Raw genomic sequence first — 94499 nt, 5'->3', positions numbered from 1 at the left:
TCGAGCCGCCTTCCAGCAGGCCCTCCGGGCTTCGTTCTTTCGTGTTTCCAGCTTATCAGACGTTTTCCGCCCCGTTTTCCGGAGTTTCATTCATCCGATTTCCCGAACTGGCCGGGGCCACTTTCGCGACGTCCACCACTTTAGCTCATTCCGAGTGTCACTCGAAATTCACACTCACCCTGGTTGACGGGAACGCCAATGAGCCCATTTTCATGGGGACCGGGGTGAGGGTGGGTCGAGCTGAGTGGATGGCCGCTCCAGCGACTCGTTCAACACTAGGCCATCGGGACGACACCGTCAAACCCCGAGGGCCGGATCTGTCCAGATCCGGCCCTCGGGGCTCAAAGCCGCAGCTCAGAGCGGGTGCGTTCTCAGCCAAGCGCGCCAAGCGTCAGCCGGCGGCGACCAGCTCCGCCGCCGCCAGGTTCCGCTTGCCGCGCCGCAGCACGAGCCAGCGGCCGTGCAGCAGGTCGGCCTCGGACGGCACTGCCTCCTCGTCCGTCACCTTGACGTTGTTGAGGTAGGCGCCGCCTTCCTTGATCGTCCGACGGGCGGCCGAGCGGCTCGGCGACAGGCCGACGGCGACCAGCAGGTCGACCACCGTCTGGAGCTCGGTCACCTCGGCCTTCGGGACCTCGGCCAGGGCGGCGGCCAGGGTCGGGGCCTCCAGGTCGGCGAGGTCGCCCTGACCGAACAGCGCCTTGGACGCGGCGACCGCGCGCTCGTACTGCTCCGCGCCGTGCACCAGCGTGGTGAGCTCCTCGGCGAGGGCCCGCTGGGCGAGGCGGGCGGCGGGGCGCTCGGTGGTCTCGCGCTCCAGCTCCTCGATCTCCTCCTTCGAGCGGAAGCTGAAGATCCGCAGGAAGTTGGAGACGTCCCGGTCGTCCGCGTTCAGCCAGAACTGGTAGAAGGCGTACGGGGTGGTCAGCTCGGGGTCGAGCCAGACCGTGCCGGACTCGGTCTTGCCGAACTTGGTGCCGTCGGCCTTGACGATCAGCGGCGTGGCCAGCGCGTGGACGGACTTGCCGTCGGCCTTGCGGATCAGGTCCGTGCCGGCGGTGAGGTTGCCCCACTGGTCGCTGCCGCCGGTCTGCAGCGTGCAGCCGTAGCGGCGGTTCAGCTCCAGGTAGTCCATGCCCTGGAGGATCTGGTAGCTGAACTCGGTGTAGCTGATGCCCGCGTCGGAGTTGAGCCGTCGGGCGACGGCCTCCTTGGCGATCATGTTGTTGACCCGGAAGTACTTGCCCACGTCACGCAGCAGGCTGATCGCCGACATCCCGGACGTCCAGTCCAGGTTGTTGACCATGCGCGCCGCGTACGGGCCGTCGAAGTCCAGGAAGCGCGAGATCTGGCCGCGCAGCCGCTCGACCCAGCCGGCCACCGTCTCGGGGTCGTTGAGCACGCGCTCGGCGGTGGGCTTCGGGTCGCCGATCAGGCCCGTGGCGCCCCCGACCAGGCCGAGCGGGAGGTTCCCCGCCTGCTGGATGCGGCGCATGGTGAGGATCTGCACCAGGTTGCCGAGGTGCAGGCTGGGGGCCGTCGGGTCGAAGCCGCAATAGAACGTGACCGGGCCGTCCGCGAACGCCTTGCGCAGTGCGTCCTCGTCGGTGGACAGGGCGATCAGCCCACGCCACCGCAGCTCGTCGACGATGTCCGTCACGGTCACGCTTCTCCTTCGATCGGGCGTCCGCCCAGTGCCGGCCCGGTTCGGTCGGGCCCCGGGTCGGTACGACTCCAGCCTGATAGAGCCTACGCGGTCCCGGCCAGCGAGTTTCCCCCGAGGCGCCACACCGGTCGGGCGGCGTCCGTCCCCCGGCCCCTCCCCGATACCGGAAATTCCGTTGTTCGACGGCTGCGGGCCCATTCAGAGTGGTTCCACCGCCGTGCGGCGGCAGTGACGTGTGTGGAGACGGTCGTGCCGCCGTGGCACGCCCGCGGGAAGGGTGTGCCGAGTGCGCAACACGCTGGTTCTGAACGCGAGCTACGAGCCCCTGACGACGGTGTCGCTCCAGCGCGCCGTCGTCCTGGTGCTCCAGGACAAGGCGGTGGTGGAGCAGGCGCATCCGCTGCGCTCGATCCGGGGGACGGGCGTGGCCGTCCCGGTGCCGCGGGTGATCAGACTGCAACGGTACGTACGGGTGCCGTTCCGACAACGGGCTCCGTGGTCGCGGCGGGGTGTCCTGGCCCGGGACCAGCACCTCTGCGCGTACTGCGGGCGGCGGGCCACCACGGTGGACCACCTCCAGCCCAGGTCGCGCGGTGGTGCCGACAGCTGGATCAACACCGTCGCCGCGTGCGCGGAGGACAACCAGCGCAAGGCGGACCGCACGCCGGAGCAGGCCGGGATGAAGCTGCTGCGCCGCCCGTTCGAGCCGACGCCGCAGGCCAGCCTGATGCTGGCGCTCGGTCTGCGCAGCTCGGAGGTCCGCGACCTCGCCGACTGGCTGCCGGTCGTACCGGGCCGGCCCGTCTCGGCGGCCTGAGCACACATCCGACGACACCCGGCGACTGAAAGCGACTGGAGGCGACGGACGGCGGCCGGCAACGGCGGTGACGGCGGTGACGGCGGCGGGCGTGGAGCAGGCAGGGCGGAAGGCGTCAGTCCTTCGCCTGGTACCCCGCCGCCGTGCCGTAGTTGGTCGAGTGCTCGGGCACCACGACCACCTGCCCGCCGCCGATCAGCACCCGTCCGGAGATCAGCAGCGATCCGGTGCCGGAGGGGAAGTTGCCGCCGGTGGCCTCCTGGCCGCCCGCCAGCGGGAACCGGCTGAGGCGGGCGGGCTGGTCGCGGCGTTCGTCGGCGGCGAGCACCAGCGACCCGCCGTCGATGCCGACGGCCCGGACGGCGCCCTTGGCGGCGGTCGGCACCTTCCAGCGCTGCTTGCCGGTGTCCAGGTCGTAGCCGACCGCGGCCACCTGCCCGCCGCCGTTCGGCGGAGTCAGGGTGGTGACCATCGTGCGGCCCTCGAAGTACACGCCGGGAGTGGCCGAAAACGTACCGTGGGCGACGTCCAGCCGGCCGCCGTCGACGGCCACCGGGATCTCGGCGGCCGGGTCGCCGGCGGTGCCCCAGGCGAACACCCGGTCGTTCTCCGGCTTCTCGCCGGTGGTGAGGACGACGGCCGGCTCGGCGGACAGCACGGTCACCGTCTTCGGCTGGTTGTTCAGGCCCCGCCACCAACTGACCTTGCCGTCGGCGGTGTTCAGCGCGACGGCCTGGTCCGCGGGGGTCGAGTCGGCGCAGGAGGAGGCGACCAGCACCGTCTTGCCGCTGACCCCGCCGGACAGCGTGCAGAACTTGCCCTGGCCGGTGTACTGCCAGACGTCCTTCCCGTCGGCCGACTCCCAGGCCAGCACCCGGTCGTCGCCGACCGCGATCACCTTGTCCTCGGTGACGCCGACCCGGGCCGAGTAGGCGCCCTTGGCGTCCGAGAGGGCCTTGGTCCAGGCGGTCCTGCCGGTCTTGGTGTCCACGGCGACCACCAGCGTGCAGGGGCTCTTCGGATCGGCCTGCGGACGGAACAGCGCCGCGCCCAGGCCCGCCTGGTTCACCCCCGCCGACAGCCCGCACGGGACGGCCCCGGCGGCCGGCGGCTCCACCGACCAGGCGAGCTTGCCGCCCGCCCGGTCGTACGCGTGCACCCCGGAGCCGTCGGCCCGGACCACCGCGTCGGCCAGCGGCCAGCTGCCGACCAGCGTGTCGTCGCCCCCGGCAGGACCGGCCGCGGCGGGCTGCGCGGCCCACGCCCGGGTGTGCGCCACCGCGAAGCCCGGCTCACCGCCGCTGCTCGCCGCCGCGCTGCCGCCGCCCTCGGTGCCGACCATCAGCCCGGCCACCGCCAGCACGCCCAGCGCGGCCACCCCGGCGCCGGTCCGCACCAGCAGGGCCTTGCGACTGGGCACGTGATCGCCGGTCAGCACCGCGCCGGCGGCCTTCCGGGCCCTGGCGGAGAGTGCGGAGCCGGAGCCCGCGGCGGTGCCGGAACCGCCGCCGGCGCCCCGGCGGGCGGCGGCCCGCGACGGCGCGACGGGCTCGGCCGTCACGCCGGGGGCCTGCGGAGAGGTCTCGGCGGGCTCCTCGGGGACGGGCGCGGGCGCCGGCTCGGCCTCCTCGATGTGCACGTAGCCGTCCGCCGAGTACTCCGCCCCCGCCGGGACGTACAGCCCGTCACCGGCGGGCTGCTGCGCGGCGGCGTACGGCGCGTACGGCTGGTGCTGCAGCGGGTGGTCCTGGTACGGCGGATACGGCTGGTACTGCCCCTGCTCGCCGTACTGGCCCTGGACGTAGCCGCCCTCGGCCTGGCCGGTCCGGCCGTGCCCGCCCTGGTCGTAACCGGCGTGCCCGTAGCCGCTCTGGTCGTAACCGGAGTGCCCGTAGCCGCCCTGCCCGTACCCGCCCTGCCCGTACCCGCCGTGGTCGTAACCGGAGTGCCCGTAGCCGACCTGGTCGCCCTGGCCGGCCTGCGGCTGCTGCTGCCCGTACTCCGCCGGGCCGTGACCCGCCTGCGGCTGCCACGGCGACGGCTGCTCCGGCGCCTGCTGCTGCTCGGCGTACCCCCCGTACCCGCCGTTCGGCCAGTCCGCGTCACTCCGGGGCGGCCAGGGCTGTCGGGGGTGGGCGTCTCCGAAGGGCTCCTGCGCCATCCGTTCCGTCCCTCCCGAGCCGCCTGCCTGCCGATGCGGCAGTCAGCATCTCACGCCCGCCCGGGGGCGCGGCCCGGGCCCTCGGTCGTCCGGGTCCCCCGCTTCCGGCCGTACGGTCGGTCAGCCGGCCGACTCGGCGCGCAGGGCCTCGTCGATCCGGGCGGCGAGGGTGAGGTCCAGACCGGTGAGGCCGCCGGCGCTGTGGGTGGACAGCACGAAGCGCAGGGTGCGCCAGCGGATGTCGATGTCGGGGTGGTGGTCGAGCGCCTCGGCCTGCTCGGCGACGGCGCCGACCACCCGGATCGCGGCCGGGAAGTCCGGGGCGGCGGCGGTCCGGACGATGCTGCCGCCCTCCCGCTCCCACTGCGGCAGCGCCGCCAGGGCCGCCGTGATCTCGTCCTCGCTCAGCCGTGCCCTGCTGCTCATCGCCGCGCTCCTGGTGGGTCGTCGGTCCGGGGTACCGGGCCCCGGGAGGTCCGGGGTCCGGTGTCAGGCGGCCTTCCGGCGCGGACGGACCACCAGCTCGCCGCCGCAGTTGGGGCAGGCGCCGGCCATGGCCTCGGTGCAGTCCGGGCAGAAGGTGCACTCGTAGGAACATATCGAGGCGCCGCCGTCCGCGGTCAGCGACACCTCGCAGCGCTCGCAGCGCTCACGCATCTCCAGGGCCATGGCGTACTCCTCCGATGTGCGGACGGTCAGACGGTCTGACGTCCGTTCAGCTCAGCAACAGCTTGGTGACGGCCACCAGGCCGACCACCACGATGACGGCGCGCAGCGCGGTCGGCGGGAGCCGGCGGCCGACCTTGGCGCCGAGCAGACCGCCGACCAGCGAGCCCGCCGCGATCAGCCCGGCGGCGGCCCAGTTCACGGTCGAGGTGAAGAGGAAGAAGAGCGCTGCGACCGCGTTGACGATCATCGCCAGGGCGTTCTTCACCGCGTTGATCCGCTGGAGCTCCTCCTGGAGCAGCATGCCCATCAGCGCCATCAGCAGCACGCCCTGCGCGGCGCCGAAGTAGCCGCCGTAGATGCCGGTCAGGAACACGCCGACCAGCAGCACCGGGCCGCCGTCCGGATCGCCGTCGGGGCGGCGGCGGGCCGCGACGGCCTTGGCCACCCGGGGCTGGACCACCACCAGGACGAGCGCGAGCAGGATCAGCGCCGGGACGATCGCGTCGAAGGCCCCGCTCGGCAGCCTGACCAGCAGCAGCGCGCCGAGCAGCCCGCCGAGCAGCGAGGCGGTGCCCATCCGCAGCACGCGGCGGCCCTGGTCGGCCAGTTCACGGCGGTACCCGATCACGCCGCTGAGCGAGCCGGGGACCAGGCCGAAGGCGTTGGAGACGTTGGCGGTGACCGGGGGGATGCCGACGGCGAGCAGGACCGGGAAGGTGATCAGGGTGCCGGAACCGACGATCACGTTGATCATCCCGGCACCGACGCCCGCCACCAGGACGGCGATCGACTCCCAGAGCGTCATGGGTCGGCTCTCCTCTCGGTCCTGTCCGAGGGGATCATGCCGGACGGCCGTACGGCCCGACCAGACCCTCCCACGATTCGGGACGCACGCCACAGCGCCCGGTCCGCCCGGGCCGGCGCCGCGACAGGCCGAGGGCCCGCCGCCTCCCGGCGACGGGCCCTGATCCGAGGCGAACCGTCAGACACGCGCCGGCACGGTCCGAGCCGTCACTCCGGGTCGATCTTCGGGTACTCCCGCGCCGGGTCCACCCGGGGGCGGGCGGCGCCCTTCTCGGTGTCCACCGGCCGCGGGCCGGACGCCGGGTCCAGCGGCACCTGGGTGGCCGCCGGGGCCGTCTGCGGGACGCTGGGCGCCGCGACCGCGCCGCCGTTCACGCCGCCGTTGCCGGTCAGGCCGGTGAAGGCGCCGCCGAGGCCCTTGAGCGCGTCGCCGACCTCGCTGGGGATGATCCACAGCTTGTTGGAGTCGCCCTTGGCCAGCTCGGGCAGGGTCTGGAGGTACTGGTAGGCGAGCAGCTTCTGGTCGGCGTCGCCGTCGTGGATGGCCTCGAAGACCGTCCGGATCGCGGCCGCCTCACCGTCCGCGCGCAGCACCGCGGCCTGCGCCTCACCCTCGGCCTTGAGCACCTCGGCCTGCTTCTCACCCTCGGCCTTGAGGATCTGGGCCTGGCGCTGGCCTTCGGCGGTGAGGATCGCGGCGCGCTTGTCGCGGTCGGCGCGCATCTGCTTCTCCATCGAGTCCTGGATGGAGGTCGGCGGCTCGATCGCCTTCAGCTCGACCCGGTTGACCCGGATGCCCCACTTGCCGGTGGCCTCGTCCAGGACGCCGCGCAGGCCGGCGTTGATGACCTCGCGCGAGGTCAGGGTGGACTCCAGGTCCATCGAGCCGATGATGTTGCGCAGGGTGGTGACGGTGAGCTGCTCGATCGCCTGGATGTAGCTGGCGACCTCGTAGGTCGCGGCGCGGGGGTCGGTCACCTGGTAGTAGATGACGGTGTCGATGTTGACGACCAGGTTGTCCTGGGTGATCACCGGCTGGGGCGGGAACGGCACGACCTGCTCGCGCAGGTCGATCCGGTTGCGGACCCGGTCGATGAACGGGACGACGATGTTCAGCCCCGCGTTGAGCGTCCGGGTGTAGCGGCCGAAGCGCTCCACGATCGCGGCGCTGGCCTGCGGGATGACCTGGATCGTCTTGATCAGCGCGATGAAGGCCACCACGACCAGGACGACCAAAACGATAAGGACGGGTTCCACGGACTCTCCCCTAGACGACCAGGGCGGTCGCGCCCTGGATTTCGACGACGTCGACCTGCTGCCCGGGCTGGTACACCTGGCCCGGGTGGAGCGCACGGGCCGACCAGATCTCGCCGTTCAGCTTGATCCGCCCGCCCTCCCCGTCGACGGTTTCCGCGACGACCGCGGTGGCGCCCTGGAGCGCCTCGATGCCCATCTTGACCTGCGGGCCCCGCTGGAGCTGCCGGTAGGCGATCGGGCGGACGAACGCCACCAGGGCGACCGAGACGAGGACGAAGGTCACGGTCTCCAGGACCACTCCCCCGCCCAGTGCGGCCACGCCGGAGGCGGCCAGCGCCCCGACCGCGAACATGGCGAACTCCGGCATCGCGGTCAGCACCAGCGGTATGCCGAGCCCTGCGGCGGCCAGGAGCCACCAGATCCAGCTGTCCACACGTCCATCCTAGGGAGCGAAGGCCTTCGAGGCGGACAGTTCCCGCAGGTCGAGGGGCGGAAACCGGTCGCGCGTACGACCGGTTCCCGACGGCCTTCCGGAGGGCGGACGGACGGGGTGTCAGCCCAGCGGCAGACCCTGGGCCGACCAGCGGTCTCCGTGCCGCTCCAGGGTCAGCGGCAGGCCGAAGCACTTGGAGAGGTTGCGGGCGGTCAGCTCGGTGTCGATCGGGCCGGCGGTGAGCACCTTCCCCTGACGGATCATCAGGACGTGGGTGAAGCCGGGCGCGATCTCCTCGACGTGGTGGGTGACCATCGCCATCGCCGGGGCGAACTCGTCCTGGGCGAGCGCGCCGAGCCGGCGGACCAGGTCCTCGCGGCCGCCGAGGTCCAGGCCGGCGGCCGGCTCGTCGAGCAGCAGCAGCTCGGGGTCGGTCATCAGGGCGCGGGCGATCAGGGTGCGCTTGCGCTCGCCCTCGGAGAGGGTGCCGAACTTGCGGTCGGTGAGGCCGGCCATGCCGAGGCGGTCGAGCAGGGCGAGGGCCCGGCCCTCGTCCGACTGCTCGTAGGTCTCCTGCCAGCTGACCGTCATGCCGTACGCGGCGGTGAGGACGGTCTGGAGCACGGTCTGCTCGGCCGGCAGCTTGTCGAACATCGCGGCACCGGCCAGGCCGATCCGGGAGCGCAGCTCGAAGACGTCGATCTCGCCGAGCTTCTCGCCCAGCACCGTGACCTTGCCCGAGGTCGGGAACAGGTACGAGGAGGCGATCTGCAACAGCGTGGTCTTGCCGGCGCCGTTCGGGCCCAGAATGACCCAGCGCTCGCCCTCGGAGATGGACCACGAGACCTGGTCGACCAGCGCGCGCCCCTCCCGGACCACGGATACGTCCACCAGCTCCAGCACGTCGCTCATGCCTATGCCTTCCCCAAAAAACAAGATTCTCGGCCGTCGGTGCGGGCGGCGAGCCTACTCCGGCGGCCGGTGGGCACGGGGTAAGTGCGCCGCACACGCATGGGCAAACCTACGCCACGCGGATGACCGCCGATTCCGTAGGCTGGCCGGATGCTCGTGACTCCTGCCGACAATCCGTACGAAGAGCCCCGTTCGGGGCGGCTCACCGCATGGGGCAACGCCCTGCTGGCGGGCCTGGTGCCGCCGGACGACGCCGCCGCGGCCGTCCTGGGCTCGGACGAGGTCCACCGGGTGACCGGGCTGCCCGGTGACGAGCCCGGCGAGCGGCACGGGCTGACCTGGGCGCTGGGGCGGCTGCGGGTGCTCGGCGTGCGGGGCCTGCGGCTCGCGCTGCCCTCGGCCGGGCACCCGATCGGGCTGACCGGTCCGAAGGCGTTCAACGAGCGGGCCATGGACGCGGGCGAGGCCGTCCTGGCCGTGGGCGCGCCGCTCGGGCTGGTGCCGGAGGTGGAGGTGTACGGCCCGGCCGGCGACCGCTCGGCCACCGTGCTGTGGCGCTGTTCCGAGGTCGACGACGCCCCTCCGGCGGACGTTCCCTCGCTGCACGAGGCCGAGCGGGAGCTGGCGGACGGGCTGCGGGAGGCGACCGTGCTGCTCACCCGCCTCGACGTGGCCGGTGCCGGGCCCGAGGCCCTGCGCGCGCTGGACGCCTACCGCCGCCGCGGCCACGGCGAGCTGCTCGCCCCCGGCTACCCGCCCCGGGCCGTCCGGGTCCTGGAGTCGGCCCGTCAGGTGTCCGCGCTGCTGGCCATCGCCTCCGGCGGGCACGGCGCCGCCGTCAGCGCCTCGGAGATGGCGGCCCGCCAGTCCGTCCTGGCCCCGCTGCGGCGCACCGCCCGGCGCGCCCAGGTGGCCGCCTACAACGCCCTCGTCGACGAGCGGGACGACCGCTGAGGCGCGCCGGGTCCGGGGCCGCCGTCGCGCGCGCTACCCCTCCCGGGTCGCGCCGTGGCGGACGGCCCAGAGTGCCGCCTGGGTGCGGTCGGCCAGGTCCAGCTTCATGAGGATGTTGGACACGTGGGTCTTCACCGTCTTCTCCGAGAGGTGCAGGCTGCGGGCGATCTCCCGGTTGGAGCGGCCGTCGGCGATGTGGCCGAGCACCTCGCGCTCGCGCTCGGTGAGCGTGCCGCCGCGGCCCTGCGGCGCGCGCGGGCCGTCGTCGGAGAGCAGCGCCTCGGCCAGTTCGGGCTGGAGCAGGACGTGGCCGGCGTGCACCGAGCGGATCGCCCCGGCCAGCGCCTCCGGGTCCACGTCCTTGTAGACGTACCCGGCCGCTCCGGCCCGCAGCGCGGGGACCATCGTGCGGTGCTCGGTGAAGCTGGTGACGATCAGGATCCGGGCCCGGCTGCCCTCCCCCTTGAGCGTGCGCAGCGCCTCGATGCCGTCGACGCCGGGCATCTTGAGGTCCATCAGGACGACGTCGGGGTCGAGTTCACGGGCCCGCTCGATGCCCTCCGCCCCGTCGGCGGCCTCGCCGACCACCTCGATGTCGTCCTGGACCTCCAGGAAGGTGCGCAGTCCGCGCCGGACCACCTGGTGGTCGTCGACCAGCAGGACGCGGATCGACGGTGTGCTCTCAGGCACCGGGGACCTCCATCTCGACGAGCGTCCCCCGGCCGGGGGCCGACTCCAGGGTGAGCGTGCCGCCGACGGCGGCCGCGCGGTCGCGCATCGAGGCCAGGCCGAGGTGGCGGCCGGCCCGGCGGACGGACTCCGGGTCGAAGCCGCGCCCGTCGTCGTGCACCCGCAGCAGCGCGCCGCGGGCCGGTGTCCCGGCCAGCGTGACGGTGACCCGGCGGGCGCCGGAGTGGCGCAGCGCGTTGTGCAGCGCCTCCTGGGCGACTCTCAGCAGCGCGGCCTCCTGGGCGGGCGGCAGTGCCCGGACGCCGTCGGCGGCGAAGGCGACGTCGGCGGTGTGCGCCCGGTCGAGGACCTGCACCTGGGAGGCGAGGGTGGCGCTGAGCCCGTCCTCCTCCAGGGCGGCGGGCCGCAGTTCCACGACGACGGCGCGCAGTTCGTCGGCCGCCTCGGCGGCCAGCCGGGCGACCTCGGCGAGCTCGGCGCGGGCCCGGACCGGGTCGCGGTCGACGAGCTTGGCGGCCGCCTTGGCCGTGAGCCGGAGCGAGAAGAGCTTCTGTGAGACGGCGTCATGGAGGTCGTGGGCGATCCGGGCCCGCTCGCCGGCCAGGGTGAGTTCGCGGCTGCGCTCGTACAGCCGGGCGTTGGACAGGGCGAGGGCGGCGTGCGCGGCGAGGATCCGCAGCAGTTCCTCGTCGTGGTCGGTGAAGAGGCCGCCGCCGCGCTTGTTGGCGAGGAAGATGACGCCCATCACCTGCGGCTCGTCCTCGGCCGCGTCGGTGTCCAGGATCGGCATGCCCAGGAAGGCGTCCATGTCGGGGTGGGCCGCGGGCCACCCCTCGAAGGCGGGTGCCTTGCGGACGTCGACGAGCCGGGTGGGGCCGGTCTCGTGCAGCATCGCGCCGAGCACGCCGTGCTGCCGGGGCAGCGGGCCGATGGCCCGCCACTGCTCGTCGGTGACGCCGTCGACGACGAACTGGGCGAAGCCCCCGTGGTCGTCGGGCACGCCGAGGGCCGCGTACTCGGCGCCGAGCAGTCCGCGGGCGGAGGCGGTGATGCGGCGCAGCACCTCACGGACCTCGAGGTGCCGGCTCATGGCGAGCAGGGCCTGGCTGACGGCCTCGATGCCGGACAAGCACGGTTCGCAGGCGGGCAGCGGGCCGTGGTGGGCCCGGTGGTCTCCGGTGGTGCTGGGCATACCGCCAAACTACCGCCGCCGTGACGGGCGCCGCGTCCGTCCCCGGCCGCTCCGGGCCCAGGTCCAGGGACCTAGGCCGCAGGGCCCGCCCCGGGGCCGCCGAGCGCCGTCCGGGGCGGGCGGGACCGCTCTCGACCGCCCGGGCCGCGACGCGACCGCCGGGAACGCCGGGAACGCCCGAGGGGCGGCCCCCCGGTGGGAGGCCGCCCCTCGGGCGGAGTCGGAGAAGGGGTCAGCCCTTCTGCATGACCTCGGGCTCGTGCCGGCGCTGGAGCCGGGTCACGATGACGCCGATGACGACGGAGATGACGATCAGCACGCCGGCGTCGATCGCCCACTGGGCGACGCTGTGCTCCCACAGCGGGTCGTAGTTGGGGTTCTGGAAGTCCTTGTTCCAGGGGCCCATGAGCACGGAGAGGTCGAGCGTGGTGGACACGATGCCGGTGCCCCAGCGGGCCGGCATCAGCCAGGCGACCTGCTCCAGTCCGGGCTTGCTGAAGATCTGGAAGAGGCAGCCGGTGAAGACGACCTGGACGATGGCGAACATGACCAGCAGCGGCATGGTCTTCTCGGCGGTCTTCACCAGCGCGGAGATCATCAGGCCGAACATCATCGCGGCGAAGCTCAGCAGGATCATGCCGAGGGTCATCTCGATGACCGGCAGGTTCTTGACGATCAGGCCGGTCTCGGGGAGCTTGCGCGGCAGGAAGCCGACGGCGGAGATGATGGCGCCCTGGATCACGCTGAAGAAGCCCAGCACGATGATCTTGGACATCATGTACGCCGAGCGGGAGAGCCCGGTGGCTCGTTCTCGCTCGTAGATCGCCCGTTCCTTGATCAACTCGCGGACCGAGTTGGCCGCTCCGGAGAAGCAGGCGCCGATCGCCAGGATCAGCATGATCGTCGCGGCGCCGCTGTTGAGGTGGAGCTGCGTCTTGGGGTTGGGCGCGAGCCCCGGTTCGTTGGGGATCAGCACGCTGACCGCGCCGATGACCGCCGGCAGCAGCACCGACAGGGCCAGGAAGCCGCGGTCCGAGGCGAGCACCGACATGTAGCGGCGCATCAGCGTCCACAGCTGCGAGCCCCAGCTCTGCGGCTTGGGCGGGCGGATCGCCTCCTGGGCGACCTGGACGTGCTTCGCCTCGCCCGACTCCACGTCGGGGGCGGAGTACTGCTGGTAGTGCACCGAGCCGCGGTAGCGGCCGGCCCAGTCGTGGTCGGGGTAGTTCTCGAAGGCCTGGAAGACGTCCGCCCAGGTCTCGTACCCGAAGAAGTGCAGCGCCTCGTCCGGCGGGCCGAAGTAGGCCACCGAGCCGCCCGGAGCCATCACCAGCAGCCGGTCGCAGAGCGCGAGTTCGGCCACCGAGTGGGTGACGACCAGGATGGTGCGGCCGTCGTCGGCGAGGCCGCGCAGCATCTGCATGACCTCGCGGTCCATGCCCGGGTCGAGGCCCGAGGTGGGCTCGTCCAGGAAGATCAGCGACGGCTTGGTGAGCAGCTCCAGGGCGACCGAGACACGCTTCTGCTGACCGCCGGAGAGCGCGGTGATCTTGTTGTCGGCGCGCTTGTCCAGGCGCAGCTCGTACAGCACCTCGTCGATCCGGGCCTCGCGCTCGCGCGCCTCGGTGTCGCCGGGGAAGCGCAGCCGGGCCGCGTACTTGAGGCCGGTGCGGACGGTGAGCTCCTTGTGCAGGATCTCCGACTGGGGCACCAGGCCGATGCGCGAGCGCAGTTCGGCGAACTGCTTGTAGAGGTTGCGGCCGTCGTACAGGACGTCGCCGCGGTCGGCCGGGCGGTAGCCGGTGAGGGCGCGCAGCAGGGTCGACTTGCCGGAGCCGGACGGGCCGATGACCGCGACCAGGGACTTCTCCGGGACGCCGAAGCTGACGTCGTTGAGCAGGATCTTCTTGGCGCCCTTGTGCTCGACCTCGACGGTCAGGTGGCGGGCGGAGAAGGAGACGGCGCCGGTCTCGACGAACTCCTGCAGCTGGTCGCCGACCAGGACGAAGCCGGAGTGACCGACGGTCAGGCGGTCCTGCGGCCCCATCAGCTGGCGCTGGACGCGCTGGCCGTTGAGGAAGATGCCGTTGTGGCTGCCGAGGTCGACGATCTCGTAGCGGCCGTCCGGGAGCTGGCGCAGCTCGGCGTGGTGGCGGGAGACCTGGAGGTCGGACACCACGATGTCGTTGTCGAGCGCACGGCCGATCCGGACGGTGCGCATCGCCGACGTCAGGTTGCGGATGACGGTCGGCTGGGGACCGCCGCCGTGCTGCGGCGGGGCCGGGAAGCCCTGCTGCTCCGGGAAGCCGCCGTGCTGGGGCTGCTGCGGGGCCGGCTGGGCCTGCGGCGGCGCGTACTGCTGCTGCGGGAACGGCGGCTGCGCCTGCGGCTGGCCCGGCCAGGCCTGCTGCGGCTGCTGGTACGGGTCGTGCTGCGGCCAGCCCTGCTGCGGGGCGGGCTGGTGGGGTGCGGGCACCGGGCCGCGGCTGGTGGCGGCCTCGTGCATCGGGGCGGCCTGCGGAGCCGCGGCGTGCGCGGGTGCGGAGAAGCCGAGCCGGGGGCCGTTCTCCGGGTTGCCCAGGTTGACCACGGCACCGGGGAACAGCTGGGCCTGCATGGTGCGGGCGCCGGCCACGTACGTCCCGTTGGTGCTGCCGTGGTCGTCCAGCTGCCATCCGCTGCCGTTGAAGCTCATGGTCCCGTGGTGCCAGGACACCCGTGCGTCGTCGAACGGGAAGTCCGACTGCGGGTTGCGCCCGATGGTGTAGGACCGCCCGGGCTCCAGAGTCCGCTGCTGTCCGTTGATCTCAATGACGAGTTGCGGCACTGCGCGCCTGCCCCGCTCTCTCGGTTCCCCCGAATTGTGGCCCCCGGCCGGGGTGCGATGTTCCTGTGACTGACGGGGGGAATCATTCCAGCCCGTCGACCGCCGATGAAAGTCGGCCCGGGTGACTGTGACCAGGCTGCGACCGAGCCCCGGCCGGTGCCGTCCCGCGAGGTGGGACGGGTGCCCCCGGGCCGTCGGGCGCCCGGTAGCGTGGGAGCCACCATGAACGCATCGCCCCTGGCCGCTGAGCCCCTCCCCGCCGCCCAGCACCGGACCGCGGACGAGCGCACCCTGCTCGTCAAGGTGTTCGGCAAGGACCGCCCCGGCATCACCGCCGGCCTCTTCGCGACGCTGGCCGGCTTCGGCGTCGACGTCATCGACATCGAGCAGGTCGTCACCCGTGGCCGCATCACGCTGTGCGCCCTGATCACCCCGCCCCCCTCGCCCGGCGCCGAGGGCGGGCTGCGGGCCACCGTCCACCGCTGGGCCGACGAGCAGAAGCTCCAGGCCGAGATCCTCTCCGGCATCGGTGACAACCGGCCGCGCCGCGAGGGCCGTTCGCACGTCACGGTGCTCGGCAACCCGCTGACCGCCGCCGCCGTCTCCGCGCTCACCTCCCGGATCACCGCCTCGGGCGGCAACATCGACCGGGTCTTCCGGCTCGCCAAGTACCCGGTGACGGCGGTCGAGCTGGCCGTCTCCGGTGTGGCCACGGACGAGCTGCGGGCCGCGCTGGCCCAGGAGGCGGCCACCCAGCGGGTGGACGTCGCGGTGGTCGCCGCCGGGCTGGAGCGCCGGGCCAAGCGCCTGGTGGTCATGGACGTCGACTCCACGCTCATCCAGGACGAGGTGATCGAGCTGTTCGCCGCCCACGCGGGCTGCGAGGAGGAGGTCGCCGAGGTGACGGCGGCGGCGATGCGCGGCGAGCTGGACTTCGCCGAGTCGCTGCGGGCCCGGGTGGCACTGCTGGCCGGGCTGGACGCCTCGGTGACCGAGAAGGTCCGCGCCGAGGTCCGCTTCACGCCGGGCGCGCGCACCCTGATCCGTACGCTCCAGCGCCTCGGCTACCAGGTCGCGGTGGTGTCCGGCGGTTTCACCCAGGTCACCGACCACCTGGTGGAGCAGCTGGGCCTGGACTTCGCGGCGGCGAACACCCTGGAGGTGGTGGACGGCCGGTTCACCGGCCGGGTGGTCGGCGAGATCGTGGACCGGGCGGGCAAGGCCCGCTGGCTGGCCCGCTTCGCCGAGCAGGCGAAGGTGCCGCTGGAGCAGACGGTGGCGATCGGCGACGGCGCCAACGACCTGGACATGCTGAACGCGGCCGGGCTCGGGGTGGCGTTCAACGCCAAGCCGGTGGTGCGGGAGGCCGCCGACACGGCGGTGAACGTGCCCTTCCTGGACACCGTGCTGTACCTGCTGGGCATCACCCGCGAGGAGGTCGAGGCGGCCGACGCGCTGCACGGCACCCCGACCGAGTAGACGGCCCGGCCCCGGCCGGTGGCGTGGGCCCCGCCCCGCACGGCCGCGGACGCGCCCGAGGGGCGCGCGGATCAGCTCCGCGCGCCCTTCGGGTCAGTTCCGGGGATCACTCCTGCGGCGTGTGGTACGAGACCAGCTCGGCCGCGCCCGGCTCGACGCCCTTCCAGGAGCCGCGGAAGCTGAGCACCGCGATCGCCGCCGTCGGGAAGCCGCCGAGCCGCAGCCGCTCCAGCGCGTCCGGGTCGCCCGCGTCCCCGGCCAGCACCTGGGTCAGCCCCAGCACCCCCGGATTGTGGCCCACCAGCACCACGTCCGAGTACTCCTCGGGCGTCTCCTGGAGCACGGCGATGATCTCGCCGGGGCTGGCCTCGTAGACCCGCTCCTCGTAGACGGTCTTCTGCGGCCGGTGCGGCAGCTCGTGCACCGCCAGCTTCCAGGTCTCGCGGGTGCGCAGCGCGGTGGAGCAGACCACGTAGTCGGGGTTGATGCCGGAGTCGACCAGCCAGCGGCCGGCGTCCGGGGCCTGGTGGCGGCCCCGGTCGGCCAGCGGCCGGTCGTGGTCGTCCACGCCGTCCGGCCAGTCGGCCTTGGCATGGCGGAGAACGATGATCCTGCGGGGCGTGTCGGCGCTCATACCCAGCAAGCTTGGCAGAAAAGCGGCCCGGTGGCGCGACGCTCCCGGATGCCGCCACTCCGAGGGACGAGGAGTGTCGCCACCGCCCCGTTCACCTGGGCGCCGGGCGGCGTACGGGCGTCCGTCAGTCCAGGTTGGGGGCGATGGTGGCGATGATCGCCACCAGCACCACGATGGCGGCGATGGCGAGGGCGATGCGGCCGAGCTGCTTGCGGCCGTCGGTGGGGTTGGGGTCGAGAACGGGCATGTCCGGAATTCTCCCATCCCGAACACACCCGCCGGCCGCCGGGGCGTCACGCCGCGGCGCGCTCCGCCGGGTGCACCGCCTCGTCCTCGATGTGCCGGGCGCGCGCCGCCCGCAGGCCGAACAGCATCTGCGGCACCAGCAGCAGCGCCAGGAAGCCCAGCGGCAGGTACCACTCGCCGGTGACGTCGTAGAGCCGACCGATCAGGATCGGGCCGGGGATGGAGATCAGGTAGCCGACGCCCTGGGCGAAGGCGGACAGCTGCGCGACGCCGCCGGCCGTCCGGGCACGCAGGCCGATCATCGTCAGCACCAGCGGGAACGCGCAGTTGGACAGGCCCACCAGGGCCGCCCAGACCCAGGACGCGCCGGCCGGGGCGAGCGCCAGCCCGGTGTACCCGGCGATCCCGCAGGCCGCCAGCACGACCACGAACAGCCGCTGGTCGCCGCGCCGGGCGGCCAGGTTGGGCAGCACGAAGGAAACCGGCACGCCGATCACCATGGTGACCGCCAGCAGCACCCCGGAGGTGCCCTTGTCGATGCCGGCGTCCTGGAAGATCTTCGGCAGCCAGCCCATCACCACGTACGCGCCGGTGGCCTGAAAGCCGAAGAAGCAGGCCAGTGCCCAGGCGGTACGGCTGCGGGTGATCGGCAGCCTGACCGGTACGGCGGCGCCGCCCGACCGCTCGCCGCGCTCGCGCCTGGCGATCAGCACCGGCAGCCAGAGCACCAGGGCGAGCGCGCCGAGGGCGGCCCAGACGCCGAGGCCGTAGCGCCAGTCGCCGCCGAGCGCGCTGGTCAGCGGCACGGTGACGGCGGCCGCCAGCGCGGTGCCGGCGGACAGCGCCATGGAGTACAGGCCGATCATCGGACCGACCTTCTCCGGGAAGTAGCGCTTGATCACGACCGGCAGCAGCACGTTGGAGACCGCGACACCGGCCAGCGCGAGCGCGGTGAGCAGCAGGAACACGGCCGTGCCGCCGGCGAAGGAGCGGGCCAGCACGCCCGCGGTGATCGCGCCCATCCCGGCCGTGACGACCGCGATCGGGCCGATCCGGCGGGCGGCGGCCGGTGCGGCGAAGCCGAACAGCGCGAAGCACAGCGACGGGACGGCGGTGAGCAGCCCGGCGAGCGTCGGGTTCATCCCGAGGTCGTCGCGGACCTGGTCGAGCAGCGGCCCGAGGCTGGTGACCACGGGGCGCAGGTTGACGGCGGCGGCGGCGATCGCGACGGCGAACAGCCAGCCCAGGTACTTGGCGGAGCCGGAGGCGGCGGGCTGCTCCGCGCGCGGCGGCCGGCCCTCCGTCCGGGCGGAAGCGGTGGTCTCTGCTACGGACATGGAGAGCATCATAGAATGATGGGATGAATTGATGCACCTTGGAATTGGCATGATGTGCCGACCGTTCATCCTCCGGCCACCTCCCACCCAGGCCCCACCCGAGCCGTAGTCGCAAGGAGTCCCCCGTGGCGCTGTCCTCGCCGAGGCGCACCCCGCTGTCAGACCAGGTGATCGCCCAGCTGCGCGCCCAGATCACCTCCGGGGAGTGGCCGGTCGGTTCGCGCATCCCCACCGAGGCCGCCCTGGTCGAGCAGCTCGGCGTCGCCCGCAACACCGTCCGCGAGGCCGTCCGCGCCCTCGCCCACAACGGCCTGCTCGACATCAGACAGGGCTCCGGCACCTACGTGCTGGCCACCAGCGAGCTCGCCGGGGTGATGCACCGCCGCTTCGCCGACGCCGACCAGGGCCAGGTCGCCGAGCTGCGGGCGGCGCTGGAGACCTCGGCGGCGGGCCTCGCCGCCCACCGCCGCACCCCCCGCGACCTGGAGCTGCTGGACGGCGCGCTGGCCCGCCGGGAGGCCGCCTGGCACTCCGGCGACGCCGAGGACTTCGTCCAGGCCGACGCCGCCTTCCACCAGGCCGTGGTGGCCGCCTCCCACAACGACGTCCTGCTCGCCGTCTACGCCGACCTCGGCGAGGTCACCCGCCAGCACCTGCGGCACGACGTCGGCCCCGAGCTGATCGCCGAGCGCTACATCGGCCACCACACCATCCTGGAGGCCATCCGGGCCGGCGACGCCCAGCGCGCCTCGGTCGAGGCCGGCCGCGCCATCGGCGCCTGCGCCACCGCCGAGGCCTGACCGCCCGCCCGCGCGAGCCGCAAACGCCGCTGCCCGGCACCCCCGAGGAGGGGTGCCGGGCAGCGGCGTACGGGCGGAGCGTCAGGCGCCGATGGCGTGCAGACCGCCGTCGACGTGGATGATCTCGCCGGTGGTCTTCGGGAACCAGTCCGACAGCAGCGCGACGATGCCGCGGCCGGCCGGCTCCGGGTCGCTCAGGTCCCACTTCAGCGGGGAGCGGTGGTTCCAGGTGTCGGCCAGGTCGCCGAAGCCCGGGATGGACTTGGCGGCCATCGAGCCGATCGGCCCGGCCGAGATCAGGTTGCAGCGGATGTCCCGCTCGCCCAGGTAGCGCGCCAGGTAGCGGTTGGTCGACTCCAGGGCGGCCTTGGCCGGGCCCATCCAGTCGTACTGCGGCCAGGCGAACTGCGCGTCGAAGGTCAGGCCGACCACCGAACCGCCGTCCTGCATCAGCGGCAGCAGGGCCGTGGTCAGCGACTTCAGGGAGTACGCCGAGACGTGCATGGCGGTGGCCACGGATTCCCACGGGGTGTCCAGGAAGCTGCCGCCCAGCGCGTCCTGCGGGGCGAAGCCGATCGAGTGGACGATGCCGTCCAGGGTCGGCAGGTGCTCACGGACCTGGTCGGCGATGCCGGCCAGCTGCTCCGGGTTCGAGACGTCCAGCTCCAGCACCTTGACCGGGTGCGGCAGCTTCTTGGCGATCCGCTCGGTCAGGCTCGGGCGCGGGAAGGCGGTGAGGATGATCTCCGCACCCTGCTCCTGCGCGAGCCTGGCGGTGTGGAAGGCGATGGAGGACTCCATCAGCACACCGGTGATCAGGATCCGCTTGCCTTCGAGGATTCCGCTCATGATCAGTGACCCATGCCCAATCCGCCGTCGACGGGAATGACGGCTCCAGTGATGTACGCGGCCTCGTCCGACCCGAGGAACCGCACGGTGGAGGCGACCTCGGCGGGCGCCGCGTAGCGGCCCAGCGGCACGCCCGAGACGATCTCCGCGCGGCGCTCGTCACTGAGCACGGCGGTCATGTCGGTGTCGACGAAGCCGGGGGCGACCACGTTGACGGTGATGTTGCGCGGGCCGAGCTCGCGCGCCAGCGACCGGGCGAAGCCGACCAGGCCGGCCTTGGAGGCGGCGTAGTTGGCCTGACCCGGGGAGCCGGACAGGCCCACCACGGACGAGATCAGCACGACGCGGCCCTTCCGGGCGCGCATCATCAGCTTCGAGGCGCGCTTGACCACCCGGAAGGTGCCGGTCAGGTTGGTGTCCACGACGGAGGTGAAGTCCTCCTCCGTCATGCGCAGCAGCAGGGTGTCGTTGGTGATGCCCGCGTTGGCGACCAGCACCTCGACCGCACCGTGCTTCTGCTCGATCTCGGTGAAGGCGGCGTCGACCTGCGCGGCGTCCGTGATGTCGCAGCGGACCGCGAGGACGTCGTACTTGGCCAGCGCCTCGGGCACCTCGCCCGAGCGGCTGGTGACGGCCACCTTGTCGCCCGCTTCGGCGAAGGCCTGGGCGATCGCGAGGCCGATGCCCCGGTTTCCTCCGGTGACGAGAACCGAGCGGCTCAACGATCCACCTCTCTCCGTGTGTGAGCGCGTACGTCGGAATGCGTACGCAGTGTGACGCTATCGGGCGGTCGGCGGCGGCGGCGCATCGGGCTCCCACAGCGCCTTACCGGCGGATCTGTCGCAATCCGACAATCCGCGGCCACCCCGGCCGCCCCGGCCGCGGACACCGCCCAGGCCCGGGCGCTGCCCGGATCGGGGCGACTGTACGGGAACCACACGGACGGGCGCACCCGTTGCCCCCGTGGTGCGGGCCGGCCCGGGACCTGCCGTACCGATCCCCTACCGTCCCGGCGAGCGACGAAGGCAGAACGGATGACCAAGGCACGGCCCGGGAGCACCCCCCGGCGCGGACGACTGCTGGCCCTCACCGCCCTGGCGGCCGGCCTGGGCGCGGCCGCGTGGTCGCTGCGCGACCTGCCCGCGGCGTTCGGGCGGCGGCCGGACGGCGAGCGCGAGGAGCGGGTGCGCAACTCCCCGCAGTACCGCGACGGCGTCTTCCACAACGCGCCCTCCACGCTCGCCCGCACCGCCGGGGCGCCCGGCTTCGACGGCGCCACCGCCCGCCGGATGCTGTTCGAGCGGGCCGGGCGCGTCCCCGCCCACCCGGTGCCGACCGTCCGCCCCGCCTCCCCGCCCGGGCCGGCCGCCGAGGGCGTCGAGGTCACCTGGTACGGGCACGCCTCGGTGCTGGTGGAGGTCGAGGGCTTCCGGGTGCTGCTCGACCCGATCTGGAGCGACCGCTGCTCCCCCGCCGCGCACGTCGGCCCCAAGCGGCTGCACCCGGTGCCGGTGGAGCTGGAGGAGCTGCCGCAGGTCGACGCGGTGCTGATCTCGCACGACCACTACGACCACCTGGACATGGCGACGGTCAAGCGCCTGGTGCGCAGCCAGTCCGCGCCGTTCGCGGTGCCGCTCGGCATCGGCGCCCACCTGCGCCGCTGGGGCGTCCCCGAGCACCGGATCATCGAACTGGACTGGGACGAGACCTGCACCCTGGGCGGCCTGGTGCTCACCCTCACCGCGGCGCACCACTTCTCCGGCCGGGGGCTGACCCGCAACACCACCCTGTGGGGCTCCTGGGTGGTCGCCGGCCCGAACCGCCGGGTCTTCTACACCGGCGACTCCGGCTACTTCGAGGGCTACGCCCGGATCGGCGAGCAGCACGGCCCGTTCGACGCCGCGCTGGTCCAGATCGGCGCCTACGACGCGGCCTGGGCGGACATCCACATGACCCCCGAGGACGCCGTCCTCGCCCACCGGGACCTGACCGCCGGCCTGCTGGTGCCCGTCCACTGGTGCACCTTCAACCTGGGCCTGCACCCCTGGGCCGAGCCGATCGAGCGGCTGGTCAAGGCCGCCAAGGACCAGGCCGTCCCGCTGGCGGTGCCGCGCCCCGGCGAGCGGGTCGACGTCGACAACCCGCCGGAGCTCGACGGCTGGTGGGAGGCCGTCGGCTGACGGCCCGCACCGGCCCCCGGCGGGGCGGGACCCGGCGGGGGCCGTCCTGGCCAGAACCGCGGCGCACCGGTCGAAATGCGCTGGCCGGAAACCCGGTGGACGGGAAATGATGCGGTGCGGGCGCCCCTGTGGCGCCGCACCACCACCCTCCGTGACCTGGGAGCCCGCTTGCCTCCGATCCCTCCGGCCGATCGCTCCGGCGCGCCGAACGGGCGCGCCGTCGACCCGCTGTTCCTCGCCCTGCCGCTGCGCCCCCTCGCCGACGCGGCTCTCACCCGGGCCCGCGAACTGGGCGTGAGCCACGCCGACTTCCGCCTGGAGCGGATCCGCAGCGCCTCCTGGCGGCTGCGCGACGCGCGGCCGGCCGGCACCTCCGACAGCGTGCGGCTCGGTTTCGCCGTCCGGGTGGTGCTGGACGGCGCCTGGGGCTTCGCCGCCGGCGTGGACCTCACCCCCGAGGCGGCCGCCCGGGTCGCCGAGCAGGCCGTCGCGGTGGCCCGCCTCTCCGGCGGGATCGGCCGGGCGGCCGGCTCCACCGAGCGGGTCGAGCTGGCCGACGAGCCGGTGTACCGGGACGTCACCTGGGTCTCCTCGTACGAGGTCAACCCCTTCGAGGTGCCGGACGCCGAGAAGACCGCGCTGCTCGCCGAGCGCAGCTCCCGGCTGCTGGCCGCCGAGGGCGTCTCGCACGTCCAGGCGGCGCTGCGGACCGTCCAGGAGAACAAGTTCTACGCGGACACCGCCGGCACGGTGACCACCCAGCAGCGGATCCGGGTGCACTCCGACCTGGAGGCCACCTCGGTCGACGAGCGCACCGGCGCCTTCGACTCGATGCAGACCCTGGCCCCGCCGGTCGGCCGCGGCTACGAGTACGTCACCGGCACCGGCTGGGACTGGGACGCCGAGCTCGCCGAACTGCCCGTCCTGCTGGCCGAGAAGATGCGGGCGCCGAGCGTCGAGGCGGGCCGCTACGACCTGGTCCTCGACCCGACCAACCTCTGGCTGACCATCCACGAGTCGGTCGGCCACGCCACCGAGCTGGACCGCGCGCTCGGCTACGAGGCCGCCTACGCCGGCACCTCCTTCGCCACCTTCGACCAGCTGGGCTCGCTCAGGTACGGCTCCGAGCTGATGCACGTCACCGGCGACCGCACCGCCGAGCACGGCCTGTCCACCATCGGCTACGACGACGAGGGCGTGGCCACCCAGTCCTGGGACCTGGTCCGCGACGGCGTCCTGGTCGGTTACCAACTCGACCGCAGGATCGCCGCGTTGAAGGGCTTCGAGCGCTCCAACGGCTGCGCCTTCGCCGACTCCCCCGCGCACGTCCCGGTGCAGCGGATGGCCAACGTCTCGCTCCAGCCGGCCGCCGACGGCCCGGACACCGCGGGCCTGCTCGCCCAGGTCGAGAACGGCCTCTACATCGTCGGCGACCGTTCGTGGTCGATCGACCAGCAGAGGTACAACTTCCAGTTCACCGGGCAGCGCGCCTACGCCATCAAGGACGGCGAACTCGCCGGCCAGGTCCGGGACTTCGCCTACCAGGCGACCACCACCGACTTCTGGGGCTCGATGGCGGCGGTCGGCGGCCCGCAGACCTACCTCCTCGGCGGCGCCTTCAACTGCGGCAAGGCCCAGCCCGGCCAGATCGCGGCGGTCAGCCACGGCTGCCCGTCGGCGCTGTTCCGCAACGTCAACGTGCTCAACACCCAGCAGGAGGCGGGTCACTGATGACCGCGAAGCAGCCCCACGAACTCGTCGAGCTGGCACTCGGCCTCTCCCGCGCCGACGGCTGCGTGGTGATCGCCGACGAGGAGTCCACCGCCAACCTGCGCTGGGCCGGCAACGCGCTGACCACCAACGGCGTCACCCGCGGCCGCCGCCTCACCGTGATCGCCACCGTGGCCGGCGCCGAGGGCACCGCCTCCGGCGTGGTCTCCCGCGAGGCCGTCACCGCGGAGGAGGTGGAAGACCTCGTGCGGGCCGCCGAGGAGGCCGCCCGCGCGGCCGGACCGGCCGAGGACGCCCAGCCGCTGATCGCCGGCCGGCCCGCCTCGCCGGACTTCACCGAACCGCCCGCGGTGACCTCCATCGAGGTCTTCGACGCCTTCGGCCCGGCCCTCGGCGAGGCCTTCGCCCGCGCCGCCGCCCAGGGCGAACTGCTGTACGGCTTCGCCCGGCACGAGATGACCTCCAGCTACCTCGGCAGCTCCACCGGCCTGCGGCTGCGCCACGACCAGCCCACCGGCATGGTCGAGATCAACGCCAAGTCCGCCGACCCGTCCGGCTCGGCCTGGGTGGGCGCCGCCACCCGGGACTTCGCCGACGTCGACGTCACCGCCCTGCACGCCGAGCTGACCAGGCGGCTCGGCTGGGGCGCCCGCAAGGTGGAGCTGCCGGCCGGGCGCTACGAGGCGCTGCTGCCGCCCTCGGCCGTCGCCGACCTGTTGATCGTCCTCAACTGGTCCTCCGGCGGCCGGGACGCCCAGGAGGGCCGGACGGTCTTCGCCAAGCCCGGCGGCGGCACCCGGATCGGCGAGAAGCTCAGCCCCCTGCCGCTGACGCTGCGCTCCGACCCGCACGAGCCCGGCCTGGAGGCCGCGCCGTTCGTGCTCACCCACTCCACCGGCGGGGACTTCTCGGTCTTCGACAACGGCCAGCCGATCGCCGCCACCGAGTGGATCCGCGACGGCGTGCTGAACGACCTGATCACCAGCCGCCACGCGGCCGCCCTCACCGGCCTGCCGCTGCGCCCGGCGATCGACAACCTCGTGCTGGAGACGGCCGACCAGGAGTCCGCGCCGACCCTGGACGAGATGATCGCCCGCACCGAGCGCGGCCTGCTGCTCACCTGCCTCTGGTACATCCGCGAGGTGGACCCGGCGACGCTGCTGCTCACCGGCCTCACCCGGGACGGCGTCTACCTGGTGGAGAACGGCGAGGTCGTCGGCGAGGTCAACAACTTCCGGTTCAACGAGTCCCCGGTGGACCTGCTGAACCGGATCACCGAGGTGGGCCGCACCGAGCGCTGCCTGCCCCGCGAGTGGAGTGACGACGTCACCCGCACCGCGATGCCGCCCGTGCGAGTCACGGACTTCAACATGAGTTCGGTCAGCCAGGCCTCCTAGCCACTGACCGACGGGGGACGAGGGACATGATGGACGAGAAGCGCCTGGTCAGGTCGAGCAAGATGCTGTCGCGCATCCTGCGGCACGAGCCCGGGCTGGTGGGGGTCTCCCTGGACGCGGCCGGCTGGGTCCGGGTCGACGAGCTGCTCGCCGCGCTCGCCGCCCGGGGCCGGCCGCTCACCCGGGCGGAGCTGGACCACGTCGTGGCGAGCAACAACAAGCGCCGCTTCGGCTACTCGCCGGACGGTCTCTCGATCCGCGCCAACCAGGGCCACACGGTGGCGGTCGACCTCGGCCTGGCCGCCGCCGTGCCGCCGCCCGTGCTCTACCACGGCACCGCCGACCGGCACCTGGCGGCGATCTTCGACGAGGGCCTGCGCCCGATGGCCCGCCAGGACGTCCACCTCTCGGCGGACACCGAGACGGCGACCAGGGTCGGCGCCCGGCACGGCCGTCCGGTGGTGCTGACCGTGAACGCGGCGGCGATGACGGCGGCCGGCCACGAGTTCCGGCTCAGCGAGAACGGCGTCTGGCTGACCGACGCCGTACCCCCGCAGTACCTCTCCCGGCGCTCGTAACCGCGACCCGAAGGGCCCGTCCGCTCCGCCGGACAGGGCCCTTCGCGTACCCGACCGGGTGGGTCCGGCCCACCCGGTCTCGTCGCCGCCCGTGTCCGGGCGTACCGTGAGGAGGCCGCGCGGCCAGGCGCGGGGGTGCGTGACGAGGGCGGTAGGACACATGGGCAAGAGTGCCGACGGCGGGCAGGTCTTCCGGATCACCGGTGCGCGCAGCAGCCTCACCGAGGACGTCCGGGGGCGCCAGCGCCGCTACGTCATCTCGATGCTGGCCCGTACGGCGTGCGTGCTTCTCGCCGTGGTGCTGTGGGACGTCCAGCGGGTGCTGGCGTTCGCCGCGCTGGCGGGCGCCGTGCTGCTGCCGTACTTCGCGGTGCTGATAGCCAACGCGGGCCGGGAGCGGGCCCCGGGGCTGCCGAGCACCTTCGACATCCCGCTCGACACCCCGCTGATGCTCGGCCCCGGTGGGACGGGTGGGGCGGGCGCGAAGGCCGGTGCGCAAGAGGCGGAGGCGGTTCCCACCGATCCTTCACAGGACGTGGACTGACCGTCCGTTTCGTGTCGCTTCACCCCCGTTCGGCTCGGCGAAAGCTCAGAAGAACCTCAGATTAATCATGCAAGACCTCCCCATCCGAGGGTCTTGGCGTGACATACTGCGTACGCGCTCCGCATCCCCCGTCGGAGCGACGGACCGACGCCGGGCGGCTCCCCCCGTGGCTGCCCGGCGTCGCCATGCCCGGATCCGGCTGGCCCGCGCGGGCGTGACAGACTGGCGGTGCAGACGTACCCGCCAATCGTTGAGGACGGCCCGATGGACACCCCGCAGACGCCGATCTGCTCCGCCAAGGGCTGCCGGGCGGACGCCGGCTGGGTGCTGGTGTGGAACAACCCCAAGCTGCACACCCCGGACCGCCGCAAGACCTGGCTCGCCTGCGACGGGCACCGCGAGCACCTGTCCCAGTTCCTCGGGGTGCGCGGCTTCCTCAAGGAGGTCGTCGCCTTCGCCGACTGGACCCCGGAGGACGCCGAGGGCACCGGGGACTCCGAGAAGCCGGCCTGACCGCCGGGACGGCCGGCAGAGCCGCCGGGGCGCCGACCTGACCGCCGGACGTCGGCCTGACCGCCGAGCCGCCGGACGGCCGCCCGGGGCGCCGGCCTAGCCGCCGATCGCGGACATCGGCCGGTCGGGCTGGAGGAACTCCGGGTCGTCGATCCCGGCCCCGGCCTTCTTGCCCCACATCGCCGCCCGCCACAGCGCGGCCAGCTCGACGTCGTCCGCGCCCGAGCGCAGCGCGGTGCGCAGGTCGGTCTCCCCGGTCGCGAACAGGCAGTTGCGCACCTGCCCGTCGGCGGTCAGCCGGGTGCGGTCGCAGGCCCGGCAGAACGGGCGGGTGACCGAGGCGATCACGCCCACCCGGCCCGGCCCGCCGTCCACCAGCCAGCGTTCGGCGGGTGCCGCGCCCCGGCGCGCGGACGGCTCGGGGGTGAGCTCGAAGCGGGCCCGCAGCAGCTCCAGGATCTCCGTCGCGGTGACCATCGACGAGCGGTCCCAGCCGTGCTGGGCGTCCAGCGGCATCTGCTCGATGAAGCGCAGCTCGTAGCCCCGCTCCAGGCACCACGACAGCAGGTCGGCCGCCTCGTGGTCGTTGACCCCGCGCATCAGCACCGCGTTCAGCTTCACCGGCGCCAGCCCGGCGGCCTCGGCGGCGGCCAGCCCGTCCAGCACGTCCTGGTGGCGGTGGCGGCGGGTGAGGGTGTGGAACACCTCGGGGTCGAGGGTGTCCAGCGAGACGTTGACCCGGTCGAGCCCGGCGTCGCGCAGCGCGGTCGCGGTACGGGCCAACCCGATGCCGTTGGTGGTCAGCGAGAGCTCGGGGCGCGGCTCCAGCTCCGCGCAGGCGGCGACGACGGCGACCAGTCCGGGGCGCAGCAGCGGCTCGCCGCCGGTGAAGCGGACCTCGCGCACGCCCAGGTCGCGCACCGCGACGGTGACCAGCCGGACGATCTCCTCGTCGGTCAGCAGGTCAGGCTTGGCCAGCCACTGCAGGCCCTCCTCCGGCATGCAGTAGGTGCACCGCAGGTTGCACCGGTCCGTGAGGGAGACCCGCAGGTCAACGGCCTGTCGTCCGAAGGTGTCGAGCAGCACGTGCGTCCTTCCCCGAGATGCGACCGGCCCGGCCACCGTGACGGCGGGCCGGGCCAGCATAGTCATCGCGGGACGATCAGTGGGCGCCCAGTCCGGTCAGCGAGCGGACCTCCAGTTCAGCGTACTTCGCCGGGTCGGGTCGTTCCCCGGACAGCAGGGTGCCGATCCAGCCCGCCAGGAAGCCGATCGGAATGGAGACCAGCCCGGGGTTCTCCAGCGGGAACCAGTGGAAGTCGGAGTGCGGGAAGAGCGACTTGTCGCTTCCGGAGAGCACCGGGGAGAACACCACCAGCACCACCGAGGAGACCAGGCCGGCGTAGACCGAGCTGACCGCGCCGGTGGTGGTGAAGCGCTTCCAGAACAGCGAGTAGAGCAAGGTCGGCAGGTTCGCCGAGGCGGCCACCGCGAAGGCCAGCGCGACCAGGGCGGCGGTGCTGAGCTTGCCCGCGTAGAGGCTGAGCACGATGGAGACCGCGCCGATCGCGACCGCGGCCCACTTCGCCGAGAGCACCTCCTCCCGCTCGCTCGCCCTGCCGCGCCGGATCACGTTGGCGTACAGGTCGTGGGCGAAAGAGGCCGAGGAGGCCAGGGTGAGACCGGCGACCACGGCGAGGATGGTGGCGAAGGCGACCGCCGAGATCACCGCGAGCATGACCGCCCCGCCGGTGGTGCCGGCCCCGCCGCCGAGCTGCTCGGCGAGCAGCGGCGCCGCGGTGTTCCCGGACGGCGTCTTGCCCTCGACGGCCACCATGCCGCTGCGGCCGACCAGTGCCGCGGCGCCGAAGCCGAGGGCCAGGGTCATCAGGTAGAAGACGCCGATGATGCCGATCGCCCAGAGCACCGACTTCCGGGCCGCCTTGGCGGTGGGCACGGTGTAGAAGCGGACCAGGATGTGCGGCAGTCCGGCGGTGCCGAGCACCAGGGCGATCCCCAGGCTGATGAAGTCGAGCTTGGAGGTGTCGCTGGCGCCGTACTTCAGCCCGGGTTCGAGGAAGGCCGCGCCCTTGCCGCTGGCGGAGGCGGCCGCGCCGAGCAGCTCCGAGGGGTTGAAGTGGTACTTGGCGAGCACCAGGACGGTCATCAGCGCGGCGCCGACGATCAGCAGCACCGCCTTGACGATCTGCACCCAGGTGGTGCCCTTCATGCCCCCTATCACCACGTAGATGATCATCAGGGCGCCCACCGCGAGGATGGTCCAGCGCTTGGCGCCGTCCCCGGTGACCCCCAGCAGCAGGGCCACCAGCGCCCCGGCGCCGACCATCTGGGCGAGCAGGTAGAAGATCGACACCACGATGGTGGACACCCCGGCCGCGGTGCGCACCGGGCGCTGGCGCATCCGGAAGGCGAGCACGTCCGCCATGGTGAACCGGCCGGAGTTGCGCAGCGGTTCGGCGATCAGCAGCAGCGCGACCAGCCAGGCGACCAGGAAGCCGATCGAGTAGAGGAAGCCGTCGTAGCCGTTGAGCGCGATCAACCCGGCGATGCCGAGGAAGGAGGCGGCGGACATGTAGTCGCCCGAGATGGCCAGGCCGTTCTGGAAGCCGGTGAAGCCGCGGCCGCCGGCGTAGAAGTCGGAGGCGCTCCGGTTCTGTCGCCCGGCCCGGACGGTGATGACCAGGGTGGCCAGGACGAAGACCCCGAACAGGGTCATCGTCAGGCCGCGGTGCTCGGTGGCGGAGCTGGCGAGCAGGCTCATTCGGCGGACTCCCGGGGAGCGTGGACGACGGCGCCGTGCGCCTCGCGGATCGCCGCGGCGGACGGGTCGATCCGCCGGTCCGCGTAGCGGGCGTACCAGGCGGCGATGGCGAAGGTGGTCGCGAACTGCAGCAGCCCGAGCACCAGGGCCAGGTTGACGTGCCCGAGGACCTTGGTGCGCATCAGCCCCGGGGCGTAGCAGGAGAGCAGCACGTAGAGCAGGTACCAGAGCACGAAACCGATGGTGACCGGGAAGGCGAAGCTCCGGAACGAGCGCCGCAGCTTCCTGAACTCATCGCTGTCGTCGATGAGTTGGGCTTCCGTGGCGGCGGTGGTGAGCGGCGGCGAATCCACGCTGTCTCCTCACTCCTTCGGCGTATTAGTCACACGGGGGGAACGATCGAACGTGAGGGGCGTCACACGTCTGGTGCGCGCCGCGCAATGCTAGGAGCGTCCTGCCCGCCCCGGAAGGGGTTGATCGCGATCAGTCGACCGTTCGCCCCCTCGCACCATCCGATTGGCCGAAAAACATCCCATCTTGGCACCACGCCGCACACGGTCCCGGGTCCCACCGCCACCGGGAGACCCCTCGGGAAACGACATCGGGAAACGGCACCGGGAAACGCGACCGGCCCGTGCCGCGCCCCCGGGCGGGGGTGGCGGCACGGGCCGGCGGCCGGGAGGCCGGGGCGTCAGAAGGCGATCCGCACCTTCAGGGCCGAGCGGTCGTCCATCGCGCGGTAGCCGTCCGGGACGCCGTCCAGGTCGACGGTGCGGTCGAAGACCAGACCGGGCTCGATGGCGCCCGAGAGCACGTCCGGCAGCAGTTCGGGGATGTACGCGCGGGCCGGGGCGACGCCGCCGTTCAGCGAAACGTTTCGGCCGAACATCTGGCCGATGTCGACGCCCGCGCTGCCGCCGTGCGGCACCCCGACGTACCCCACCGCGCCGCCGTCCCGGGCGATCGAGATGGCCGTCCGCATCGACTCCTCGGTGCCGACCGCCTCCAGCACCGCGTGCGCGCCCTGACCGCCGGTCAGCTCCTTCACCGCCTCGACCGCTGCCTCGCCGCGCTCCGCCACCACGTCCGTGGCCCCGAAGCGCACGGCCAGCTCGGTACGGGCGGTGTGCCGGCCCAGCGCGATGATCCGGCCCGCGCCCAGCCGGTGCGCCGCCAGCACGCCGCACAGACCCACCGCGCCGTCGCCGACCACCGCGACCGTCGAGCCGGGCCGCACCCGCGCCGAGACCGCCGCGTGGTGCCCGGTCGACATCACGTCGGACAGCGCCAGCAGCCCGGGCAGCAGCTTCTCGTCGCCCGCCGCCTCCTTCGGCAGCTTCACCAGCGTCCCGTCCGCGAACGGCACCCGGACCGCCTCGCCCTGGCCGCCGTCCGAACCGACCTGCCCCCAGAACCCGCCGTGCGGGCAGGAGGTCTGGAGGCCCTCGAGACAGAAGTCACACGTCCCGTCGGACCAGACGAACGGCGCGACCACCAGGTCGCCCCTGGCGAAGCCGCGCACCTCGGCGCCGACCTCCTCGACCACGCCCAGGAACTCGTGCCCGATCCGCTGCCCGGCCACCCGCTGCGCCACCCCGCGGTAGGCCCACAGGTCGCTGCCGCAGATGCAGGCGTTCACCACCCGGAGCACCACGTCCGTCGGCTGCTGGATCACCGGGTCCGGGACTTCTTCGATCCGGATGTCGTTGGGGCCGTGAATCACGGTGGCACGCATGCGCTGTTCCTTAACTGAACGATATCGACCAGGTGTACGACACCCCCGCCGACCACTCTATTCCGGGCGGTCGGTCGGAACATTCCGGCCGGAGCCACCCGTCCGGCCCCTTATCCTGTTGGACCATGCAACCGATCCAGCCCGAGACGTACGGAGCGCCGCGGACCGCACCGGTCCCCGCGCAGCGCTCCGCCGCACCCACCGGGGGCTTCGCGGTCGTCGACGTCGAGACCACCGGTCTCGGCCGCTCGGACCGCGTCATCTCGGCGGGCGTCTACCAGCTGGACCCGGACGGCGACGTCGTCGACCACTGGTACACCCTGGTCAACCCCGAGCGGGACCCGGGGCCGGTCTGGATCCACGGCCTCACCGCCGAACTGCTCGCCACCGCCCCGACCTTCCCGCAGATCGCCGACGAGTTCGCCACCCGCCTGGAGAACCGCGTCCTGGTCGCGCACAACGCGCTCTTCGACTGGAACATGATCTCCCGCGAGTTCTCCCGGGCCGGCCTGCGCGCCCCGGTCGAGCACCGGCTGTGCACCATGGTCCTCTCCCGCGACCTGCGCCTGCCGCTGCCCAACGGCAAGCTGTCCTCGCTCGCCGCCCACTTCGGCGTCCGGCAGCGCCACGCCCACAACGCCCTGGACGACGCCCGGGTGCTCGCCGAGGCCTTCCGCCCCAGCCTCCACCTCGCCCGCGACGGCGGCGTGCCGCTGCCGCTGCAGAAGTGCGTCGCGGTCACCGACCTCGGCGAGGAGGAACCCGCCGCGCCCGGCCGCAGCACCTGGACCGGCAACTCGTACCGCCAGGCCAGGAAGCGGCCGCCCTGCCCGTACCCCAACCCGGGACGCTGGGAGGACGGCAAGCCGCTGGTCCAGGGCATGCGGGTGGCCATCACCGGCGACACCGCCACCGACCGCGAGGTCCTGGAGGACCGCGCGGTCGAGGCCGGCCTGCACATCGCGACCTCGGTGAGCCGCCTCACCAGCCTGCTGGTCACCAACGAACCGGACAGCTGGAGCGGCAAGGCCCGCAAGGCCCGTGACGTCGGCACGCCCATCGTCCGCGAGGACGCCTTCCTCCAGCTGCTGCGCGAGGTCGCCCCGCACCCCGGTGCGTGAGCCGGTTGTGAGGTCGGCGTACCGTTCCCATGTGTACCGTTTTCTGCTGACCCGCCAGTGGCTGATCACCATGCTGGTCGCGCTGCTGCTGATCCCCGCGACGATCAAGCTGGGGTTCTGGCAGCTGCACCGCCACGAGGCCCGGGTGGCCCGGAACGAGCTGATCGGCCAGGCCCTCACGGCCGCGCCCGTCCCCTTCGACACCCTGTCGCCGACCCCCGGCTTCGCGGTCCCCAAGGACCTCACCTGGCGCGCGGCGACCGCCACCGGACAGTACGACCCGGCACACGAGTTCGTGGTCCGCAAGCGGACCGACTCCAACGGGACGATCGGCTACTTCGTCGTGACCCCCTTCCGGCTCGCCGACGGCAAGGGCACCGTCCTGGTCAACCGCGGCTGGGTCGCCTCCGGCAGCGGGGCCACCGAGTACCCGCCCGTCCCGGCCGCCCCGGCCGGCGAGGTCTCCCTCACCGGCCGGATGCGCGCCGAGGAGACGTACGGCGGCAGCGGCATCAAGGACCGCACCGGCCTGCCGGACCGCCAGTTCAACCTGATCAACACCGACGAGCAGGCCAGGCTGACCGGCGCCGCCCTCCTCGGCGGCTACCTCGAACTCACCGGCACCACCCCGGCCCCGGCCGACCAGCCCCAGCTGATCCCCGAGCCCAACCACTCCGACATCGGCCCGCACATGGCCTACGCCGTCCAGTGGTGGCTGTTCACCGCGATGATCCCGGTCGGCGTCTGGGTGCTCGCCCGCCGCGAGGCCAGGGACCGCGCCAAGCAGGCCGCCGAGGCCGAGGTGCCGCTCGACGCCGTGCCGGCGTAGCGCCGACGGGCCCTACAGCACGTCGTCCAGCTCCCGCAGCAAGCGGGCCTTCGCCCGCGCGCCCACCACCGACCGCACCGGCTGCCCGTCCCGGAAGACCATCAGCGTCGGCATCGACAGCACCCCGTACGCCGCCTGCGTCCGCGGGTTGTGGTCCACGTCCAGGCTCACCACCCGCAGCCGGTGCGCCTCCTCCCGCGCGATGTCCGCCAGCACCGGCGCCATCATCCGGCACGGCGGGCACCAGTCGGCCGTGAAGTCCACCAGCACCGGCCCCTCGGCCGCCAGCACCTCCGCGGCGAACGTGTCGTCCGTCACCGCCGGCACCCCTGCGATCCGCACCATCGTCTACTCCTTCGTCAGTTCACACCGTGGTGATCCTTCGGAGGCAGCGAGGTCGTCCCGCGCCCGGACCGCCCGCTCGAACTGCCCGGCCACCCGCGCCCGCGCCTCCCGCAGCCGCGCGATGCAGTCGTCCAGTTCGGCGAGCTTGCGCTCGTACACCTCCAGCGACGCCGGACACGAGTCCCCTTCCGGGTGCCCCGCCCGCAGGCACTCCACGAACGGCCTGGTCTCCTCCAGGCCGAACCCGAAGTCCTGCAGCGTCCGGATCTCCCGCAGCAGCCGCAGGTCCCCCTCGTCGTACGCCCGGTACCCGTTGCCCGCCCGCCGGGCCGGCAGCAGTCCCAACTGCTCGTAGTACCGCAACGCCCGCGTGGTCGTCCCCGCCCGCTCCGCCAGCTCCCCGATCCGCATGCTGAACCCGCTCCTCCCGGCGCGCCTGCGCGCGCCGCCGGAACGACGGTAGACCTTGACACCCACGTCAATGCCAGCGGCCGGGGGAACACCGGCAGCCGTCCCCGGGTCCGCACGCCCGTCGGCCTCCGTCCGACGACCCCCTCCGCTACCCCGGCCCGCCGGCACCCTGCAGGATGTCCCCATGGATCTCGGACTGAAGGACAAGGCATACGTCGTCACCGGCGCCACCCGCGGCCTCGGCTTCGCCGCCGCCCGGGAGCTGGCCGCCGACGGCGCCCGGGTGCTGGTGAGCGGCCGGAGCAAGGAGGCCGTGGACGCGGCCGTCGCCGAACTGGACGCCCTGGCCGGCCCCGGCACCGCGCACGGCCTGGTGGCGGACAACTCCGACCCCGGCACCGCCGATCGGCTGGTCAGGGAGGCGACCGAGCGGTTCGGCCGGCTCGACGGCGTCCTGATCAGCGTCGGCGGCCCCCAGGCCGGCCCGGTCGAAACCACCCCGGAGGACGCCTGGCGCGACGCCTTCGAGTCGGTGTTCCTCGGCGCCCTGCGCATCGCCCGGGCCGCCGCCGCGGCCCTCGGCGACGGCGGGGTGATCGGCTTCGTGCTCTCCAGCTCGGTCCGCCAGCCGATCCCCGGCCTGGGTATCTCCAACGGCCTGCGCCCGGGTCTCGCGATGGCCGCCAAGGGCCTCGCCGACGAGCTCGGCCCGCGCGGCATCCGGGTGGTCGGCCTGCTCCCGGCCCGGATCGACACCGACCGGGTCCGCGAGCTCGACGGCCTCGCGCCGGACCCGGACGCCGCCCGCGCCCAGGCCAGCGCCGGCATCCCGCTCGGCCGCTACGGCACCCCCGAGGAGTTCGGCAAGGTCGCCGCCTTCCTGCTCTCCCCCGCCGCCTCCTACCTGACCGGCCTCATGGTCCCGGTCGACGGCGGCGCCCTGCGCACCCTCTGACGCCCGCCGCCGCCCGGCCCGCCCCGCTACTCCACCCTGGGCCGCCTCCGCCCCCGTCGGCCCCGCCCGTGCCGCGGCTCGGCGGAGGCCGCCTGCAGGACCCGGATCCGCAGCTCGGCCGGCAGCTCCGCCAGCCGCAGGCTCTCGCACGCGTCCGCCCGGGGCCCGTCCTCGAAGTGCTCCACCAGCGCGGCCGGGTCCCCGCCCGGCCACAACCGCACCGCCCCGCGCAACCGCGGGTGGCCGGACGCCCGCACCAGCCGCACCCCGGCCCGCTCGACCTCCGGCAGCTCCACCGTCCGGTCCTCCATCGCCTCCTCCAGCGCCCGCGCGCCGACCCGCAGTCGGAGCCCGCCCACCCCCGGCGTCGGCACCGCGATGCTGGACAGCCCGGTGCGCCTCAGCTGCGCCACCAGCCACCACGCCGTCCCGGCCACCAGCACGGCCAGCCCGCCGATCACCGTCGGCCACCACCAGGCCGACGCCACCCAGCGCCCCCGCGAACGCCCGCTCACCACCGGCTGGTCGGGCGAGGTGAGCGGCCACCAGTGCGGCGGGTGCACGCCGAGCCGCCGGTACAGGTCGAGCCCGCCCGCCAGCACCAGCACCCCGGCCGCCAGCAGCACCGCCCCCACCACCCCCAGCAGCACCCGGTTGACGACCGTGCGCGTCACCCCGCCGCCCCCTCACCGCCGGCCGTCCCGGCACCCGTCGCAGCGCCCGGACCGGCCCCCGGGTCCGGCTCCTCCGCCACCGCGGCCGCGGCCCCCCGCGCCATCCGTACGTCCAGCCGCAGCGGCCGCCCCAACCCCACCCGCTCCAGCTCGTCCCGCAGCTGCCGCTGCACCAGCGCCGGATCCGCCACTCCCATCAGCGAGATCCGGACCCGCCGCCGCCCGACCCTGATCCGCAGGTGGTCGATCCCGTCCAGGCCCGCCGCCCGGTCCGCCAGCAGGTGCCCGACCCCGGCCCGGTCGACGGCCGCGGTCGTTCCCCCGTACGGCCGCAGCACCAGCCACCGCCGCAGCCCGGGCGTGACGGCCAGCCACAGCAGCCAGCCGCCGAGCAGGGTGGCCGCGCCGGCCCCCACCAGCACCGCCAGGTCGTCGAGGTGGCGCGTCGCCAGCTCGTCCGCGAGCTGCGCCCGCCATCGCCGCGCCGAGTGCCCGGCCCGCACCGCGACCACGTCGTACAGCAGCGCCCCCGCCACCACCAGCACCCCGGTCGCCACCAGCGCCGCCGCGGCCGTCCGCGGGGCCCGTAGCCGTCGCACCCTCCCCCGCCGGCCCTCCGGCGCCGCCTCCGGTCCGGGCACCTCCTCGCTCACCGGGCGCTCCCCGTCACCAGCTTCTCGACCACGACGACCACCTCCGACACCCTCGCCCCGGTCAGCCCCGCCACCCGTTCGGCCGTCCGCGCCCGCACCGCCGCGGCCAGCGCCGCGATGTCGGAGGGGAACGGCAGTTCGAGCACCACCCGGACCGTCACCGTGCTCCCCGGCACGGCCACCGAGACGTGCGGCGGCGCCCCCTTCGCCCGTCCGGCGGGCCAGGCCTCGGCCAGCACCTCCCGGACGGCCCGGGCCGCGATCCGGGCGTACACCCGGTCGGCGACCCGGAGCCGCCCGCGACGCCCCGGCGCGGGGACCGGACCGGACACCGGGGCCGGAGCCGACGCGGAGCCCGCCATCAGCGGCGCCGGTCACGGCCGCGGAGCAGGTCCCCGAGCTCGCCCAGCTCGATGTCGCCCTCCAGCAGGCGTCCGATCACGAAGCCGACCAGCCCGAGCGCGGCCACCAGCAGGAAGGCCGCGAACCCGCCGAAGTACCCGGCGAAGCCGAGGGCCATACCCACCACCAGGCCGACGATGGCCAGGTTCATCCGCTACTCCCTCGTCTCCCGCTACCCCGTCGGACCCGAACCCGCGTTCGGGACGCGCTACTTGAGCTTCGGCCGCTGCCCGGACGCGGCCACCGGCTCCTCTTCCTCCTCGAACTCCGGTTCGTCCGGGAGGTGGACGTCGTTGACCGCGATGTTGACCTCGACGACTTCCAGCCCGGTCATCCGTTCCACCGCGTTGATGATGTTCTCCCGCACCTGGCGGGCGAGTTCGGGGATGACCACGCCGTACTCGACCACCAGGGCGATGTCGATCGCGGTCTGCTTCTCGCCGACCTCGGCCTTGATGCCCCGCCCGACGCTGGGCTTGCCGCCGCCGGGCACCCGGTCCCGCATCGCGCCGAAGGTCCGGGCGAGCCCGGAGCCGAGCGCGTGGATCCCGGCGACCTCGCGGGCGGCCATCCCGGCGATCTTCTCCACCACGCCGACGGCCAGCGCGGTGCGGCCGCGCTCCCCCACCGGCTTGGCGCCGCCGCCACCCGGCGGACCGGAGATCGGGGCGGCACCGGTGTGCTTGTGCATGGTCGCGGGCGTCGGAGTGTCAGGCATGGGCGCTTCTCCCGTCGTACGGCTCCAGCTATATCGCAAACCTCCCCAACTCTGGCATTTCGCCACGTCCCCCGCCCGTCGAGCGCCGACGCCCGCACCCGTACGGGAGAACCGGCCTCCGCGCACGGGAAAGGGCCCGGCCCCGGGGAGGTCTCCCCGGGGCCGGGCCCCGCGTCGTGGCCGTACGGTCAGTCGCCGATCCCGGCGAGCTCCCGGAGCCGGCGGGCCTGGGCCGCCCGTTCGGCCGAACGCTGCTCGTCGAAGGAGCGCCCGGCGGCCCCCTGCAGCAGGGCCTTGGTCTCGATCACCGCTCCGCGCGGAGCGGCCAGCAGGGCCGCCGCGAGGTCGCGGGCGGCGGAGTCCAGCTCCTCGCCCGGCACGGCCAGGTTGGCCAGCCCGATCGCGGCGGCCTCCTCGGCGCCCACCCAGCGGCCGGTCGCGCAGATCTCCAGCGCCCGCGCGTAGCCGACGAGTTCGGTGAGCGGCTTGGTGCCGGCCAGGTCCGGGACGAGGCCCAGCGAGGTCTCCTTCATCGCGAACTGGACGTCCTCGGCGACCACCCGCAGGTCGCAGCCGAGGGCCAGCTGGAAGCCCGCGCCGACGGCGTGGCCCTGGACCACCGCGATGGAGACCAGGTCCGGGCGGCGCCACCAGGTGAAGGCCTCCTGGTAGGAGGCGATGGCGTCGTCCAGCTCCTGGTCGGAGGAGGCGGCGAGCTGGAGGAAGGTGGGCTCGCCGGGGATGCCCTCGGGGGTGAACATGGCCCGGTCCAGCCCGGCGGAGAAGGAGACCCCCTCCGCGCGCAGCAGCACCACCCGGACGCTGCCGGGCAGCTCGCGGCCCGCGGCGGCGAGGGCGCGCCAGAGCGCGGGCGACTGGGCGTTGCGCCGCTTCGGCTGGCACAGGGTGACGACGGCGAGTTCACCGTCGATCTCCAGGCGGACGCCGTCCCGCTCCCAGCTCGGGGCCTGCGGGTCGGTGGCGGGAGCGGTCATGGGGGGCCTCCGGTGGCGAGGGACTTGGCTACCGGAGAGTAACAAAACTCGACGCGCGAGGGCAGGGGCCCCGGACCGGAAAGATCGACGGGGCTCGCGGCGCTCGACGGCGGGCGCGGCCGAGGAGAAATGGAGAACGAAGGAAAAACGAACGGAATCGAATCAACGGGGGACGGACGAAACCCCGGACATGACGATCGGCGGCCGGTCCACACGACCCGAGGGCGGACGCCGGGCTGATGGCCAGCCGTCGTCTCCTCGGTCGGCGCCCTGCCGCCGCGTCATCGAGCCAATAGCCGACGATCCGTCAGGAACCGGCCCCGGCGGTCGCCTTGTTCTTGCCCCGCGTGGCACCGCCGCGGCCCCGGAGGATCACTCCGGACTCGCTCAGCATCCGGTGCACGAAGCCGTACGAACGACCGGTCTCCTCCGCGAGAGCGCGAATGCTCGCCCCGGAGTCGTACTTCTTCTTGAGATCGGCCGCGAGCTTCTCACGCGCGGCACCGGTCACCCGGCTGCCCTTTTTCAGAGTCTCGGCCACCCGTGCCTCCTCGTAGCGTTGCTCGGTCAGATTCCCATGATCACCCATCCACCGCGTCCTGGCCACCCATTCGACAAGGTCGATGTCGGAAATGCGTGGTCCGTCGGTGGTGATCCGAGCGCATCGGGGCGCTCACCCAGCGTGCACGCCCCCGGGCAGATGTCGGCGTTCGCCGAGAAAGGGCTGATCAGCAGCGTCGGCCCGACCACGATCGAGTGGCGGGCCGACGGAAAGTCCTTAAACGGAATCCGGGTCTACTTCATTCCCGGACACGCCGAAAGGACTAGATATTCTCATCCGAAAAGCGGATCTCGCGTCTACTTCCGGTCAGGCCAGCGAGACCAGATCGGCGTACGACGGGTTCCAGAGGTCCTCCACACCGTCCGGCAGCAGGATGATCCGCTCCGGGTCGAGCGCCTCGACGGCGCCCTCGTCGTGGGTGACCAGCACGACCGCGCCGGAGAACTCGCGCAGCGCGCCCAGGATCTCCTCGCGGCTGGCCGGGTCGAGGTTGTTGGTGGGCTCGTCGAGCAGCAGCACGTTGGCGGAGGAGACCACCAGGGTGGCCAGCGCCAGACGGGTCTTCTCACCGCCGGAGAGCACCCCGGCCGGCTTGTCGACGTCGTCGCCGGAGAACAGGAAGGAGCCGAGGATCTTGCGGATCTGCACCAGGTCGGTGTCCGGCGCGGCCGAGCGCATGTTCTCCAGCACGCTGCGGTCCGGGTCCAGGGTCTCGTGCTCCTGGGCGTAGTAGCCGATCTTCAGGCCGTGGCCCGGGATCACCTCGCCGGTGTCCGGCTGCTCCACCCCGGCCAGCATCCGCAGCAGGGTGGTCTTGCCGGCGCCGTTGAAGCCCAGCACGACGACCCGGGAGCCGCGGTCGATCGCCAGGTCGACGTCGGTGAAGATCTCCAGCGAGCCGTAGGACTTGGACAGGCCGCTGGCGGTCAGCGGGGTCTTGCCGCAGGGGGCCGGCTCCGGGAAGCGCAGCTTGGCGACCTTGTCGCTCTGGCGCACCTGCTCCAGGCCGGAGAGCAGCTTGTCGGCGCGGCGGGCCATGTTCTGCGCGGCCACCGTCTTGGTGGCCTTGGCACGCATCTTGTCGGCCTGCGCGTTCAGGGTCGCGGCCTTCTTCTCGGCGTTGGCCCGCTCGCGCTTGCGGCGCTTCTCGTCGTCCTCGCGCTGCTGCTGGTACTGCTTCCAGCCCATGTTGTAGACGTCGATGCAGGAGCGGTTGGCGTCCAGGTAGAAGACCTTGTTGACGACCGTCTCGACCAGGTCGACGTCGTGCGAGATCACGATGAACCCGCCCTTGTACGTCTTCAGGAAGTCCCGCAGCCAGACGATCGAGTCCGCGTCCAGGTGGTTGGTGGGCTCGTCGAGCAGCAGCACGTCGGAGTCCGAGAAGAGGATCCGGGCCAGCTCGACGCGGCGGCGCTGACCACCGGAGAGGGTGTGCAGCGGCTGGTTGAGGATGCGGTCCGGCAGGCCCAGCGCGGCGGCGATGGTGGCGGCCTCCGCCTCGGCGGCGTACCCGCCCTTGGTGAGGAACTCGGTCTCCAGCCGGGCGTACTTCTTCATCGCGTTGTCGCGGGTGGCGCCCTTGCCATTGGCCATCCGGTCCTCGTTCTCGCGCATCTTCTTCAGCACGGTGTCGAGGCCGCGGGCGGACAGGATGCGGTCCTTGGCGAGGACGTCCAGGTCACCGGTGCGCGGGTCCTGCGGGAGGTAGCCGACCTCGCCCGAACGGGTCACGGTACCGGCGGCCGGCAGGCCCTCGCCGGCCAGCACCTTGGTGAGCGTGGTCTTGCCGGCGCCGTTGCGGCCGACCAGACCGATCCGGTCGCCGGCGGCGACCTTGAAGCTCGCGGACTCGATCAGGATCCGGGCACCGGCGCGCAGTTCGAGGGCGTTGGCGGAAATCATGGCTGGGGACTACTCCTGGGACGTGGGCGGGCGGCCGGGTGGGACGTACCCGGGGCCGGGTTGGCGTGAGGGGGGCTTCATCGGCGGTCGGCGCGGCCCTCGCGGCGCCGCCGCCCGCTATTGCCCGGAGAAGATAGCCATGGCGGCAAGTCTACCGGGCGCCGTGCCGACCCCGGGGAAGTACCGTCCCGGGGTATCCACCGGCCCCCTCGCCGCCGGTCCCCGGCCGCGGGCCGGCGCCGGCGGGCCCGGCCCGCTACTGCGGCGCGGGCGGCTGGTCCCCCGCGGGGGCTCCGGTGGCCGCCGCGGCGTCCGGTGCGGCGGCATCCGGTGCGGCGGCGCCCGGGGCGGTGCCCGCGGCCGCCGGGTCGACCGGGGTCGGCTCCGCCGCGCAGCCGCCCTGCGGCCGGACCGCCGCGAACGGCGCGTCCACGCTGCCGCAGGCCGTCTCGGGCGCCGCCGCCTTGGTGTCGAAGACCCTGGGCGGGACGATCGGGCCGTCGGTGATCTCCACCCGGCTGCGGTCCAGCACCTTGACCGTGGCGGCCGGACCGGTGCTCGTCGCCCAGCCGTTGCTGTCCAGCCGGTAGCCGGTGATGCCGCCGGAGACGGCCTGCCCGGCGCTGTTGGTGCAGGTGCGCGGGATGAGCACGGCGTAGTCGGTGTGGACGGCGCGCAGCGGGTCGTAGACGCAGCCGTTGGCCGGCTTGTCGTTGTAGCGCAGGTCGCCGTCGGCGTCGCGCAGGCCCATGGTGAGGTTCGGCGTCACCAGCGCCAGCCACGGCGAGCCGTCCCGCTGGACGGTGTGCAGCGCACCCGCGGCCCGCTGCCTGGCGAGCTGCTTGCGCTGGGCGTCGGTCCGCTTGTCGGCGCCGGGCTCGCCGTCGCCGCGCAGCCAGTCCGACAGTCCCGGCACCGCGCGGTGCCAGCGCACCTCGTGGTCGCCGGGGCGCACCGAGGTGACCATGCCGTCGTCCCAGACCACGATCGCGTTGTCGCCGGCCATCGCCAGGTGGAGCGCCTCGGCGCCCTCGCGGCGGTAGGACCAGGCCTGCTCGCCGGTCCCCTTGTGGAAGGCCTCCAGGCCGGGGCCCACCCGCAGGTCGAGGTCGGCCGAGCTGAGCGACTCGGACTTCACCGGGGTCGCGCCCGCGTCGCCCGGCCCCGCGACCCGGTCGCCGAACGGCACCGGCTTGTTCGCGTGCGCCGCCGCTCCGGCCGCAAGGACCAGCATCACCGCCGAGGCAGGCAGGATCGAGCGGGGGGTCAGTACACGCAGCGGCTTCCAGGACACGGCCGGAGCGTACCTGTCACCGGGCTCGCGAGTCAGCCCGGTTCCGTCGCCGGAACGCGCTGCCGGGCGTCCGCCCGGGTCCGCGCGCCCTCCCCGCACGTCCACCCGCCCACCTGCGCCGTCGGGGCCGCGGCGCGCCCCGGAGGGTGCGCCGGAGCGGGCCGGAGGGGCCCGACGGGACCGTTACAGAGCTGATACATGGCCGCCGGCGGTCGGCCGTTGCGTCAGACGGCGTTCGATTGGCGCCCACTTTGGGGTGACATCCGGGTTTTCGACCCCCCTTTGGGCCTACTGTCGGCGAGCGGGGCGTCACGGTCCGTCCACGCCGAGACCGTGACGCCCCGCTCACACGACGTCCCGGAGGAGAGCACCCATGCGAATCGGCCGCCTGACGCTGGCCGCCGCCACCCTGCTGCTGATGGCCACGGCCAGCGTCCCGGCCGGGACGCCGTTCAGCCAGACCGAACGGCACGCCCTCTCCTCGGACGCCATCGAGCCGCGCGGCCCGGCACCCCGCCCGGTGGTCCAGCGGCCGAGCCACGAACCGCCGTTCGGCGCCTTCGTCGGCTCCTGGGACGACTACATCCCGCAGATCGGCCGGTACGCCCAGTGGCTGGGCGACGCCAACATCCAGGTCGGCCACACCTACCTGGCGGGCAACGGCTGGAGCGACATCGAGGGCGAGCCGGCGGTGCTCGGCCTGTGGTCGCAGTGGCGGCAGGCCGATCCGTCCCGGCTGCTGGTGCTCGGGGTGCCGATGCTGGTGCCCAACGAGGCGGGCGTGTCGGACGACGAGGTCGAGAAGCTGCTCGGCCAGGGGGCGCGCGGGGACTTCGACGGGCACTTCCTCAAACTCGCGCGCCGACTGGTCACGATGGGCGGCGCGGACACCGTGCTCACCCTCGGCTGGGAGATGAACGGCACCACGTACACCCACCGCTGCAAGCCCGACCCGTCCGCCTGGAAGACGTACTGGCGGCGGATCGTCGGGGTGATGCGCTCGGTGCCGGGGCAGCGCTTCCGCTTCGACTTCGCCCCCAGCCGGGGCCTGGACGCCATCCCGTGGACCAAGTGCTACCCGGGCGACGACGTGGTCGACATCATCGGCATGGACAACTACGACCAGCCCGCCGGCGCCGACTTCGACGACTACGTGCACGAGCCGTACGGCCTCCAGGACCAGGTGGAGTTCGCCGCCAAGCGCGGCAAGCCGGTCTCGTACCCGGAGTGGGGGCTGTTCCGCAACGGCGACAACCCCGAGTTCGTGCAGCGGATGGTCGACTGGATCCGCACCCACGACACCGCCTACCAGACCGTCACCGACTACTGTCCGCACGGCTTCTTCCAGTGCGAACGCAATCCGCGCTCGACGGCGGCGTTCAAGCAGCTGATGTCCGGGTCGAAGGGGGCGCCGGCGCCGGCCGCCGGGCCGTCGGCGGCCGCGTCGGACGTTCCCGCGGTGGCGGGGCCGCCCAGCCCGCCGGAGTCGCACACGGTACCGGCCGCACCGGCCGTGCCGGGTGCCGCGCCCAGCGCGAAGGCCGGCCCGTCGGCCCGCCCGGCGAAGGGCAAGTCGACGGGCCGGCCGACGGGCGCGGCGCACGGCCGGCCCTGAGACGTCAGCGGCGGCGGGCCAGCAGCGCTTCCTTGAGCCGGGGGAAGCGGGTGCGCAGCTGGTGCGCCGCCGTCTGCCGGGCCCGCACCGCCGCGGCCCGGACGGCGGCCGCCGGCGCCGCGCCCGCCGGGCCGAGCAGCAGCCGCTGGTTGGACAGCTGATCCGGGCGCCAGCGCTGCTTGTACGGCTCCTGGCCGCGCAGCAGACCGAGCACCGGGACGCCCGCGGCGACCGTCTCGTCCAGCGCCGCGCCGAACAGCAGTCCGGCGATGTCCAGCCGCTCGCGCAGCACCGGGTGCGCGCCGTACATGTAGAGCCCGCCGAAGGACGGGCAGAGCAGCAGCAGGTTCACCGCCACCAGCTGGCCGTCCAGGTGGAACTGGTGGACGGTGGCCCGGCCGGCGGCGACCAGCCCGGTGGTGGACTCGGTCAGGTGCCGGGCGAACCGCTCGGTGCGGTGCTCGGGCGTGACGCCGCGCGCCCGCCACTGCAGGAAGTGCAGCCGCAGCAACCCGTCCACCGCCTGCGGCACCTCGGCCACCGGGGTGGTGCGGACCTTCACCCCCGCCTCGGCGATCTTGCGGAGCTTCACCCGGCTGCGCTGGGCGGTCTTGCCGGGCACCCGCTTGAGCAGCCGGTCCATCGGGACGGCCGGCAGGTACTGGCAGAGCGAGTCCTGGTACCGGCGGCGGCTGCCGCGCCAGTGCTGGTAGACCCGGTGCACCGCCGCCTCGGGGTGCACCTCGCGCAGCTCCAGCCAGTGCCAGGGCCGGGTGAGCGGGAGCGCGGCGGCGAACTCGGCGGCGGCCCGGTCGGCGAACTCGTCGTCGAGCAGGACGTCGGTGTAGTCGACCAGCCCGCCGCCGAGGCCGGTCAGGCCGCCGAGCGGTCCGCCGCGGCGCACGAAGGCGCCCGCGCCGACCAGCCGGCCGGCCCGGCGGACCAGCACCACCAGGAGGCGGCCGGGGCGGCCGTAGTGGCGCCACCAGGAGCGCTGCCAGTCGGCGGCCTGGAAGAAGGTGGCGGACCGGCAGCGGGCGGCCAGGTCGTCCCACTCCTCGGCGAGGACGTCCAGGGCGTCGTCCTCGGACCGCAGTTCGGTGGTCCAGACCGGCGCCGTCAGCTGGGCGGGCAGGCTGCTTCTGCGGGTCCCGGTGCTCATCGGCCGCTCCCGGCCGCGGCCTTCTCCTGGACGGCGGGCGGCTCCTCGGCGGCGGGGGCCGGCTCGTCCACGGCGGGGGCCGGCTCCTCGACCGGGGGCTGTTCGGCCGCCGCGGGCTCGGCGCCGGTGCGCCGGCCGGCCTTCCCGGCGGTCTTCTTCCCGGCCTTCCTGTCGGCCTTCCCGGCCTCGCTCTTCTGGCCCTCGCCCTTCGCGCCCTCGGTCTTCGCGTCCTCCGCCTTCGCGCCCTCCGCCTTCGCAGCCTCCGCCTTCGCGCCCTCCGCCTTCGCAGCCTCCGCCTTGGCGTCCTCGGTCGCGGCCGCCTCGGCCGCGGGCTCGGGCGTGCTCCCGGCCTCGGGCGCGAGGGGCGCGGAGTCGGGCCCGGCCCCGGCGGTGGCCGGCTCCTCGCGGCGCGGGCGCGGCGTCGTCGGGACCGCCACCGGCGCGGCGGCGGGGGCCTCCGACGCCTTCGCGGCGCGCAGCGCCCGCAGCGTCCGCGGCGCCTCGGGGCTCCCGTCGGCGGCCTCCGGCGTCCCCGAGCCGCCCCGGCGGCGGGTCATCATCACCAGCGAGCCCAGCAGCAGCCCCGCCGCGCCGCCGACCGCCACGTCCAGCTTCCCGGAGGGCGTGGTCGGCCTGTCCGGCGCGGCGGCGGGGGAAAGCGTCACCAGCCGGACGTTGGTGTCCCGGCTGCTGGTGTTGGCGAAAGAGACCAGCGAGCGGGCCACCGCGTCGGCGTTCCGGGCGGCCTCCTGGGGGCGCCGCCCGGTGCCGGTGATCTCGATCATCGGGGCGTCCGGGGAGGTCGTCCCGTGCACCAGGGACGCCAGCTCGGACCGGGTGCGGCCGGTCTCGGCGGCCGCCACGGCGAGGACCTGCGGCTGGCCGGCCAGCCGGCCGTACGCCTGGGCGAAGTTGGTCGCGATCGCGGCCTCCCCGGGGTTCTGCGCGACCACGAGGACGTAGGCGTTGGCGGCGTACGACGGGTGGGCGACGACGGCGTACCCGGCGCCGGCCGCGGCACCCAGCGGAACCGCGAGCACCACCGGCCACCAGCGGCGGACCAGGCGGCGGGCGCTTCGGCGCGGTGTGGTCATGGGGTTGCTCCTTGGGTCTGGTACGGCGGTGGCTGGCGGTCAGACGCGGGCCAGCCGGTCGTAGAGGGCGCCCAGGTCGGAGGCGACCCGGGCGATGTCGTAGTGGCCGACGGCCGGGGGGTGCGGCAGCGGGTCGGCGGTGTGCCCGCCGAGCGGCCGCAGGTCGCGCAGGGCGGCGGCGTAGGCGGCGGGCTCGGAGGGGATGCGGCGGGCCTGCGGGGCGGCGCCGGGCGGCAGTTCGTCGAGCGCCGGGCAGGCGCTGTGCCGCACCGGCAGCCCGGCCGCGAGGCCCTCCAGGACGCCGAGGCCGAAGGTCTCCGCGGCGGAGGGGGCGGCCAGCACGTCCAGGGCGGCCAGCAGTTCGGGCACGTCGTCGCGCTCCCCGGTGAGCACCAGCCGGTCCCGGACGCCGAGTTCCTCGGCCCGGCGCTCCAGCGCGGCGCGCTCCGGGCCCTCGCCGACCAGCACCAGCCGGGTGGCCGGGTCGAGGGCGGCGAGCGCCTCGACCAGCACCTCGAAGCGCTTGCCGGGAACCAGCCGGCCCACCCCGCCGACCACCCAACCGCCGTACGGCAGGCCGAGTTCGGCCCGGATCCGGCGGCGGACGGCGGCCCGTTCGGCGGGCGGCAGGCTGTAGCGGGCGGTGTCGATGCCGTTCGGGATCAGCGCGATCCGGGCCGCCGGGACGCCCCAGGAGCGCAGCGTCTGGGCGACCTGGCGGGAGACCGCGACGGTGGTGCCGCCGAGCCGTTCGGCCGCCAGGTAGAGGCCCTTGACGCCCCGGGTGACCGGGCGGCCCTCGATCACCCCGGCGTGCAGCGAGTGCTCGGTGGAGACCACCGCGCGCACCCCGGCCAGCCGGGCGGCCAGCCGGCCGTACAGCTGCGCCCGGTAGAGGTGGGTGTGCACCAGGTCGTAGTGGCCGGCCCGGACCAGCCGGACCAGCCGGGGCAGCGCGCCGAGGTCCCGGTTGCCGCGCATGCCGAGGTGGTGGACGGTGACGCCGTCGGCCCGCAGCGCGGCGGCGACCGCGCCGGGGTTGGTCAGGGCGAGCACCTCGCACTGCTGGTGCGCCGGCAGGTGCCGCAGCAGCAGGTGGAGTTGGCGCTCGGCGCCGCCGGAGGCCAGGCCGGTGACGATGTGCAGCACCCTCATGGCCGGCTCCCCCGCCGGCCGTGGCGCAGCCCGGTGACCACGTCGCGCCACCGGTGCCGGCCCCTCTTGGCGCGCAGCCGCCAGGCGCCGTCGCGGTCGCCGACGTAGCAGCGGGGCAGGGCGAAGCGGCCGGTGAGCGGGGAGTGCGCGATGGCGCAGGCATGGTCGTACCCGGCGTCGCGCACGGCCAGGGCGGCGGGCAGGTCGACGGCGCCGTACGGGTAGCAGAAGCCGGTGACCGGGCCGCCGACGGCCTCCTCCAGCAGCCGCCGGCTCTCCCGGGCCTGGACGGCGAGGGCCTCGGCCGGCAGGCCGGGCAGCGCCTGGTGGCCGAGGCCGTGCGAGCCGATCTCCCAGCCGGCGGCGGCGAGTTCGGTGACCTCCTGGACGGTGAGCAGCTTCTTGCGCGGGCCCTCGGTGTCCCAGTCGTTGTCCCGGCCGAGCAGGTCGGCGACCACGTACGCGGTGGCGGTGAAGCCGTACGCCTGGAGGATCGGCACCGCGTACCGGGCGAAGTCGGCGTAGCCGTCGTCGAAGGTGAGGCCGACCAGTCCGTCGTCCCGGCCGAGCGCCCGGGCCCGCATCAGCTCGCGGACCGAGACGCCGCGCCGGCCGCGCCGGTGCAGCCAGGCGATCTGTTCGGCGAACCGCTCGGGGCTGACGGTGAGCCGGTAGGGGTCCTCCTTCTCGACCGCCACCGAGTGGTACATCAGGATCCACGGCGAGGCGGAGCCGGGGACCGGCGGTCCACCGGCCGGCTGGCGGCTCCGGGGCGGTCGTGCCCGGCGCGGCGGTGCGCTGCCGGCGCCCGCCCGAACCGACCGGACGGTTCCCGGTTCATCGTCCATCGGGACGCTTCCCTTCTTCGGCGACGGTTGGCGGGTTCCGGACGGGCCCCAGGGCCCGCGCGGCGGCGAGGACCGGGCCGCGCACCTCACGGGCGCCGAGCCCGGTGCCGAGGGCCGCGAAGGCCAGCGCCACGGTGAGGCCTCCGAGGAGGGTCGAGAGCAGGGGGTCGGCGAGCGGTCCGGCGACGGCGGCGCCGAGCACGGTGGCCCCGGCGGCGGCGGCCACCAGCCGGCCGTGGCCGCCGAGCACCCGGCGCAGCCGCAGCGGGATGCCGCGCAGCACCAGGCCGTGCAGCAGCAGGGCGGCGGTGGCGGTGATGCCGGCCGCGTTGCCGGCGGCCAGCCCCAGGGCGCCGAAGCGGGGCGTGGCGAGCAGGCCGGTGGTGACGGTGACGCCGAGGCCGAGCACCATCGCGGCGGCCGGGTACCAGTCGAGCAGCCGGCGGCGGCCGTCCTCGGCGCCCGGGTCGTCGGCCCGGCGGACCACCGGGCGCAGCGAGAAGTACGGGCGGATCATCACGCCGATCAGCGCCTGGGCCGGCAGTCCGAAGCTGTACACCCGGATGACGTCGGCGGTGGCGGCGGTGTCGTGCGGGCCGAAGGCGCCGCGTTCGAACAGCAGCGAGACCACCGAGGGGGCACAGGCCATCAGGAAGGCGGTGCCGAGCAGGACGACGGCCGCCGCCTGGCCGAGGTCCTTCTCCACCCGGTCGCGGGCGGCGGTGAGGTCCCCGGCGGCGAGTGCCCGGGCGACCAGCGGAAAGGTGACGGTGCAGATCAGGATGCCCGCCGTCATGGCGAGTTGGGAGACCTTGGCGGCGTAGTTGAGGTGCGAGATGGTGCCCGGCGGCAGGGCCGAGCCGAGGAAGCGCTCGACGAAGACCTGGGACTGGCGGGTGAGCGTGAAGGCGGCCACCGGCAGCAGGGCGAGCGGCATCAGCACCAGGGTCCGGCGTGCGCGGCGGCCGCGGCCGGTGCCGGGCGGGCCCTGGCGCAGCCGGCGCAGGAACGGGCCGACCAGCAGGCCGGCCATCAGCAGGCTGCCGGCCGCGACGCCGAGGGCGGCGGAGCGCACGCCGAGGTAGGAGTGGAGGCAGAGCAGGACGGCGAGGATGCCGAGGTTGTAGGCGACGTAGATGCCGGCCGGGGAGGTGAAGCGGTGGTGGGCGCGCAGCGCGGCGGCGAGGTAGCCGGCCACCCCGAAGGGCAGCACGGTGACCGCGGTGATCCGGGTGCAGGTGACGGCCAGGCCGGGGTCGGGCAGGCCGGGGGCGAGCAGGGCGACCAGTTGCGGGGCGAGCAGGGCGGCGGCCAGGGCGAGGCCGCTGAGCGCGGTCAGCAGCCACGGCAGGGTGGCGCGGACCAGCTGGCGGACCGGGTCGGGGGCGTCCGGGTCCTCCTCGCGCAGCACCAGGGCGAGGGCGAAGGCGGGCACCATGAGGAAGGACATGGCGTCCTCGATCAGCAGCGGCGCGGCGGTCTCGGGGACGGTCCAGGCGACCAGGAAGGCGTCGGTGCCCTGGTTGGCGCCGAAGTAGCGGGCCAGCAGGAGGTCGCGCAGCAGGCCCAGGCCGGAGCCGGCCGCGCTGAGCACGGCGGTGACGCCGAAGGCCTTGGCGAGGAAGCCGCGCCGGGGGGCCGGGAGGGGCTCGGCGGCGGGGGCCCCGCCGGGGGCGCCGCGGGGGGCCGGGAGGGAGGAGGCGACGGCGGTCGGCCGGTCGGTGGTCACCGGGCGGCTCCGGTGGTCGCCGTGGTGGTCGCCGGGCCGGTGGCGGGGGGCTCGGGGCGGTGGGCGGCCGCGCGGGCGGCGAGGCCGAGCACGACGGAGGTCAGCACGGTGGTGGTGCCGCCGATGTCGGCGTACAGGAAGTCCACCAGCACCCAGGTGAGCAGGGCGAGTGCGGCGAGCCCGGGGCCGTGGCGGTGGCGCAGGCAGCCGATCAGCAGGGTGAGGAAGAGCGCGGCGTAGGCGGTGATGCCGATCAGGCCCTGCTCGCTGAGCACCAGGAAGTACATGTTGTGCGGGGAGAGCAGCGGTTCGCGCTGGAAGCCGATAGTGGCGTCGGCGGCGTCGCTGCCGGAGGACAGCCGCAACGGGGCGTGGCTGTCGCGCAGTTGCTGGAAGGCCTTGGGTCCGGCGCCCCGCACGGGGTGGTCCTGCCAGATCCGGCCGGCGGTGGACCACAGGTCGTACCGGTCGGAGACGGACTGGTCGGGGGCGGCCGAGACGGAGCCGATCGAGCCGAGCCGCTTGGTGACGCCGGAGCCGCCGAGGCCGAGGCCGCCGACCAGGACGACCGCGGCGGCCAGGCCGAGGACGGCGCCGCGCACCAGCAGCCGGGCGTCGGCGCGCAGCAGCAGCACGGTGGCGGCGAGGCCGGTGGCGATCCAGCTGCCGCGGCTGAAGGAGACGGCCAGCGGGAAGACGAGGAAGGCGGCGGCGGCGAACATCGCGCGGCGCAGCCGGGCGTCGCCGCCCGGTCCGCGCTCGCCGAGGGCCAGCGCCAGGGCGGCGAGCAGCCCGAAGCTGACCACGCTGGACATCGCCATGATGTCGAGCGCGCCGAAGGTGCCGACGGCCCGGATCGGCTCGCCGGTGTAGGAGGCGCCGGTGTGGGTGAGGTACTGCTTCGCGCCGACCACGCCCTGGATCAGCGCGGCGAGCACGAAGGAGCCGAGGACCAGGCGCTGGTCGGTGCGGTCGCGCAACGAGCAGAGGACGGCGGCGGGGACCAGGACGAACACCTGGGTGAGCCGGACGAAGCCGGTGACGGCGGCCGCCGGGTCGATCGAGCCGATGGTGGCGACGGCGGCGGCGGCGACGATCCCGCCGAACAGGGCGCAGGTGGTGCGGTCGACCGCGGGCAGCCGCCCGCGCAGCAGGTTGAGCGCGGTGAGGGCGACCAGGGCCAGCGAGGCGAGGTCGGCGGCGGTGACGTGGACGGCGGCGGCGACGTCCTTCTCCCCGGTGGGCACGCAGACCAGCAGGACGGTGGCGGCGGCCAGCGGGCTGGTGCGCTCCGCGAGCGCGGGCAGGGCCTTGCGTAACGCCGGGCGGGGGAAGGCGGGGAGGGTCAGGGCCACGCGGGGTCAGCTCCCGTCCGGGTGGAGCATCAGGACCGCGGTGCGGCACAGGATCTTGACGTCCTGCCAGAGGCTCCAGCTCTCGATGTAGCGGTTGTCGAAGCGGGCCCGGTCCTCGATGGAGGTGTCCCCGCGCAGGCCGTTGACCTGGGCCAGGCCGGTGAGGCCGACCGGGACCCGGTGGCGGTCGGCGTACTCGGGGTAGGCCTGGCCGAACCGCATGACGAAGTACGGCCGTTCGGGGCGCGGGCCGACCAGGCTCATGTCGCCGCGCAGGACGTTCCACAGCTGGGGCAGCTCGTCCAGCGAGCTCCTGCGCAGCAGCCGGCCGACGGCGCCCATCCGGTGGTCCTGGGAGATGTTCCAGCGGGTGGCGGACTCGTGCTCGTCGTTCGGGCGCAGGGTGCGGAACTTGAGGACGGTGAAGACCCGGCCGTTCAGGCCGGTGCGCTGCTGGCGGAAGAGCACGCCGGGGCCGGTGTCGAAGCGGACGGCGAGGGCGCAGAGCCCCAGGACGGGGGCGAGCAGCAGCAGGCCGAGGGCGGCGGCGGTGATGTCCAGGGCGCGCTTGGCGGCCCAGCCGGGGCGGCGCATCGCGGGGCGGCCGACCCGCAGGCAGGGGTAGCCCCACAGGTGGTCGCCGCCGGTGACCGGGGCGGTGGCCAGCGAGCCGTACTCGCGCAGCGCGGGCACCAGCCAGACCTGGCAGCCGAGCCGGGCGGCCTCGCGCAGGGTGGCGGCGGTCTCGGCCTCGTCGGCGGCGCCGGCCGTGGCGATCACGTGCTGGACGCCGTGCCGGCGGACCTCGCGCTCCAGTACTTCGCTGCCGCCGAGCACGGGCAGGTCGTTGTCACCGGGCAGCAGCGGCGGGTCGGTGTCCAGGAAGCCGACCGGGCGCATCCCGTACTCGCCGTGCTCGCGCAGGGCGGCGGCGACCCGGCGGCCGAGCCGGCCGGCGCCGAGCACCAGGACGGGGCTGGGGCGGCTGCGGCGGCTGCGCCGGACCAGGTGGTAGAGGACGGCGCGGCCGGCGGCGGCGATCAGCAGCTGGGCGCCGAGCAGGACGGTGAGCCGGGCCGGGCCGACCGGGCCGAAGCCGATCCAGTGGTCGGCGAGGCAGCCGGACAGGGTGACGGCGAAGGCGGTGGCGACCACGGCCCGGGCGGCCAGTGCGGGCAGTTCGTCCAGGACGGAGAGGGTGAGCCGGGAGCGGTAGAGGCCGCCGGTCAGGTTGAGCAGGAGCAGCAGGGGCAGGACGGCGGGGACGCCGAGCAGCGGGTCGAGCGGGGCGGCGGGGTCGACGGCCCGGTTGGCGATGCCGCCGGCGGAGCACAGCGCGATGACGTCGGCCTGGACCAGGGCGAGCGACAGGGCCAGCCGGGAGCGGGCCGTCCCGCGGGGCCGGTGCGGCGGTGGGACGGCCCGGGGGTGCGCCGCTCCGGCCGGCCGGTCGAGCAGCCCGGTGCCGGGGCGGCGGGGGCCGGACAGGGGCCCGGCCGGTCGGTGCACACGGTCGTGGTCAATGGTCATCAGCGCACGATCTCCCCTGCTGTGTGCCCGGGGTGACGGTGCCCCGGCACCGGTTGGCGCGGGGCGGCCGTCCCGGCCCGGCGGGCGCGGTCCTGACAGCGCCTGCTGCCGCATGGGGCTTTCGTGGGCCCGGCGGCGGGGCCGATCGCGAAGGAACCGGTCAGCGAGAAGTCGATCGCGAGGGGCTCAGCCGTTAATTCCCGGAAGGAAATCCGAACGAAGCAGGCAAAATCCGACAATACAGAACCGGGCGGTACAGGGCGGGAGTTGACTTGCCGATTCATTTCCCGCCGCCCATTAATAGTTATTTCGGATTTGACGCCTCGCCTCCGTATCCGGTCGAGGGTGCGAATACGACAACGCCGGAAACGGCGGGCATTCACGGCATGTGAAACGATCAGATCCGCTCTGGGACACGGGCCCGGCGCCGCCCCGAGGCCGGTCCCGCGCCCAGCAGGTGGCGGTAGAGGACGTCCACCTGTTCGACCACGGTGCGCACGTCGTGCCGGCCGACCACGTGGTCGCGCAGCCGGGCGCCGCGCCGCTCGCATTCGATCGGATCCGACAGCGCGTCCCCCATTCGGGCGGCGAGGGCCGGCGCGTCCTCGGGCGGGACCACCGCGTGCGCCAGCTCGGACGGCGGCAGGCACTCCCGGGCGCCGGGCACGTCGGTCAGCAGCACCGGGCGGGCGCCCGCCATCGCCTCCAGCGGGGCCAGCGCCATCCCCTCCCAGCGCGAGGGCAGCACCACCAGGTCGGCCGCCGCCAGCCACGGCCGCGGGTCCGGCACGTCCCCGACCAACCGGACCCGGGACGGCTCGGCGCTCGCCCGGACCAGCTCGGCCACCCGCTGTTCCTCCGGCCCGCCGCCGACCAGCGCCAGCCGGGCCCGCGGCACCCGGCGCAGCACCTCCGGCCAGGCGGCCAGCAGCACGTCCTGGCCCTTCTGCCGGCACAGCCGCCCGACGCACACCGCGAGCGGGGCGTCCAGGTCCAGGCCGAGCGCGATCCGGGCGGCTCGGCGGTCGGCGGGCGCGTAGTGGCGCACGTCCACGCCGTTGGGGACCACCGCCCAGTCGGCGTGCACCCCGGCCGCCACGCCGTCGGCCCGTTCCTGGACGCTGACGCAGAGCAGCCGGTGCGCCCAGCGGGTCGCGAAGCGTTCCCAGCGCAGGGTGGCGGCGGCCGTCGCACCGTCCACGGCGGCGAAGGACCAGGCGTGCGGCTGGAAGACGGTCGGCACCGTGCCGCGCACCGCGAGCCGTCCGGCCAGCCCGGCCTTGGCGCTGTGCAGGTGGACCACGTCGGGGGAAGCCGCCCGGACGATCCGGCGCAGCCGCCAGGCCTCGGCGGGGGTGCCCGGGCCGGGCGGGCGCCGGGCGGGCCAGTCCTGGACCAGCGCGCCCACGGCGGCGGCCTCCTCGGCCAGCCGCCCGCCGCGCGGACAGGCGACCAGGACGCGGTGGCCGGCCTCCCGCTGCCCCCGGACCAGATCGGCGACGACGCGGGCGACCCCGCCGTCCACCGGTTGCGAAATGTGAAGGATCGTCATATGCACGGCGGCGAGCCTAGGGTGGCTCCCCCGTGCCGGGCGGCCCCCGTCACCCGCAGGTGGCGGTTCGGCCACCCGTACGGCTTTCGGGTCGTACGGGTGGCCGAACCGATCGGATCTCCAAGCGATTCGATCGCATGGCCGGATCCGGGCTCGCCGGTCCGGGCACGCGGATCGAGGCACGCGGACCCGGACGGGACCGGACCCGGGCGGGACCTCGGTGGATCCGGCGGACGCCGGTGGCCTCAGCGGACCTCGGCGGCGAGGTTGGCCAGCACCTGGTCGTGGATCCGGTTCAGGCCCTTCGGGGCGAAGGTGCGCTCGAAGAAGCCGCCGATGCCGGTCGCACCCTGCCAGGTGGCGGTCACGGTGACCTTGGAACGGCCCTCGCCGACGGCCGAGACGGTCCAGGTGATCACCATGCTGGAGTTGGCGTCCTTCTCCACCAGCTGGTCGGGCTCCGGCGCGGAGACGGTGAACAGGCAGTCGCGCACCCGCTTCTCGGTGGCCTGGAGCCGCCAGTGCACCTGGGTGCCGGCGCCGGTGCCGCCGACCCGCACCTCGTACTCGCTGTACTGCGCGGGCAGCAGCTTCGGGCGGGTCACCTGGTAGTCGGCCAGCGCCTCGTACACCCGCTCGGGGGCGGCGTCGTAGACCCGCTCGGTGGTGGCCTGCACCTGTCCCATGACCTTGCTCTCCTCGTCCGGTGGGAACCGCTCTGTCCGGCAAGCCAATCACAGGCTCACGCCCGCGACGCGCCGGGATAGGGTGGCCGGTGTGCTCGATCTGGTGACTGCTGTGCGCTACGTCGACCCGCTGCGCGCCGGCGGCTCCGTCCCCGGCGTGGTGGAGACCGACGACCTGGGAACGTACGTGGTCAAGTTCACCGGGGCCGCGCAGGGCCGCAAGGCGCTGATCGCCGAGGTGATCGTCGGCGAGCTGGCCCGGCGGCTGGGCCTGCGGGTGCCGGAGCTGCGGCTGGTGGACTTCGACCCGGCCGTCGCCGCGGACGAGCCGGACACCGAGATCCAGGACATGCTCAAGGCCAGCGCGGGGCTGAACCTCGGGATGGACCTGCTGCCCGGCGCGCGGGACTTCCGGCCGGGGATGATCGCGGTGGACTCCGCCGAGGCCGGCCGGGTGGTCTGGCTGGACGCCCTGACCGGCAACGTCGACCGCACCGTGCACAACCCCAACCTGGTGGTCTGGCACGGGCGGCTCTGGCTGATCGACAACGGCGCCGCGCTGATCTTCCACCACCGCTGGGCCGGCGCCGAGGCGTCGGTCGGCAGGCGGTACGACCTCAGCGCGCACGCGCTCGGCGGCTCGGCCCCGGACGTCCGGCTGGCCGACGAGGAGCTCGGACCGCTGGTCACCGTGCCGCTGCTGGAGGAGGTGGTGGCGCTGGTCCCGGACGAGTGGCTGGCCGACGAGCCCGGCTTCGACTCGGTGGACGCCGTCCGGCACGCCTACGTCACCCACCTGGCCGCCCGGGTGGTGCTCTCCGAGGAGTGGCTGCCGGAGGGCTTCGCCACGCCCGAGCAGTTGCGCGAGGCGGAGCGGCGGCGGGCGGCCCGGACCCGGGCGGGGCGGCCGGCCTGGCTGCAGGAGGTGCCGGACCTGCACGGCAAGCCGTCGGTGGAGACGGTCTGGGAGCACCACTTCGACGAGGACTGACCGAGCCGGCGTGCGGGGGCGGAGGCCGCCGCGGGCCTTCGGTGCGGGAACGCGACCGGGGAGCGGACCCAGTGGGCCCGCTCCCCGGTTCTACTGTTCAGAGCTGTCCGCGGTCAGCGCGTCAGCGCCACCACTGGACCGCCTTCTCGGCGTTGACCAGGCCCGCGCCGTAGAAGCCGTTGTCGTCGGCGCCGCCCTCGCAGGTGGCCTTCCAGGTGCCGGCACCGCCCGGGTTGAACTCGCCGGTCGGGCACGGGACGGACTCGGCGTGGGTGGTCAGCAGCTCGGTCAGCTCGTCCGGGCTGGCCCACGGGAAGGTGCTGGCGAGCAGCGCGGCCACGCCGGCGACGTGCGGGGTGGCCATCGAGGTGCCCTGCATGTAGCCGTACTTGCCACCGGGAATGGTGGACCGGATGCGGCCGTCCTTGTCCGGGGTGTTCGGGAACTGGAAGCGGCGGTCGCCACCCGGGGCGGTGACGGACACGACGCCCTTGCCGTAGCTGGAGTAGTACGCCTTGACGCCGTCGGAGCCGACCGCGGACACGGCGACCACACCGGGCAGCTCGGTCGGCAGCGACAGGCAGTCGTTGGTGACCGGGCGGGTGGTGGGGGTGGTGTCGTCCGGGCTGGCCACGTCGACGGTCTTGTGCGCCAGGTCGATGTTCTCGTTGCCCGCGGCGGCGACGTTGAGGACGCCCTTGCGCTGCGAGAAGGCGACGGCCTTGCGGACGGCCTCCGAGATCGCGGCCTGGTCCTTGTCCGTCTTGCAGTTGAACATCCACGGGTCGACGAAGTAGCTGTTGTTCGTCACCTTGAAGCCGTGCTCGCCGGCCCAGACGAAGCCGCAGACCGCGTTCTCCGGGTAGATGAACCCGCCGTCGTCGACGACCTTGACGGCGGCCAGCTTCACGTTCGGCGCGACGCCGACGATGCCCTTGCCGTTCTTGGCGGCGGCGATGGTGCCGGCCACGTGGGTGCCGTGGTCGCTGGTGGTCGGCTGCCAGGCCTTCCAGTCGGTGTTCGTCTTGCCGTCGAGGCAGGAGACCGACTGCGAGGCGTCCACGTTGGCGGCCAGGTCCTCGTGGGTGGCGTCGATGCCGGAGTCCAGCACGCCGACGGTGACGTTGCGGCTGCCGAGCGAGATCTTGTGCGCCTTGTCGGCGCCGATCTGCCGCATGTCCCACTGGTAGGCCTCGTCCGGGTCCTCACCCGGGGCGGCGGCCACGGCGGCCGAGTCGGTGGCGACCTCGGCCTTACCCTGGTCGGAGGCCTGGATGCCCTTGGTGCGGCTGGCGCCGACCGAGTCGACGCCCTTGGCCAGGCGCAGCTTCTCGGCGAACTTGGTGTCGTTGGAGCGGGCGACCACGACGCCGACCTGCTCGTACGACTGGACCACCGTGCCGCCGAGGCCGGCGATGGCCTTCTCGACCTTCTGCACCTGGCCGTGGTTGGCCTTGGTGTTGACGACGTAGCTCAGCAGCGGACCGGTCGTCGAGTCGGCCGTGGGGGCCGCGACAGCGGTACCGGCCGGCAGCGCGAGGGCGCCGGCGGTGGCGAGTACGACGCCCACCGCCGCGTACCGGGTACGACTGATCCGAGGAACACGCATGAGGGTTGGCCTCCCGGCTCGTCAGGCGGCAGCTGCGATGGGCAGGTGCGCTTGGGAATGACCGGGACGCTAATGAATATTTGGTTATAAGCGCAAGGGGTAGTCATCTAATCGTCACATCGTGACCAGGGACAGGGCCTACGGACAACCGGCCCCAACACAGGAAACAGAGGTCAAGAGTGTTAAAAAGTGATGGTTCGCCGACGTGCGGCCACACCCGTCACGACATCGGCCACCAGCACTGATCGCATCCCTACAACGCGTACAGCCGACGGGCGTTGTCAGCCGCGACCGACCGCGTCAGCCGCTCGGCGTCGGCCGCGGAACAGGCTCCGTCGGCCCGCCAGGCCGCGAGCAGCGCACCCAGTCCGTACCGGAACTGACAGGTGCCCACCAAATACAGTTCGGGCAGGCCGTAGGCGTCGGTGGAGAACAGCATTTTCCCGAACGGGGCCAACTCCAGCATCTCGCCCAGCACCGCGGCCGCCCGCGGCCCGGTGTAGGAGGTGGTCAGCCCGAGGTCGGTGTACACCGTCGGGAAGGCCTGGGCCAGCCAGGCGGCCTGCCGGTGGTACGGGTAGCCGTGCAGCAGCACCAGCGGGACGCCGCTGGGCTCGGCGGCCCGCACGAAGTCCGTCAGCAGCGACGGGTCGGCCCGGTGCAGGGTGAGGTCCGGATCGCCGAAGCCGGTGTGGAGTTGGAGCGGCAGGCCGAGCTCGGCGCAGACGTCCACGGCCGTCCAGAGCAGGTGGTGCAGCAGGACCGGGTCGGTCAGCCGGACCCGCCCGGCGCGCAGGTGGGCACCGGCCGCGGCCACCACGGCCGCGGTGGCGGGGCGTTCGGCGGGCGCGGCCAGGCCGTGCCGGTAGGCGAGCACCGACTTGACCGCGACGGCCCCGGCGGCGGCCGACCCGAGCGCCTGCGCGACGGCCCGCGGCCAGTCCGCGGCGCCGCACGCCACCGTCTCGGCGACCGACTCGGACCGGACCACCTCGCGCACCGAGGCGCCGGTGGCCTCGGCCAGTTCGGCGGGCGGCAGCAGCGGGTGGCCCGCGGCGGTGGTCAGCCCGGTGTCCACCAGGCAGGTGTCCAGCCCGGCCGCCGCCAGTAGCCGCCCGGCGGCCTCGGCCGCGCCCAACTCCCGCCGCCGGGCCAGGTAGTCGGCGGCCGGGGCGTGCGCCGGCAGGCCGAGCACGGGCGGGCACCAGCGCCGCACCGCCAGGCCCAGCGCGCTGTCGAAGGGCGAGCAGCCGGGCGCGGGCGGGCGGTCGGACTCGGTGAGCAGCCCGGCCAGGGCGTCGTCGGTGAGCTCGGCCGCCACCACGCTGTGGCAGTGGTGGTCGACCAGCGCGGGGCCCTGCGGCCGGGCCACCGCTCAGTACCGCCAGCGGGTGGCCGCGACCAGCTCCTCGGGCGTGACGGCCGCGTACTGCTCCCGCTCCGCCCGGCGCACCGCCAGCACCGCCTGGTAGAGCGGCTCGCCGAGCGCCTCGCGCAGCACCGCGGAGCGCTCGTACGCGGCGATCGCCTCGGCCGGGCCGGTCGGCAGCCGGGGCACCGTACCGGGCTCGGCGGCCGCCGGATCCCCGGTGAACTCCGGTGGGAGGGCTCGGCGTTGGTCCAGCCCGGCGAGGCCGGCCGCGATCACCCCGCCGACCGCCAGGTACGGGTTGGCGCTCGCGTCGAAGCACTTGACCTCGGCGTTGGCGGTGGCGGCCCGCTCCCCGGTGGAGCCGGTCACCAGGCGCAGCGCGGCCTCGCGGTTCTCCAGGCCCCAGCACTGGTAGGCGCCGGCCCAGTGCGAGGGCACCAGCCGCAGGTACCCGGCCGGGCTGGAGCAGCCCAGCACCAGCAGTTCGGGCAGCGCGTCGAGCACCCCGGCGAGGAAACCCTCGGCCTCGGCGGTCAGGCCGTGCGGGCCGGGGCCGCCGTGGCCGAGGTTGCGGCCGTCCCGCCAGAGGCTGACGTGCAGGTGCCCACCGTTGCCGACGACGCCGGTCTCGACCACCGGGGCGAAGGAGGCCCGCAGGCCGTGCCGGGCGGAGACGGCCCGGACGGTGTGCCGGACCAGGACGGAGGTGTCGGCGGCGGCGACCGGGCCCTCGGGGGCGACCGAGACCTCGAACTGGCCCGGGGCGTACTCGGGGTGGATCTGGAGGACGCCCAGCCCCTGCCTGCCGAGGGCGGTGAGGACGTCGCGCAGGTAGTCGGAGAGGTCGGTGACCCGGTGCATCCCGTACGCCGGGCCGTGCGTCGGGTACCGCGGCTCGTCCTGCGGGGTGCCGGCCAGGGCGACCGTCCACTCGACCTCGATGCCGGCCTTGAGGCTCAGCCCGCGCGCGGCCGCCACGGCCTGGGCCCGGCGGGCGAACAGCCGTTGGCAGCCCGGGTGCGAGCCGCCGGCCTGGGTGTACCTGTCCCCCGGGGCCCAGGCCCAGCCGGGCTGGGCGGCCAGCGGGACGACCCGGTCGAGGTCCGGGTAGAGCCTGAGGTCCCCGGTGGGGCCGCCGATGATCGGGCTGGTGGTGATCGTGTCGTCGGCGAGGAACACGTCGAAGCAGGGCGCGGTGCCGACGCCCCACTGCGCGGCGTGCGCCAGGCCGCCGAGCGGCACGGCCTTGACCCGGGTGACGCCGGCGTTGTCCACCCAGGTGACGGCCACCGCCTCGACGGCCTCGGTGCGCAGCCGGTCGGCCACCTCCCCGGCCCGCTCGGCCCGCTCGGCGCGCGAGGGCAGCGCGACGGCCGCCGCCGCGGCGGCGGCGAGCCGGTCGGCGCTGACGGGCGGCTCGGCGGGACCGGGAGCGGTGGGATCGGGCGCGGCGGGGCCGGCGGAGGCGGTTCCGGGGGTCATGCCTCCCATGCTGCCCCGCCGGTCACGGTCGGGTAACTCCCCTATCGGGTGGTCCTATTGGCAGCCCTGTTCACCCGTTCACCCGTTCGGGGCGAACCCGGCGGCCGGCTCCGCCGCGCGGTCCGCTCCAGGTGGTCGGCGTCCGCGTGCGAGGGCAGGCGGTGGCGGGTTTTCGCCTCCGCCCCCTTCCTACTCGCGAGTAGCTTCGCTACAGTGGCCGGACACGCACCACCGCCGGGCTTCGGGAGCCGCACCGGCGGCAGGCCGCGGTCGCCGTTTCTCCGGCGCCCGCGCGGTGCGCTCTTCACCGGCAGGTGCCGCGGACCGCGGCGGGCCGGGTCTCCTCCTCGTATCAGAGTCGCTTCCTTCACCTTCGAGCGCCTGAGCACCACGGCACATCCGCAGTTCGGCCGGAGCGGACCGGCCGCTGCCCGATGCGCCGCACCCGTCATCTCCCCAGCCCCCGCGCGTGGACCCTCCTCCGGCGGCGGCCGCCCCCGGCGTACGGGCGCGGCGGCGTGCCCGCCGGAGCACGCGCGGGCCCTTCATGACTAGGAGTCAGGACAGATGGAGCGTCCCTTCCCCACTGTCGCCGTCGTCGGCCTCGGCACGATGGGTGCCGGCGTCGCCGTGGCGGTCGCCAAGAGCGGCCGCCGGGTGATCGGCATCGAGGCCACCGAGGACTCGGCCGCCCGGGCGCTGGCCCGGATCGAGGAGGCCACCGCGCACGCCGTGGACCGGGAGCGGCTGACCGCCGAGGAGCGCGCCGGGCTGCTGGCCCGGCTCTCGGTCGGCCACGAGCTGGCCGCCGCCGCGGACGCGGACCTGGTGATCGAGGAGGTGCCCGAGCAGCTGGAGCTGAAGCGGGAGGTCTTCGCCGAGCTGGACCGGATCTGCCCGGAGACCACCGTGCTGGCCACCGGCACCACCGCGCTCTCGGTGACCCGGATCGCCGCCGCGACCGCCCGCCCGGAGCGGGTGCTCGGCCTGCACTTCTTCAACCCGGTGCACAGCATGAAGCTGGTCGAGGTGGTCCGCACCGTGCTGACCTCGCCGCGGACGGCCGAGGACGCCGCCGCCTTCGCCCGGGACCTCGGCAAGGAGCCGGTGGCGGCCGGCGACCGGGCCGGCTTCGTGGTCAACGGCCTGCTGTTCGCCTACCTGAACCAGGCCGCCGCGATGTACGAGTCCAAGTACGCCTCGCGGGAGGACATCGACGCCGCGATGCGGCTCGGCTGCGGCCTGCCGATGGGCCCGCTGGCGCTGCTCGACCTGATCGGCGTCGACACCGCCCGCACCGTGCTGGAGGCGATGTACGAGCAGTCCCGGGACCGGCTGCACGCCCCCGCCCCGATCCTCGGCCAGCTGGTCGCGGCCGGGCTGCTGGGCCGCAAGACCGGCCGCGGCTTCTACACCTACGAGGCGCCGGGCTCCTCCCGGGCCGTGGACGCGGCCACCGGGCCGGCCCTGCCGAAGGTGCCGGGCCGGGAGGTGCGCACCGTCGGCGTCTGCGGCTCGGGGACGATGGCCACCGGCATCGCCGAGGTGTTCGCCAAGGCCGGGCACCCGGTGCTGCTGGCCGCCCGCAGCCAGGAGAAGGCCGAGCGGGCCAAGGCGCAGCTGGCGAAGTCGCTGGAGCGCTCGGTGGCCAAGGGCCGGCTGTCCGCCGAGGCGCGGGACGCCGCGCTGGCGCTGGTGACCCCGGTCGGCCAGTACGCCGAGCTGGCCGAGGTGGACCTGGTGGTCGAGGCGGTCGCCGAGGACCTGGCGGTCAAGCGGGAGCTCTTCGCCACCCTGGACAAGATCGTCAGGCCGGGCGCGGTGCTCGCCACCACCACCTCCTCGCTGCCGGTGATCAGCTGCGCGACCGCCACCTCGCGGCCGCAGGACGTGATCGGCATGCACTTCTTCAACCCGGCCCCGGCGATGAAGCTGGTCGAGGTGGTCTCCACGGTGCTGACCGCGCCGGACGTCACCGCGACCGTGCTGGAGCTGACCGCCAAGGTCCGCAAGCACCCCGTGGAGTGCGGCGACCGGGCCGGCTTCATCGTCAACGCGCTGCTCTTCCCGTACCTGAACGACGCGGTGCGGATGCTTCAGGAGCACTACGCGACGGTGGACGACATCGACACCGCGATGAAGCTCGGCTGCGGCTACCCAATGGGCCCGTTCGAGCTGCTGGACGTGGTCGGCCTGGACGTCTCGCTGACCATCGAGCAGGTGCTGCACCAGGAGTTCCGCGAGCCCGGCCTGGCCGCCGCGCCGCTGCTGGAGCACCTGGTCGCGGCGGGCTGCCTGGGCCGCAAGACCGGCCGCGGCTTCCGCGACCACGCGCGCCGGTGACCACGCCGCAGGCCGGTGGCACGGCCGCCGGGAGCGGCGCCCCGCCGTACGGCTCCGCGCCCTCCGCGGCCTCCACGCGCCCCGGCTGGAGCCCCGGGACGGTGTCCTCCCGCTGGCCCCGCCCGGCCGTGACCGGCCCGGTCGCGCCGGTGCGGCGGGGAAGGGCCGCGGCCGCTCCGTCCGGGCCGTGTAGCGTTCCGGACATGGATCGGGTTCAGTCAACCTCCCCGCAGCACCCCGCCGGGCCGCACGGCGGCACCGACCGGACCGCCCCCTCGACCGGGGGCACCGGACCGGAGGGCGGGCCGGGCAGCCGCCGGGCGGCGGCGCAGCGCCAGCAGATGCGCCAGGACCTGGCCACGGCCGCGATGGAGCTGTTCGCCTCGCAGGGCTACGAGGAGACCACGGTCGACCAGATCGCGGCCGCCGCCGGGGTGGCCCGACGCACCTTCTTCCGGTACTTCCGGTCCAAGGAGGAGGCGATCTTCCCGGACCACGACGACACCCTGGTGCGGGTGGCCGACCTGCTGGCCAGTGCCGAGCCGGAGGAGCACCCGCTGGACGTGGTCTGCCGCGGCATCAAGGAGGTGCTGCGGATGTACGCCTCCACCCCGGGGGTGTCGGTCGCGCGGTACCAGCTGATCCGCCAGGTCCCGGCGCTGCGCGAGCGGGAGATCGCCGTGGTGGCCCGTTACGAGCGGCTGTTCACCCGCTACCTGCTGGGGCGCTTCGACACCGGCGAGTCCATCCCGTCCGGCTGGCAGCGCGGCGGCGAGGACGACTCGATGCTGGCCGAGGTCTCGGCGGCGGCGGTGGTCGCGGCGCACAACCACGTGCTGCGGCGCTGGCTGCGGGCCGGCGGCCGGGGCGACGTCGAGGCGCAGCTGGACCACTCCTTCGAGGTGATCCGGCGGACCTTCTGGGCCGCCAGCGCACCGGGTGCCAGACGCCGGGGATCGGTGGTGGCACCGGGTGCCAACGGGACCCCAGGGGACACCGGGGCGGAGAGCGCACTGAGTGCCAGTCCCGGAGGTGAGGTACTCATCACAGTCGCCCGGACGGACGCTCCGCTGGAGGTCGTGGTGGACAGCATCCGGGCCGCGCTGAGTGGCGCCCGGGAGTCATAGCGGCAACGTTTACGCAGGTCAGAGCAGTGTCGAGGGCCCGCGCCGAGCAGTCGGCGCGGGCCCTTCGCATGCCCGCGCAACGCGCGTCGAGCGGCCCCGGAGGCCGTCCGAATTCGTGACACCCGGTGTCTTTACGAGTGGCACAGGGTGCCACTACCTTGTTACCCACCGGTCGCGGCGCCGCGGCTCCCCACCTCGGCGCGCCGTCGTCCGGCGCTCCCACACCCCGGGAGCAGAGCCAGCAGGCCCGGTCCACCCCGGGCACCCAGCCTGACCCACCCACCACCCACCTCAGCGAAGCCGGTGTCCGCTCCCGGCTCCCCCAGACGCCCTGTGCCCCTCACACAGGTACGCCTTCGGAGGCAGCCATGCAGGAAATCCTCGACGCGATCCTCAGCACCGACAGCACGTCGGCGGACTTCGCGGCGCTCAAGCTCCCCGAGTCCTACCGGGCGGTGACGCTCCACAAGGACGAGGAGCAGATGTTCGCCGGCCTCGACAGCCGCGACAAGGACCCCCGCAAGTCCCTTCACCTCGACGACATCGCCCTGCCCGAACTGGGCCCGGGCGAGGCCCTGGTCGCCGTCATGGCCAGCTCGGTGAACTACAACACCGTGTGGAGCTCGATCTTCGAGCCGGTCTCCACCTTCGGCTTCCTGGAGCGCTACGGCCGGCTGTCGCCGCTCACCAAGCGCCACGACCTGCCGTACCACGTCCTCGGCTCCGACCTCGCCGGCGTGGTGCTGCGCACCGGCGCCGGGGTCAACGCCTGGAAGCCCGGCGACGAGGTCGTCGCGCACTGCCTCTCGGTCGAGTTGGAGTCCCCCGAGGGCCACAACGACACGATGATGGACCCGGAGCAGCGCATCTGGGGCTTCGAGACCAACTTCGGCGGCCTGGCCCAGCTGGCCCTGGTGAAGACCAACCAGTTGCTGCCCAAGCCGAGGCACCTCAGCTGGGAGGAGGCCGCCTCCCCCGGCCTGGTCAACTCCACCGCCTACCGCCAGCTGGTCTCGCGCAACGGCGCCGGCATGAAGCAGGGCGACAACGTGCTGATCTGGGGCGCCAGCGGCGGCCTCGGCTCGTACGCCACCCAGTACGCCCTGGCCGGCGGCGCCACCCCGATCTGCGTGGTCTCCAGCGACCAGAAGGCCGAGATCTGCCGCGCCATGGGCGCCGAGGCGATCATCGACCGCTCGGCGGAGGGCTACCGGTTCTGGAAGGACGAGAACAACCAGGACCCGCGCGAGTGGAAGCGCCTGGGCTCGAAGATCCGCGAGTTCACCGGTGGCGAGGACGTGGACATCGTCTTCGAGCACCCGGGCCGGGAGACCTTCGGCGCCTCGGTGTACGTCACCCGCAAGGGCGGCACCATCGTCACCTGCGCCTCCACCTCCGGCTACATGCACCAGTACGACAACCGGTACCTGTGGATGTCGCTCAAGCGGATCGTCGGCTCGCACTTCGCCAACTACCGCGAGGCCTTCGAGGCCAACCGCCTGATCGCCAAGGGCAGGATCCACCCGACCCTGTCCAAGGTCTACTCCCTGGAGGAGACCGGCCAGGCCGCCCTGGACGTGCACCACAACAAGCACCAGGGCAAGGTCGGCGTGCTCTGCCTGGCGCCCGAGGAGGGCCTCGGCGTCACCGACCACGAGCTGCGGGAGAAGCACCTGCCCGCCATCAACCGCTTCCGCAACGTGTGAGACGGGTCCGATGACTGAGCCTCAGAAGCGCGACCGGCCCTGGCTGATGCGCACCTACGCCGGCCACTCCACCGCGAGCGACTCCAACGCGCTCTACCGGCGGAACCTGGCGAAGGGCCAGACCGGCCTGTCCGTCGCCTTCGACCTGCCGACCCAGACCGGCTACGACTCCGACCACGTCCTCGCCCGCGGCGAGGTCGGCCGGGTCGGCGTCCCGGTGGGCCACGTCGGCGACATGCGCACCCTGTTCGACGGCATCCCGCTCGAACGGACCAACACGTCCATGACGATCAACGCCACCGCGATGTGGCTGCTGGCGCTCTACCAGGTGGTCGCCGAGGAGCAGGGCGCGGACGTCGCCAAGCTCACCGGCACCACCCAGAACGACATCGTCAAGGAGTACCTGTCGCGCGGGACGCACGTCTTCCCGCCCGGCCCGTCGGTGCGGCTGATCACCGACATGATCGCCTACACGGTCGGCAGCATCCCCAAGTGGAACCCGATCAACATCTGCAGCTACCACCTGCAGGAGGCCGGGGCGACGCCCGTCCAGGAGATCGCCTACGCGATGTGCACCGCCATCTCGGTGCTCGACGCCGTGCGCGACTCCGGCCAGGTGCCGGCCGAGCGGATGGGCGAGGTGGTCGCCCGGATCTCCTTCTTCGTCAACGCCGGCGTGCGCTTCGTCGAGGAGATGTGCAAGATGCGCGCCTTCGCCCGGCTGTGGGAGAAGGTCACCCTGGAGCGCTACGGCGTCACCGACCCCAAGCAGCGCCGCTTCCGGTACGGCGTCCAGGTCAACTCGCTCGGCCTGACCGAGGCGCAGCCGGAGAACAACGTCCAGCGGATCGTCCTGGAGATGCTGGCCGTCACCCTCTCCAAGGACGCCCGCGCGCGGGCCGTCCAGCTGCCCGCCTGGAACGAGGCGCTCGGCCTGCCCAGGCCCTGGGACCAGCAGTGGTCGCTGCGCATCCAGCAGGTGCTGGCCTACGAGTCGGACCTGCTGGAGTACGGCGACATCTTCAACGGCTCCCAGGTGATCGAGGCCAAGACCGCCGAGCTGCTGGCCGGCGCCGAGGCCGAGATCGACAAGGTGCTGGAGATGGGCGGGGTGATCCCGGCCGTCGAGTCCGGCTACCTGAAGTCCAACCTGGTCGCCTCGCACGCCGCCCGCCGGGCCCGGATCGAGTCCGGCGAGGACCGGATCGTCGGCGTCAACTGCTTCGACACCACCGAGGAGAGCCCGCTCACGGCCGACCTCGACACCGCGATCATGGTGGTCGACCCGGCCTCCGAGCAGTCCGTGCTCGCCGCCCTGGAGGCCTGGCGCGCCGAGCGCGACGAGGCCGCCGCCCAGGAGGCGCTGGCCGGGCTCAAGGCCGTCGCCGCCACCGAGGCCAACCTGATGCCGGCCACCCTCGCCTGCGCCCGGGCCGGGGTCACCACCGGCGAGTGGGCCTTCGCCCTGCGCGAGGTCTTCGGCGAGTACCGCGCGCCCACCGGCGTCGGCGGCGCCCCCGTCGCGGTGGCCGCCGAGCCCGGCGGCGAGCTGGAGCAGGTCCGCGCCGCGGTCGCCGCCACCGCCGAGGAGCTGGGCGCCGGCAAGCTGCGCCTGCTGGTCGGCAAGCCCGGCCTGGACGGGCACTCCAACGGTGCCGAGCAGATCGCCGTCCGGGCCCGCGACGCCGGGTTCGAGGTGGTCTACCAGGGCATCCGGCTGACCCCGGAGCAGATCGTCTCCGCCGCCGTCGCGGAGGACGTGCACTGCGTGGGTCTGTCGATCCTCTCCGGCGCGCACGGCGAGCTGGTACCCGACGTCCTGAAGCGGCTGCGCCGCGCCGGGGTGGAGGATGTCCCGGTGATCGTGGGTGGCATCATCCCGGCAGCGGACGGCGAGGCCCTCAGGGCCGCGGGCGTCGCCGCCGTGTTCACCCCGAAGGACTTCGGGATCACGACCATCATCGGCCGGATCGTGGACGAGATCCGGCTGGCCAACAAGCTCCAGCCGTGGACGCCCGCACCGACCGCGGCCACGACTGACCAGCTGACCAGCTGACCACTGGGAAGGAACCGAAAGACCCTCATGACTGCTGTCAACCGCCTGCGCCCGCGCCGCTCCTGCCTCGCCGTACCGGGCAGCAACCCGCGCTTCCTGGAGAAGGCCCAGGGCCTCCCGGCCGACCAGGTCTTCCTGGACCTGGAGGACGCCTGCGCCCCGCTGGTCAAGGAGAGCGCGCGCCACAACATCGTCGACGCCCTCAACAACGGCGACTGGGGCGACAAGACCCGCGTCGTGCGCGTCAACGACTGGACCACCCACTGGACCTACCGCGACGTGATCACCGTGGTCGAGGGTGCCGGCCCCAACCTCGACTGCATCATGCTGCCCAAGGTGCAGGACGCCGAGCAGGTCAGGGCGCTCGACCTGCTGCTCACCCAGATCGAGAAGACCATGGGCTTCGAGGTCGGCAGGATCGGCATCGAGGCGCAGATCGAGAACGCCAAGGGCCTGATCAACGTCGACGCCATCGCCGAGGCCTCGCCCCGGCTGGAGACCATCATCTTCGGCCCCGCCGACTTCATGGCCTCCATCAACATGAAGTCGCTGGTGGTCGGCGAGCAGCCGCCCGGCTACGACGCCGACGCCTACCACTACATCCTGATGCGCATCCTGATGGCCGCCCGCGCCAACGACCTCCAGGCGATCGACGGCCCGTACCTCCAGATCCGCAACCAGGAGGGCTACCGCGAGGTCGCCCGCCGCTCGGCCGCGCTCGGCTTCGACGGCAAGTGGGTGCTCCACCCGGACCAGGTCGCCGCCGCGAACGAGATCTACTCGCCCTCGCAGGAGGACTACGACCACGCCGAGCTGATCCTCGACGCGTACGACTACTGCACCTCCGAGGCGGGCGGCGCCAAGGGCTCCGCGATGCTCGGCGACGAGATGATCGACGAGGCCAGCCGCAAGATGGCGCTGGTCGTCGCCGGCAAGGGCCGGGCCGCGGGCATGCAGCGCACCACCAAGTTCGAGATCCCGGAGGCGTGACCATGCAGTTCGGACGCACCTACGAGGAGTTCGAGGTCGGCGCGGTCTACAAGCACTGGCCCGGCAAGACGGTCACCGAGTACGACGACCACCTCTTCTGCCTGCTCACCATGAACCACCACCCGCTCCACATGGACACCAACTACGCGGAGAAGACGACCGACTTCGGCCGCAACGTCGTGGTGGGCAACTACGTCTACTCGCTGCTGCTCGGCATGTCCGTCCCGGACGTCTCCGGCAAGGCGATCGCCAACCTGGAGATCGAGTCGCTGCGCCACGTCGCGCCGACCTTCCACGGCGACACCGTCTACGGCGAGACCACCGTGCTCGACAAGTGGCCGTCCAAGTCCAAGGACGACCGCGGCATCGTGTACGTCGAGACCAAGGGGTACAAGCAGGACGGCACGGTCGTCTGCGTCTTCCGCCGCAAGGTGATGGTGCCGACCGCGACGTACACCCAGGAGCGCGGCGGCGAGCAGCCCGGCCGTCCCACCCCCCTCTCCTGACCCTCCCCTTCACCGGGCCCCTCTTATAGGGGCCCCTCTCCAGACCCCGGAGGGGAAGGCCGCCGTCATCGGCCGACCCCCACCCGGTCGGGGGCCCTGCTGCCGCAGCCACGCCGGCAGGGCCCCCGAAGAATCCCCCCCCCGCCACTTTCAGACTTCCGGAGCCGCACGATGGGACGCCTCGCACAGACCGACGGCCTCACCGAGATCCAGCGGGACATCCTCGCCACCGTGCGGGATTTCGTCGACAAGGAGATCATTCCGGTCGCGACCGAGCTGGAGCACAAGGACGAGTACCCGACCGCCATCGTGGAGGGCATGAAGCAGCTCGGCCTGTTCGGCCTCACCATCCCCGAGGAGTACGGCGGCCTCGGCGAGTCGCTGCTCACCTACGCCCTGGTGGTCGAGGAGATCGCCCGCGGCTGGATGTCCGTCTCCGGCATCGTGAACACCCACTTCATCGTGGCGCACATGATCAACGCCCACGGCACCCAGGAGCAGAAGGACCACTTCCTGCCCAGGATGGCGGCCGGCGAGATCCGCGGCGCCTTCTCGATGTCCGAGCCGGGCCTGGGCTCCGACGTTTCGGCCATCTCCACCAAGGGCGTCAAGGACGGAGAGTCCTACGTCCTCAACGGCCAGAAGATGTGGCTCACCAACGGCGGCACCTCCACCCTGGTCGCGGTCCTCTGCAAGACCGACGAGGGCGGCGACACCCCGTACAAGAACATGACCACCTTCCTGATCGAGAAGGAGGCCGGCTTCGGCCCGAACCCCCGGGTTCCCGGCCTGACCGTGCCCGGCAAGATCGAGAAGATGGGCTACAAGGGCGTCGACACCACCGAGCTGGTGCTCCAGGACGTCCGCGTCCCGGCCGACCGCGTCCTCGGCGGTGTGCCCGGCCGCGGCTTCTACCAGATGATGGACGGCGTCGAGGTCGGCCGCGTCAACGTCGCCGCCCGCGGCTGCGGCGTCGCCCGCCGCGCCTTCGAACTCGGCATCTCCTACGCCCAGCAGCGCTCCACCTTCGGCAAGAAGATCGCCGAGCACCAGGCGATCCAGTTCAAGCTCGCCGAGATGGCCACCAAGGTCGAGGCCGCCCACCAGATGATGGTGATGGCCGCCCGCAAGAAGGACGGCGGCGAGCGCAACGACCTCGAGGCCGGCATGGCCAAGTACCTCGCCTCCGAGTACTGCAAGGAGGTCGTCGAGGACGCCTTCCGCATCCACGGCGGCTACGGCTTCTCCAAGGAGTACGAGATCGAGCGCCTCTACCGCGAGGCCCCGATGCTGCTCATCGGTGAAGGTACTGCGGAGATCCAGAAGATGATCGTCGGGCGCCGGCTCCTGGAGGAGTACCGGATCGCCGACTGATCCCCGGGCCGCCCGCCGACCGAACACGTCGCCGGGCGGCCCCCTCGAACCGCCGGTCGACGGGCGTGCGGGCCCGTCCCGGCGGAGCGCCGTGCCCCGTCACGGGCCCGGGCCTGGTCCGCCCCGGTCCGGCACGGCCCTCCGGAAGCGGCCGCAGGGCGTACAGCTGCAAGGACGCGCCCTGCGGCCGCTTCCGCACACCCGCTTCCGGCCGCTACGGCCGTTTCCCCCGCCGGGTTCCGTCGGCGCACCCGTTGAGACAAGAGTCACCAGCCCTGTCCGGTCCCTTGGGAACCGGACCGGGTCGAGCTACGGTCGTAGGAGTGGACGCGCACACGCGCCGCCACCGGACACATGAACGAGCAGGCGGGTTGCCCACCCACCGTGTGCTCCCGATAGCATCCACCGGGACAGCAAGCCGTCCCTCTATTACCGATCCCGCGGTGGCCCCCGTCCAGCGGCCATGATCCCCCGCGACAAAGGTCTTCGATGCCCATCAGCCCGTCCCCTCACACCTCCGTCACGGACCGCGATGCCCTCGCAGCCCCGACGGCCGGTCGGCGACCCCGCGTGACCATCGCGCGCGGAGCCACCCCCTGGTTCGTCCCCACCCTCGCCACGGCCGCCGTGACCACCGCCCTCACCCGGCGCAGCGGCAAGTGGGCCCTGGCGGCGGTTCCCGCCTGCGCGCTCGGCGCCGGCATGCTGTGGTTCTTCCGCGACCCCGAGCGTGAGATCGGCACGGGCAGAGTGATCTCCCCCGCCGACGGCGTGGTGCAGAGCATCGACGCCTGGCCGGACGGCCGCACCCGGGTCGCGATCTTCATGAGCCCGCTGAACGTCCACGTCAACCGCGCGCCCCTGCCGGGCACGGTGACGTCGGTCGAGCACGTCGCGGGCGGCTTCGTCCCCGCGTTCAACAAGGACAGCGACCAGAACGAGCGGGTCGTCTGGCACTTCGACACCGAACTCGGCGACATCGAGATGGTCCAGATCGCGGGGGCCGTGGCCCGCCGCATCGTGCCGTACGTCGACGCCGGAACCAAGGTCGAGCAGGGCGACCGGATCGGTCTGATCCGGTTCGGCTCCCGGGTCGACACCTACCTGCCGGCCGGCGTCGAGGTCGGCGTCGAGGTCGGCCAGAAGACCACAGCCGGGGTGACGCGCCTTGACCGTGACTGAACCTGAGACAATCGTCGGCCTGGACGACGAGGAGACGGCCCTGCGCCGCCGCCGCTGGGCGCGCGACCGCGAGCTGCGCGCCCCGCGCTCTCCCCAACACCTGTCCACCGCCGACTTCCTGACCCTGGGGAACGCCGTCTGCGGCTTCCTGGCGATCTACTCGATCACCACCGGGGTCCTGGTCCCGCACATCACCAACCCGGACGCGGCGCCGGACCGGCACAGCGCCGCCACGGCGGTCACGCTGCTGCTGATCGGCTCGATGTGCGACCTCTTCGACGGCCTGGTGGCGCGCAAGCTGCGCTCCTCCGCCCTCGGAGCGGAACTGGACAACCTGGCGGACCTGATCAGCTTCGGCATCGCGCCGGCCTACTTCGTCGCGGTCTGGGGCATGGTCTCCCAGGGCTCCAACAGCAAGCTGTCCGCGCTCATCGCCATCACGGTGCTGCTCGCGGTGGTCCTGCGGCTGGCCCGCTTCTCGGCCGTCAAGATGCGGCCGGGGGTGTTCCAGGGCATGCCCTGCCCGATGGGCGCGATGACGGTGATCGCCATCGTGCTGCTCGACCCGCCGTTCCTGCCCGGTCTGCTCGCCATCTTCGGCGCCGCGTACCTGATGGTCAGCCGGATCGAGTACCCCAAGCCGCAGGGGCTGCTGGCCACCGCCACGCTCTGCTGGATCGTGGTCTCCATCGGCTGCCTGGCCGCCTGGGCCACCGGTCTGCCCGGTGGCGACAGGCTGATGCACGTCGGCGCGTTCGCCCAGATCACGCTCGCCGCGATGGCGCCGCTGCTGGTCATCCGCCGGAAGGTGGGCCAGAAGGTCGGCGACGTCCGCGCCCGGCGGGCGGAGTCGCGGATCGGCTGATCCCCGAAGCCGTCGCACGGCGAAGGGCCCGGAACCTGGTGGTTCCGGGCCCTTTCCCGTGCGTCGTCGCGGTCGGGCGCCGCGGCCGCGGACTCAGGCGCCGCCGGTGTGCACGCTGAACGCCGAGCGGCGGGCCGCCCGGGCCACGGCCGGGTCCGGGTGCACGCCGGAGACCGCCGTCAGCACCGAGGCCGCCCGCGGGTGGCCGGACTGCCGGGCCCGGGCGAACAGCCGGACCGGGTCGCCCGCCGAGGCGCCCTCGACGTGGCCCACCAGCAGCTCGGTCTCGCCGTGGTCGAGCACCGCGGCCGCGGTGTCCACCCAGAGCCAGGCCGCGTCCTCCGCGCCCAGCACGTCCGCCGGGGAGACCCCCTCGTCCGCGCGCTCCGCCAGCCAGAGCAGCGCGTAGGGGCGCAGCACCGGCTCGTCCACGGCGGCGCGCACCGCCTGCTCGGCCGGACCGCCGGCCACCCGCAGCGCCTCGAAGGCCAGCCCGCGCACCAGCGCGTCGTCGCCCTGGGCGGCGTCCAGCAGCTCGCCCACCGCCCGGTCCGCGGGCCGGGCCGCGACCCAGGCCCGGAACTCGGCGCGGGCCGGGCCCGGCGAGTAGTCCGCACAGGCGTTCAGCAGCTCGAAGGCGCTCTGCTCGATGTGCCCGGCCGCGGTCTGCGCGACCGTGCAGATCTCCTCCAGCTTCGCCCGCACCGCCCAGTGGCCGAGCGGAGACAGCTCCGCGGCGTCGTTCCTGCGCTCCAGGGCGCCGACGGCCGCCAGACCGTCCAGCATCCAGTCCAGGACGGCGGCCACGTCGGAGGGCGCGGCCGGGGTGTCGATCTGCGGCGCGCGGCAGGTGCCCCGGACGGCAGAGACCGCCGAGGCCGCGTGCGGCACCGGCGACAGGCCCGGCCCGCCGAGGCCCGTACCGACCCGGCGCTCGTCCAGGCCGCGGCGCAGCAGCTCCAGCAGCTCGCTCTCGGCGACCGGGCCGTCCACCAGGTGGAGGAAGGAGAGCAGCTGCGGGGCCTGGTCCACGGCCTGCCCGGCCAGGACGGCGAACACGCCGCGCAGCGCGGCGGGCGGCACCGGGGCGAGCAGGGTCCAGGCGTCGAACAGCGCCGACCAGCCACGCACCACGGCCTCGTCGTCGTGCTCCCAGGCGTGCAGGCGCCAGCCGGGGCCGGCTCCGCCGTCGCGGGGCTCCACCAGGCCCACCAGCAGCGCCCGTCCCCAGGCCTTGGTGGCCGCGCCGACCGTCATGGCCAGCGCCCGGCCCGCCGCGCGGGCGTCCTCCGGGAGCAGCTCGCCGCGCTTGTCGACCTCGGCCAGCTCCCCGGCCCAACGGGCGACCCGGACGGCGTCCACCAGCATCCGGCGGGCCAGCGGCGCCAGCTCGGCGGGTGCCGGGAAGCCCTCCGGCACGGGAACCCTGCCGCGCCCGGGAGCCGGAGCGGGCCCTCGTCGCCGGGGTACTCCGTTACGGGGGACACCCGCCCCGCCCGGCCTGCCACCGGCGGGCCGTTGGGCCGTTCCGGGGAGACGGGTCACCGTCGCACCGGTACCGATCGTCGGCGGGAGCGGGGCATCACGGTCGCGCGGGTTCCGAGACGTCACGTCGAGCAGTCTTCCCCTTGCACCGGCCTTCTGTCACATCCGGTTGTCCGTACGACCGGGCGACCGGTGGCGGCACCTCCGCAAGATCGGGCAACAACGGCATACCGCCTGGCCGGAAACGTGTGACCTGGCCATGCCACTCGTCACCCCCCGGTTGCCGGGAATGCTCGCCCGGTCACCCTGCGTACGGGTGGGGGGTAACGAGTCGGGGCCCATTGTTGCCCCCGACCGCGGGGTGGTTTTCGCCGCGGGGGATCCGCGCCGCCCGTGCTCGGCGGGCCTGTCCAGCCCGATTCCGGACGGATGGCGGGCGGGGCGGGGGAAGCGCACCGCACGAGAAGTCGGCCGGGCCGACTTCTCGTGCACGCCGGGCGGAACGGGAGAAAGCGCCATTCGCGGACCGGGGGGAAGCGCGGCGGGAAACCGTCGTGACCCGGCCGAAAACGCGGCGCGCGCGAGGGGGGGCTCCCGGGCTACAGCAGCGGCGTGAGCCAGCGGCGGAGGAGTTCCGTGTAGCGGTCCGGGGCGGTGTTCCAGAGGGTGGCGTGGTCGGCGCCGGGGAAGGGCTGGAGGCTGACCACGTCGCGGCGGGCCGCGGCCAGCTTCTCGACGGTGCCGAAGGGGGCGATCCGGTCCTCCGGGCTGTGCAGGACGAGGGTGGGCACCCGCAGGTCGGTGCCCTCGGCGAGACGGGCGGAGTCCGCGAGGTCGACGCCGGTGCGGCCCTCGGCGGCGAGGGCGCCAAGCTCTGCGGCGACGCCCCGGAAACCGGCCCGGGCGGCGTCCCGGCGGGCGGAGGCCGGGAGGTCGAGCACCGGCGAGTCGAGGATCAGGCCCCGGACGGCGTGCGACCAGACGGAGCGGGCCGCGGTCTGCAGGACCATGGTCGCGCCGAGGGACCAGCCGTACAGGACCACCTTGCCCGCGCCGCTGTCGAGCGCCAGCCGTACCGCCGACTCGACGTCGCGCCACTCGGTCTCGCCGAAGTGGCTGAGCCCGTCCGGGGAGTCGGGGGCGCCCCGGTCGCCGCGGTAGGTGACGGCGAGGGCGGGCAGGCCGAGCCGGTCGAGCACGGGGAGCACCGGGAGGGTCTGCTGGCGGTCGGCCCCGGGGCCGTGCACCAGGATCACCCAGGTGCCGCGCTTGCCGTGGAGCCGCCAGGCGGGCAGCGCGCCGAGCTCGCCGTCGGCGACGGTGTCGGCGAAAGCCAGGCCGAGCGCCTCGGAGGGGTCGCCGAGGTGGACCCGGGGGGTGAAGCGGACCTCGGTCCCGGGGGCGAGGGTGCCCCGGTCGGCGCGGACCAGCCGGCGGGTGACGCCCCGTTCGTCGCCGTGCAGGACCTCCTCGACCACCGCGTGCCCGCCGTCCGCCCACTCGACCGCCCAGCGGCCGGGGCGCAGGCTCGCGGGGCCGCGGGTGAAGGTGACCCGGCCGGGGGCGAGGCCGCGGACCACCACCGGCGCCGACTCCTGGACGGCGGGCGCCGGACGGACCATCCGCTCGGAGGCCCGACGGCCGATCACCAGCACGGCGGCCCCGGCCGCGGTGGCCCCGACCGCGGCGGCCGCCACGACGGCGGCGGTTCCCCAACGCATATCGCTCCCCGCTCTGTTGCTCTCGGACCGGACGGTGTTCGAGCACCAGTTCACCGGCGCCCCGCCCGGACGGCCACCCGGACGGCCACCCGGATGGGCCGTCCGGGTCGCCCGGGCGGCGGGCGGGCGGCGGGCGGGCGGGCCCGAGGAGGGGACGGTCGGGAGGGCGACCGCCCGGGCCGGTGCCGCTGCCGGCGCCTGCCGGTGCCGGGCGATCCCACGGGGTGTCAGCGGGCCGGCGTGTGACCAACCCCTCCGTGACCTCGGTTGACTCCCGGTTCGGGCCCGTGATGGGATCCTGGGGCCAAACGGAGGCATGGAGAGGAAGCCGGTGGAAGTCCGGCGCGGTCCCGCCACTGTCACCGGGGAGCACGCTCGGAACATCGCCACGGCGGGCCGTCGACGGCCGCTGGAAGGCTCCGGGAGTGCGTTCGACCCGGAAGCCAGGAGACTCTCGCCCCCGTCACGTCGATCCAGGGCGCGGACCCTGAGTGAGGACACGCACGCGATGCAGGCTGCCCCGCCCGGCCGGACTCCGAGCTGCCTTCCGCCGTGCGGCCGATGACCCCGCCCACCGCCTCCCCCGCTCCGCGCCCGCTGACCCGCGCCGCCGCGTTCGCGCTCGGCGCCGCCGCGGGCTACGCCGCCGACACCCGCTTCGCCGACCCCCGCCGGGGCCACCCGGTGGCCGTCTTCGGCAGCGCCGCGATCCGGCTGGAGCGCAGGGTGTGGCGCGACGGCCGCGCCGCCGGGGCCGGGTACACGGCGCTGTGCGTGGGCGCGGTCGCGGCGGGCGCGCTCGCCCTGGACCGTACGGTGGGCCGGCGCCCGCTGGGCCGGGCCGCGCTGGCGGCGGCCGCGACCTGGACCGTGCTCGGCGGCACCTCGCTGACCCGGGAGGCGCGCACCATCGGCCGCTCGCTCGCCGCGGGCGACCTCGCGGCCGCCCGGGAGCGGCTGCCGCACCTGTGCGGGCGGGACCCGAGCGCGCTGGACGGGCAGCAGATCGCCCGGGCCGTGGTCGAGTCGGTGGCCGAGAACACCGCCGACGCCGTGGTGAACGCGCTGGCCTGGGGCACCCTGGCCGGCACCCCCGGACTGCTGGCCTTCCGCGCCGTGAACACCCTGGACGCCATGGTGGGCCACCGCTCGCCGCGCTACGCCCGGTTCGGCTGGGCCTCGGCCCGGCTGGACGACCTGGCGGGCTGGCCCGGCGCCCGGCTGACGGCACTGTTGACGGTGGCCGCCGCGCCCGAACCCCGGACCGCCTGGCGGATCTGGCGGCGCGACGGCTCCGCGCACCCGAGCCCGAACGCGGGCCAGGCCGAGGCGGCGTTCGCCGGCGCGGTGGGCGTGCGGCTGGGCGGGACGCTGCGGTACGGCGAGCAGGTGGAGGACCGGCCGGTGCTGGGCGCGGAGCTGCGCCCGGTCACGGTGGACGACATCGAACGGGCCTGCGCGCTCTCCCGGCGGGTGGGCGCACTGGCACTGGGTACGACGGTCGCGGGGCACGTCCTGCTGCGGACGCTGATGAAGAAGAGGGGGCGGGCATGACGAACGCGCTGCTGGTCGCGGGGACGACCTCGGACGCGGGCAAGAGCGTGGTGACGGCCGGGATCTGCCGTTGGCTCGCCCGCCAGGGCGTGCGGGTCGCGCCGTTCAAGGCGCAGAACATGTCGCTCAACTCCTTCGTCACCGCCGACGGCGCCGAGATCGGCCGCGCCCAGGCGATGCAGGCGCAGGCCGCCCGGGTGGAGCCGGAGGCGGCGATGAACCCGGTGCTGCTCAAGCCCGGCGCGGACGGCCGCAGCCAGGTGGTGCTGCTCGGCCGGCCGGTGGCCGAGGTGGGCGCGCTGGACTACCGCGAGCGCAAGCCCGTCCTGCTGGAGCGCGCCCTGGAGTGCCTGGCCGACCTGCGCAGCCGCTACGACGTGGTGGTCTGCGAGGGCGCGGGCTCGCCGGCCGAGATCAACCTGCGCGACCGCGACATCGCCAACATGGGCCTGGCCACGGCCGCCGCCCTGCCGGTGGTGGTGGTCGGGGACATCGACCGCGGCGGGGTCTTCGCCGCGATGTACGGGACGCTGGCGCTGCTGTCGGCGGAGGACCAGCGGCACGTGGCGGGCTGGTTCGTCAACAAGTTCCGCGGCGACTCGCGGCTGCTGGCGCCCGGGCTGGAGATGCTGCACGAGCTGACCGGACGTCCGGTGCTGGGCACCCTGCCGATGCTGCCCGGGCTCTGGCTGGACGCCGAGGACTCGCTGGACCTGTCCACCGTGGTCGACCGGACGGACGGGCCCGGACCGCTCGGCGCGGACGTGCTGCGGGTGGCCGTGGTGCGCTTCCCCCGGCTGTCCAACTTCACCGACCTGGACGCGCTCGCGCAGGAGCCGGGCGTGCTGGTCCGCTGGGCGACCAGGCCGGAGGAGCTGGCCGACGCCGACCTGGTGGTGCTGCCCGGCACCCGGGCCACCGTCGCGGACCTCGCCTGGCTGCGCGAGCGCGGCCTGGAGCCGGCCCTGAAGGCACGGGCGGCGGCCGGACTGCCGGTCCTCGGGGTCTGCGGCGGCTACCAGATGCTGGCGCACTCCATCGTGGACGAGGTCGAGTCGAAGGCGGGCGCCGTCGACGGGCTCGGCCTGCTGCCGACCCGGGTGCGGTTCGGCGCCGAGAAGGTGCTGGCGCGGCCGGTCGGCGAGGCGTACGGGCAGCGGGTCGAGGGCTACGAGATCCACCACGGGGTGGTGGCGGTCGAGGGCGGCACCCCGTTCCTGGACGGCTGCCGGGTGGGCGCGGTCCGGGGCACGACCTGGCACGGCGCGCTGGAGAACGACGGGTTCCGCCGTGAACTCCTGCGCGAGGTCGCCGAGTCGTCCGGCCGGGCGTTCGTCCCGGCGCCGGACACCTCCTTCGCCGCGGCGCGCGAGGCCCGGCTGGACCGGCTGGGCGACCTGATCGAGGAACACGCGGACACCGACGCGCTGTGGAAGCTGATCGAGGGCGGGGTGCCGGCGGCCGGATCGCTGCCGTTCCTGCCGCCCGGGGCCCCTGGGAGTGACGCATGACCGACGTCCGCTATCCGTTCACCGCGATCGTCGGCATGGCCGACCTGCGGCTCGGGCTACTGCTGAACGCGGTCTCCCCGGCCGTGGGCGGCGTGCTGGTGCGCGGCGAGAAGGGCACCGCGAAGTCGACCATGGTGCGCGCGCTGGCCGGCCTGCTGCCGTCCATCGCCACCGTGGACGGCTGCCGCTTCGCCTGCGACCCGGGCGCGCCCGACCCGCAGTGCCCGGACGGGCCGCACGTCTCCCCGTCCGCCTCCGAACGGCCTTCCCAGCTGGTCGAGTTGCCGGTCGGCGTGGCCGAGGACCGGATCGTCGGCTCGCTCGACCTGGAGCGGGCGCTGGCCGAGGGCGTCAAGGCCTACGAGCCCGGACTGCTCGCCAGGGCCCACCGCGGCGTGCTCTACATCGACGAGGTGAACCTGCTCCAGGACCACGTGGTGGACCTGCTGCTGGACGCCGCCGCGATGGGCCGCTCCTACGTCGAGCGCGAGGGCGTGTCGGTGCGGCACGCGGCCCGCTTCCTGCTGGTCGGCACGATGAACCCGGAGGAGGGCGAGCTGCGGCCGCAGCTGCTCGACCGGTTCGGCCTGACCGTCGAGATCGCCGCCACCCGGGACCCGGCCGAGCGCGCCGAGGTGGTCCGCCGACGGCTCGCGTACGACACCGACCCGGCCGGCTTCGCCGCGCGGTTCGCCGAGGAGGAGCGGGCGCTCGCCGAACGCATCACCGCGGCGCGGGAGTTGCTGCCCCAGGTCGAGCTGACCGACGTGGCGCTGCGTCAGATCACGGCCGTCTGCGCCGCGTTTGAGGTGGACGGGCTGCGCGCGGACATCGTGATGGCCCGCACCGCCGTCGCGCTGGCCGCCTGGGACGGGCGCACCGAGGTGCTGGAGGAGGACGTCCGCAAGGCCGCCCGGCTGGCGCTGCCGCACCGGCGCCGCCGCAATCCCTTCGACGCGCCCGGGCTGGACGAGGAGCAGCTGGACCGGACGCTGGAGGAGCACGCGCAGCAGGACGAACCGGAGCCCGACGGCGACGGGCCCGGGCCTGACGGGGACGGTCCCGGCGGCGGTCCGGAGGACGGCGGGCCTGACGGGGACGGTCCCGACGGCGGTGGCCCCGACGGCGGTGGCGCCCCCGAGCCGTCCGGCCCCGAAGGCGGTCTCGACGGCCGCGAGGGCCCGGACGGCCCGGAGGCCGCCGAGGAGCCCGCGCAGCCGCCCGTACCGGCCCAACAGCCCTCCCCCGCGCGGGAGTCGGCGCCGGTCGCGGCCGGGGACCCGTACCGGACCCAGTTGTTCACCGTCAAGGGCACCGGGCACGGCGCCCAGGGCCGCCGCTCCCCCGCCGAGACCACCGGCGGGCACACCATCCGCGCCCGCCGCCCGCAGGGCGCGCTCGGCCGGCTGCACCTGACCGCCACCCTCCAGGCCGCCGCGCCCCACCAGGCGGCGCGCGGGCGCACCGGGCGGGCCCTGGTCCTGAAGAAGGACGACTTCCGCGAACAGGTGCGCCAGGGACGGGAGTCCAACCTGGTGCTGTTCGTGGTGGACGCCTCCGGCTCGATGGCCGCCCGGCAGCGGATGACCGCCGTCAAGGGCGCGGTGCTGTCGCTGCTGATGGACGCCTACCAGCGCCGCGACAAGATCGGCATGATCACCTTCCGGGGCGCCGGCGCCGAGCTGGCGCTGCCGCCCACCTCCTCGGTGGAGGTCGGCGCGGCCCGGCTGGAGTCGCTGCCCACCGGCGGGCGGACCCCGCTGGCCGCCGGCCTGCTGCGCGCGCACGAGGTGCTCCGGGTGGAGCGGCTGCGCGACCCGAGCCGGCGCCCGCTGCTGGTCGTGGTGACCGACGGCCGGGCCACCGGCGGGCAGGACGCGCTCGCCCGGTCGCGCCGCGCGGCCGCGCTGTTCGCGGCGCAGGGCACCGCGAGCGTGGTGCTGGACTGCGAGTCCGGCCCGGTCCGCCTGGGCCTGGCCCGTACCCTGGCCGGGCTGCTCGGCGGCACCGCCGTCAGCCTGGACGAGCTGCGCGCCGAGGGCGTGGCCTCGCTCGTCCGCGAGAACCGCACCGGGAACCGTGGTGCCACTTCGACTGCTTCGATGCGAAAGGCGGCCTGAGCCGACATGCCCAAGGGTGTCCCCGAGAGCGTCCCCGAAGACGGCCTGACGACCCGCCAGCGCCGTACGCTGCCGATCACCGCCGTGCACACCGGCCCCGGCAAGGGCAAGTCCACGGCCGCGTTCGGCATGGCGCTGCGGGCCTGGAACCAGGGCTGGTCGGTCGGGGTGTTCCAGTTCGTGAAGTCCGCCAAGTGGAAGGTCGGCGAGGAGAACGCGCTGCGCGTGCTCGGCGCCTCCGGCGAGGGCGGCACCGTCGACTGGCACAAGATGGGCTCCGGCTGGTCCTGGATCCAGCGCTCCGCCGAGCAGGAGATGTCCAGCGAGGAGGCGGCCAAGGAGGGCTGGGAGCAGGTCAAGCGGGACCTCGCGGCCGAGACCTACCGCTTCTACGTGCTGGACGAGTTCACCTACCCGATGCACTGGGGGTGGATCGACCCGGAGGAGGTGGTGGCCGTGCTCGCGGACCGCCCGGGAAGCCAGCACGTCGTCATCACCGGCCGGTACGCCCCCGACGCGCTGACCGGCTTCGCCGACCTGGTCACCGAGATGACCAAGGTCAAGCACCCCATGGACGCCGGCCGCAAGGGCCAGCGCGGCATCGAGTGGTAGACCGTTGAGCAGCATCCCCCGCCTCGTCGTCGCCGCGCCCTCCTCGGGCGCCGGCAAGACCACCGTCGCCACCGGCCTGATCGCGGCGCTCGCCGCGCGCGGGCTGGCGGTGTCGCCGCACAAGGTCGGCCCCGACTACATCGACCCGGGCTACCACGCGCTCGCCGCCGGGCGCCCGGGCCGCAACCTGGACGCCTTCCTGTGCGGGCCCGAGCGGATCGCGCCGCTGTTCCTGCACGGCGCGGCCGGGGCGGACGTCGCGGTGGTCGAGGGGGTCATGGGCCTGTTCGACGGCGCCTCCGGGCGCGGGGAGCTGGCGTCCACGGCACACGTCTCCAAGCTGCTGCGGGCGCCGGTGGTGCTGGTGGTGGACGGCTCCTCGCAGTCCCGCTCGGTGGCCGCGCTGGTGCACGGCTTCGCCTCCTGGGACCCGCAGGTGCGGCTCGCCGGGGTGATCCTCAACCGGGTCGCCTCCGACCGGCACGAGCAACTGCTGCGCGAGGCCCTGGAGGAGGGCTCCGGCGTCCCGGTGCTGGGCGCGCTGCGCCGCTCCGCGGCGGTCGCCACTCCGTCGCGCCACCTCGGGCTGATCCCGGCGGTGGAGCGCTCGGCGGAGGCCCTCAAGGCGGTCGCCGACATGGGCGAACTGGTGGCCTCCTCGGTCGACCTGGACGCCGTGCTGGAACTCGCCCGGTCCGCCCCGGAGTTGGACGCCGAGCCGTGGGACCCGTCGGCCGAGGCCACCCCGGTGGCCGGTCGGCCGCGGATCGCGGTCGCGGGCGGCCCGGCCTTCTCCTTCTCGTACGCCGAGAACGCCGAACTGCTCGGCGCGGCGGGCGCGGAGGTGGTCCCGTTCGACCCTCTGCACGCCTCGGCACTGCCCGAGGGGGCGGCCGGCCTGGTCATCGGCGGCGGCTTCCCCGAGCTGTACGTGCGCGAGCTGAGCGGCAACGCCCCGCTGCGCGCCGCCATCGCCGGGTTCGCCGCCGCGGGCGGGCCGATCGCCGCCGAGTGCGCCGGACTGCTCTACCTGGGGCGGGAGTTGGACGGTCTGCCGATGTGCGGCGTGCTGCCCACCGACGCCCGGATGACCGAACGGCTCACCCTCGGCTACCGGGAGGCGGTCGCCCTGCACGACTCCCCGCTGGCCCCGGCCGGCACCAGGCTGCGCGGCCACGAGTTCCACCGCACGGTCTGCGAGCCCGGCGCGGGCGAACTCCCCGCCTGGGGCTGGCGCCTGCCGACCGGCCCCCGCACGGAGGGCTTCGCGGGCGGCAACGTGCACGCCTCGTACCTGCACCTGCACTGGGCGGGCGCACCGGCGCTGGCGTCCTCCTTCGCGGCCGCGGCGGCGGACTTCGCGGCGCGGGACCTCGCGGCGGGGCCGGGCGGGGCCGCGTAGTTCGGCGGCCGGGGCTCGGGGTCGGGGGCGCTGCGAGCCGGCGGTGGCCGCGCGGGTGACGGCCGCGCGGTAGACGGCCGGGCGGTAGGCGGCCGGGACGGGGGCGGCGGGCTACCGCCGGTCGAGCAGCGCGGCCAGGTAGCGCGCCACCTCGTCGCGCAGTTCCTCCGGCGCCGGGATGTTGCAGTGCCCGCTGCCCGCCGTCGCGTTGAACAGCACCCCGTCGCACCAGCGGATCAGACGGCGGGCGTCCGCCGTCGGTTCGGCCGAACCGCACTGCGCGAGCAGCGCCGCGGCGATGTCGGCGAAGCGCCCGCCCAAGCGGTCGTAGACCACCCGCAGTTCGGGCCGCCGGGTGGCCTCCAGGGCGAGTTCCAGCCGCGCCACGGTGAGCCGGCGGCCGCTGGTGAGCGCCCGGTGCAGCAGATCGGCGCCGACCCGGACCAGGAGGTCCCGCGCGGCGGCGGGGGTGGGCGGGGCCGCCGCGGGGGGCTCGGCGATGAGGTCCGGGTGGTCCTCGGTCTCCCGCTCGGCGATCCGGGTCAGCGCGAGTTCGAGCAGGGCGGCCCTGGTCCGGGCGAGGTTGGAGGTCGAGCCGGCGGGCAGGCCCGCCTCCTCGTCCACCGCGCGGTGGGTCAGCCCGCGCAGGCCGCGCTCGGCGATCAGGGCGATGGCGGCGTCGGCGATCAGGATCGGGCGCGGGGGTGTCATGGGTCCGATCATGGCCCTTCTCCTCGGGCGAGCCAATTCACTACAGCAGCAGTGCCCCGCGAACTACATCTGTAGTACGGTGCTGGCAGACGGACACTACGGATGTAGTGCGAGGAGAGGAGCCCACCCATGGGCAGCCCGCGGGACAGGCATCAGGCGATCGTCATCGGCGGCGGCATCGGCGGGCTCGCCGCCGCCCTCGCCCTCCACCGGCAGGGCTTCCCCGTGCGCGTCCACGAGCGCGCCGACTCCCTCGAACCCGTCGGCGCCGGGCTCGCCCTGGCCCCCAACGCCCTGCGCTCCCTCGACCGGCTCGGCGTCGGCGGGCGCCTGCGCGCCCTGGCCACCCCGCACCCCGCCATCGGCCTGCGCCACCCCTCCGGCCGCTGGCTCGCCCGCACCAGCACCTCGGCGTTCGAGGCCTGCTTCGGCGACACCATCGCCGCCGTGGCCCGCGCCGACGTCATCAACGCCCTGGTCGACGCGCTCCCGGCGGGCACCGTCCGCACCGGATCGCCCGCCACCCTCGTCGCCCCGGGCGACGCCACCGGGCCCGCCGTCGTCCGCACCGCCGACGGGGAGGAGAGCGCCGACCTGGTGGTCGCCGCCGACGGCATCCGCTCCGCGGCCCGCGGCCTGCTCTTCCCCGGGCATCCCGGCCCCCGCTACAGCGGCTTCACCACCTGGCGCACCATCGTCGCCCCCGACCGCCACCCGGCGGCCGTCGGCGAGGTGTGGGGCCGCGGGCGGCTCGCCGGGATCGTCCCGCTCGCCGACGGCCGGGTCTACCTCTACGGCGCCGCCCTCGCCCCGGCCGGCGAGCGCGCCGCCGACGGCGACGAGCGGGCCGAACTGCTGCGCCGGTACGGCGACTGGTGCGCCCCCGTGCCGCAACTGCTCGCCCTGGCCGAGCCCGAGCGCGTCCTGCGCCACGACGTCTGGGACCTCGCCGACCCGCTGCCCGCCCACCACCACGGGCGGGTCGCCCTGCTCGGCGACGCCGCCCACGCGATGTGCCCCTTCCTGGGCCAGGGCGCCTGCCAGGCCATCGAGGACGCCCTCGTCCTCGCCTCCATGCTCACCCCCGGCGCCGACCCGGCCGCCGCCCTGCCCGACTACACCGCCGCCCGGCTCCCCCGCACCACCGCCGTCGTCGCCGGCTCCCGCCGCATCGGCGACCTCGTCGCCCTCCGCTCCCCCGCCGCCACCGCCCTGCGCACCACCGCCCTCACCCTCGCCGGCCTCCTCCCCGCCCGCGCCCTGCTGAGCCGCTCCGCCCCGACGTACGACTGGCAGCCGCCGGCCCTGCGCGGAGCACGGTGAGCGGAGCACCCCACCGCCGAACGGGATCGACGCCGGGCACCGCTACCGAGGCCTGACCGGCACCCGGCCGGGTGCGACGACCGACCGCCGACGGGTGGCGACGGGGACGTCGTCGCCACGGCCAGGGCTCACGGCTCGACCACCTCGCCGTGATCGTCGCCGGGGAGGGGTGCGGTGAGCTCGGCCGTCAGGTCCGGGTCCGCGAGGACTCTGGCGGTGGCCCGCCACTCGGCTGTCACCCGGTGCAGACCGGCGTGCACGTCCAGCTCGACGACGTCACGCGTCGCGTCGACGAGGTCGACGACGAACTCGCGGACCTCCTCGGCCGACAGGTGATTGGTCCAGGGGAAGACGGCGGGAAGGGCCGGCAGCACGGCCCGCGCGCCCTCGTCGCTGCCGATCAGCGCGGCGAACAGACGCGCGGTGACGTCCGCCGTCTCCTCGCGCTGACGGTCGTGGCGCTCGGTGGTGAGGTACAGGTCCTCACCGTCCCGCCGCGTGACGCGCACGCGCCGGGCCCGCTCCACGGTGTCCGCGACACGCTTGGAGTTCTTCGACAGCTCGGAGAACGACACGGGGGGTCGGCATGGCCAGAAGGTAGTTCGGAACTTCTTCCGAGGTCAATGCCGATCGGGCCCCCGGCCCCGGGCGGTCCGCTCGCCCCGCGACGGGCCGCGCCGCCCGTCAGCGCAGCCGCAGGCGGAGGGCGCCCCCGGTGTCGAGGCCGAGACCGGCGGCCCAGGCCAGGGCGTCGGCCATCGGGGCCGCACGGTCCGCGAGGCGCACGGCGGCGAGGCCGGCCGGGATCCGGTCGGCCGCCGAGAGCCGCGCCCACTGCCGGCCGTCGAGCGCGAGGTAGCGCAGCTCGGGGAGGTCCGCCAGGACGGTCAGGTCGCGGACGGCGGCGCCGGAGAGGTCCAGGGCGCGCAGGTTCGGCACCGTCCGCAGCGCGGCGAGGTCGAGCGGCACCGCGTCACCGTCCGCGGGTGTCGCCAACTCCAGTGCCCGGAGCTCGCGGTGGCCCGCCAGCGGGGTCAGGTCGCCGCCCGCCAGGGTGACCCGCAGGGACTCCACGGGCAGCTCGCGCAGCGGCGTCAGGTCCGCCGTGACGGAGCGGTTGAGGTGCAGCCGCCGCAGCAGGGGCGCGGCGGCGAGGGGCGAGAGGTCGACCGACCCGGCCGCGTCGTTGACGTGCAGCGCCTGGAGCTGCGGCGGGACGGGGTCCGGGACGGCGCCGATGACCTCCCGCCGGACGGACGCCCGGTCGGTGCCGGACGCCTCCTCCCGGAAGGCCTCGCCGGTCAGCCCGATCCAGTCCTCGTCGACCTCGTACGCGCCCGCCGCCAGCTGGTCCGAGTACCGGCGGAAGAGGGCCGTGACGGACTCGGCGACGTACTGCGGCCCCTCGTCGTGGTCGCGGCCGATCCGGATCACCTGGCCGGGCCGGCCGTCGCGGGCCGGAGCGAGGTCGACGGCGAGGTAGTTGCCGTCCCCGCCGGTGGCGAACGGCAGCCAGGCCGGGTGGGCGCCGCAGCGGCGCACCGTCTGGGGCGGGTCGGCGTCGAGGACCACCGCGTTCCAGCCCAGGCTCCAGCCGAACCAGTCGGGAGCGCTCACGCGCTCGTGGACGGCGGCCGCGCCGGCCAGCGACAGCCAGCCGTAGCCGCCGACGAGGTGGCCGTGCCGGCCGTCGACCCGGTCGCCGTCGGCGATCCGGTAGAGGGCCCGCAGATCGGCGGGCAGGGCGTGGCCGAGGCGGCGTTCGACGGCCTCGATCCCGGCGTCGGAGGCGGCCGGCGGCAGCTGGTCCGGACGGCCGAGGACGGCGGCGCGGCGCTCCAGGTACGTGCGGAAGTGCGCGACGGCGAGGGCCGGGTCGCCGGCCGGGGCGGCGGTACCGGGCTCCTGGTCCGCGCCGGGGACCGGCAGCCGGTAGCCGTCGTCCAGGACGGCGAGGAAGCCGTCGCCCGACGAGCGCAGGCTGTCGAGGGAGTCGTCGAACGCGGTCAGTTCGTGCTCCCCGGACGGGCGGCAGCGCAGCTCCAGCGACATCCGCTGCCAGCCGCGGGCCCGCCGGACGCCTTCGGACAGCTGGTACAGCTCCCCGAAGGGCGCCTGCACCGGTGTGCCGCGGCCGGCCGCGCCGGGCACGACGTGGTCACCGGAGTACGAGAGCCCGCCCGGCCCCGCCGAGACGGCGAGCACGGCCTCCGTCCAGCCCTCGGGCGCCGCGGCGGCGATGCCCTCGGCGATCCGCCGCGCCACGCCGGCCATCGGCTCCTCGACCTGCCCGGTGCCCTCGATCACTGCCCCGCCCCCTCGTGCTCCGTGGTGCGGGACAGCATGGCAGGGGCCGCCGACAGCCGCCCGGGGCGGGGTGCCGCACCCCGCCCCGGAGGCGCCCGGCACCGGGTTCGACCGGGTTCAGAGGAGCGGCTCGGTGTCCCCGTGCGCGATGAGGAGCTTGCGCAGCAGGGCGTCCAGCCGGGTGCGCTCCTCCGCGTCGAGGGCCGAGAGGATGCGCTCCTCGTTCCGGACGTGGCCGGCCAGGGCGCCGTCGATCAGGTCCTTGCCGGCCGGGGTGAGGCGGACCAGGACGGCGCGGCGGTCGGTCGGGCAGGGGTTGCGCTCGACCAGCCCCTTGGCGGACAGCCGGTCGACCCGGTTGGTGATGGCGCCGGAGGTGACCATCGCGGACTTGAGCAGCGCGCGGGCGTTGAGCTCGTACGGCTCGCCGGAGCGGCGCAGGGTGGCCAGCACGTCGAACTCGGAGGAGTCCAGGCCGCATTCGGTGAAGTACTCGCGCAGGGCGTTGTCGACCCGGGCGTTGAGCCGTCGCAGCCGCCCGATCAGGGCCATCGGCCCGGCGTCCAGGTCGGGGCGGGCCCGGGCCCACTGCTCGACGATGTCGTCCACGGTGTCGCGCTGCTGCTGCATGTCCGTCGCCCTCCCGGAGCCGTCTGTCCGAAGTCGTCCGTCCGTCTGCCCTACGCAGATATCTTAACATTCACATACTTGACGTTCGCCGATCCTGGGCGTAGAAATATCTCAACGTTCAGATAATCAACGTTCAGGGGGACGTCATGGACCGCAAGCGCGCAGCGATCGCCGCCACCGCCGCTCTCGCCCCGGCCGCGTGGGGCACCACCTACCTGGTCACCACCCAGCTGCTGCCCGAGGGCCGCCCGCTGCTGCTCGCCGCGCTCCGCGCGCTCCCCGCCGGACTGCTCCTGCTGCTGATCGGCCGCCGACTCCCCAAGGGGCGCTGGTGGGGGCGCGCGGCCGTGCTCGGGATGCTCAACATCGGGCTGTTCTTCCCGCTGATGTTCGTCGGCGCCTACCGCCTGCCCGGCGGCGTGGCCGCCACCATCGGGGCGATCCAGCCGCTGCTGGTCACCGGCTTCTCGATCGGCGTGTTGCGGGTGCGGCCCGGCCGGCGGGCGGTGGTCGCCGGACTGGTCGGGGTCGGCGGAGTGGCCCTGCTGGTGCTCAAGAGCGGTGCCCGGCTGAACGGCGTCGGGATCGCCGCGATGGTCGCCGGGGTCGCGCTGATGGCCATGGGCACCGTCCTCACCCGCCGCTGGGGCCGCCCGGAGGGCGCCACCCTGCTCGACCTCACCGCCTGGCAGCTCCTGGCCGGCTCGGTCTTCCTCGTCCCGCTCGCCGCCGTCGTCGAGGGCGCGCCGCCCGCCCTGAGCGCCGCCAACCTGGCCGGCTTCGGCTACCTCGGCCTGGTCGGCACCGCGCTCGGCTACTTCCTCTGGTTCCGCGGCATCGAGCACCTCGGCGCCGGCCCGGCCTCGTTCCTGGGCCTGATCAACCCGGTCGTCGCCACCCTCGGCGGCCTCGTCGTCCTCGGCCAGACCCTGACCCCCTGGCAGGTGCTCGGCCTCCTCCTCGCCCTCGCCGCCATGCTCGCCGGCCAGGCCCCCGCCCGCCGCGCCGCGGCCCCGAGCCAGGCCCCCGCTCCGGCGCCGGTGCCGGCCGCGGCGCCGGTCCTCCCCGCCCCCCGGCGCGAACCGGCCGTCACCCGCTGACCGGCACCGTCCCGAACGCCCGCGCCCCCGCCGAAGTCCACGGCGGGGGCGCGGGCGTGCTGCCGACGGCCGACAGGGGCGCGCGGACGGGCCGCGGGCGGTGGGTCAGCCGGTGGCGCGGACGTAGATGTCGGCGGCGCCGGGGAGGCCGCCGGGGATGGTGGCCACATAGATCCGGCGGGCGGTGGGCGCGTGGCCGGGGAGGCCGGTGGGGCTCGGCGAGGCGGTCCAGGTCGGGGTGGGGGTCACGGCCGGAGCGGGGTCCTCGGGGGTGGGCTCCTCCAGCGCCGGAGCCGGGGCGACGGCGGGGGCCGGCTCGGCGGCCGGGGCCTCCGGGTCGGCGACGGTCGGGTCGGCGACGGTCGGATCGGCGACGGACGCCTCGGAGTCGGCGGTGAGCCCCCCGGAGTCGGCCGGGGGCTCACCGGGCTCCGTGGCGAGGCCGGGCGGGCCGCCGGGGTCGGCGGGATCGGCCGTCGGTGCCGGGCTCTCGGCGGCGGTCCCGGACGGAGCGGGGGAGGGGCCGACGGCCGGCGGCAGCGGGGACTCGGGGAGCTCCGGTGCCTCGGCCGGCTCGTCGCCGCCGAGGGCCGCGAGCAGGTCGGCCGGCAGCCGGGCGGCCGGGCCGGGTGAGGGCAGGTCGTAGGCGCTGAGGAAGTCGCCGAGGCCCGGGGCCCTGCCGCCGCCGAGGCGGTAGTGCAGGTAGGCGACCGGGGCGCCGTCGGAGGTGTGGGTGTAGACGGCGCCGACCGGGACGTAGAAGCGGCCGAGGCCGGGGTGCTGGGAGGGGTGGAGGCCGGCCAGGCGTTCGGCGCGGTCGCGGTCGGTCTCGCGGCCGACGCGGCCGGCGGTCAGCGTGTTGACGCCGCGCACCACCAGGGCGGCGGCGACGGACACGCAGAGCACCAGTCCGACGGCGACGGTGCGCCGCAGGACCGGGCGGCCGTGCAGGGCCGGCCACGAGTCGGTCACCATGCGCTCGGGTGGGATGCCGTCCACGGTTGTCTCGCTCCCCCGTTCGATCAGAACGCTCGATCAGGACGCCTGATCAGGACATTCGTTCCGGACGCCTGATCAGGACGTCACACTCTGCTCGACGTGGGACCGTAGCCCAGAGTTCCTCAGCCCAGGTAGGCGGGGGCGACCGCGGCCCCGGTGACCTGCCGCGCGCTGCCCGAACCGTCCGCCGGGACGGTCCACAGGTCGGCACCGTAGTCGCCGGGCAGCGCGTAGAGCAGGGTGCCGTCGCCGGACCAGAGCGCCTGGTCGTCGATGTTGCGCTGCTCGGCGGTGGCGGTCTCGGTCATGGTGGCGAGGTCGAGCACGTACAGCCGCCACGGGGAGTCGGCGGGCAGGCCGGGGACGCGCTTCTTGTACGCGACGCGGGTGCCGTCCGGGGAGAGCGAGGGGCACTCGACGTTGTCGTGCAGGGTGGTCAGGGTGCGGGCGGCGAGGTCGCCGCGGACGAGGTGGGTCCGCCCGGCGCTGGCGAGGGTGGCGTAGAAGGTGGTGTCGTCGGCGAAGGTGACGCCCCAGATGTTGACGTCGTGCGCCTGGTACGGGTGACCGTCCAGGACGACGGCGAAGTCCTCCAGGTTCTCCCGCAGATTCCAGTCCCGGACGTCCACGATCGAGGTGCGGGTGGAGAAGTCGCTGCCCGCGTAGGAGTCGCCGCTGACGAAGACCGTCCAGGCGGCGAGGTGCCCGGACGGGGAGACCCGCGAGCGGGTGGGGATGCCGGCCGCCGGGAACGAGCGGAGCTCGCGCAGGCGGTCGTCCAGCACCACGGCGCGGTAGGTGTCCTCCAGCGCGCCGTGCTGGGCCTGGAGGCAGACGCCGGTGCCGGCGGCGGCGTGGAAGCGCAGGCACTGGACGCCGGAGGCGGTGCGCGGGCCGTCCGGGTGGTCGGCGGCGACGGAGGTGACCTCGTCCCGGTGCGGGCCCCAGGCCATGTTGCGGAACAGCAGCCGTCGTCCGCCGTCGTGCGCCTGGAGGGACACCGGGCCGGACTCGACGGACGGCCCGCCGGGCTGGGCCCGGTCCCGGCGGGCCGTGCGGTCGGCGGCGTACAGGACGGCCCCGGTGCCGACCGCGCCGAGCAGCACGACGGCCACCAGCAGGATGATCACCCTGGTCCGGTTCCGCAGGTTCATCGGGTCTCCTCCTGGGTCTTGGCGGCATCGGGATCGGGCTGCCCGGCGGCGCTGGGCAGCCCGGCGTCGGGCTCGGGCTGCCCGGCGCCCGGCTCGGGCCGCCCGGCGTCGGACCGGGACCCGTCCGCGGCGGGTCCGGACGGGCGCAGCACCGCCGCCGCGCCGAGCACGCACAGCGCCAGCGCCCCCGCCGACCAGCCCAGCGCCGCCGGGCCGCCGACCACGCCCCACAGCGCGCCGAACAGCAGCGAGCAGGCGAACCGGGCCAGCGCCTGCCCGGTGCCGACCAGGGCCAGCCCGGCGCCGCGCTGCTCGGCGGGCACGGCGTCGGCGGCCGCGGCGGCGAGCACGCCGTCGGTCGCCGCGTAGAAGGTGCCGTGCAGCACCAGTACGCAGACCACCACCGGCAGCCCGCGCAGCGGGGAGAGCAGCAGCCCGTACGCGAGCAGCAGCACCCCGTGCCCGGCGAGGAAGAGCCGGTGGCGGCCGATCCGGTCGGCGAGCGCGCCGAGCGGGACGGCGAGCAGCAGGAAGGCGGCGGCGGTGCCCAGCGGCAGCAGCGGGAACAGGCCGACGGGCAGGTCCAGCCGGCGCTGGACGAGCAGGTAGAGGAAGGAGTCGCTGACGGTGGTGAGGCCGAGCAGGACGGCGCAGAGCGTCAACCGGCGCAGCCCCGGCAGCCGCAGCAGGGTGAGGCTGTCGCGCAGCGAGGGCGCGGAAGTCGACAAGTCGTCACCCTGCTGCCGGTTCGGCACGAACAGCAGCAGGATCAGCACGCCGAGCGCCGCGACGCACGAGCTGACCGTGAACACCGCGTCGTAGCCGTGCCGCTCGCCGCCGTCGGCGAGCAGCGGACCGCCGGCCAGCCGCAGCACCAGGAAGGCGGTGAGCGGGCCGAGCAGGGCGCCGGCCGTGTCCATCGCCCGGTGCACCCCGAACGCCCGGCCGCGGTGGGCGGGTTCGGTGGCGAGCGAGATCATCGCGTCCCGGGGCGCGGTGCGCAGGCCCTTGCCGGTGCGGTCGACGGCGATCACGGCACCGATCAGCGGCACGGTGTGGACGAACAGCAGCAGCGGCCGGCACAGCGCGGACAGCCCGTACCCGACGGCCGCGACGGCCTTGTGGCGGGCGGCCCCGTCGCGGCCGCGGCGGTCGGCGAGGTGGCCGCCGACCAGCCGGACCAGGGCGCTGAAGCCGTTCTGGATGCCGTCGAGCAGGCCGAAACCGAGCGGGGAGAGGCCGAGGCCGGTGAGCAGGTAGAGGGGGAGGACGGCGGTGACCATCTCGGAGGAGACGTCGGTGACCAGGCTGACCGCGCCGAGGGCGACGACCGCGCCGGGCACGGCGGCCCGTCGCCCCCGCCCGGCGGCCGGCCCGGCGGGGGTCGACGCGGTGGGGCCCGACGCGGCCGGGGCCTTCGAGCTGCGGGAGTCCGCGACGTACACGGGCGTCAGTTCCGGGATCCGGTGGCGCGGCCGGGGCGCGAGGGCGGGGTGGCGGCGGGGGCGCCGGGGGCGGGGGTCACGGGGGTGCGCGGTCGTGCGAAGGCCATGGGGTCCTCCGGAGGTCGGGGCTTCCCGGGCGGGAGCGCCGAGAACAGTAGGAGCGTCATGGTGTCGTGTACCGCACAACGCGGGTGAAGAACAGGCGAACAGCTGCAGTGCCCGGGTGGGCCCGCGACGGACCGGGGGCGACGGGAACGGCGTCGGACGTCACACCCGCCCCGCCCCGCTCCGCCCCGCCGGGAACGGCGTCGGACGTCACACCCGCCGCGATTGACCCGTTCCGGCCGGGCGTGGTGGGATCACCGGAGCTCGGGACGAAAGGGTGCGGCACGTGAGCGGACTGGTCGCCGTCGCCCAGCGCACCCTGGTGGTCGGCATCGGCGCGAGCAGCGGCGCCGAACGGACCGAGGTGCTGCGGCTGTTGACGGACACCCTCCGGGAGGCCGGACTGCCGCTCGCCGCCGTGGCCCGGCTGGCCACCGTGGCGGGCAAGGCGGGCCATCCGGCGGTGCGCTGGACGGCCGACCACCTCCCAGGAGTGCCGGTGGACGAGCATCCGCCCGAGGCGCTGGCGGGCGTGCCGGTGCCGAACCCCTCCCCCGCGGTCGGTACCGCCGTCGGCACCGCGAGCGTCGCCGAGGCGGCGGCGCTGGCCAGCGCGCCGGGCGGCCGGCTCGTGGTCACCAAGCGGAAGTCGGCACGGGCCACGGTCGCGATCGCCCGCTCCGCCGCGCCCGGCGCGAGCCCCGACGACCACCCGAACCGTCCGCCCGCAGCGGCACCGCCCACCCCCGGCACCGCCGGCACCGCCCGCACCGCCCCGCTAGGAGATCCCTCGTGACCGCCCCCGAACCCGACCTGCGCCACCACGGCGACGCCGAGGTCCGCGCCGACGGGCTCGGCCTGGTCGACCTCGCCGTCAACGTCCGCACCGGTACTCCCCCGGCCTGGCTGCGCGAGCACCTCGCGGCCACCCTCGGCGACCTCGCCGCCTACCCCGACCAGAGCGCCGCGCGCGCCGCGGTGGCCGCCCGGCACGCCCGCCCGGTCGAGGAGGTGCTGCTCACCTCGGGCGCCGCGGAGGCCTTCGTCCTGCTGGCGCGGGTGCTGACACCTCGTCATGTCGTCGTGGTGCACCCGCAGTTCACCGAGCCCGAGGCGGCCCTGCGGGACGCCGGACACCGGGTGCACCGGGTGCTGCTCTCCCCCGGGGACGGGTTCCGACTGGGCGCCGTCCCCGAGGCGGCGGACCTGGTCGTCCTCGGCAACCCGACCAACCCGACCTCCGTGCTGCACCCCGCCGAGGCCGTCGCCGCCCTGGCCCGGCCGGGGCGCACCCTGGTGGTGGACGAGGCGTTCATGGACACCGTGCCGGGCGAACGGGAGTCCCTCGCCTCCGTCCGGGGCCTGCCCGGCCGGGTCGTCGTGCTGCGCAGCCTCACCAAGACCTGGGGCCTGGCCGGGCTTCGGATCGGCTACGTGCTCGGGCCGGCGCCGCTGATCGCCGAGCTGGGCGCCGCCCAGCCGCTCTGGCCGGTCTCCACCCCGGCGCTGGCCGCCGCCGAGGCGTGCAGCGCCCCGGCGGCGCTCGCCGAGGCGGAGCGGGCGGCGGCCGAACTGGCGCTCCGGCGCGAGCACCTGGTGAAGGGCCTGGCCGCCTTCCCGTCCGTACGGCTGTACGGCGAACCGGCAGCCTCCTTCGTCCTGGTACGGCTGCCGGAGGCGGCGGCCGTCCGGCAGCGGCTGCGCGAGCACGGCTTCGCCGTCCGGCGCGGGGACACCTTCCCGGGGCTGGGCGAGGAGTGGCTGCGGATCGCCGTCCGGGACGAGGCCACCACCGACCGCTTCCTCGATGCCCTGGAGGCCGTGCTCGGTTCGGCCTGAACGCCGCGGGATCGGCCCTCCTCGCCGGCCCGCCCGACCGGCCGGACGGACGAGGAGGGCCGGACACGGCGCGTGGCGCGGGCCTACCGGACCCCGAGCGC

The 94499-nt window shown here is 74.4% G+C and carries 86 protein-coding genes and 1 riboswitch (1 of these 87 only partly in view); of the genes, 33 read left to right on the top strand and 53 right to left on the bottom strand.

The genetic code is table 11. The annotated features are described in order from the left end of the window. Positions 1-391: 391 nt before the first annotated feature. Positions 392-1660, bottom strand: coding sequence for a tyrosine--tRNA ligase (gene tyrS, locus ACFY0X_RS27780; RefSeq protein ID WP_387758540.1), 1269 nt, complete (start codon positions 1658-1660; stop codon positions 392-394). 292 nt (positions 1661-1952) lie between these two features. Between tyrS and ACFY0X_RS27775 the strand changes: the two genes are divergently transcribed. Next, positions 1953-2483 (top strand): HNH endonuclease, encoded by a 531-nt coding sequence (locus ACFY0X_RS27775; RefSeq protein ID WP_387758525.1) that lies wholly within the window; start codon positions 1953-1955, stop codon positions 2481-2483. Between the two features lie 115 nt (positions 2484-2598). Here ACFY0X_RS27775 and ACFY0X_RS27770 read toward each other — a convergent pair whose 3' ends face one another. From ACFY0X_RS27770 to ACFY0X_RS27740, 7 genes are all read right to left on the bottom strand, one after another. Continuing rightward, positions 2599-4644, bottom strand: coding sequence for a PQQ-binding-like beta-propeller repeat protein (locus ACFY0X_RS27770; protein WP_387758524.1), 2046 nt, complete (start codon positions 4642-4644; stop codon positions 2599-2601). A 120-nt stretch (positions 4645-4764) separates the two neighbouring features. Continuing rightward, a complete protein-coding gene (locus ACFY0X_RS27765) occupies positions 4765-5070 on the bottom strand; it encodes a 4a-hydroxytetrahydrobiopterin dehydratase (RefSeq protein WP_387758522.1) in 306 nt (101 codons plus the stop codon). A gap of 63 nt (positions 5071-5133) precedes the next feature. Beyond that, positions 5134-5313, bottom strand: a complete 180-nt coding sequence (locus ACFY0X_RS27760) for a DUF1272 domain-containing protein (RefSeq protein ID WP_387758521.1) — start codon at positions 5311-5313, stop codon at positions 5134-5136. Positions 5314-5359: 46 nt separating this feature from the next. After that, positions 5360-6118, bottom strand: a complete 759-nt coding sequence (locus tag ACFY0X_RS27755; protein WP_387758519.1) for a sulfite exporter TauE/SafE family protein — start codon at positions 6116-6118, stop codon at positions 5360-5362. Between the two features lie 206 nt (positions 6119-6324). Further along, positions 6325-7374, bottom strand: coding sequence for an SPFH domain-containing protein (locus tag ACFY0X_RS27750; RefSeq protein ID WP_387758518.1), 1050 nt, complete (start codon positions 7372-7374; stop codon positions 6325-6327). A 10-nt stretch (positions 7375-7384) separates the two neighbouring features. Continuing rightward, positions 7385-7807 carry an NfeD family protein gene (locus ACFY0X_RS27745; protein ID WP_387758517.1) on the bottom strand — a complete coding sequence of 141 codons (423 nt, stop codon included), beginning with the start codon at positions 7805-7807 and terminating at the stop codon, positions 7385-7387. Between the two features lie 120 nt (positions 7808-7927). Further along, complete coding sequence (locus tag ACFY0X_RS27740) at positions 7928-8719, bottom strand: ABC transporter ATP-binding protein (protein WP_097235722.1); 792 nt, start codon at positions 8717-8719, stop codon at positions 7928-7930. A 150-nt stretch (positions 8720-8869) separates the two neighbouring features. Between ACFY0X_RS27740 and ACFY0X_RS27735 the strand changes: the two genes are divergently transcribed. Then, a complete protein-coding gene (locus ACFY0X_RS27735; RefSeq protein WP_387758515.1) occupies positions 8870-9673 on the top strand; it encodes a hypothetical protein in 804 nt (267 codons plus the stop codon). A 33-nt stretch (positions 9674-9706) separates the two neighbouring features. Here ACFY0X_RS27735 and ACFY0X_RS27730 read toward each other — a convergent pair whose 3' ends face one another. The 3 genes from ACFY0X_RS27730 to ACFY0X_RS27720 form a co-directional block, all read right to left on the bottom strand. Continuing rightward, positions 9707-10363 (bottom strand): response regulator, encoded by a 657-nt coding sequence (locus ACFY0X_RS27730; protein WP_387758514.1) that lies wholly within the window; start codon positions 10361-10363, stop codon positions 9707-9709. Then, on the bottom strand, positions 10356-11453 hold the full coding sequence (locus ACFY0X_RS27725) for a GAF domain-containing sensor histidine kinase (protein ID WP_387758538.1): 1098 nt from the start codon (positions 11451-11453) through the stop codon (positions 10356-10358). Before ACFY0X_RS27725 ends, ACFY0X_RS27730 begins: the two co-directional genes overlap by 8 nt. A 334-nt stretch (positions 11454-11787) precedes the next feature. Further along, entirely contained in the window at positions 11788-14382 is a 2595-nt protein-coding gene (locus ACFY0X_RS27720; RefSeq protein WP_387758512.1) for an FHA domain-containing protein, read from the bottom strand. Positions 14383-14604: 222 nt separating this feature from the next. Between ACFY0X_RS27720 and serB the strand changes: the two genes are divergently transcribed. After that, complete coding sequence (gene serB, locus ACFY0X_RS27715) at positions 14605-15861, top strand: phosphoserine phosphatase SerB (RefSeq protein WP_387758510.1); 1257 nt, start codon at positions 14605-14607, stop codon at positions 15859-15861. 106 nt (positions 15862-15967) lie between these two features. On the opposite strand, the gene ACFY0X_RS27710 is transcribed toward serB, so the two are convergent. The 3 genes from ACFY0X_RS27710 to ACFY0X_RS27700 form a co-directional block, all read right to left on the bottom strand. Continuing rightward, the gene (locus tag ACFY0X_RS27710; protein ID WP_387758509.1) at positions 15968-16495 is read right to left on the bottom strand and encodes a SixA phosphatase family protein; all 528 of its coding nucleotides are present in this window, start codon (positions 16493-16495) and stop codon (positions 15968-15970) included. Between the two features lie 124 nt (positions 16496-16619). Further along, a complete protein-coding gene (locus ACFY0X_RS27705; protein WP_387758507.1) occupies positions 16620-16742 on the bottom strand; it encodes an SGM_5486 family transporter-associated protein in 123 nt (40 codons plus the stop codon). 46 nt (positions 16743-16788) lie between these two features. Continuing rightward, complete coding sequence (locus ACFY0X_RS27700) at positions 16789-18087, bottom strand: CynX/NimT family MFS transporter (RefSeq protein ID WP_387758536.1); 1299 nt, start codon at positions 18085-18087, stop codon at positions 16789-16791. Between the two features lie 116 nt (positions 18088-18203). Between ACFY0X_RS27700 and ACFY0X_RS27695 the strand changes: the two genes are divergently transcribed. Continuing rightward, on the top strand, positions 18204-18878 hold the full coding sequence (locus ACFY0X_RS27695; protein ID WP_387758505.1) for a FadR/GntR family transcriptional regulator: 675 nt from the start codon (positions 18204-18206) through the stop codon (positions 18876-18878). Positions 18879-18959: 81 nt separating this feature from the next. On the opposite strand, the gene fabI is transcribed toward ACFY0X_RS27695, so the two are convergent. Beyond that, positions 18960-19727: an enoyl-ACP reductase FabI gene (gene fabI, locus ACFY0X_RS27690; protein ID WP_359911482.1), complete on the bottom strand. Its 768-nt coding sequence runs from the start codon at positions 19725-19727 to the stop codon at positions 18960-18962. 2 nt (positions 19728-19729) lie between these two features. Continuing rightward, positions 19730-20449 (bottom strand): 3-oxoacyl-[acyl-carrier-protein] reductase, encoded by a 720-nt coding sequence (fabG, locus tag ACFY0X_RS27685; RefSeq protein ID WP_387758503.1) that lies wholly within the window; start codon positions 20447-20449, stop codon positions 19730-19732. 312 nt (positions 20450-20761) lie between these two features. Between fabG and ACFY0X_RS27680 the strand changes: the two genes are divergently transcribed. The 6 genes from ACFY0X_RS27680 (at position 20762) to ACFY0X_RS27655 (ending at position 26670) form a co-directional block, all read left to right on the top strand. Further along, complete coding sequence (locus ACFY0X_RS27680; RefSeq protein WP_387758501.1) at positions 20762-21907, top strand: MBL fold metallo-hydrolase; 1146 nt, start codon at positions 20762-20764, stop codon at positions 21905-21907. Positions 21908-22084: 177 nt separating this feature from the next. Then, on the top strand, positions 22085-23638 hold the full coding sequence (locus tag ACFY0X_RS27675; protein ID WP_387758535.1) for a TldD/PmbA family protein: 1554 nt from the start codon (positions 22085-22087) through the stop codon (positions 23636-23638). Further along, complete coding sequence (locus ACFY0X_RS27670) at positions 23638-25035, top strand: metallopeptidase TldD-related protein (protein WP_387758499.1); 1398 nt, start codon at positions 23638-23640, stop codon at positions 25033-25035. The genes ACFY0X_RS27675 and ACFY0X_RS27670 overlap by 1 nt, the downstream gene beginning before the upstream one ends. A 29-nt stretch (positions 25036-25064) precedes the next feature. Beyond that, a complete protein-coding gene (locus ACFY0X_RS27665) occupies positions 25065-25613 on the top strand; it encodes an RNA 2'-phosphotransferase (protein ID WP_387758534.1) in 549 nt (182 codons plus the stop codon). 160 nt (positions 25614-25773) lie between these two features. Then, complete coding sequence (locus ACFY0X_RS27660; RefSeq protein ID WP_387758498.1) at positions 25774-26157, top strand: DUF3099 domain-containing protein; 384 nt, start codon at positions 25774-25776, stop codon at positions 26155-26157. 264 nt (positions 26158-26421) lie between these two features. Beyond that, on the top strand, positions 26422-26670 hold the full coding sequence (locus ACFY0X_RS27655) for a hypothetical protein (RefSeq protein ID WP_387758496.1): 249 nt from the start codon (positions 26422-26424) through the stop codon (positions 26668-26670). Between the two features lie 96 nt (positions 26671-26766). Here ACFY0X_RS27655 and moaA read toward each other — a convergent pair whose 3' ends face one another. The 4 genes from moaA to ACFY0X_RS27635 all read right to left on the bottom strand — a co-directional run bounded on the left by moaA (position 26767) and on the right by ACFY0X_RS27635 (position 31187). After that, positions 26767-27756, bottom strand: a complete 990-nt coding sequence (moaA, locus tag ACFY0X_RS27650) for a GTP 3',8-cyclase MoaA (RefSeq protein ID WP_387758532.1) — start codon at positions 27754-27756, stop codon at positions 26767-26769. Between the two features lie 76 nt (positions 27757-27832). After that, positions 27833-29452, bottom strand: a complete 1620-nt coding sequence (locus tag ACFY0X_RS27645; RefSeq protein WP_387758494.1) for a cation acetate symporter — start codon at positions 29450-29452, stop codon at positions 27833-27835. Further along, a complete protein-coding gene (locus ACFY0X_RS27640) occupies positions 29449-29805 on the bottom strand; it encodes a DUF485 domain-containing protein (RefSeq protein ID WP_387758492.1) in 357 nt (118 codons plus the stop codon). The genes ACFY0X_RS27645 and ACFY0X_RS27640 overlap by 4 nt, the downstream gene beginning before the upstream one ends. Before the next feature lie 338 nt (positions 29806-30143). After that, positions 30144-31187: a zinc-dependent alcohol dehydrogenase family protein gene (locus tag ACFY0X_RS27635; protein ID WP_387758490.1), complete on the bottom strand. Its 1044-nt coding sequence runs from the start codon at positions 31185-31187 to the stop codon at positions 30144-30146. Between the two features lie 125 nt (positions 31188-31312). Here ACFY0X_RS27635 and ACFY0X_RS27630 point away from each other — a divergent pair, with 125 nt between their 5' ends. Further along, complete coding sequence (locus ACFY0X_RS27630) at positions 31313-32308, top strand: DEDDh family exonuclease (protein ID WP_387758489.1); 996 nt, start codon at positions 31313-31315, stop codon at positions 32306-32308. A gap of 31 nt (positions 32309-32339) precedes the next feature. Then, the gene (locus ACFY0X_RS27625; protein ID WP_387758487.1) at positions 32340-33137 is read left to right on the top strand and encodes an SURF1 family protein; all 798 of its coding nucleotides are present in this window, start codon (positions 32340-32342) and stop codon (positions 33135-33137) included. A gap of 12 nt (positions 33138-33149) precedes the next feature. Here ACFY0X_RS27625 and trxA read toward each other — a convergent pair whose 3' ends face one another. Together trxA and ACFY0X_RS27615 are read right to left on the bottom strand one after the other, a co-directional pair. After that, complete coding sequence (gene trxA, locus ACFY0X_RS27620; RefSeq protein WP_387758486.1) at positions 33150-33482, bottom strand: thioredoxin; 333 nt, start codon at positions 33480-33482, stop codon at positions 33150-33152. Between the two features lie 3 nt (positions 33483-33485). Continuing rightward, positions 33486-33893, bottom strand: a complete 408-nt coding sequence (locus tag ACFY0X_RS27615) for a MerR family transcriptional regulator (protein WP_387758484.1) — start codon at positions 33891-33893, stop codon at positions 33486-33488. Positions 33894-34077: 184 nt separating this feature from the next. On the opposite strand from ACFY0X_RS27615, the gene ACFY0X_RS27610 reads away from it, so the two are divergent. After that, the gene (locus ACFY0X_RS27610) at positions 34078-34848 is read left to right on the top strand and encodes an SDR family oxidoreductase (protein ID WP_387758482.1); all 771 of its coding nucleotides are present in this window, start codon (positions 34078-34080) and stop codon (positions 34846-34848) included. A 26-nt stretch (positions 34849-34874) separates the two neighbouring features. Here ACFY0X_RS27610 and ACFY0X_RS27605 read toward each other — a convergent pair whose 3' ends face one another. The 9 genes from ACFY0X_RS27605 to ACFY0X_RS27565 form a co-directional block, all read right to left on the bottom strand. Continuing rightward, positions 34875-35522 (bottom strand): alkaline shock response membrane anchor protein AmaP, encoded by a 648-nt coding sequence (locus tag ACFY0X_RS27605; RefSeq protein ID WP_387758480.1) that lies wholly within the window; start codon positions 35520-35522, stop codon positions 34875-34877. Next, positions 35519-36175 (bottom strand): DUF6286 domain-containing protein, encoded by a 657-nt coding sequence (locus ACFY0X_RS27600; RefSeq protein WP_387758478.1) that lies wholly within the window; start codon positions 36173-36175, stop codon positions 35519-35521. The genes ACFY0X_RS27605 and ACFY0X_RS27600 overlap by 4 nt, the downstream gene beginning before the upstream one ends. Beyond that, the gene (locus ACFY0X_RS27595; RefSeq protein WP_387758476.1) at positions 36172-36507 is read right to left on the bottom strand and encodes a hypothetical protein; all 336 of its coding nucleotides are present in this window, start codon (positions 36505-36507) and stop codon (positions 36172-36174) included. The genes ACFY0X_RS27600 and ACFY0X_RS27595 overlap by 4 nt, the downstream gene beginning before the upstream one ends. A 29-nt stretch (positions 36508-36536) precedes the next feature. Continuing rightward, positions 36537-36728, bottom strand: a complete 192-nt coding sequence (locus tag ACFY0X_RS27590; protein WP_387758474.1) for a hypothetical protein — start codon at positions 36726-36728, stop codon at positions 36537-36539. Between the two features lie 57 nt (positions 36729-36785). Then, on the bottom strand, positions 36786-37268 hold the full coding sequence (locus tag ACFY0X_RS27585; protein ID WP_387758530.1) for an Asp23/Gls24 family envelope stress response protein: 483 nt from the start codon (positions 37266-37268) through the stop codon (positions 36786-36788). 215 nt (positions 37269-37483) lie between these two features. Further along, the gene (locus ACFY0X_RS27580) at positions 37484-38290 is read right to left on the bottom strand and encodes an enoyl-CoA hydratase/isomerase family protein (protein WP_387758472.1); all 807 of its coding nucleotides are present in this window, start codon (positions 38288-38290) and stop codon (positions 37484-37486) included. Positions 38291-38597: 307 nt separating this feature from the next. Then, complete coding sequence (locus ACFY0X_RS27575; RefSeq protein WP_030059940.1) at positions 38598-38831, bottom strand: helix-turn-helix domain-containing protein; 234 nt, start codon at positions 38829-38831, stop codon at positions 38598-38600. A 327-nt stretch (positions 38832-39158) separates the two neighbouring features. After that, positions 39159-40757, bottom strand: a complete 1599-nt coding sequence (locus ACFY0X_RS27570; protein ID WP_387758470.1) for an ABC-F family ATP-binding cassette domain-containing protein — start codon at positions 40755-40757, stop codon at positions 39159-39161. A gap of 256 nt (positions 40758-41013) precedes the next feature. Next, a complete protein-coding gene (locus ACFY0X_RS27565) occupies positions 41014-42051 on the bottom strand; it encodes a hypothetical protein (RefSeq protein ID WP_387758468.1) in 1038 nt (345 codons plus the stop codon). Between the two features lie 373 nt (positions 42052-42424). On the opposite strand from ACFY0X_RS27565, the gene ACFY0X_RS27560 reads away from it, so the two are divergent. Then, the gene (locus ACFY0X_RS27560; protein ID WP_387758467.1) at positions 42425-43666 is read left to right on the top strand and encodes a glycoside hydrolase family 26 protein; all 1242 of its coding nucleotides are present in this window, start codon (positions 42425-42427) and stop codon (positions 43664-43666) included. A 4-nt stretch (positions 43667-43670) separates the two neighbouring features. On the opposite strand, the gene ACFY0X_RS27555 is transcribed toward ACFY0X_RS27560, so the two are convergent. The 9 genes from ACFY0X_RS27555 to ACFY0X_RS27515 form a co-directional block, all read right to left on the bottom strand. Further along, the gene (locus ACFY0X_RS27555; RefSeq protein ID WP_387758466.1) at positions 43671-44828 is read right to left on the bottom strand and encodes a GNAT family N-acetyltransferase; all 1158 of its coding nucleotides are present in this window, start codon (positions 44826-44828) and stop codon (positions 43671-43673) included. After that, positions 44825-45922 (bottom strand): Wzz/FepE/Etk N-terminal domain-containing protein, encoded by a 1098-nt coding sequence (locus ACFY0X_RS27550; RefSeq protein ID WP_387758464.1) that lies wholly within the window; start codon positions 45920-45922, stop codon positions 44825-44827. Before ACFY0X_RS27550 ends, ACFY0X_RS27555 begins: the two co-directional genes overlap by 4 nt. A gap of 39 nt (positions 45923-45961) precedes the next feature. Further along, positions 45962-47077: a glycosyltransferase gene (locus tag ACFY0X_RS27545; protein WP_387758462.1), complete on the bottom strand. Its 1116-nt coding sequence runs from the start codon at positions 47075-47077 to the stop codon at positions 45962-45964. Next, positions 47074-47787, bottom strand: a complete 714-nt coding sequence (locus ACFY0X_RS27540) for a polysaccharide deacetylase family protein (protein WP_387758460.1) — start codon at positions 47785-47787, stop codon at positions 47074-47076. Before ACFY0X_RS27540 ends, ACFY0X_RS27545 begins: the two co-directional genes overlap by 4 nt. A 127-nt stretch (positions 47788-47914) precedes the next feature. Next, positions 47915-49654 carry a murein biosynthesis integral membrane protein MurJ gene (murJ, locus tag ACFY0X_RS27535; protein ID WP_387758458.1) on the bottom strand — a complete coding sequence of 580 codons (1740 nt, stop codon included), beginning with the start codon at positions 49652-49654 and terminating at the stop codon, positions 47915-47917. Further along, positions 49651-51009, bottom strand: a complete 1359-nt coding sequence (locus tag ACFY0X_RS27530) for an O-antigen ligase family protein (protein WP_387758456.1) — start codon at positions 51007-51009, stop codon at positions 49651-49653. The genes murJ and ACFY0X_RS27530 overlap by 4 nt, the downstream gene beginning before the upstream one ends. A gap of 6 nt (positions 51010-51015) precedes the next feature. Then, complete coding sequence (locus ACFY0X_RS27525) at positions 51016-52539, bottom strand: sugar transferase (protein WP_387758454.1); 1524 nt, start codon at positions 52537-52539, stop codon at positions 51016-51018. A 397-nt stretch (positions 52540-52936) separates the two neighbouring features. Then, the gene (locus tag ACFY0X_RS27520; protein ID WP_387758452.1) at positions 52937-54091 is read right to left on the bottom strand and encodes a glycosyltransferase; all 1155 of its coding nucleotides are present in this window, start codon (positions 54089-54091) and stop codon (positions 52937-52939) included. Between the two features lie 245 nt (positions 54092-54336). After that, a complete protein-coding gene (locus tag ACFY0X_RS27515) occupies positions 54337-54777 on the bottom strand; it encodes an SRPBCC family protein (RefSeq protein WP_359903353.1) in 441 nt (146 codons plus the stop codon). 91 nt (positions 54778-54868) lie between these two features. Between ACFY0X_RS27515 and ACFY0X_RS27510 the strand changes: the two genes are divergently transcribed. Beyond that, positions 54869-55768 carry a HipA family kinase gene (locus ACFY0X_RS27510; RefSeq protein WP_387758450.1) on the top strand — a complete coding sequence of 300 codons (900 nt, stop codon included), beginning with the start codon at positions 54869-54871 and terminating at the stop codon, positions 55766-55768. A 121-nt stretch (positions 55769-55889) separates the two neighbouring features. Here ACFY0X_RS27510 and ACFY0X_RS27505 read toward each other — a convergent pair whose 3' ends face one another. The 3 genes from ACFY0X_RS27505 to ACFY0X_RS27495 all read right to left on the bottom strand — a co-directional run bounded on the left by ACFY0X_RS27505 (position 55890) and on the right by ACFY0X_RS27495 (position 60231). Continuing rightward, positions 55890-57377 (bottom strand): S8 family serine peptidase, encoded by a 1488-nt coding sequence (locus ACFY0X_RS27505; RefSeq protein WP_387758449.1) that lies wholly within the window; start codon positions 57375-57377, stop codon positions 55890-55892. A gap of 253 nt (positions 57378-57630) precedes the next feature. Further along, entirely contained in the window at positions 57631-58749 is a 1119-nt protein-coding gene (locus tag ACFY0X_RS27500) for an amidohydrolase family protein (RefSeq protein ID WP_387758447.1), read from the bottom strand. 3 nt (positions 58750-58752) lie between these two features. Then, entirely contained in the window at positions 58753-60231 is a 1479-nt protein-coding gene (locus ACFY0X_RS27495; RefSeq protein WP_387758446.1) for a glutamine synthetase, read from the bottom strand. Between the two features lie 567 nt (positions 60232-60798). Here ACFY0X_RS27495 and ACFY0X_RS27490 point away from each other — a divergent pair. From ACFY0X_RS27490 to ACFY0X_RS27450, 9 genes are all read left to right on the top strand, one after another. Then, positions 60799-62574 (top strand): 3-hydroxyacyl-CoA dehydrogenase family protein, encoded by a 1776-nt coding sequence (locus ACFY0X_RS27490; RefSeq protein ID WP_387758445.1) that lies wholly within the window; start codon positions 60799-60801, stop codon positions 62572-62574. Positions 62575-62777: 203 nt separating this feature from the next. Continuing rightward, positions 62778-63701, top strand: a complete 924-nt coding sequence (locus ACFY0X_RS27485) for a TetR family transcriptional regulator (RefSeq protein WP_387758443.1) — start codon at positions 62778-62780, stop codon at positions 63699-63701. A gap of 368 nt (positions 63702-64069) precedes the next feature. After that, positions 64070-65407 carry a crotonyl-CoA carboxylase/reductase gene (gene ccrA / locus ACFY0X_RS27480; protein WP_387758441.1) on the top strand — a complete coding sequence of 446 codons (1338 nt, stop codon included), beginning with the start codon at positions 64070-64072 and terminating at the stop codon, positions 65405-65407. A gap of 10 nt (positions 65408-65417) precedes the next feature. Then, positions 65418-67463, top strand: coding sequence for a protein meaA (locus ACFY0X_RS27475; RefSeq protein ID WP_387758440.1), 2046 nt, complete (start codon positions 65418-65420; stop codon positions 67461-67463). 27 nt (positions 67464-67490) lie between these two features. Further along, positions 67491-68453 carry an HpcH/HpaI aldolase/citrate lyase family protein gene (locus ACFY0X_RS27470; RefSeq protein ID WP_387758438.1) on the top strand — a complete coding sequence of 321 codons (963 nt, stop codon included), beginning with the start codon at positions 67491-67493 and terminating at the stop codon, positions 68451-68453. A gap of 2 nt (positions 68454-68455) precedes the next feature. Further along, positions 68456-68959, top strand: coding sequence for a MaoC family dehydratase (locus ACFY0X_RS27465; protein ID WP_387758436.1), 504 nt, complete (start codon positions 68456-68458; stop codon positions 68957-68959). A 171-nt stretch (positions 68960-69130) separates the two neighbouring features. Next, positions 69131-70333 (top strand): acyl-CoA dehydrogenase family protein, encoded by a 1203-nt coding sequence (locus ACFY0X_RS27460; protein WP_387758434.1) that lies wholly within the window; start codon positions 69131-69133, stop codon positions 70331-70333. A gap of 489 nt (positions 70334-70822) precedes the next feature. Then, positions 70823-71515 (top strand): phosphatidylserine decarboxylase, encoded by a 693-nt coding sequence (locus tag ACFY0X_RS27455; protein WP_049655656.1) that lies wholly within the window; start codon positions 70823-70825, stop codon positions 71513-71515. Further along, a complete protein-coding gene (locus ACFY0X_RS27450; protein ID WP_387758432.1) occupies positions 71502-72380 on the top strand; it encodes a CDP-alcohol phosphatidyltransferase family protein in 879 nt (292 codons plus the stop codon). The genes ACFY0X_RS27455 and ACFY0X_RS27450 overlap by 14 nt, the downstream gene beginning before the upstream one ends. A 93-nt stretch (positions 72381-72473) precedes the next feature. On the opposite strand, the gene ACFY0X_RS27445 is transcribed toward ACFY0X_RS27450, so the two are convergent. Continuing rightward, positions 72474-73799 carry a hypothetical protein gene (locus ACFY0X_RS27445; RefSeq protein WP_387758430.1) on the bottom strand — a complete coding sequence of 442 codons (1326 nt, stop codon included), beginning with the start codon at positions 73797-73799 and terminating at the stop codon, positions 72474-72476. 665 nt (positions 73800-74464) lie between these two features. Then, a complete protein-coding gene (locus ACFY0X_RS27440) occupies positions 74465-75586 on the bottom strand; it encodes an alpha/beta hydrolase family protein (RefSeq protein ID WP_387758429.1) in 1122 nt (373 codons plus the stop codon). A 320-nt stretch (positions 75587-75906) separates the two neighbouring features. Continuing rightward, a riboswitch (cobalamin riboswitch) is annotated at positions 75907-76040 on the top strand. A 107-nt stretch (positions 76041-76147) separates the two neighbouring features. Here ACFY0X_RS27440 and ACFY0X_RS27435 point away from each other — a divergent pair. From ACFY0X_RS27435 to ACFY0X_RS27415, 5 genes are read left to right on the top strand one after another with little or no spacing between them, the layout of a single operon-like run. Then, the gene (locus ACFY0X_RS27435) at positions 76148-77140 is read left to right on the top strand and encodes a cobalamin biosynthesis protein (protein WP_387758428.1); all 993 of its coding nucleotides are present in this window, start codon (positions 76148-76150) and stop codon (positions 77138-77140) included. Continuing rightward, on the top strand, positions 77137-78651 hold the full coding sequence (locus ACFY0X_RS27430) for a cobyric acid synthase (protein ID WP_387758426.1): 1515 nt from the start codon (positions 77137-77139) through the stop codon (positions 78649-78651). The genes ACFY0X_RS27435 and ACFY0X_RS27430 overlap by 4 nt, the downstream gene beginning before the upstream one ends. Further along, a complete protein-coding gene (locus tag ACFY0X_RS27425) occupies positions 78648-80771 on the top strand; it encodes a putative cobaltochelatase (RefSeq protein WP_387758424.1) in 2124 nt (707 codons plus the stop codon). Before ACFY0X_RS27430 ends, ACFY0X_RS27425 begins: the two co-directional genes overlap by 4 nt. Positions 80772-80777: 6 nt before the next feature. After that, the gene (gene cobO, locus ACFY0X_RS27420; RefSeq protein ID WP_387758422.1) at positions 80778-81383 is read left to right on the top strand and encodes a cob(I)yrinic acid a,c-diamide adenosyltransferase; all 606 of its coding nucleotides are present in this window, start codon (positions 80778-80780) and stop codon (positions 81381-81383) included. Positions 81384-81387: 4 nt separating this feature from the next. Continuing rightward, positions 81388-82785, top strand: a complete 1398-nt coding sequence (locus ACFY0X_RS27415) for a cobyrinate a,c-diamide synthase (RefSeq protein WP_387758420.1) — start codon at positions 81388-81390, stop codon at positions 82783-82785. A gap of 111 nt (positions 82786-82896) precedes the next feature. Here the strand turns inward: ACFY0X_RS27415 and ACFY0X_RS27410 are convergent, their stop codons facing one another. Continuing rightward, entirely contained in the window at positions 82897-83508 is a 612-nt protein-coding gene (locus tag ACFY0X_RS27410) for a TetR/AcrR family transcriptional regulator (protein ID WP_387758419.1), read from the bottom strand. A gap of 117 nt (positions 83509-83625) precedes the next feature. Here ACFY0X_RS27410 and ACFY0X_RS27405 point away from each other — a divergent pair, with 117 nt between their 5' ends. After that, entirely contained in the window at positions 83626-84819 is a 1194-nt protein-coding gene (locus ACFY0X_RS27405) for an FAD-dependent monooxygenase (RefSeq protein ID WP_387758417.1), read from the top strand. Between the two features lie 128 nt (positions 84820-84947). On the opposite strand, the gene ACFY0X_RS27400 is transcribed toward ACFY0X_RS27405, so the two are convergent. The 3 genes from ACFY0X_RS27400 to ACFY0X_RS27390 all read right to left on the bottom strand — a co-directional run bounded on the left by ACFY0X_RS27400 (position 84948) and on the right by ACFY0X_RS27390 (position 87756). Continuing rightward, positions 84948-85394 (bottom strand): prevent-host-death family protein, encoded by a 447-nt coding sequence (locus ACFY0X_RS27400; protein ID WP_387758416.1) that lies wholly within the window; start codon positions 85392-85394, stop codon positions 84948-84950. Positions 85395-85503: 109 nt separating this feature from the next. Next, on the bottom strand, positions 85504-87126 hold the full coding sequence (locus ACFY0X_RS27395; RefSeq protein WP_387758414.1) for an SMI1/KNR4 family protein: 1623 nt from the start codon (positions 87124-87126) through the stop codon (positions 85504-85506). A gap of 117 nt (positions 87127-87243) precedes the next feature. After that, a complete protein-coding gene (locus ACFY0X_RS27390; RefSeq protein ID WP_387758412.1) occupies positions 87244-87756 on the bottom strand; it encodes a MarR family winged helix-turn-helix transcriptional regulator in 513 nt (170 codons plus the stop codon). 146 nt (positions 87757-87902) lie between these two features. Here ACFY0X_RS27390 and ACFY0X_RS27385 point away from each other — a divergent pair, with 146 nt between their 5' ends. Continuing rightward, entirely contained in the window at positions 87903-88856 is a 954-nt protein-coding gene (locus ACFY0X_RS27385) for an EamA family transporter (protein ID WP_387758410.1), read from the top strand. Positions 88857-88961: 105 nt separating this feature from the next. Here ACFY0X_RS27385 and ACFY0X_RS27380 read toward each other — a convergent pair whose 3' ends face one another. The 3 genes from ACFY0X_RS27380 to ACFY0X_RS27370 all read right to left on the bottom strand — a co-directional run bounded on the left by ACFY0X_RS27380 (position 88962) and on the right by ACFY0X_RS27370 (position 92454). Continuing rightward, positions 88962-89855, bottom strand: coding sequence for a hypothetical protein (locus ACFY0X_RS27380; protein ID WP_387758408.1), 894 nt, complete (start codon positions 89853-89855; stop codon positions 88962-88964). A gap of 122 nt (positions 89856-89977) precedes the next feature. Beyond that, entirely contained in the window at positions 89978-91009 is a 1032-nt protein-coding gene (locus tag ACFY0X_RS27375; protein WP_387758407.1) for a TolB family protein, read from the bottom strand. Next, on the bottom strand, positions 91006-92454 hold the full coding sequence (locus ACFY0X_RS27370; RefSeq protein WP_387758405.1) for an MFS transporter: 1449 nt from the start codon (positions 92452-92454) through the stop codon (positions 91006-91008). The genes ACFY0X_RS27375 and ACFY0X_RS27370 overlap by 4 nt, the downstream gene beginning before the upstream one ends. Before the next feature lie 391 nt (positions 92455-92845). Here ACFY0X_RS27370 and ACFY0X_RS27365 point away from each other — a divergent pair, with 391 nt between their 5' ends. After that, on the top strand, positions 92846-93355 hold the full coding sequence (locus ACFY0X_RS27365; protein ID WP_387758403.1) for a cobalamin biosynthesis protein: 510 nt from the start codon (positions 92846-92848) through the stop codon (positions 93353-93355). Beyond that, positions 93352-94398, top strand: coding sequence for an Rv2231c family pyridoxal phosphate-dependent protein CobC (gene cobC, locus ACFY0X_RS27360; RefSeq protein WP_387758402.1), 1047 nt, complete (start codon positions 93352-93354; stop codon positions 94396-94398). The genes ACFY0X_RS27365 and cobC overlap by 4 nt, the downstream gene beginning before the upstream one ends. Before the next feature lie 83 nt (positions 94399-94481). Here cobC and ACFY0X_RS27355 read toward each other — a convergent pair whose 3' ends face one another. After that, positions 94482-94499: the end of a cobalamin-independent methionine synthase II family protein gene (locus tag ACFY0X_RS27355; protein WP_387758400.1), read on the bottom strand. The gene runs 1050 nt beyond the window's last position; the window shows 18 of its 1068 coding nt (coding positions 1051-1068); its start codon lies off the right edge, out of view; the stop codon is at positions 94482-94484.

The sequence above is a fragment of the Kitasatospora sp. NPDC001547 genome, from assembly GCF_042894165.1.
Lineage (GTDB): Bacteria > Actinomycetota > Actinomycetes > Streptomycetales > Streptomycetaceae > Kitasatospora.
The sequence above is the reverse complement of the archived record's forward strand: the minus strand, read 5'-3'. Positions and strand labels throughout refer to the sequence as shown.

Coding starts and splice junctions, on each gene's coding strand:
- ACFY0X_RS27540 (WP_387758460.1), bottom strand. CDS start 47,787: ATGTACCACTCGGTGGCGGTCGAGAAGGAGGACCCCTACCGGCTCACC.
- ACFY0X_RS27385 (WP_387758410.1), top strand. CDS start 87,903: ATGGACCGCAAGCGCGCAGCGATCGCCGCCACCGCCGCTCTCGCCCCG.
- ACFY0X_RS27440 (WP_387758429.1), bottom strand. CDS start 75,586: ATGCGTTGGGGAACCGCCGCCGTCGTGGCGGCCGCCGCGGTCGGGGCC.
- ACFY0X_RS27485 (WP_387758443.1), top strand. CDS start 62,778: ATGGATCGGGTTCAGTCAACCTCCCCGCAGCACCCCGCCGGGCCGCAC.
- ACFY0X_RS27410 (WP_387758419.1), bottom strand. CDS start 83,508: ATGATCGGACCCATGACACCCCCGCGCCCGATCCTGATCGCCGACGCC.
- ACFY0X_RS27465 (WP_387758436.1), top strand. CDS start 68,456: ATGCAGTTCGGACGCACCTACGAGGAGTTCGAGGTCGGCGCGGTCTAC.
- ACFY0X_RS27665 (WP_387758534.1), top strand. CDS start 25,065: ATGGACGAGAAGCGCCTGGTCAGGTCGAGCAAGATGCTGTCGCGCATC.
- ACFY0X_RS27375 (WP_387758407.1), bottom strand. CDS start 91,009: ATGAACCTGCGGAACCGGACCAGGGTGATCATCCTGCTGGTGGCCGTC.
- ACFY0X_RS27700 (WP_387758536.1), bottom strand. CDS start 18,087: ATGCTCTCCATGTCCGTAGCAGAGACCACCGCTTCCGCCCGGACGGAG.
- serB (WP_387758510.1), top strand. CDS start 14,605: ATGAACGCATCGCCCCTGGCCGCTGAGCCCCTCCCCGCCGCCCAGCAC.
- ACFY0X_RS27660 (WP_387758498.1), top strand. CDS start 25,774: ATGGGCAAGAGTGCCGACGGCGGGCAGGTCTTCCGGATCACCGGTGCG.
- cobO (WP_387758422.1), top strand. CDS start 80,778: ATGCCCAAGGGTGTCCCCGAGAGCGTCCCCGAAGACGGCCTGACGACC.
- ACFY0X_RS27550 (WP_387758464.1), bottom strand. CDS start 45,922: ATGACCACACCGCGCCGAAGCGCCCGCCGCCTGGTCCGCCGCTGGTGG.
- ACFY0X_RS27705 (WP_387758507.1), bottom strand. CDS start 16,742: ATGCCCGTTCTCGACCCCAACCCCACCGACGGCCGCAAGCAGCTCGGC.
- ccrA (WP_387758441.1), top strand. CDS start 64,070: ATGCAGGAAATCCTCGACGCGATCCTCAGCACCGACAGCACGTCGGCG.
- ACFY0X_RS27735 (WP_387758515.1), top strand. CDS start 8,870: ATGCTCGTGACTCCTGCCGACAATCCGTACGAAGAGCCCCGTTCGGGG.
- ACFY0X_RS27655 (WP_387758496.1), top strand. CDS start 26,422: ATGGACACCCCGCAGACGCCGATCTGCTCCGCCAAGGGCTGCCGGGCG.
- ACFY0X_RS27560 (WP_387758467.1), top strand. CDS start 42,425: ATGCGAATCGGCCGCCTGACGCTGGCCGCCGCCACCCTGCTGCTGATG.
- ACFY0X_RS27770 (WP_387758524.1), bottom strand. CDS start 4,644: ATGGCGCAGGAGCCCTTCGGAGACGCCCACCCCCGACAGCCCTGGCCG.
- ACFY0X_RS27555 (WP_387758466.1), bottom strand. CDS start 44,828: ATGAGCACCGGGACCCGCAGAAGCAGCCTGCCCGCCCAGCTGACGGCG.
- ACFY0X_RS27725 (WP_387758538.1), bottom strand. CDS start 11,453: ATGAGCCGGCACCTCGAGGTCCGTGAGGTGCTGCGCCGCATCACCGCC.
- ACFY0X_RS27670 (WP_387758499.1), top strand. CDS start 23,638: ATGACCGCGAAGCAGCCCCACGAACTCGTCGAGCTGGCACTCGGCCTC.
- ACFY0X_RS27635 (WP_387758490.1), bottom strand. CDS start 31,187: ATGCGTGCCACCGTGATTCACGGCCCCAACGACATCCGGATCGAAGAA.
- ACFY0X_RS27710 (WP_387758509.1), bottom strand. CDS start 16,495: ATGAGCGCCGACACGCCCCGCAGGATCATCGTTCTCCGCCATGCCAAG.
- ACFY0X_RS27610 (WP_387758482.1), top strand. CDS start 34,078: ATGGATCTCGGACTGAAGGACAAGGCATACGTCGTCACCGGCGCCACC.
- ACFY0X_RS27645 (WP_387758494.1), bottom strand. CDS start 29,452: ATGAGCCTGCTCGCCAGCTCCGCCACCGAGCACCGCGGCCTGACGATG.
- fabI (WP_359911482.1), bottom strand. CDS start 19,727: ATGAGCGGAATCCTCGAAGGCAAGCGGATCCTGATCACCGGTGTGCTG.
- ACFY0X_RS27740 (WP_097235722.1), bottom strand. CDS start 8,719: ATGAGCGACGTGCTGGAGCTGGTGGACGTATCCGTGGTCCGGGAGGGG.
- ACFY0X_RS27455 (WP_049655656.1), top strand. CDS start 70,823: ATGCCCATCAGCCCGTCCCCTCACACCTCCGTCACGGACCGCGATGCC.
- ACFY0X_RS27390 (WP_387758412.1), bottom strand. CDS start 87,756: ATGCAGCAGCAGCGCGACACCGTGGACGACATCGTCGAGCAGTGGGCC.
- ACFY0X_RS27460 (WP_387758434.1), top strand. CDS start 69,131: ATGGGACGCCTCGCACAGACCGACGGCCTCACCGAGATCCAGCGGGAC.
- ACFY0X_RS27570 (WP_387758470.1), bottom strand. CDS start 40,757: ATGATTTCCGCCAACGCCCTCGAACTGCGCGCCGGTGCCCGGATCCTG.
- ACFY0X_RS27765 (WP_387758522.1), bottom strand. CDS start 5,070: ATGAGCAGCAGGGCACGGCTGAGCGAGGACGAGATCACGGCGGCCCTG.
- ACFY0X_RS27630 (WP_387758489.1), top strand. CDS start 31,313: ATGCAACCGATCCAGCCCGAGACGTACGGAGCGCCGCGGACCGCACCG.
- ACFY0X_RS27495 (WP_387758446.1), bottom strand. CDS start 60,231: ATGACCCCCGGAACCGCCTCCGCCGGCCCCGCCGCGCCCGATCCCACC.
- ACFY0X_RS27615 (WP_387758484.1), bottom strand. CDS start 33,893: ATGCGGATCGGGGAGCTGGCGGAGCGGGCGGGGACGACCACGCGGGCG.
- ACFY0X_RS27425 (WP_387758424.1), top strand. CDS start 78,648: ATGACCGACGTCCGCTATCCGTTCACCGCGATCGTCGGCATGGCCGAC.
- ACFY0X_RS27755 (WP_387758519.1), bottom strand. CDS start 6,118: ATGACGCTCTGGGAGTCGATCGCCGTCCTGGTGGCGGGCGTCGGTGCC.
- ACFY0X_RS27470 (WP_387758438.1), top strand. CDS start 67,491: ATGACTGCTGTCAACCGCCTGCGCCCGCGCCGCTCCTGCCTCGCCGTA.
- ACFY0X_RS27680 (WP_387758501.1), top strand. CDS start 20,762: ATGACCAAGGCACGGCCCGGGAGCACCCCCCGGCGCGGACGACTGCTG.
- ACFY0X_RS27585 (WP_387758530.1), bottom strand. CDS start 37,268: ATGCACAAGCACACCGGTGCCGCCCCGATCTCCGGTCCGCCGGGTGGC.
- ACFY0X_RS27515 (WP_359903353.1), bottom strand. CDS start 54,777: ATGGGACAGGTGCAGGCCACCACCGAGCGGGTCTACGACGCCGCCCCC.
- ACFY0X_RS27430 (WP_387758426.1), top strand. CDS start 77,137: ATGACGAACGCGCTGCTGGTCGCGGGGACGACCTCGGACGCGGGCAAG.
- ACFY0X_RS27405 (WP_387758417.1), top strand. CDS start 83,626: ATGGGCAGCCCGCGGGACAGGCATCAGGCGATCGTCATCGGCGGCGGC.
- ACFY0X_RS27525 (WP_387758454.1), bottom strand. CDS start 52,539: ATGACCATTGACCACGACCGTGTGCACCGACCGGCCGGGCCCCTGTCC.
- ACFY0X_RS27580 (WP_387758472.1), bottom strand. CDS start 38,290: ATGACCGCTCCCGCCACCGACCCGCAGGCCCCGAGCTGGGAGCGGGAC.
- ACFY0X_RS27760 (WP_387758521.1), bottom strand. CDS start 5,313: ATGGCCCTGGAGATGCGTGAGCGCTGCGAGCGCTGCGAGGTGTCGCTG.
- ACFY0X_RS27590 (WP_387758474.1), bottom strand. CDS start 36,728: ATGAACCTGGCCATCGTCGGCCTGGTGGTGGGTATGGCCCTCGGCTTC.
- ACFY0X_RS27490 (WP_387758445.1), top strand. CDS start 60,799: ATGGAGCGTCCCTTCCCCACTGTCGCCGTCGTCGGCCTCGGCACGATG.
- trxA (WP_387758486.1), bottom strand. CDS start 33,482: ATGGTGCGGATCGCAGGGGTGCCGGCGGTGACGGACGACACGTTCGCC.
- ACFY0X_RS27475 (WP_387758440.1), top strand. CDS start 65,418: ATGACTGAGCCTCAGAAGCGCGACCGGCCCTGGCTGATGCGCACCTAC.
- ACFY0X_RS27435 (WP_387758428.1), top strand. CDS start 76,148: ATGACCCCGCCCACCGCCTCCCCCGCTCCGCGCCCGCTGACCCGCGCC.
- ACFY0X_RS27520 (WP_387758452.1), bottom strand. CDS start 54,091: ATGACGATCCTTCACATTTCGCAACCGGTGGACGGCGGGGTCGCCCGC.
- ACFY0X_RS27545 (WP_387758462.1), bottom strand. CDS start 47,077: ATGAGGGTGCTGCACATCGTCACCGGCCTGGCCTCCGGCGGCGCCGAG.
- ACFY0X_RS27505 (WP_387758449.1), bottom strand. CDS start 57,377: ATGCGTGTTCCTCGGATCAGTCGTACCCGGTACGCGGCGGTGGGCGTC.